Annotated in this window: 101 protein-coding genes, 2 tRNA genes and 1 pseudogene (2 of these 104 only partly in view); 51 read left to right on the top strand and 53 right to left on the bottom strand. The window is 69.5% G+C overall.

Translation table 11 applies throughout. The features are described from left to right. The 3 genes from I596_RS09330 to I596_RS09320 all read right to left on the bottom strand — a co-directional run. Positions 1-566, bottom strand: the 5' portion of a protein-coding gene (locus I596_RS09330) for a methionine ABC transporter permease (RefSeq protein WP_067646864.1). Its footprint begins 100 nt before the window's first position; the window shows 566 of its 666 coding nt (coding positions 1-566); it begins with the start codon at positions 564-566; its stop codon lies off the left edge, out of view. Beyond that, the gene (locus I596_RS09325; RefSeq protein WP_067646860.1) at positions 566-1,567 is read right to left on the bottom strand and encodes a methionine ABC transporter ATP-binding protein; all 1,002 of its coding nucleotides are present in this window, start codon (positions 1,565-1,567) and stop codon (positions 566-568) included. The genes I596_RS09330 and I596_RS09325 overlap by 1 nt, the downstream gene beginning before the upstream one ends. Before the next feature lie 174 nt (positions 1,568-1,741). After that, the gene (locus I596_RS09320) at positions 1,742-4,006 is read right to left on the bottom strand and encodes a trypsin-like serine peptidase (RefSeq protein WP_067646845.1); all 2,265 of its coding nucleotides are present in this window, start codon (positions 4,004-4,006) and stop codon (positions 1,742-1,744) included. A 381-nt stretch (positions 4,007-4,387) separates the two neighbouring features. Between I596_RS09320 and leuS the strand changes: the two genes are divergently transcribed. The 5 genes from leuS to nadD all read left to right on the top strand — a co-directional run bounded on the left by leuS (position 4,388) and on the right by nadD (position 10,351). Continuing rightward, positions 4,388-7,102: a leucine--tRNA ligase gene (gene leuS / locus I596_RS09315; protein ID WP_067646843.1), complete on the top strand. Its 2,715-nt coding sequence runs from the start codon at positions 4,388-4,390 to the stop codon at positions 7,100-7,102. A gap of 2 nt (positions 7,103-7,104) precedes the next feature. Further along, complete coding sequence (locus tag I596_RS09310; protein ID WP_083965482.1) at positions 7,105-8,061, top strand: aminoglycoside phosphotransferase family protein; 957 nt, start codon at positions 7,105-7,107, stop codon at positions 8,059-8,061. 115 nt (positions 8,062-8,176) lie between these two features. Further along, positions 8,177-8,677 (top strand): LPS-assembly lipoprotein LptE, encoded by a 501-nt coding sequence (locus tag I596_RS09305; RefSeq protein ID WP_067646841.1) that lies wholly within the window; start codon positions 8,177-8,179, stop codon positions 8,675-8,677. A gap of 16 nt (positions 8,678-8,693) precedes the next feature. Beyond that, complete coding sequence (holA, locus tag I596_RS09300) at positions 8,694-9,716, top strand: DNA polymerase III subunit delta (RefSeq protein ID WP_067646838.1); 1,023 nt, start codon at positions 8,694-8,696, stop codon at positions 9,714-9,716. Beyond that, positions 9,716-10,351 (top strand): nicotinate-nucleotide adenylyltransferase, encoded by a 636-nt coding sequence (gene nadD, locus I596_RS09295; protein WP_067646835.1) that lies wholly within the window; start codon positions 9,716-9,718, stop codon positions 10,349-10,351. The genes holA and nadD overlap by 1 nt, the downstream gene beginning before the upstream one ends. A 26-nt stretch (positions 10,352-10,377) precedes the next feature. On the opposite strand, the gene I596_RS09290 is transcribed toward nadD, so the two are convergent. After that, complete coding sequence (locus I596_RS09290) at positions 10,378-11,091, bottom strand: GIY-YIG nuclease family protein (RefSeq protein ID WP_083965480.1); 714 nt, start codon at positions 11,089-11,091, stop codon at positions 10,378-10,380. A 340-nt stretch (positions 11,092-11,431) separates the two neighbouring features. Here I596_RS09290 and I596_RS09285 point away from each other — a divergent pair, with 340 nt between their 5' ends. The 12 genes from I596_RS09285 (at position 11,432) to selD (ending at position 24,464) form a co-directional block, all read left to right on the top strand. Then, positions 11,432-11,845 carry a CopL family metal-binding regulatory protein gene (locus I596_RS09285; RefSeq protein ID WP_067646832.1) on the top strand — a complete coding sequence of 138 codons (414 nt, stop codon included), beginning with the start codon at positions 11,432-11,434 and terminating at the stop codon, positions 11,843-11,845. 212 nt (positions 11,846-12,057) lie between these two features. Next, positions 12,058-12,756: a c-type cytochrome gene (locus I596_RS09280; RefSeq protein ID WP_067646829.1), complete on the top strand. Its 699-nt coding sequence runs from the start codon at positions 12,058-12,060 to the stop codon at positions 12,754-12,756. Beyond that, positions 12,753-13,262 carry a YybH family protein gene (locus I596_RS09275; RefSeq protein WP_150132094.1) on the top strand — a complete coding sequence of 170 codons (510 nt, stop codon included), beginning with the start codon at positions 12,753-12,755 and terminating at the stop codon, positions 13,260-13,262. The genes I596_RS09280 and I596_RS09275 overlap by 4 nt, the downstream gene beginning before the upstream one ends. Before the next feature lie 11 nt (positions 13,263-13,273). Beyond that, positions 13,274-13,780: a DUF411 domain-containing protein gene (locus I596_RS09270; protein ID WP_083965479.1), complete on the top strand. Its 507-nt coding sequence runs from the start codon at positions 13,274-13,276 to the stop codon at positions 13,778-13,780. A gap of 333 nt (positions 13,781-14,113) precedes the next feature. Beyond that, entirely contained in the window at positions 14,114-17,182 is a 3,069-nt protein-coding gene (gene fdnG / locus I596_RS09260) for a formate dehydrogenase-N subunit alpha (protein WP_150132093.1), read from the top strand. Positions 17,183-17,190: 8 nt separating this feature from the next. Then, complete coding sequence (gene fdxH / locus I596_RS09255; protein WP_067646820.1) at positions 17,191-18,093, top strand: formate dehydrogenase subunit beta; 903 nt, start codon at positions 17,191-17,193, stop codon at positions 18,091-18,093. Then, complete coding sequence (locus I596_RS09250) at positions 18,090-18,734, top strand: formate dehydrogenase subunit gamma (RefSeq protein ID WP_067646817.1); 645 nt, start codon at positions 18,090-18,092, stop codon at positions 18,732-18,734. The genes fdxH and I596_RS09250 overlap by 4 nt, the downstream gene beginning before the upstream one ends. A gap of 75 nt (positions 18,735-18,809) precedes the next feature. Further along, positions 18,810-19,772 carry a formate dehydrogenase accessory protein FdhE gene (gene fdhE / locus I596_RS09245; RefSeq protein WP_067646814.1) on the top strand — a complete coding sequence of 321 codons (963 nt, stop codon included), beginning with the start codon at positions 18,810-18,812 and terminating at the stop codon, positions 19,770-19,772. 6 nt (positions 19,773-19,778) lie between these two features. Continuing rightward, the gene (selA, locus tag I596_RS09240; protein ID WP_067646811.1) at positions 19,779-21,191 is read left to right on the top strand and encodes an L-seryl-tRNA(Sec) selenium transferase; all 1,413 of its coding nucleotides are present in this window, start codon (positions 19,779-19,781) and stop codon (positions 21,189-21,191) included. Then, a complete protein-coding gene (gene selB / locus I596_RS09235; RefSeq protein ID WP_067646806.1) occupies positions 21,188-23,110 on the top strand; it encodes a selenocysteine-specific translation elongation factor in 1,923 nt (640 codons plus the stop codon). Before selA ends, selB begins: the two co-directional genes overlap by 4 nt. 40 nt (positions 23,111-23,150) lie before the next feature. Further along, a tRNA-Sec gene (locus tag I596_RS09230) sits at positions 23,151-23,246 on the top strand. Positions 23,247-23,408: 162 nt separating this feature from the next. Continuing rightward, complete coding sequence (gene selD / locus I596_RS09225; RefSeq protein ID WP_067646803.1) at positions 23,409-24,464, top strand: selenide, water dikinase SelD; 1,056 nt, start codon at positions 23,409-23,411, stop codon at positions 24,462-24,464. 16 nt (positions 24,465-24,480) lie between these two features. Here selD and I596_RS09220 read toward each other — a convergent pair whose 3' ends face one another. Both I596_RS09220 and I596_RS18470 read right to left on the bottom strand, forming a co-directional pair. Then, positions 24,481-25,572: a calcium:cation antiporter gene (locus tag I596_RS09220; protein ID WP_067646800.1), complete on the bottom strand. Its 1,092-nt coding sequence runs from the start codon at positions 25,570-25,572 to the stop codon at positions 24,481-24,483. A gap of 313 nt (positions 25,573-25,885) precedes the next feature. Next, on the bottom strand, positions 25,886-26,401 hold the full coding sequence (locus tag I596_RS18470) for a methionyl-tRNA formyltransferase-like protein (protein ID WP_150132092.1): 516 nt from the start codon (positions 26,399-26,401) through the stop codon (positions 25,886-25,888). 590 nt (positions 26,402-26,991) lie between these two features. Here I596_RS18470 and I596_RS09215 point away from each other — a divergent pair. After that, complete coding sequence (locus I596_RS09215) at positions 26,992-27,357, top strand: hypothetical protein (protein ID WP_067646797.1); 366 nt, start codon at positions 26,992-26,994, stop codon at positions 27,355-27,357. 79 nt (positions 27,358-27,436) lie between these two features. Here I596_RS09215 and I596_RS09210 read toward each other — a convergent pair whose 3' ends face one another. The 12 genes from I596_RS09210 to I596_RS09155 form a co-directional block, all read right to left on the bottom strand. Beyond that, complete coding sequence (locus I596_RS09210) at positions 27,437-27,865, bottom strand: OsmC family protein (RefSeq protein ID WP_067646794.1); 429 nt, start codon at positions 27,863-27,865, stop codon at positions 27,437-27,439. Between the two features lie 667 nt (positions 27,866-28,532). Continuing rightward, positions 28,533-28,617 (bottom strand) — tRNA-Leu (locus tag I596_RS09205). A 105-nt stretch (positions 28,618-28,722) separates the two neighbouring features. Further along, on the bottom strand, positions 28,723-30,840 hold the full coding sequence (locus tag I596_RS09200) for a M13 family metallopeptidase (RefSeq protein WP_067646792.1): 2,118 nt from the start codon (positions 30,838-30,840) through the stop codon (positions 28,723-28,725). Between the two features lie 128 nt (positions 30,841-30,968). Further along, on the bottom strand, positions 30,969-32,261 hold the full coding sequence (locus I596_RS09195; RefSeq protein ID WP_067646789.1) for an adenylosuccinate synthase: 1,293 nt from the start codon (positions 32,259-32,261) through the stop codon (positions 30,969-30,971). 163 nt (positions 32,262-32,424) lie between these two features. Further along, positions 32,425-32,613, bottom strand: a complete 189-nt coding sequence (locus I596_RS09190) for a DUF2065 domain-containing protein (RefSeq protein WP_067646786.1) — start codon at positions 32,611-32,613, stop codon at positions 32,425-32,427. Positions 32,614-32,618: 5 nt separating this feature from the next. Next, positions 32,619-33,479, bottom strand: coding sequence for a protease modulator HflC (gene hflC, locus I596_RS09185; RefSeq protein WP_067646783.1), 861 nt, complete (start codon positions 33,477-33,479; stop codon positions 32,619-32,621). A 1-nt stretch (position 33,480) separates the two neighbouring features. Further along, positions 33,481-34,593 carry an FtsH protease activity modulator HflK gene (hflK, locus tag I596_RS09180; protein WP_067646779.1) on the bottom strand — a complete coding sequence of 371 codons (1,113 nt, stop codon included), beginning with the start codon at positions 34,591-34,593 and terminating at the stop codon, positions 33,481-33,483. A 99-nt stretch (positions 34,594-34,692) separates the two neighbouring features. Further along, entirely contained in the window at positions 34,693-36,030 is a 1,338-nt protein-coding gene (gene hflX / locus I596_RS09175) for a ribosome rescue GTPase HflX (RefSeq protein WP_067646777.1), read from the bottom strand. 20 nt (positions 36,031-36,050) lie between these two features. Next, positions 36,051-36,311, bottom strand: a complete 261-nt coding sequence (hfq, locus tag I596_RS09170; protein ID WP_067646774.1) for an RNA chaperone Hfq — start codon at positions 36,309-36,311, stop codon at positions 36,051-36,053. A 127-nt stretch (positions 36,312-36,438) separates the two neighbouring features. Continuing rightward, on the bottom strand, positions 36,439-37,386 hold the full coding sequence (gene miaA, locus I596_RS09165; protein WP_067646771.1) for a tRNA (adenosine(37)-N6)-dimethylallyltransferase MiaA: 948 nt from the start codon (positions 37,384-37,386) through the stop codon (positions 36,439-36,441). Between the two features lie 27 nt (positions 37,387-37,413). Then, positions 37,414-39,501 carry a S46 family peptidase gene (locus I596_RS09160; protein WP_425478808.1) on the bottom strand — a complete coding sequence of 696 codons (2,088 nt, stop codon included), beginning with the start codon at positions 39,499-39,501 and terminating at the stop codon, positions 37,414-37,416. Between the two features lie 228 nt (positions 39,502-39,729). Next, complete coding sequence (locus I596_RS09155; RefSeq protein ID WP_067646766.1) at positions 39,730-40,431, bottom strand: hypothetical protein; 702 nt, start codon at positions 40,429-40,431, stop codon at positions 39,730-39,732. 292 nt (positions 40,432-40,723) lie between these two features. On the opposite strand from I596_RS09155, the gene tdh reads away from it, so the two are divergent. From tdh to rapA, 5 genes are all read left to right on the top strand, one after another. Then, positions 40,724-41,746: an L-threonine 3-dehydrogenase gene (gene tdh, locus I596_RS09150; RefSeq protein WP_067646763.1), complete on the top strand. Its 1,023-nt coding sequence runs from the start codon at positions 40,724-40,726 to the stop codon at positions 41,744-41,746. Between the two features lie 137 nt (positions 41,747-41,883). After that, a complete protein-coding gene (gene tilS, locus I596_RS09145; RefSeq protein WP_223303800.1) occupies positions 41,884-43,188 on the top strand; it encodes a tRNA lysidine(34) synthetase TilS in 1,305 nt (434 codons plus the stop codon). A 31-nt stretch (positions 43,189-43,219) separates the two neighbouring features. After that, entirely contained in the window at positions 43,220-43,474 is a 255-nt protein-coding gene (locus I596_RS09140) for an exodeoxyribonuclease VII small subunit (protein WP_067646758.1), read from the top strand. After that, positions 43,475-44,368 (top strand): (2E,6E)-farnesyl diphosphate synthase, encoded by an 894-nt coding sequence (gene ispA / locus I596_RS09135; protein ID WP_067646755.1) that lies wholly within the window; start codon positions 43,475-43,477, stop codon positions 44,366-44,368. 117 nt (positions 44,369-44,485) lie between these two features. Further along, positions 44,486-47,314 carry an RNA polymerase-associated protein RapA gene (rapA, locus tag I596_RS09130; RefSeq protein ID WP_067646753.1) on the top strand — a complete coding sequence of 943 codons (2,829 nt, stop codon included), beginning with the start codon at positions 44,486-44,488 and terminating at the stop codon, positions 47,312-47,314. A 26-nt stretch (positions 47,315-47,340) separates the two neighbouring features. On the opposite strand, the gene accD is transcribed toward rapA, so the two are convergent. The 7 genes from accD to I596_RS09095 all read right to left on the bottom strand — a co-directional run bounded on the left by accD (position 47,341) and on the right by I596_RS09095 (position 55,508). Beyond that, positions 47,341-48,207 (bottom strand): acetyl-CoA carboxylase, carboxyltransferase subunit beta, encoded by an 867-nt coding sequence (accD, locus tag I596_RS09125; protein ID WP_067646750.1) that lies wholly within the window; start codon positions 48,205-48,207, stop codon positions 47,341-47,343. Between the two features lie 65 nt (positions 48,208-48,272). Beyond that, positions 48,273-49,088: a tryptophan synthase subunit alpha gene (gene trpA / locus I596_RS09120; protein ID WP_067646747.1), complete on the bottom strand. Its 816-nt coding sequence runs from the start codon at positions 49,086-49,088 to the stop codon at positions 48,273-48,275. After that, entirely contained in the window at positions 49,085-50,299 is a 1,215-nt protein-coding gene (gene trpB, locus I596_RS09115) for a tryptophan synthase subunit beta (RefSeq protein WP_067646744.1), read from the bottom strand. Before trpB ends, trpA begins: the two co-directional genes overlap by 4 nt. Before the next feature lie 4 nt (positions 50,300-50,303). Then, the gene (locus I596_RS09110) at positions 50,304-50,933 is read right to left on the bottom strand and encodes a phosphoribosylanthranilate isomerase (protein WP_067646741.1); all 630 of its coding nucleotides are present in this window, start codon (positions 50,931-50,933) and stop codon (positions 50,304-50,306) included. Continuing rightward, positions 50,930-51,718 (bottom strand): tRNA pseudouridine(38-40) synthase TruA, encoded by a 789-nt coding sequence (gene truA / locus I596_RS09105; protein WP_067651673.1) that lies wholly within the window; start codon positions 51,716-51,718, stop codon positions 50,930-50,932. Before truA ends, I596_RS09110 begins: the two co-directional genes overlap by 4 nt. 127 nt (positions 51,719-51,845) lie before the next feature. Continuing rightward, entirely contained in the window at positions 51,846-54,383 is a 2,538-nt protein-coding gene (locus I596_RS09100) for a motility hub landmark protein FimV (RefSeq protein ID WP_067646738.1), read from the bottom strand. Positions 54,384-54,479: 96 nt separating this feature from the next. Further along, on the bottom strand, positions 54,480-55,508 hold the full coding sequence (locus tag I596_RS09095) for an aspartate-semialdehyde dehydrogenase (protein ID WP_067646735.1): 1,029 nt from the start codon (positions 55,506-55,508) through the stop codon (positions 54,480-54,482). A gap of 144 nt (positions 55,509-55,652) precedes the next feature. Between I596_RS09095 and parC the strand changes: the two genes are divergently transcribed. Together parC and I596_RS09085 are read left to right on the top strand one after the other, a co-directional pair. After that, complete coding sequence (gene parC, locus I596_RS09090; protein ID WP_067646732.1) at positions 55,653-57,893, top strand: DNA topoisomerase IV subunit A; 2,241 nt, start codon at positions 55,653-55,655, stop codon at positions 57,891-57,893. Further along, positions 57,893-60,268: a penicillin acylase family protein gene (locus tag I596_RS09085; protein ID WP_067646729.1), complete on the top strand. Its 2,376-nt coding sequence runs from the start codon at positions 57,893-57,895 to the stop codon at positions 60,266-60,268. Before parC ends, I596_RS09085 begins: the two co-directional genes overlap by 1 nt. 280 nt (positions 60,269-60,548) lie before the next feature. On the opposite strand, the gene I596_RS09080 is transcribed toward I596_RS09085, so the two are convergent. From I596_RS09080 to map, 9 genes are all read right to left on the bottom strand, one after another. Next, positions 60,549-62,435, bottom strand: a complete 1,887-nt coding sequence (locus I596_RS09080; RefSeq protein WP_067646726.1) for a hypothetical protein — start codon at positions 62,433-62,435, stop codon at positions 60,549-60,551. A gap of 160 nt (positions 62,436-62,595) precedes the next feature. Further along, the gene (locus tag I596_RS09075) at positions 62,596-63,789 is read right to left on the bottom strand and encodes a hypothetical protein (RefSeq protein WP_150132091.1); all 1,194 of its coding nucleotides are present in this window, start codon (positions 63,787-63,789) and stop codon (positions 62,596-62,598) included. After that, a complete protein-coding gene (locus I596_RS09070; protein ID WP_067646719.1) occupies positions 63,786-64,400 on the bottom strand; it encodes a hypothetical protein in 615 nt (204 codons plus the stop codon). The genes I596_RS09075 and I596_RS09070 overlap by 4 nt, the downstream gene beginning before the upstream one ends. Next, entirely contained in the window at positions 64,397-66,217 is a 1,821-nt protein-coding gene (locus tag I596_RS09065) for a hypothetical protein (RefSeq protein WP_223303799.1), read from the bottom strand. Before I596_RS09065 ends, I596_RS09070 begins: the two co-directional genes overlap by 4 nt. A gap of 403 nt (positions 66,218-66,620) precedes the next feature. Further along, complete coding sequence (dapE, locus tag I596_RS09060) at positions 66,621-67,757, bottom strand: succinyl-diaminopimelate desuccinylase (protein WP_067646713.1); 1,137 nt, start codon at positions 67,755-67,757, stop codon at positions 66,621-66,623. After that, entirely contained in the window at positions 67,754-68,113 is a 360-nt protein-coding gene (locus I596_RS09055; RefSeq protein WP_067646710.1) for a Spx/MgsR family RNA polymerase-binding regulatory protein, read from the bottom strand. The genes dapE and I596_RS09055 overlap by 4 nt, the downstream gene beginning before the upstream one ends. Continuing rightward, positions 68,113-68,931, bottom strand: coding sequence for a 2,3,4,5-tetrahydropyridine-2,6-dicarboxylate N-succinyltransferase (gene dapD / locus I596_RS09050; RefSeq protein WP_083965477.1), 819 nt, complete (start codon positions 68,929-68,931; stop codon positions 68,113-68,115). Before dapD ends, I596_RS09055 begins: the two co-directional genes overlap by 1 nt. A gap of 41 nt (positions 68,932-68,972) precedes the next feature. Further along, on the bottom strand, positions 68,973-71,645 hold the full coding sequence (glnD, locus tag I596_RS09045; protein ID WP_067646704.1) for a [protein-PII] uridylyltransferase: 2,673 nt from the start codon (positions 71,643-71,645) through the stop codon (positions 68,973-68,975). A gap of 7 nt (positions 71,646-71,652) precedes the next feature. Beyond that, positions 71,653-72,420, bottom strand: coding sequence for a type I methionyl aminopeptidase (gene map, locus I596_RS09040; RefSeq protein WP_067646701.1), 768 nt, complete (start codon positions 72,418-72,420; stop codon positions 71,653-71,655). A 301-nt stretch (positions 72,421-72,721) separates the two neighbouring features. Here map and rpsB point away from each other — a divergent pair, with 301 nt between their 5' ends. The 3 genes from rpsB to pyrH all read left to right on the top strand — a co-directional run bounded on the left by rpsB (position 72,722) and on the right by pyrH (position 75,525). Further along, positions 72,722-73,603, top strand: a complete 882-nt coding sequence (rpsB, locus tag I596_RS09035) for a 30S ribosomal protein S2 (protein ID WP_067646698.1) — start codon at positions 72,722-72,724, stop codon at positions 73,601-73,603. Between the two features lie 151 nt (positions 73,604-73,754). Further along, positions 73,755-74,636: a translation elongation factor Ts gene (gene tsf, locus I596_RS09030; RefSeq protein ID WP_067646695.1), complete on the top strand. Its 882-nt coding sequence runs from the start codon at positions 73,755-73,757 to the stop codon at positions 74,634-74,636. Positions 74,637-74,799: 163 nt separating this feature from the next. Further along, positions 74,800-75,525 (top strand): UMP kinase, encoded by a 726-nt coding sequence (gene pyrH / locus I596_RS09025; protein WP_067646692.1) that lies wholly within the window; start codon positions 74,800-74,802, stop codon positions 75,523-75,525. Between the two features lie 45 nt (positions 75,526-75,570). On the opposite strand, the gene I596_RS09020 is transcribed toward pyrH, so the two are convergent. From I596_RS09020 to pdxR, 3 genes are all read right to left on the bottom strand, one after another. Next, the gene (locus tag I596_RS09020; RefSeq protein ID WP_067646689.1) at positions 75,571-75,993 is read right to left on the bottom strand and encodes a hypothetical protein; all 423 of its coding nucleotides are present in this window, start codon (positions 75,991-75,993) and stop codon (positions 75,571-75,573) included. A 37-nt stretch (positions 75,994-76,030) separates the two neighbouring features. Continuing rightward, the gene (sufT, locus tag I596_RS09015; RefSeq protein WP_067646686.1) at positions 76,031-76,588 is read right to left on the bottom strand and encodes a putative Fe-S cluster assembly protein SufT; all 558 of its coding nucleotides are present in this window, start codon (positions 76,586-76,588) and stop codon (positions 76,031-76,033) included. Between the two features lie 147 nt (positions 76,589-76,735). Beyond that, entirely contained in the window at positions 76,736-78,244 is a 1,509-nt protein-coding gene (pdxR, locus tag I596_RS09010; protein ID WP_223303943.1) for a MocR-like pyridoxine biosynthesis transcription factor PdxR, read from the bottom strand. A 140-nt stretch (positions 78,245-78,384) separates the two neighbouring features. Between pdxR and I596_RS09005 the strand changes: the two genes are divergently transcribed. After that, positions 78,385-78,813, top strand: coding sequence for a hypothetical protein (locus I596_RS09005; protein ID WP_067646684.1), 429 nt, complete (start codon positions 78,385-78,387; stop codon positions 78,811-78,813). Between the two features lie 6 nt (positions 78,814-78,819). Here I596_RS09005 and I596_RS09000 read toward each other — a convergent pair whose 3' ends face one another. The 4 genes from I596_RS09000 to I596_RS08985 form a co-directional block, all read right to left on the bottom strand. Next, positions 78,820-79,932: an acyltransferase family protein gene (locus tag I596_RS09000; protein ID WP_067646681.1), complete on the bottom strand. Its 1,113-nt coding sequence runs from the start codon at positions 79,930-79,932 to the stop codon at positions 78,820-78,822. A gap of 13 nt (positions 79,933-79,945) precedes the next feature. After that, positions 79,946-81,355: an NAD(P)(+) transhydrogenase (Re/Si-specific) subunit beta gene (locus tag I596_RS08995; protein WP_067646678.1), complete on the bottom strand. Its 1,410-nt coding sequence runs from the start codon at positions 81,353-81,355 to the stop codon at positions 79,946-79,948. Positions 81,356-81,418: 63 nt separating this feature from the next. Then, the gene (locus I596_RS08990) at positions 81,419-81,712 is read right to left on the bottom strand and encodes an NAD(P) transhydrogenase subunit alpha part 2 (RefSeq protein WP_067646675.1); all 294 of its coding nucleotides are present in this window, start codon (positions 81,710-81,712) and stop codon (positions 81,419-81,421) included. Then, positions 81,709-82,842 (bottom strand): Re/Si-specific NAD(P)(+) transhydrogenase subunit alpha, encoded by a 1,134-nt coding sequence (locus I596_RS08985; protein WP_067646672.1) that lies wholly within the window; start codon positions 82,840-82,842, stop codon positions 81,709-81,711. The genes I596_RS08990 and I596_RS08985 overlap by 4 nt, the downstream gene beginning before the upstream one ends. A 113-nt stretch (positions 82,843-82,955) precedes the next feature. On the opposite strand from I596_RS08985, the gene I596_RS08980 reads away from it, so the two are divergent. Together I596_RS08980 and I596_RS08975 are read left to right on the top strand one after the other, a co-directional pair. Further along, positions 82,956-83,522: a nitroreductase family protein gene (locus tag I596_RS08980; RefSeq protein ID WP_067646669.1), complete on the top strand. Its 567-nt coding sequence runs from the start codon at positions 82,956-82,958 to the stop codon at positions 83,520-83,522. A 7-nt stretch (positions 83,523-83,529) separates the two neighbouring features. After that, positions 83,530-84,438, top strand: a complete 909-nt coding sequence (locus tag I596_RS08975; RefSeq protein WP_425478807.1) for a 5'-3' exonuclease — start codon at positions 83,530-83,532, stop codon at positions 84,436-84,438. Positions 84,439-84,476: 38 nt separating this feature from the next. Here the strand turns inward: I596_RS08975 and I596_RS08970 are convergent, their stop codons facing one another. Beyond that, the gene (locus tag I596_RS08970; protein ID WP_067646663.1) at positions 84,477-86,012 is read right to left on the bottom strand and encodes an SMP-30/gluconolactonase/LRE family protein; all 1,536 of its coding nucleotides are present in this window, start codon (positions 86,010-86,012) and stop codon (positions 84,477-84,479) included. A 122-nt stretch (positions 86,013-86,134) separates the two neighbouring features. Between I596_RS08970 and I596_RS08965 the strand changes: the two genes are divergently transcribed. Next, positions 86,135-86,677, top strand: a complete 543-nt coding sequence (locus I596_RS08965) for an NUDIX hydrolase (protein WP_067646660.1) — start codon at positions 86,135-86,137, stop codon at positions 86,675-86,677. Between the two features lie 28 nt (positions 86,678-86,705). On the opposite strand, the gene I596_RS08960 is transcribed toward I596_RS08965, so the two are convergent. Further along, positions 86,706-87,092 carry an MAPEG family protein gene (locus tag I596_RS08960; protein ID WP_067646657.1) on the bottom strand — a complete coding sequence of 129 codons (387 nt, stop codon included), beginning with the start codon at positions 87,090-87,092 and terminating at the stop codon, positions 86,706-86,708. Between the two features lie 209 nt (positions 87,093-87,301). After that, entirely contained in the window at positions 87,302-87,868 is a 567-nt protein-coding gene (locus I596_RS08955) for a Maf family protein (protein ID WP_067646654.1), read from the bottom strand. A gap of 381 nt (positions 87,869-88,249) precedes the next feature. Here I596_RS08955 and fusA point away from each other — a divergent pair, with 381 nt between their 5' ends. The 3 genes from fusA (at position 88,250) to I596_RS08940 (ending at position 91,719) form a co-directional block, all read left to right on the top strand. Beyond that, the gene (fusA, locus tag I596_RS08950; RefSeq protein WP_067646651.1) at positions 88,250-90,391 is read left to right on the top strand and encodes an elongation factor G; all 2,142 of its coding nucleotides are present in this window, start codon (positions 88,250-88,252) and stop codon (positions 90,389-90,391) included. A 184-nt stretch (positions 90,392-90,575) separates the two neighbouring features. Continuing rightward, the gene (locus I596_RS08945; RefSeq protein WP_067651668.1) at positions 90,576-91,352 is read left to right on the top strand and encodes a HipA family kinase; all 777 of its coding nucleotides are present in this window, start codon (positions 90,576-90,578) and stop codon (positions 91,350-91,352) included. Beyond that, positions 91,330-91,719, top strand: a complete 390-nt coding sequence (locus tag I596_RS08940; RefSeq protein ID WP_067646648.1) for a DUF3037 domain-containing protein — start codon at positions 91,330-91,332, stop codon at positions 91,717-91,719. The genes I596_RS08945 and I596_RS08940 overlap by 23 nt, the downstream gene beginning before the upstream one ends. A gap of 62 nt (positions 91,720-91,781) precedes the next feature. Here I596_RS08940 and I596_RS18465 read toward each other — a convergent pair whose 3' ends face one another. Then, positions 91,782-92,039: a hypothetical protein gene (locus I596_RS18465; protein WP_190279037.1), complete on the bottom strand. Its 258-nt coding sequence runs from the start codon at positions 92,037-92,039 to the stop codon at positions 91,782-91,784. Here I596_RS18465 and I596_RS18080 point away from each other — a divergent pair. The 3 genes and pseudogenes from I596_RS18080 to I596_RS18075 form a co-directional block, all read left to right on the top strand. Beyond that, positions 91,993-92,154 (top strand): DUF2958 domain-containing protein, encoded by a 162-nt coding sequence (locus tag I596_RS18080; RefSeq protein ID WP_150132088.1) that lies wholly within the window; start codon positions 91,993-91,995, stop codon positions 92,152-92,154. The two genes, I596_RS18465 and I596_RS18080, sit on opposite strands and share 47 nt — an antisense overlap. Positions 92,155-92,172: 18 nt before the next feature. Continuing rightward, entirely contained in the window at positions 92,173-93,177 is a 1,005-nt protein-coding gene (locus tag I596_RS18960; RefSeq protein ID WP_223303942.1) for a WD40/YVTN/BNR-like repeat-containing protein, read from the top strand. Positions 93,178-93,181: 4 nt separating this feature from the next. Then, positions 93,182-93,562, top strand: a pseudogene (locus I596_RS18075) (IS5 family transposase); the annotation flags it as partial. A gap of 39 nt (positions 93,563-93,601) precedes the next feature. Here the strand turns inward: I596_RS18075 and I596_RS08925 are convergent. The 4 genes from I596_RS08925 to I596_RS08910 are packed head-to-tail and all read right to left on the bottom strand — an operon-like array spanning position 93,602 to position 98,589. Further along, positions 93,602-94,690 carry a DUF1513 domain-containing protein gene (locus I596_RS08925; RefSeq protein ID WP_067646641.1) on the bottom strand — a complete coding sequence of 363 codons (1,089 nt, stop codon included), beginning with the start codon at positions 94,688-94,690 and terminating at the stop codon, positions 93,602-93,604. Then, entirely contained in the window at positions 94,680-95,768 is a 1,089-nt protein-coding gene (locus I596_RS08920; protein ID WP_083965474.1) for an imelysin family protein, read from the bottom strand. Before I596_RS08920 ends, I596_RS08925 begins: the two co-directional genes overlap by 11 nt. Beyond that, positions 95,765-97,309, bottom strand: coding sequence for a di-heme oxidoreductase family protein (locus I596_RS08915; protein ID WP_083965473.1), 1,545 nt, complete (start codon positions 97,307-97,309; stop codon positions 95,765-95,767). The genes I596_RS08920 and I596_RS08915 overlap by 4 nt, the downstream gene beginning before the upstream one ends. 2 nt (positions 97,310-97,311) lie before the next feature. Beyond that, positions 97,312-98,589 carry an imelysin family protein gene (locus tag I596_RS08910; RefSeq protein ID WP_223303941.1) on the bottom strand — a complete coding sequence of 426 codons (1,278 nt, stop codon included), beginning with the start codon at positions 98,587-98,589 and terminating at the stop codon, positions 97,312-97,314. Positions 98,590-98,803: 214 nt separating this feature from the next. Between I596_RS08910 and I596_RS08905 the strand changes: the two genes are divergently transcribed. The 7 genes from I596_RS08905 (at position 98,804) to efpL (ending at position 105,304) form a co-directional block, all read left to right on the top strand. Then, on the top strand, positions 98,804-99,598 hold the full coding sequence (locus I596_RS08905) for an enoyl-CoA hydratase-related protein (protein ID WP_067646635.1): 795 nt from the start codon (positions 98,804-98,806) through the stop codon (positions 99,596-99,598). Positions 99,599-99,600: 2 nt separating this feature from the next. After that, positions 99,601-99,990, top strand: a complete 390-nt coding sequence (locus I596_RS08900) for a VOC family protein (protein ID WP_067651659.1) — start codon at positions 99,601-99,603, stop codon at positions 99,988-99,990. A 14-nt stretch (positions 99,991-100,004) separates the two neighbouring features. Continuing rightward, the gene (locus I596_RS08895; RefSeq protein WP_067646632.1) at positions 100,005-102,002 is read left to right on the top strand and encodes an acetyl/propionyl/methylcrotonyl-CoA carboxylase subunit alpha; all 1,998 of its coding nucleotides are present in this window, start codon (positions 100,005-100,007) and stop codon (positions 102,000-102,002) included. Positions 102,003-102,012: 10 nt separating this feature from the next. After that, a complete protein-coding gene (locus I596_RS08890; protein ID WP_067646629.1) occupies positions 102,013-102,915 on the top strand; it encodes a hydroxymethylglutaryl-CoA lyase in 903 nt (300 codons plus the stop codon). 57 nt (positions 102,916-102,972) lie between these two features. Next, positions 102,973-103,785 (top strand): cyanophycinase, encoded by an 813-nt coding sequence (locus tag I596_RS08885; RefSeq protein ID WP_067646626.1) that lies wholly within the window; start codon positions 102,973-102,975, stop codon positions 103,783-103,785. Between the two features lie 156 nt (positions 103,786-103,941). Next, on the top strand, positions 103,942-104,712 hold the full coding sequence (locus I596_RS08880; RefSeq protein ID WP_067646623.1) for an SDR family NAD(P)-dependent oxidoreductase: 771 nt from the start codon (positions 103,942-103,944) through the stop codon (positions 104,710-104,712). 28 nt (positions 104,713-104,740) lie between these two features. Further along, complete coding sequence (efpL, locus tag I596_RS08875) at positions 104,741-105,304, top strand: elongation factor P-like protein EfpL (RefSeq protein WP_067646620.1); 564 nt, start codon at positions 104,741-104,743, stop codon at positions 105,302-105,304. Between the two features lie 10 nt (positions 105,305-105,314). Here efpL and I596_RS08870 read toward each other — a convergent pair whose 3' ends face one another. Then, complete coding sequence (locus I596_RS08870; RefSeq protein ID WP_067646617.1) at positions 105,315-105,872, bottom strand: NUDIX hydrolase; 558 nt, start codon at positions 105,870-105,872, stop codon at positions 105,315-105,317. A gap of 236 nt (positions 105,873-106,108) precedes the next feature. Between I596_RS08870 and I596_RS08865 the strand changes: the two genes are divergently transcribed. Both I596_RS08865 and I596_RS08860 read left to right on the top strand, forming a co-directional pair. Next, on the top strand, positions 106,109-107,578 hold the full coding sequence (locus I596_RS08865) for an amino acid permease (protein ID WP_067646615.1): 1,470 nt from the start codon (positions 106,109-106,111) through the stop codon (positions 107,576-107,578). Between the two features lie 76 nt (positions 107,579-107,654). Then, the gene (locus tag I596_RS08860) at positions 107,655-108,941 is read left to right on the top strand and encodes an amino acid permease (protein ID WP_067646612.1); all 1,287 of its coding nucleotides are present in this window, start codon (positions 107,655-107,657) and stop codon (positions 108,939-108,941) included. Here the strand turns inward: I596_RS08860 and I596_RS08855 are convergent. Continuing rightward, positions 108,914-110,509 carry a DNA recombination protein RmuC gene (locus tag I596_RS08855; protein ID WP_067646609.1) on the bottom strand — a complete coding sequence of 532 codons (1,596 nt, stop codon included), beginning with the start codon at positions 110,507-110,509 and terminating at the stop codon, positions 108,914-108,916. The genes I596_RS08860 and I596_RS08855 overlap by 28 nt on opposite strands. Before the next feature lie 200 nt (positions 110,510-110,709). Between I596_RS08855 and I596_RS08850 the strand changes: the two genes are divergently transcribed. Continuing rightward, positions 110,710-111,348, top strand: a complete 639-nt coding sequence (locus tag I596_RS08850; RefSeq protein WP_067646606.1) for a methylthioribulose 1-phosphate dehydratase — start codon at positions 110,710-110,712, stop codon at positions 111,346-111,348. After that, the gene (locus tag I596_RS08845; RefSeq protein ID WP_067646603.1) at positions 111,345-111,908 is read left to right on the top strand and encodes a 1,2-dihydroxy-3-keto-5-methylthiopentene dioxygenase; all 564 of its coding nucleotides are present in this window, start codon (positions 111,345-111,347) and stop codon (positions 111,906-111,908) included. The genes I596_RS08850 and I596_RS08845 overlap by 4 nt, the downstream gene beginning before the upstream one ends. Positions 111,909-111,959: 51 nt before the next feature. Here I596_RS08845 and I596_RS08840 read toward each other — a convergent pair whose 3' ends face one another. Both I596_RS08840 and I596_RS08835 read right to left on the bottom strand, forming a co-directional pair. Then, complete coding sequence (locus I596_RS08840) at positions 111,960-112,277, bottom strand: hypothetical protein (RefSeq protein WP_067646600.1); 318 nt, start codon at positions 112,275-112,277, stop codon at positions 111,960-111,962. After that, entirely contained in the window at positions 112,274-112,561 is a 288-nt protein-coding gene (locus I596_RS08835; protein WP_067646596.1) for a hypothetical protein, read from the bottom strand. Before I596_RS08835 ends, I596_RS08840 begins: the two co-directional genes overlap by 4 nt. A 155-nt stretch (positions 112,562-112,716) precedes the next feature. Between I596_RS08835 and mtnC the strand changes: the two genes are divergently transcribed. Together mtnC and I596_RS08825 are read left to right on the top strand one after the other, a co-directional pair. Continuing rightward, positions 112,717-113,406, top strand: coding sequence for an acireductone synthase (gene mtnC / locus I596_RS08830; RefSeq protein ID WP_067646593.1), 690 nt, complete (start codon positions 112,717-112,719; stop codon positions 113,404-113,406). Then, positions 113,403-114,806, top strand: partial view of a C13 family peptidase gene (locus tag I596_RS08825; protein ID WP_067646590.1) — the 5' portion only. It continues 21 nt past the right edge of the window; only the first 1,404 of its 1,425 coding nucleotides appear in the window; it begins with the start codon at positions 113,403-113,405; the stop codon falls past the right edge of the window. The genes mtnC and I596_RS08825 overlap by 4 nt, the downstream gene beginning before the upstream one ends.

The following is a 114,806-nucleotide window of genomic DNA, read 5'->3' as shown; positions in this document are numbered from 1 at the left end:
TGGAACCGCTGGTAGCCGAAGCGCATCGCCAGGTCGCCGAGGCCGCCGGCGCCGACGACGCCGGCCATCGCCGTATACGAGACCAGGGCCACCGCCGTGACGGTGATGCCGGCGATGATGCCGGCGCGCGCCTCGGGCAGCAGCACGCCGGTGACGATCTGGCGCGTCGTCGCGCCCATCGCCTGGCTCGCCTCGATCACGCCGCGGTCCACGCCGCGCAGCGCGGTCTCGACCAGGCGCGCGAAGAACGGCGCGGTGCCGGCGACCAGCGGCGGGATCGCGCCGGCCACGCCGAGCGAGGTGCCGACCAGCAGCAGCGTCACCGGGATCATCACGATCAGCAGGATGATGAACGGCAGCGAGCGCAGCACGTTGACGACGAACGAGAGCGCCGCGTAGACGACGCGGTGCTCGAGCAGCTGCCCGCGCGAGGTCAGGAACAGCACGACGCCGAGCGGAAGCCCCAGCAGTACGCTGAACAGCAGGGCGCCGCCGAGCATCAGCAGCGTGTCGAGGCTGGCCAGGCCGATCTCGGCCCAGTCGATGTTGGCGAGCAGCGCGTCCATCAGTCGATCGCCTCCACGCGCGCACCGGCTTCGCGCAGCCGCTGCACGGCCGCTTCGGCCGCGTCGCCGTGCAGTGCCAGCGTCAGCTGCGCGTAGGGAAGGTCCTTGATCCGGTCGACATGGCCGGCGACCAGGCCGAAGTCCACGCCGGTCTCGCGCGCGACACGGCCGAGCAACGGGGCCTGCGTCGTGTCGCCGCGCAGCGTGACGCGGATGCGCCGGACGCCGGGCGCCCGGTCCGGCTTCGCCGTCGCCGGATCCTCGTGTTCGTATTCCTGCACGAAGCGCTGCGTGGTCGCGTGGCGCGGATGAAGGAACACGTCGGCGACCGGTCCGGATTCGACCAGGCGACCGTCCTCGAGCACGGCGACGCGGTCGCAGATGCGGCGGATCACGTCCATCTCGTGCGTGATCAGCACGATCGTCAGGCCGTCCTCGCGGTTGATCTGGTCGAGCAGCCGCAGCACCGAGGCGGTCGTCTCCGGGTCCAGCGCGCTGGTCGCTTCGTCGCAGAGCAGGATGCCGGGGGCGCAGGCCAGCGCGCGGGCGATCCCGACGCGCTGCTTCTGGCCGCCGGACAGCTGGGCCGGATAGTGGCCGGCATGATCGGCGAGTCCGACCCGGTCGAGCAGTTCGGCGACGCGGCGCGCCGTCGCGGCGCGGTCGTGGCCGGCCAGCTGCAGCGGAAAGGCGACGTTCGCGGCCACGGTGCGCGACGCGAGCAGGTTGAAGTGCTGGAAGATCATGCCCACGCGGCGCCGCAGCGCGCGCAGCCCGTCGGCGTCGAGGGTGCCGACGTCGACGCCCTCCACCTGCACGCTGCCGCCGCTCGGCCGCTCCAGGCCGTTGACCAGCCGCAGCAAGGTGGATTTTCCGGCACCCGAGCGGCCGATGATGCCGAACACCTCGCCGGCGCCGATCGCCAGATCGAGCGGGTGCAGGGCGGCGCGCTCGACGCCGGCGACGCGGTAGTGCTTGTGGGCGGACTTGAACTCGATCACGAAGAAGATCCCGGAACGGTACGGCAGCCGGCCGTCGTGCGAAGGACCGGCCTGCCGCCGCTACGGTACCGCATGGCCACGGCGCCTTCGACCGTCGCATCGGTCATAAGCGAAGGCGCCGAGGGCATGTCGCGGCCGCAGGCGCCGGTTGGCGGCCTGCGGCCCGGGCGCAGGCTACTTCCCCGTGCAGGTCCCGCTTCCGCGGAACTGGAGCGACCAGCCGCGAACGACCGGCTGCGGCGTCACGCCGTCGACGATGCGGTCGTCGATCGTCATCGACCACAGGCCGTGGGCCGGCTGGCCGGCGAGGTCGGCCAGGGGTTCGCAGCTGGGATCGGTCGGCGGGCAGGCGGCCAGTACCGGCCGTCGCGCGTTGCCGAGGGCGACCACTTCGCAATCCTGCTGGCGCTCGGTGCCGGTGAACAGGCATTCGTCCTTGGACGCCGAATACAGATAGCACACCTCTTCCGGTGGATCGGGCCGGATACCCGAGCAGGACGGCGCGATGTTCTGGTCCCACAGCGGCGTCCAGCGGCCGCTGCCGCCGGGCCGCTGCAGTTGCCAGCCGCTCTCGGTCAACCAGGTCGTCGTCGCGTAGCTGCCCGGGAGGTGGTCGAAGTGATAGCGCGCGACGACCTGATCGATGCAGAACGTTTCGGGCACGTCGATGCTCGAGACCAATGCGTCGTGCGGACCGTTCGACGTGGCCGGCGGTACGGCCGCGCCGACCGCCTGGCGCAGGGTCAGCGTACCGGGCGCGAACCCGACGGCGACCGTGATCGGCGCGGTCAGGTTGCAGGTCGTGGTCGTGCTCTCGACGACGATGCCGGCCTGGTGCGTCGTGTTCGGTGTCAATGCCGTGGCTGCTGGTGCCAGGCCGACCATCACCGTCGCGCTCTGGCCACCGGGAATCGTCAGCACGCGCTGCGGCAGCTGCGTCGGTGTTCCCTCGACCCCGTCGAGGGTCAGCCAGGCCTGGTCGGCCCGGACCCGGATCGAGGCCGCCGTGGTACGCAGGTTCTCGATCGTCAGCGCGCGTGTCGCCTGGTAGGGCTGCTCGATACCGTCCAGCTCGAGCAGCCGTTCCGGCACGCTGAACGCCGTGTAGCCCACTTCCAGCGTCTGGCGCACCCGGTCCGTGAACCCGTGGGTGAGGTCGTGCACCGCGAACTCGCGCGGGAAGATGCCGCAGTCCTGTGCGGGCGGCATCACCGCCTCGACGTCGAAGCTCAGGGTCTGGCCTGCGGCCAGCGTGCCGCTCAGCGGGATCGACGAGAGGATCGAGAGGTACGGGCCGCCTGCGGCGGCATCCGGCGGGTCGATCCGGTAGTCGATCGTGGCGCTGGCGTAGACGCCGCCGACCGGGGCACCGAGCGTGTAGGTGGTGACCGGCTGCGAGAAGCCGGTTCCGGGCATTCCGCTGGTGTAGACCGACAGCGGCGTCACCTGCAGCGTCAGCGGGTCGAGCTGCGCGGCGAAGGGCTTGATGCTGTTGTTGAGCGCGGACGGCGTGGAGGGGCATTGCGAGACGAGGTCCCAGGCCCGGCAGCCGCTGGAACTCGGATCGACGCAGACGTACCGGGCGCAGCCACCGCCATAGGCCACGGCCAGTTCCACGTACTGCCGTGTCAGGTTGTACAGCGGCGAGCCCGAGCTGAAGCGGAGCGTATGGACGGTCTGGACCAGTGGCGTATCGCCGCTGAGCCCGGCGATGCGGCCGGCGGTGTCCATCTTCTTGGCCAGGCGCGCCGGATGGCCGACGACGGTCGCTTCGTCGCCGATCTCGGCGTGGCCGTCGCGCCGCACGCGCAGGAACGGCCGGTCGAGGACGGGCTGATCGAGAAAGCCGACCAGATAGTCGCCGTACACCCCGTAGCCGTTGAGATGGCCGCTGATCCGGCGCACCTTCTCGGGCGGGAAGTGGGCGAGGTCGGGCTCCAGGCATCCGCCGGTGCCGTCGGGCACGCTGTCGTAGCCGAACAGTACGTAGTAGCCGTTGAGGTCGGCCCAGGAGGCCGTGTGCGGCGTGGTCACGATGCTGTCGGGACCGACGAGGAAGGCCGACCGGCCCGGATGGCCCTCGGCGAAATAGATCACCTGCTCGTCGTAGAAATGCGAGCTGGGGCTGAAGGTGTAGCCATCGAAGGCGGTGAAGCGGCTGGTCTGGATCTCGTAGCTCTGGGTGTCCACGCGGAAATGGATCAGGGCCGGGTCGATGATGAACGCGGTGGCGTCCACCACGCGCTTGAGTTCGGCGGTTTCGGGCAGTCCGGCATCGACTTCGCAGGCGTCACGCCAGTAGTTGATCGTCGGCAGCCCGGTGCTGGGCGGGATCGCATCGGCCTGCGGGCCTTGCGCGAGCGCCAGCAGCGCCAGCAGGCTCGTCGCGACGGCGGTGCTGGTCCTCGCGGACCGTGGTTCGGGGGTCTTGCCGTGCATCGGTGTCTCCCTGTTCGATGAGGGGCAGTACGGGGAACGTCTGGGCAACGCAGGCACATCGGCGGCGCGGCGGCGGTCCGCCCGAAACGAAACCGGACGTGTGTCCCTGGGAGGAAGGCCGCCGTGCCCGGCGGGCAGCGGGCGGCTGGTCGGGTGTGTGCCCGCCAAGCGCGCAAGCCGATCGACGAACACCCCCGGGGACGCGACCAGCGTCCGCTGCGCATGCGGTCATCGACCGGCGCGACATCTAAGGTATCACCGGCCGGTGACCGGTGGCGTCGCGAATGCCACGGCAGGCTCATTTGGCGCCGACGCCGCGCTGCGCTAGGCTGACGCACTTTTTTCCCGACGACCGCGGCACTCCCGCACGTATTGGCGACCATGCAAGAGACCTACGATCCACACGCGGTCGAAACCGCCGCACAGACCTACTGGACCGACACCCGCGCCTTCGAGGTGAGCGAGGATCCTTCGAAGGAGCCGTTCTACTGCCTGTCGATGTTCATGTACCCCAGTGGCACCATGCACATGGGGCACGTGCGCAACTACACGATCGGCGACGTCATCAGCCGCTACCAGCGCATGCTCGGCAAGAACGTGCTGCAGCCGATGGGCTGGGACGCGTTCGGCCTGCCGGCCGAGAACGCGGCGATCAAGAACAAGGTCCCGCCGGCGCGGTGGACCTACGCCAACATCGACCACATGCGCGGCCAGCTCAAGCGGCTCGGCTTCGTCTACGACTGGTCGCGCGAAGTCACCACCTGCAAGCCGGAGTACTACGTCCACGAGCAGCGCATGTTCACGCGGCTGATGCGCAAGGGGCTGGTCTACCGCAGGAACTCGATCGTCAACTGGGATCCGGTCGACCAGACCGTGCTCGCCAACGAGCAGGTCATCGACGGACGCGGCTGGCGCTCGGGCGCCGTCGTCGAGAAGCGCGAGATCCCGCAGTGGTTCCTGCGCATCACGGCCTACGCGCAGGAACTGCTCGACGGCCTGGACACGCTGCCGGGCTGGCCCGACTCGGTCAAGACGATGCAGCGCAACTGGATCGGCCGTTCCGAGGGCCTGGAGATCGCGTTCGACATCGCCGGCGGCGGCGCGCCGGTGACGGTGTTCACGACGCGCCCGGACACGCTGATGGGCGTGAGCTACCTGTCGGTGGCGGCCGAGCACCCGCTGGCGCTGGAAGCGGCACGCACGCGTCCCGAGGTGGCCGCCTTCATCGAGGAGTGCCGCCACGGCGGTACCGCGGAGGCCGACATCGAGACGCAGGAAAAGAGGGGCGTGGACACCGGCATCAAGGCCATCCATCCGGTCACCGGCGAGGCGATTCCGGTGTGGGTCGCCAACTTCGTCCTGATGAACTACGGCACCGGCGCGGTCATGGCGGTGCCCGCCCACGACCAGCGCGACTGGGAATTCGCCTCGAAGTACGATCTCCTGATCCGCATCGTCATCATTCCCGACGGCGTGCGCGACGCGATCGGCGAGCTGGGCCGTGATGCGCGCAGCAATGCCGACCCGATGAGCGCAGCCCTCGGCGAGAGCCGGCCGATCGACGTGGTCGAACCGGCGGGCGAGCTGGACGTCCTGGCCGAGTTCGAGCGCCAGGTGGTCACCGAAGGCGCGTTCACCGACTACGGCACGCTGGTCAATTCCGGCGAGTACGACGGCCTGGATTTCCGCGGAGCCTTCGATGCACTGGCCGCCCGTTTCGAGCGCGAGGGCCGGGGTGCGCGCAAGGTCAATTTCCGGCTGCGCGACTGGGGTGTCTCGCGGCAGCGCTACTGGGGCTGCCCGATCCCGGTGGTGTATTGCGCCAGTTGCGATGCGGTGCCGGTCCCCGAGGACCAGCTGCCGGTGGTGCTGCCCGAGGACGTGGCGTTCTCCGGTGTGCAGTCGCCGATCAAGGCGGACCCGGCATGGCGCAGGACCACCTGCCCGAACTGCGGCGGGCCGGCCGAGCGCGAGACCGACACGTTCGATACCTTCATGGAATCGAGCTGGTACTACGCGCGCTACACCTCGCCGGGTGCGCCGGACATGGTCGATCAGCGCGCGCGCTACTGGACGCCGGTCGACCAGTACATCGGCGGCATCGAGCACGCGATCCTGCACCTGCTGTACTTCCGCTTCTATCACAAGCTGCTGCGCGACGAGGGCCTGGTCGACAGCGACGAGCCGGCCGCCAACCTGCTGTGCCAGGGCATGGTCGTCGCCGAGACGTTCTATCGCGAGGCGGCCGACGGCAACCGCGAATGGTTCAATCCGGCCGACATCGCGATCAGCCGCGACGAGCGCGGCCGCATCAGCAGCGCGACGCTGAAGGCCGACGGCCAGCCGGTGCTGGTCGGCGGCGTCGAGAAGATGTCCAAGTCCAAGAACAACGGCGTCGACCCGCAGGCGATGGTCGACAAGTACGGCGCCGACACGGTGCGCCTGTTCTCGATGTTCGCCGCGCCGCCGGACCAGTCGCTGGAGTGGAACGAGGCCGGCGTCGAAGGCATGGCGCGCTTCCTCAAGCGCCTGTGGCGCGACCTGCACGCGCATGTCGCGCAGCCGGACCACCCGGAGGTCGATCCGGCCGCGCTGGACGCCGCGCAGAAGGCGCTGCGCCGCCAGGTGCACGAGACGATCGTCAAGGTCGGCGACGACTTCGGCCGCCGCCAGTCGTTCAACACCGCGATCGCCGCGCTGATGGAACTGCTCAACGCGCTGGCGAAGTTCGGCGACATGAGCGACCAGGGCAGGGCGGTGCGCCACGAGGCGTTCGAGACGATCGTGCTGCTGCTGAACCCGATCACGCCGCACGTCAGCCATGCGCTGTGGCAGGCGCTCGGCCACGGCCAGACCGTGGTCGACGACCAGCCCTGGCCGCGCGCCGACCCGGCCGCGCTGGTGCGTGACGAAGTGACGCTCGCGGTGCAGGTCAACGGCAAGCTGCGCGGCACGATCCAGATCCCGGCGGCCGCGTCGCGCGAGGACGCCGAGCGGGCCGCGCTGGCCGAGCCCGCGGTGGTGGCCTTCATCGCGGGGCAGACACCGAAGAAGGTCATCGTCGTGCCCGGCAAGATCGTCAACATCGTGATCTGAGCGTGACGCGCCCGTCGCCGCCGGCCGGCGGCGGGCGCTCGCCGGCGCCTGCCGGCGGATCGCGCATCCTTCCCGCCTGCCACGACCGCATGTCGCACCTGCACATCCCCGAGCGCCTGTCGCTCACCTGCCACGGCGATCCCGCGCGGGAAGCCTGGCTGGCGGCATTGCCCGGCCTGGTCCAGAGCGTCGCCGGGCGCTGGCGGCTGCGCCTGGGCGCACCGTTCGACGGTGAAGAGGGCAGCTGCGCCTGGGTCGCTCCGGCCGTCCGCGAGGACGGCACCGATGCGGTGCTGAAGCTGGCGATGCCGCACCTGGAGGCCGAACACGAGAGCCGTGCACTGGCGTTCTGGGACGGTGACGCGGCGGTGCGGGTCCTGGAGGCGGACGAGGCGGAACTGGCGATGCTGCTGGAACGCTGCGTGCCGGGTACCGCGCTGCGCGCCCGGCCGGAGGCCGAGCAGGATGCGGTGGTCGCCGGCCTGCTGCAGCGCCTGTGGCGCCGGCCGCCGGCCGGTGCGTTCCGGCCGCTGGCGGCCATGCTGGCGAAATGGGCGGCCGAGACCCGCGCCGATGCCGCGCGCTGGCCCGATGCCGGCCTGGTCGAGGCCGGCCTGGCACTGTTCGAGATGCTATCGCGGCCCGGCGAAGACGACGTGCTGCTGGCCACCGACCTGCATGCCGGCAACGTGCTCGCCGCCGGGCGTGAGCCGTGGCTGGTGATCGACCCCAAGCCCTTCGCCGGCGACCGCGCCTACGATGCCACGCAGCACCTGATCGACTGCGAGGCGCGGTTGCGCGCCAGGCCCGCGCAGGTGATCGGCGCGTTCGCCGATGCGCTGGCGATCGATCCGGAGCGGCTGCGCCTGTGGCTGTTCGCGCGCTATGCGGCCGAGTCCCGCGACGACTGGACCGAGGCGTCGATGGCGCTGGCGCGGCAACTGGGCAGGACGATCTGACCGGCCTGCCGGCCGCGACCGTCCGGCGGCGCACCGGGCCGTGGCCCGGCGGCCGCGGCGGCGACCGATTCGGCTATGCTTCGCCCTCCAGGCAAGGTTCCGGCTCCCGGTGTCAATGAACGTCCAGCGCATCCTCAGCGTCGTCCTCCTCACGGTCCTGCTGACCGCCTGCGGCTTCCAGCTGCGCGGCGAAGCACACCTGCCGGCCGGCATGCAGCACGTCCACATCCAGGGCGCCGATCCCCTGAGCCCGCTCGGCCGCGACCTGGCCAAGGCGCTGGCACGGTCCGGCGCGCAGGTGGCCGACCAGGTCGAGCCGGGCGTCTCGGTGCTGAAGATCACGGCCAATGCGCTGTCCACCGATGTGCTTTCGGTCGGCGGCAACGCGCGCGCCACCGAGTACACGATCCGCTACCACGTGGAGTTCCTGCTCGAGGACGCGGCCGGCCGTGGCCTGCTGCCGCTGCAGGTGGTCGACCTGACGCGCGATTTCACGTTCGACGCGTCGCAGGCCCTCGGCGTCGCCGCCGAGCAGGACCTGCTGACCAAGGAGCTGCAGCGCGAGATGGTGCAGGCGATCCTGCGCCGGCTCGACGCGCTCGGCCGCGCCGGCTGAGGCCACGCCGCTCGCGATGTCCGTCACCCTGGCCCAGTTTCGCCGGACGCTCGGCGAACCGGATCTGCGGCCGGTCTACCTGCTGGCCGGCAGCGAGCACCTGCTGGTGATCGAGGCGGCCGACGCGCTGCGCGCGCGCGCCAAGGCGCTGGGCTATGTCGAACGCGAGGTCTACGACGCCGACGCCAAGTTCGACTGGGACGAGCTGGCCCGCGCCGGCAGCGCGCTGTCGCTGTTCGCCAGCCGCAAGCTGATCGACCTGCGCCTGCCGACCGGCAAGCCCGGCAAGGACGGCGCGGCGGCGATCACCGCCTATTGCCAGGCGCCGCCGCCCGACACCGTATTGCTGATCACCGCGCAGGAATGGAGCAAGCAGCACGAGGGCGCCTGGGTGGCCGCGCTCGAGCGCGGCGGCGTGTTCGTGCCGGTCTGGCCGCTCAAGCGCGAGGAACTGCCCGGCTGGATCGGTGCCCGCTTCGCCTCGCGCAACCTGCAGGCGAGCCCCGAGGCGCTGGACCTGCTGGCCGAGCGCGTCGAGGGCAACCTGCTGGCCGCTGCGCAGGAGATCGACAAGCTGGCCCTGCTGGCCACGGACGGGCGCGTCGACGTCGGGCTGCTCGAGGACGCGGTGGCCGACGATGCGCGCTACGACGCCTTCCGCCTCACCGACGCCGCGCTCGGCGGCGACGTCGCCCGCGCCCTCAGGATCGTCGAGGGCCTGCGCGAGGAGGGCGAGGATGCGATCCCCCTGCTCGGATGGATCCTCAACCAGCTGCGCCTGCTGCAGCGCCTCAGCGCGGCCGGCGACAACCTCGGGCCGGCGTTCCGCAACGAGCGCGTCTGGGACTCGCGCCAGCCACTCTACCGGCGGGCGCTCAAGTCCGCGCGGCGGGAACACTGGGAGGCCTGCCTGGCGCAGGCGGCGCGGATCGACGCGATCGCCAAGGGACGTCGCGACGGCGAGGTCTGGCGCGAGCTGGAACGGCTGGTCGCCGCCATCGCCTCGCCACGGCGGGCGGCCGCCCTGATCGCCTCGTGATGCGCCCGCTCGCGATCCTCGGCGGCACGTTCGACCCGGTCCACAACGCGCACCTGCGCGTGGCCTGGGAAGCCGCGGAGCTGCTCGACGCCGAGGTGCGCCTGTTGCCGGCCAACGTGCCGCCGCACCGTGCCCAGCCGCTCGCGTCGCCGGAACAGCGTGTCGCCTTGCTGCGCGCCGCGCTGCGCGGCCAGGATCGCCTGGCGCTGGACCTGCGCGAACTGCAGCGTGCCGGGCCGTCCTGGTCGATCGACACCCTGGTCGAGCTGCGCCGGGAGATCGGCCCGCAGCGGCCGCTGCTGCTGCTGGTGGGCGCCGATGCGTTCGCCGGACTGTCCACCTGGCATCGCTGGCGCGAGTTGTTCGAACAGGCCCATGTCGGCGTGTTGCCGCGTCCCGGCTACGCCGGCCCGCTCGACGATGCGCTCGAGCGCGAGACGCGCGGCCGCCGTGTGGACGGCGTGGACGGCCTGCGCGGGCGGCCCGCCGGTGGCGTGCTGGAGATCGACGTCACGCCGCTGGATTTCTCGGCCAGTCGCATCCGCGCGCTGCTGGCCGAAGGCCGCGAGCCGCGCTACCTGGTGCCGGACGCCGTCCTGGCCGATCCGGGCCTGCTGGCGCCGTACCGCACCTAGCGCGTCGTCGCCGCGCGGTCCGGGATTCAGCCGACTTCGCCGGCGCCGCCGCGGTACCAGTGCACGACCGCGCCCGGTACCTTGCCCTCCAGGCGCAGGCCGACCGCGTGGCAGGCGTCGAGCGTATTCTTGAGCACGCGCTGCAGCTTCCGGGCGAGGTCCGGGGCGCCGTTGAACGTCGCCAATTCCAGCTGCTGCAAGGCCTGCTGCGACCACTCGTAGAGCGTCGCGTCGCGGAACCAGCGTACGCGCAGCCAGGCGGAAAGCTGCGGGTGCAGCAGGTGGCCGTCTTCGTCGCAGATGCCTTCCAGCAGTGCCGCGGCGCGCGGCCATGCGCCGCGGAACCATTCGGTGCGTCCGCCCGCCGCTTCGCGAACGACCAGCGGCGGCGGCGTGGCCTCGCCGGACAGGGCTTGCTTCAATCGCAGCTCGATCCGCCGCGCGTCGCGCACGTAGTCGGTTTCCGCCAGGAGCGCGCGGTCCAGGTCGAACACCTCGAAATAGCGCGCATGCAGCGATTGCAGGCGGACCAGCGGGTCACGCGAGAAGCCGACCTTGAGCACGTCCGACTCGCGGCAAGGCAGCACGTAGACGAAGCAGCGGCCCCGGCGCAGCGTTCGCCAGCCGGCCTCGGCCGGGACATCCACGTCGGGAGCGGGCGTGCTCATGGTGGGACGATGGGCGTCGGAGCCGGTCTGGACGGTCGGCATGAAGGGAGCTTCGGGAGACATGTCGAGCATGCCGTTCTCCTGTTTCCGCGGAGTGAACCTATCGATGGACCGGATCTGCGGGCGCAGGCGCTGGCGCGACGAGGGCAAGGTCGGTGATCGATCGGGGAATCGGACCGGCGACTCGCCGGGAAGTTCGCCAGGACAGGGCAGGCACGATGCAGGTCGATGCCACCGGCTTGCTTAAGTTTCCGTTGGTTGCGCGTGATGATTCCGTCGCTTTGGCCGACGTGGTCCGGGGGCATGCTCATGGTGTCTCGGTCGCTTGCCGTCAAGGCTGCGCGATGCCGGTCTCCCGGTGTGAGACGCGACACGGGCGTGCGCTGCGCCCACCTTGGGTTAGAGTAGGCCCATGTCCGGTCTTCGTCTGCTCCTGCAGGTGTTCTCGCTGCTCGCACTCGTCCTGAACGGTGCGAGTCCGGCCGGCGCCGCGCTGCAGGGGACGCCGGGACTGGCGGCCGGGCAGGGCACGATGGCCGCGGCGGGACATCCGGCCGGTTCCTGCCATGACCGGGATCCGGCGGGCCGCGGAACGCTGTTCCAGGCGGCGCCTGCCGATGCGGCAGCCGGCAGCGACGAGGCGGCCCCGCCGTCGTGTTGCGATCCGTCTGGCTGCGGATGCGCCTGCGCCTCGTGCCCATCGGCCATGGTGCCGGCGGCGATGGCCGATGGCCTCGTCTGCGTGCCGGGCACCCGCCTCGGCTTCCGCGTGCTGGCGCATGCCGCGCCGCCGCTTCCGCACGTGATCCGACCTCCGATCGTTTGAGCGTCTCCCCGGGCATCGTCCCGGTGCTGGTGGGCCTGCGCCCGAGCCGTTCGCGGCCGGTACGACAGCCCGGTTTTCCTCGACGCTTTTCACGGAGTTTTCATGTCCATCGCAACCTTCGGCGCGTGCGCCGATCCGTGGCCGAGCCCCCGGTGGCGCGGCTCGCTGTTTCCTGACGAATCCCGATGCGGAGGTTCGTCATGACGCCCCTCATGAGCAGAGCTCTCGTCTGGCTGTCGGCCGGGACCGGCCTCGGCCTGCTGGCGATCGCCGGCTTCGTCCGGGCCGGCCTCTACAACGTGGCGGCCGACGCGCCGCATACCCGTCCGGTGTACGCGCTGCTGGACGCAGTGCGAACCTATTCGATCGCACGGCATGCCGAAGGCATCGAGGTGCCCGACCTGGATGATCCGGCCAAGGTGGTACAGGGCGCCGGCAACTACGAGGCGATGTGTGCGAGCTGTCATGCCTCGCCCGGCAGCGGCGAGACCGAGTTGAGCCGGGGACTGTATCCGGCGCCGCCCGACCTGACACAGGTGACGGTCGCGCCGGCCCAGGCGTTCTGGGTCATCAAGCACGGCATCAAGGCGTCGGGCATGCCGGCCTGGGGCAAGAGCATGGAGGACGAGTACATCTGGGCCATGGTCGCCTTGCTCCAGGTGTTGCCGACGCTCGATCGCGCGCACTACCGGGCGCTGGTCGAGCGCAGCGAAGGGCACTCGCACGGTGCCGGCGCGAAGCCGCATGCGCACCCGGCCGCGGGCGATGCCGGGCCCGACCCGGGCAGCGCCGGGCACGCGCACCCGCCCGGCACGCCGCCGCACCACGATGCGCCGGATGCCGGTGCCGATCCAGGCACGCGCGCGCCCGCGCATCCGTCCCACCACGACGCCACCGGAGGCGAACGATGAAACGACCACTGGCCGCAGCGCGGCTGGCAATCGCGATCGCCGTGGCGGCTGCCGCGGTGTCACCACTCGCGGGAAACGCATCACCGCAGACGTCCGGCCCGTCCCAGGTGGATGTCCCGGTTGCCGCCGCGGCTGCCGTTGCGATCGTGGATCGGTTCGGTACCGCCCTGGCGGCGGCGGACTACGACACGATCGCGGCCTTGCTCGACCCCGACGTCCTGATCCTGGAGAGCGGCGGTGCCGAGCGAAACCGGGCCCAGTACCTGCAGCACCATGCCATCAGTGACGCGGCGTTCCTGCAGGGCGCGCAGGTACGGCTGGAACACCGCCGCGCCCGCACGGAAGGCGATCTGGCCTGGGTCGCCAGCGAGAGCGAGATCCGTTTCCGGAAGGACGGCCAGCCGCGCGCCGTGTCGAGTACTGAAACGATGCTGCTCAAGCGCGGCCCGCAGGGCTGGCGCATCGTTCACATCCACTGGTCGTCGCGACCGAAGAAAACCCCTTGAGGAGTTCCCCCATGCATTCGAATCTCTACGGCCTGACGGTCCTTCTCGCCGCCGCACTGGCGGCCGGCCCGGTGTCGTCCCAGTCACCCGCCGCGTCGGCGGCCGAGGCGCCGGCGGCGCACCGGTCCACCGTGCCGGCCAGCCTGCCGCTGGTCGTGGTCCACAAGAGCCCGACCTGCGGCTGTTGCACGCTGTGGGTCGATCACCTTCGCGCGGCGGGGTTTCCTGTCGACGTCCGTGAATCGGACGACCTGGAACCACTGAAGCGGAGCCTGGGCATCCCGTTCGGCAAGGGCTCGTGCCACACCGCGGAAGTGGCGGGCTACTACGTCGAGGGCCATGTACCGGCCGCCGACATCCAGCGCCTGCTGGCCGACCGCCCCGATGCACGCGGCCTGGTGCTGCCGGGCATGCCGCTGGGTTCGCCCGGCATGGAGACGGCCGATGGCACCGTGCAGCGCTACACGGTGGAACTGGTCGGCCGGGACGGGACGGTCTCGCCGTACGCCCGGCACTGAACGCCCGGCCCGGTCGGCGCCGAACGCTGCGGACCCCGGCGCCGCCGGCATCGGGGTGTCCGTAGCCGGGACCCGCAGCCAGGCGCGGAGCATCCCGCAGGCGGGGGTCTCCGCGCCCGGCCGCAGGTCCGGTCGCGAGGGTCGCCGCCGCCGCGCGAGGCGGCGGCGACCCTGGCTCCGCAGGCGCCGCGTGCGGGCGGTGGCGCTGCGGATTTGTTCTATACTCGGGCCGTTTCATGCCGTCGATGGTGTGTATCCGAGGCCAGTGCGGCGAGCCTGCCCGAGCGATCATTCGCGAGGCCGGTTTCGCGACAAGCGATCGAGGAGAACGTCATGTCTGCTGTGACTCGACGCCAGTTCTTGAAGATCACCGGGACCACCCTGGTGGGTTCGAGCCTGGCGCTCATGGGCTTTTCGCCCGGGCCTGCGCTCGCGGAGGTGCGCCAGTTCAAGCTGGCGCGCGCGACCGAGACCCGTAACACCTGTCCCTACTGCTCGGTGGCCTGCGGCGTGCTGATGTACGGCCTCGGCGACGGCGCCAAGAACGCGCGGGCGAGCATCTTCCACATCGAAGGCGACCCGGACCACCCGGTCAATCGCGGCACGCTGTGCCCGAAGGGTGCGGCCCTGGTCGACTTCATCCACAGCGAGAGCCGCCTCAAGCATCCCGAGTACCGCGCGCCGGGCTCGGACACGTGGCAGCGCATCTCCTGGGACGAGGCGCTCGACCGCATCACCGGCCTGATGAAGGCCGACCGCGACGCGAACTTCACGGCGACGAACGCCGACGGCCTCACCGTGAACCGCTGGCTCACCACCGGCATGCTCGCCGCCTCGGCGTCGAGCAACGAAGTCGGCTATCTGACCCACAAGGTGGCCCGTTCCCTCGGACTTCTGGCGTTCGACAACCAGGCACGTGTCTGACACGGCCCGACGGTGGCAGGTCTTGCCCCGACGTTTGGCCGTGGAGCGATGACGAATCACTGGGTCGACATCAAGAATGCCGACCTGATCCTCATCATGGGTGGCAATGCCGCCGAAGCGCATCCGTGCGGCTTCAAGTGGGTCACCGAGGCCAAGGCGCACAACAAGGCCCGGCTGATCGTCGTCGATCCGCGCTTCACGCGCTCGGCCTCGGTGGCCGACGTCTACGCACCGATCCGCACCGGTACCGACATCGTCTTCCTCGGCGGGCTGATCAACTACCTGCTGGCGAACGACACGATCCAGCGCGAGTACGTCGTCAACTACACCGACCTGTCCTTCATCGTGAAGGACGCGTTCGCGTTCGCCGACGGCCTCTACTCGGGCTACGACGCGGCCAAGCGCAGCTACGACAAGTCGAGCTGGGACTACGCGCTCGGCGAGGACGGCTACGTCCGCACCGACCCGACGCTGACGGATCCGCGCTGCGTCTACAACCTGCTCAAGCAGCACTATGCACGCTACACGCCGGAGATGGTCGAGCGCGTCTGCGGCACGCCGAAGGACAAGGTGCTGCAGATCTGGGACATGATCGCCTCGACGGCGACGCCGACGCGCGCGATGACGATCATGTACGCGCTCGGCTGGACCCAGCATTCGATCGGCTCGCAGATGATCCGCACCGGCGCGATGGTGCAGCTGCTGCTCGGCAACATCGGCGTGGCCGGTGGTGGCATGAACGCGCTGCGCGGGCATTCGAACATCCAGGGGCTGACCGACCTGGGCCTGATGTCCAACCTGCTGCCCGGCTACATGACGCTGCCGAACGAGAAGGAACAGGATTTCGAGGCCTACATCGTCGCGCGCGCGCCCAAGCCGCTGCGGCCGAACCAGCTCAGCTACTGGCAGAACTACCGCAAGTTCTTCGTGAGCTTCATGAAGGCCTGGTGGGGCGATGCGGCGACGGCGGACAACCGCTGGGCGTTCGACTACCTGCCCAAGCTCGACAAGCCCTACGACATGCTGCAGGCCTACGAGCTGATGCGCCAGGGCAAGATGAACGGCTATCTGTGCCAGGGCTTCAATCCGCTCGCCGCCGCGCCGAACAAGGCCAAGCTGACCGAGGCGTTCTCGCGGCTCAAGTACCTGGTGATCATGGATCCGCTCGCCACGGAGACCAGCGAGTTCTGGAAGAACCACGGCGCGCTCAACGACGTCGACGCGTCGGCGATCCAGACCGAGGTGTTCCGCCTGCCGACGACCTGCTTCGCCGAGGAGAACGGCTCGCTGACCAATTCCTCGCGCTGGCTGCAATGGCACTGGAAAGGTGCCGAACCGCCGGGCGAGGCGCGCAGCGACCTGGAGATCATGGCCGGCCTGTTCCTGCGCCTGCGCGCGCTGTACCGCAAGGACGGCGGCGCGTTCGCCGACCCGATCGTCAACCTGACCTGGAAGTACGCGCAGCCGCACAGTCCCGCGCCGGAAGAACTCGCGCGCGAATATTCCGGCGGCGCCTTGAAGGACCTTGCCGATCCGAAGGACCCGACCAAGGTCATGCGCAAGGCCGGTGAACAGCTCGCCGGCTTCGCCGAGCTGCGCGACGACGGCAGCACGGCGAGCGGCTGCTGGATCTTCTGCGGCGCCTGGGGGCCGACCGGCAACCTGATGGCGCGCCGCGACAACGCCGATCCGACCGGCATCGGCCAGACCCTGAACTGGGCCTGGGCCTGGCCGGCGAACCGGCGCGTGCTCTACAACCGCGCCTCCTGCGATCCCAGCGGCAAGCCGTTCAATCCGCAGCGTGCGCTGGTCGCCTGGAACGGCAGCGCCTGGGGCGGCGCCGACGTGCCCGATTTCGTCGCCGGCGAGAACCCGGCCGGCGGCATGGGGCCGTTCATCATGAATCCCGAGGGCGTGGCGCGCTTCTTCGCCCGCGCCGGCATGGCCGAAGGGCCGTTCCCCGAGCACTACGAACCGTTCGAGACGCCGCTGGCGGCCAACCCGCTCAACCCGGGACAGGCCCAGGCCCTGAACAACCCGGCCGCGCGCGTGTTCGCCGACGACCTGGCCGCCTTCGGCAAGGCGGACCAGTTCCCGCACGTGGCGACCACCTACCGGCTCACCGAGCATTTCCACTACTGGACCAAGCACGTGCGCCTGAACGCCATCGTCCAGCCGGAGCAGTTCGTGGAGATCGGCGCCGCGCTGGCCGACGCACTGGGCATCGGCAACGGCAGCCGGGTCAGGGTGGTCTCCAACCGCGGCCACATCGAGGCGGTGGCGATGGTGACCAAGCGCATCAAGCCGCTGACGATCGAGGGCAAGGTCGTGCACACGGTCGGCATACCGATCCACTGGGGATTCCTCGGCGTGGCCAAGCCGGGCTTCCTCGCCAACACCTTGACGCCGTTCGTCGGTGACGCGAACACGCAGACGCCGGAGTTCAAGTCCTTCCTGGTCCGGGTCGAGAAGGTGTAGGAGGCAGCATGGCACTGCAATCGCTGGATATCGTGCGTCGCTCGGCGACGACCCTGCCCGAGCCGCAGGTGCGCGGCGCCCATACCGGGCAGGTCGCCAAGCTGATCGACGTCAGCAAGTGCATCGGCTGCAAGGCCTGCCAGGTCGCCTGCATGGAATGGAACGACCTGCGCGACGAGGTCGGCAGCTGCACCGGGCACTACGACAATCCCGCCGACCTCAGCGCGCATTCCTGGACGCTGATGCGGTTCGCCGAGTACGAGAACCCGAAGGGCGACCTGGAATGGCTGATCCGCAAGGACGGCTGCATGCACTGCGCCGATCCGGGCTGCCTGAAGGCCTGTCCCTCGCCGGGCGCGATCGTCCAGTACGCCAACGGCATCGTCGATTTCCACGAGGAGAACTGCATCGGCTGCGGCTACTGCGTGACCGGCTGCCCGTTCGACGTGCCGCGCATCTCCAAGCAGGACAAGAAGGCCTACAAGTGCACGCTGTGCTCGGACCGCGTCGCCGTCGGCCTGGAGCCGGCCTGCGTGAAGACCTGCCCGACCGGCGCGATCGTGTTCGGCACCAAGGAGGACATGCACCAGCATGCCGCCGAACGCATCGAGGACCTCAAGTCGCGCGGATTCGAGCAGGCCGGCCTCTACGATCCGGCCGGCGTCGGCGGCACGCACGTGATGTACGTGCTGCACCACGCCGACCAGCCGCAGCTCTACAGCGGACTGCCGGAGCAGCCGCGGATCAGCGCGATGGTGGGGCTGTGGAAGGGCATGGCCAAGCCGCTCGGCCTGCTCGCGATCCTCGCCACCGCCGCCGCCGGCTTCCTGCACTACATCGGCATCGGCCCGAACGAGACCGACGAGCACGACGAGGAGGCCGCGCGCCGCGAGCTGGAGAAGACGCCATGAGCGCCGAGCGCAAGAACGAGGACATCGTCCGCTACGCGCCGGCGATGCGCATCAATCACTGGCTGGTCGCGATCAGTTTCGTCCTGCTCGCGCTGTCGGGCCTGGCGCTGTTCCATCCGTCGCTGTTCTGGCTGAGCGCGCTGTTCGGCGGCGGACCGTGGACGCGCATCCTGCACCCGTTCATCGGCCTGGTCATGGTGCTCGCGTTCGTCGTTCTCGGCGCGACGCTGTGGCGCTACAACCACCTGGAGGCGCGCGACTGGGCCTGGCTGCGCCGGGCCAGGGACGTCGTCGGCAACCGGGAGGACCGTCTTCCGGAGGTCGGCCGCTACAACGCCGGGCAGAAGCTGCTGTTCCACCTCATCGTGCTTTGCCTGGCCGGCCTGCTGCTGTCCGGCATCGTGATGTGGCGCGCCTACTTCGCGTTCTACTTCCCGGTGGACGTGATCCGGTTCGCTTCGCTGCTGCACGCCTTCTGTGCGACGGTGCTGATCTGCGCGATCGTGGTGCACATCTACGCCGCGATCTGGGTCAAGGGCTCGATGCGTGCTATGACACGCGGCACGGTCAGCCGCGGCTGGGCCTGGAAGCACCACCGCGCCTGGTTCCGCCAGGTCATGCGCGGCGGCGAACGCGAGTAGCGCGGCGGCACGCAAAGCGCTGGACGCCGCAGGCGCTTGCGGCGAGGATAGGCGCCGAGCCCTTCCGAGCCGCGTATGGCCCAGCGCATCCTCGAGCCCGGTCAGATCGAGACGCTCGCACAGCGATCGATTCCGCGCGTCCGCCTGCCGGACCGGACCGACCTGTTCGTGCGCCGGGCCTCGCGCCTGCGCGAACTGGCCGAAGCCGCACCGATCGGTGACTACCTGCGCCTGCTGGCCGTCGTGGCCGATGCCCAGCATGCGGCGCTCGCCGGCGTCGACGTCCCGTTGCCGACGCCCGCGCAGCGGGACGTCGCGCGCGGCCATCACATGCCACCGGTGCCGGCGGTCGGCTGGCCGCGGTCGGCGCACTGGCGCGCGACGCTGGCCTCGATCGGCGATGCGGTGGCCGCCCGGTCCGGATTTCCGGCGGAGGTGGAGCGGCTGGCCGGCCGTGTCGGCCGCGCACCCGCTGCCTGGGTCGAGGCGCAGGCCGATGCCCTGCTGGGCGCGACCGACGGCGCGATCGACGCCGCCGCTGCGCCGTTCCTCATGGCGGCGCTGCAGGTGCACTGGGTCGCCATGTCGAGCCGTCTGGCGGCGGACGATGTCGCGCCGCTGGACGTTCCGGGCCTGTGCCCGGTCTGCGGCAGCACGCCGGTCGCCAGTGTCGTGCGCGCGCAGTCGGCCTACCGCGGCTATCGCTACCTGCATTGCCCGCTGTGCGCCTGCGAGTGGCACCTGGTGCGCGTGCAGTGCAGCCGCTGCGGCGCTGCCGGCAAGGACATCGCATACCGCTCCCTCGTCCGCGACGACGGCATGGCCGGCGACGACGCGGCGCACGGGCAGGGCACCGCGGTGCGGGCCGAGACCTGCGATCGCTGTCATGGCTATCGCAAGATCCTCTATCAGGAAGCCGATCCCGACGTCGACCCGGTAGCGGACGACCTGGCGACGCTCGCACTCGACCTGTTGCTGGCCGAGCAGGGCTATGCGCGCGCGAGCGGCAATCCGCTGCTCTGGCAGCCGGACGCCTGACGGCCGATGGACGCCGGAGCGACCCGGGCCGTCGCCAGCGACCTGCCTTCGCTCGACCGGCTGCTGAACACGGCGCGTTTCGTCGCGCTGATCGCCCAGCATGGGCGCACGCCGGTGGTGGTGGCGGCGCGTGCGGAACTGGATCACCTGCGCGCCCGCGCGCTCGCCGGTGCGCTCGATCGCGAGGCCGCCGGGACGGCGGCGATCGCCGTGCCGGTCGAGGAACGGCTGGCGGCCGCGGCGCGGCCGCGCCTGCGCGCCGTCTTCAACCTGACCGGCACGGTGCTCCATACCAACCTGGGACGGGCGCCGTTGCCCGACGTGGCGATCGACGCCGTTGCGCGCGCGCTCGCGGCGCCCGTGAACCTGGAGTTCGACCTCGCGACCGGCGGCCGCGGTGACCGCGACGACGTCGTCGAGGCGCTGGTCTGCGAGCTCACCGGCGCGGAAGCGGCCACCGTCGTCAACAACAATGCCGCGGCGGTGCTGCTGCTGCTCAACACGCTGGCCAACCGGCGCGAGGTGGTCGTCTCGCGCGGCGAGCTGGTCGAGATCGGCGGCGCCTTCCGCATTCCCGACGTGATGCGCAGCGCCGGCGCCCGGCTGGTCGAGGTCGGCACGACCAACCGGACCCACGCGCACGACTACGCCGGCGCGATCGGCGCGCGGACCGCATTGCTGATGAAGGTGCATGCCAGCAACTACGCGATCAGCGGCTTCACCGCGAGCGTGCAGGAGAAGGAACTGGCCGCGATCGCACATGCGCATGCGCTGCCGCTCGCCGTCGACCTCGGCAGCGGCAGCCTGGTCGACCTGTCGCGCTGGGGCCTGCCGAAGGAGCCGACTGCGCGCGAGGTACTCGGCGCCGGCGCGGACCTCGTCGCGTTCAGCGGCGACAAGCTGCTCGGCGGACCGCAGGCCGGGATCGTCGCCGGCCGGCGGGAGCTGGTCGCGCGCCTCAAGAAGAATCCGCTCAAGCGCGCGCTGCGTACCGGCAAGGCGACCCTGGCGGCGCTCGAAGCCGTACTGGTCCTGTACCGCGTGCCCGAGCGGCTGGCCGAGCGGTTGCCGACCTTGCGCCTCCTGACGCGCCCGGCTGCGGCGATCGAGCAGCAGGCCCAGCGCCTGCTGCCGGCCCTGCAGTCGGCGCTCGGCGACCGCTATGAGCTCGCCATCGCGCCGATGCGCAGCCAGATCGGCAGCGGCGCCTTGCCGGTCGACGAGCTGCCGAGCTGCGGCTTCCGTGTGCGGGCGGTGAAGGGGCAGGGCGGCCTGCGCCGGCTGGAGCAGGCGCTGCGCGGCCTGCCGCGGCCGATCCTCGGCCGCCTCGCCGACAAGGCGCTCTGGCTCGACCTGCGCTGCCTGGACGTGACCGACGAGGCCGATTTCATCGTGCAGTGGAGCCTGCTGGCGGAATGATCGTCGGTACCGCCGGCCACATCGATCACGGCAAGACCGCACTGGTGCACGCGCTGACCGGCGTGGACACCGACCGCCTCAAGGAGGAAAAGGCCCGCGGGATCTCGATCGAGCTGGGCTATGCCTACGTGCCGGTGCGCGCCGCGCGACCCGGCTGCGACCCGGTGCTCGGGTTCGTCGACGTGCCGGGCCACGAGCGCTTCGTGCATACGATGGTCGCCGGTGCCGGCGGCATCGATTTCGCCCTGCTGGTGATTGCCGCCGACGACGGCGTGATGCCGCAGACGCGCGAGCACCTGGCGATCCTCGACCTGCTCGGCGTCGGCGACGGCGCCGTGGCGCTGACCAAGGTCGATCGTGTCGATGCGGCCCGCGCGGCGCAGGTGCAGGCGCAGGTTCGCGCGCTGCTGGCGCCGACCGGCTTGCGGGATGCGCCGCTGTTCGCGGTCGATGCGACGGCGCCCGGCGATGCGGGCGTCGAGGCCTTGCGCGAGCACCTGCACGCCGCTGCGGCGGCGCGGTCACGGCGCGCCGGGGACGGCCTGTTCCGCCTGGCCGTCGACCGGGTGTTCACGCTGGCCGGCCATGGCACGATCGTGACCGGTACGGTTCACGCCGGCTGCGCAGGCATCGGTGACCGGCTGGTGGTGATGCCCGGCGGAGCCGCCGTGCGGGTACGCGGCATCCATGCGCAGAACCGCGTGTCCGAGACGGCGGGTGCCGGACAGCGCTGCGCGCTCAATCTCGCGGGCATCGACAAGGACGGGCTGGCGCGTGGCGACTGGGTCGCCGATCCGCGCGCGTTCCTGCCGAACCTGCGGCTGGACGTGCGCCTGCGCCTGCTGGCCGATGCCCCCGCCCTCGGCCGCCCGTGGACGCCGCTGCACGTCCATCTCGGTACCGCGCACCGGCTCGCGCACGCGGTGCTGCTCGACGTCGAGCGGCTGCCTGCCGGAGGGGAAGGGCGGGTGCAGCTGGTTTTCGATACGCCGGTCTGTGCGACGCCCGGCGACGGCCTGATCGTGCGCGATGCGCAGGCGACGTCGACCATCGGCGGCGGCACGGTGCTCGATCCGCAGGCGCCGGAGCGGCGGCGCCGCAGCGCTGCACGGCTGGGATGGCTCGCGGCCGTCGAGCGCTTCCTGGAGAACGGCGGCGTCGCGCCGCTGCTGGAACAGGCGCCGCACGGCATCGCGCGGGATGCGCTGATGCGCCTGTGCGGGTGCGAATCGGCACGGATCGCGATGCCGGACACGGCCTGCCGGATCGAGACGGCAGGCGGGGTCGTCTTCTTCCACGCCGCCCATTGGCAGGCCCTGCGCCAGCAGGCGCTTGCCGTGCTGGTCCAGTTCCATTCGATGAACCCGGACGATCCGGGGATCGACAGCGGGCAGCTGCGCCGGCGGGTGGCACCGGCCCTGGACGATGCGACGTGGCGCAGCCTGGTCGCCTCGCTGGTGGCCGACCGCCTCGTGCAGCGCAACGGCCACTGGCTGCACCTGCCGGACCATCGCATCGGCCTGGACGCCGGCGAGCAGGCACTGATGCACCGCTTGCAGCCGCTGATCCGGGCCGGCGGTTTCGATCCGCCCTGGGTGCGGGAGCTTGCGGCTGCCGTGGACGTGGCCGAGGACCGCGTGCGCAGCACGCTGCGCAAGAGCGTGACGGGCGGCGAGGTCTGCCAGGTGGTGCGCGACCTGTTCTATGCCGCCGACCGCATCGACGAGCTGGCCGCGATCCTGCGCGAGCTCGCCGAGCGGGACGGCGCGGTCGATGTCGCGCGCTATCGCGACGCGCTGGGCCTCGGCCGCAAGCGCACGGTGCAGATCTTGGAGTTCTTCGATCGCGTTGGCTACACTCGCCGCGTGCGCGATACACACGTGGTGCGCAGCGACAGCGGCTGGCACGGCCGTGGCTGAATCGATCGGCACAGCGTCGCGCGTCGTGCTTCAGGGATCCGGAAGGCATGCGCATCCGGTGATGCGGCCGGGCTTCAAACCCGGTAGGGGGCGTCGATCGCTCCCTGGTAGGTTCGACTCCTGCTGCCTTCCGCCAGGTATTTTTGCGATCGTCCTTGATCGCCGCTTCGCGGACCCTTGAGTCGGATTGGTGACTGTCAGTTTCGATGAGTCTAGAAGCGGCCATCCGTGGCCGCACTTTTCACGAACATCAGACTTCGTTGCAACTACGATGCATCTTGGTTAGAGCATCTGGGTCATGAGCACGATTGACACAACGCCACCACGGTTGACCTCGCTGTCGCACGGCGGTGGCTGCGGCTGCAAGATCTCGCCGGGCGTGCTGGCCGAGCTGCTGCACGACCTTCCTGCCGCCGCTGCGTTCGCCGATCTCCTGGTCGGGCGCGAGACCTCGGACGATGCGGCGGTCTACCGCCTCAACGACGAACAGGCGGTCGTCGCGACCACGGATTTCTTCATGCCGATCGTCGACGACCCGTTCGACTTCGGCCGCATCGCCGCGACCAATGCGCTTTCGGACCTCTACGCGATGGGCGCCCGCCCGTTGTTCGCGCTGGCGATCGTCGGCATGCCCGTGAACGTGCTGCCGCGGGCGACGATCCGCGAAATCCTGCGTGGCGGCGAGGCGACATGCGCGCAGGCCGGCATACCGATCGCAGGCGGCCACAGCATCGATTCGGTCGAGCCGATCTACGGCCTGGCGGCGATAGGGCTGGCGCATCCGCAGCGGATCGCGCGCAATGCCGCGGCAGCCGACGGTGACGTGCTGGTGCTCGGCAAGCCGCTCGGCGTCGGCATCCATTCGGCGGCATTCAAGAAAGGGGTACTCGACGATGCGGCGTACCGGCGGCTGATCGAGACGACGACGCGGCTCAATACGCCCGGTATCGCGCTGGCGCAGCTCGACGGCGTCCATGCGATGACCGACGTGACCGGCTTCGGCCTGCTGGGCCATCTGCTGGAGATCTGTCGCGGCAGTGGCCTGGGCGTGCGGATCGAGGCGGCCCGGGTTCCGCTGATGCCCCAGGCCCGGGCGCTGGCCGGGACCGGCACCGTGACCGGCGCTTCGGCGCGCAACTGGCAGGCGTACGGCCGGCAGGTGGACCTTGCATCGACGCTTTCACCGGAGGACCCGGCTCTCCTGACCGATCCCCAGACCAGCGGCGGCCTGCTGGTCGCCTGCGCGCCTGGTGCGGCCGCATCGGTGCTGGCGCTGTTCGACCAGGCCGGCTTCGGCGACGCGGCGATCATCGGCCGGATGATCGCCGGGCCACCCCGGGTGAGCGTCGTCTAGGCCACTGCGCCAGCCGTCACGGCACGAAGCTCAGGAACAGGTAGGCGGCGAAGATCACCAGGTGGACCACGCCGGGCAGCACCGTCGTACGGCCGGTCCTCAGCGAGATCGAGACGACGAACAGCGACAGCACCAGCAAGAGGGTCGACTTGGTGTCCAGGCCCAGCGCGAGCGGCCAGCCCATGACCACCGCGAGCACCGCGACGACGGGTACGGTCAGGCCGATGCTGGCGATCGCCGAGCCGATGGCCAGGTTGAGGCTGGTCTGGAGCCGGTTGGCGTGCGCGGCCCGGATCGCGGCGACGCTCTCGGGCAGCAGCACGATGGCCGCGATCAGGATGCCGATGGTCGAGGCCGGGGCATCCACGGCATTGAGCGCGGCCTCGATCGAGGGCGAGATCCCCTTGGCACTCAGCACCACGGCGACCAAGGCCAGCAACAGCAGTCCGAGGCTGGCCAGGGCTTCCGGGTTGGTCGGCTGCGCAGCATGCTGGTGCGGGTCCTTCTCGCCCTCGTCGGCCGGCAGGAAGTAGTCCCGGTGGCGGATGGTCTGGAAGAACGTAAACGCGGCGAACAGCACCAGGGTCGCTATGGCCACGAAGACCAGCTGGCTGCTGGTGTAGACCGGCCCGGGGGCGCTCGTGGAGTAGTTCGGCACGATCAGCGTGAACACCACGATGACCGTCAGGGCGCCCAGGGCGGCATTGATGCCGTCGAGCTTGAAGCCCTGAACGTGATGCTTGCGGCCGCCGACCAGCAGGCTGGCGCCGATGATGCCGTTGAGGATGATCATCACCGCGGCAAAGACGGTGTCGCGCGCCAGCCCGGACGTGCTTTCGCCGCCGGACAGCATCATCGAGACGATCAGCGCGACTTCGATGACGGTGACCGCCAGCGCCAGCACGAGGGTGCCGAACGGTTCGCCGACGCGGTGCGCGATCACTTCCGCATGGTGCACCGAGGCAATGACGCTGCCGACGAGCCCGAGCACCAGCAGCGCAAGGATGCCGGGAAGACCAGGCGCAGCCCAGGACAGTCCGAGAATGGCGATCCCGAGAGGGGGAATCATCACCGTCCACAACGGGTTGTGCTTGATCTGCTGGCTCATATCGCTCCTGGATGACGGGACTGGAAGCCGCCGCGCCGTGCGCGGCAGTCAGGAATCATAGCCGGCATCGGCGGCTCGATCAGGGCAGGCACGCGGGCCGGCCACCGCATGGCGCCCGCAGCTGCGCTCGAATATTCCGAGCGCTGTCGGTGCTTTCCGCCGTGGGCGAGGCCGGGCCTTGCATCCGGGCCCCGGATCGGTGATGTCGCGCCGCGGCTCATATGAGGGAGGGATGCGCAGGGGCGGCCCGGCCTTGGTGTACATCTAATTTGACATAATATACATATGCGTACTTTCGAGTCAGGCTGCTGACTCAGATCAACCTAAATGCTACTTGGCCCTGAACTGGATGCACCCAGAGTTCTAGCCTACCTTGATCGCGGTCTCCTACTACTTTGTGAAACTGCCCCAGCGCTTTATCTGGCTGTAGACCGTAAATCAGCATGATGCCGCGTTTGTAACCGAACTTGCGCGTGAAACGATCCAGCGTCGCTACGTCCTTTCGTACGCCAGCGAGCTTCACGCCGGGCGGTTTGATCTCCATTACGGCGAAGTTTTGGTGAAAGCCAGGCTGATGCACCAAGAAGTCCGGCTTGGGCGCCCGAGCCCCTTCATGGCGGAAATACTGGTGCGAGCGCTTGTCCACTTCTCCGCTCAGCCGCCACGGATTCTCCAATGCTACTGGCCACCGTTGTCGGAGCTGGTGGTATAGCTCGTAGCAATAGACGCGTTCTCGAAACACCGAATCTTTTACGACTATGGGCAGCAGGAAATATTCCGGCCCAATTGCGGCTGTTGCTTCAACGAAATGGCGATCGAAGTCTTTCACCCTCACCTCCACAAGATGCAACAGCTTTGCAGTGTCTGTTGACTATCCGCCGGGGCTAAACGAACGCGACAGATTCTCCTCCAACTTCCGCCTGCCCTGACCTTGTCGATCGACTACTTAGAGGCAGGCGCCGTGGATCCAAGAGCGTTGGCGATGCAACAAGTAGCGAGTATCAAAAGTCGGGGGAACGCTGACGTCATGTCTATGCTCCCGAACTTTGAACGTGTCCGCTTTCACCTCGGCCGGTTGGATGTGGTGCACCGTCAGTCGTTCACAAATGTACTGTTGAGCTCGGCCCGCTAGCTGTTCGGAGGAACAGATGCTTTTGCTGCTGGTTTCGGAACAACGCTTCTCAGAAACCACGAAGTATTAATGCGAACAGGTGCAGAAAACGGCGAAGCGTGATGCAAAAGGCGTTCGGAACAATGCTTCAGAGTGCTGACAAACCGCATGCTCCCCTCATGCGCAAGCACCGTGTTGACCACCAGGTCCTGTCCGCTATAGCTTCGTGTCAGGGACGGATGACCCGGGGGAACGGCGTGAGGATCACGTGGCGTGGGTTTGCATTGTTCGCGGCTTGGTTCGCAGCAATGGCGCTCATAGGCACGTGGGCCGTCAAGCGCTATCTCGTACCAGGCTCGACCGTGCGCACGGTCGACCACATCGAGCTGCCGGCGATCGCTCCAGCCTCCGCGAAGCCGATCCCGCCGCGTATCAGCGCGAGAACCGTGCGCGCCGGCATCGCGGAGGTACAGCGGTCGATCGACGCCCCACGGCTCCCGCAAGGCGTGTCGCAACCTGACTTCACGATCGATGCCGCCCGGAAAGCCAAGGTGAAATGCATCGATGGCTGGCTCTACGCGGTGCGCACCATCGACGGCGTGCACCATATCGAACTGGCCACACGGCAGAACAAGGCCATACCTTGCACATATACGGGCAATGGCGAGCCGTAGATACCTGATTTTTCGATAAAAGAAGGCCCGCAATCGCGGGCCTTCTTCGTCCTGCCATGGGTGTCCCGAACGCTCTGGCTCAGCTAAGCGTGGCCTGCAGCGTGATCTCGGTGTCGAGCACGCGCGAGACCGGGCAATTGGCCTTGGCGTCGGCCGCGATTTCCTGGAACTGGGCGTCGGCCAAGCCCGGCACGACGGCTTCGAGCGTCAGGGCCACGGCCGAGATCACGAAGCCGGTCGCGTCCTGCTCCAGTGTGACCACCGCCTTCGTCTGCAGGCTTTCGGCGGTGAAGCCGGCCTTGTTGAGTGCCAATGACAAGGCCATCGTGAAGCAGCCGGCGTGGGCCGCGCCGATCAGCTCTTCGGGATTGGTGCCGGCGACGCCCTCGAACCGGCTGGCGAAGCCGTAGGGATACTCCTTGAGCGCGCCGCTCTGGGTCGAGATCGCCCCGCGACCGTCCTTGAGCCCGCCGCGCCACTGGGCCGATCCGCTGCGTTGAATCTTCATCGGGTTTCTCCTCTGGGATGCATGGTTGAACAACGAGCCTGCGAACGGAGCCTGCGACCACAGCGTGGCCGGCGCAGGCATCGGTAGACGATACGCCGTCCGGTCGTTCGTTGGTGTGGCATGAGCGCGTCTTATTCAACCGATGCCGCGGCCGCGGGGCAAATCATGCCGCACTGTGGTGTGCTTCACGGGATGTCGGAGTAGCGAAACGGCGCTTGGGTTCGGTTCAGCCGTGCTGATGGAGACTAGCCCTGCGTCGGTAACGGAGTCTCCTTCCCCCTGAGGTACTCCCCCGTTCGCGCCGCGCGAGAGCGCCGCCATCAAGGACTGATCGGATCGCCAGGAATGGCCAGAACCATCTACGGCCCCGGCATTGCCGGGGCCGCTTTCTTTTTGGGCCTGCTGCGCCCCGGTCGATCTCGAGTGGAGCGTCCGGGCGTCCGCTCTGCACTGCGACTTGCAGACTTGGCCACCTCAACGCCGCTAGTGGCCTGCCGGCCTACGTACGAGCCCTGCCCTGCGCGAAAGCCGGCTCTGCCGATTCCGGCGGGACTGCGCGCCATTGCCTTCTTCGAAGTCGAAGGTGCTGCCCTGGGTCCAGACGCAAAAAACCCCGCAAGTGCGGGGTTTTTTGTGCCGTCGACTTTGCCGACGTCCGTATTCGAGATGGTGCCCAGGAGAGGACTCGAACCTCCACGGTTTTACCCGCTAGTACCTGAAACTAGTGCGTCTACCAATTCCGCCACCTGGGCATCCGGTCGGCATGGCCAACCGGGGCGCGAACAATACGGTTCACGTACGCGATTGTCAACGGAGAAGGCCGCATCCCGGAGAATTGATCCGGGATGCGCCGCCCTTCACCAGATCACCACCCGCACGTCGTCGGGACGCACCATCGCATCGCCGGCCTTGCAGTCGAACGCGGCGGCGAACGTCGGCAGGTTCGACGGCGCGCCGATCGCGCGGAAGTTGGCCGGCGCATGCGAGTCGGTGGTCAGGCGCACCTTGAGTTCGGCCGGCGTGAAATTGCGGCGCCAGACCGTGGCCCAGTTGAAGAAGAAGCGCTGGTCCTGCGTGAACCCGTCGATCTTCGGATCGGAGAAGCCCTCGCCCTGCGCGCGCTTCATCGCGTCGTAAGCCACGGAGAGGCCACCCAGGTCGGCGATGTTCTCACCCATCGTCAGCTTGCCGTTGACGTGGATGCCGTCGATCGACTCGTAGGCGTCGAATTGCGCGCCGAGCTTGGCGGTGCGCTGCTCGAAGCCGGCGCGGTCGGCGTCGGTCCACCAGTTGTCGAAATTGCCCTTGGCGTCGAACTTGCTGCCCTGGTCGTCGTAGCCGTGGATCATTTCATGGCCGATCACGGCGACGATGCCGCCGTAGTTCAATGCGTCGTCGGCCTTCGGATCGAAGAACGGCGGCTGCAGGATGCCCGCCGGGAAGACGATCTCGTTGCGGGTCGAGTTGTAGTAGGCGTTGACCGTCTGCGGCGACATGAACCACTCGGCGCGGTCGACCGGCTTGCCGATCTTCGAGAAGCGGTAGCGTGCATTGAAGGCGGTCGCCGCCAGCACGTTGCCGGCATAGCTGTCGCGCGAGAAGCTCAGCCCGGTCCAGTCGCGCCACTTGTCCGGATAGCCGATCTTCGGCGTGAAGCTGGCCCACTTCTCCAGTGCCTTGACCTTGGTCTGGTCGCCCATCCACGTCAGGTTCTCGAGGCGATGTTTGAGCGCCGTGCTGAGATTGCCGACCAGCTGCTCCATCTTCGTCTTCGACTCGGGTGGGAACGCCACCTTCACGTACAACTGGCCGAGCGCCTCGCCGATCGAGCCGTTGAGCGTGTTGAGCACGCGCTTCCAGCGCGGCTGCTGCTCGGCCTGGCCGCGCAATGCCTGGCTGTAGAACGCGAAGTTCTGGTCGGCGAGCGCGTCGCCGAGATACGGCGCCGCGCTGTCGATCTCGTGGAAGCGCAGATAGGCCTGCCAGGTCTCCACCGGGGTGTCGGCCAGCATCGTGTTGACCTCGGTGAAGAAGCCCTGCATCGCCAGCGAGAACATCGAGGGCTTTTCCACGCCGACCGCGTCGAAGAGCGCGGTCCACGAGAAGTTCGGCGTCAGCGCGTCGGCCTGCTCCAGCGTCGTCGGCTGATACCGCTTGGCCGGGTCGCGCAGTTCCACGCGCGGCAGGGACGCCTTGGCCAGCCGCGTCTCCAGCGCCAGGACAGCGTCGGCCTGGGTGGCGGCGGCAGCGGCGTCGATGCCGGCGAGCGTCAGGGTCTTCTTCACGTGATCCACGAAGGCCGTGCGTGCCTTCTGGTAGTCCTCGCGGTCTTCCAGGTAGTACGCCCGCTCCGGCAGGGACAGTCCGCCCTGCCCTGCATAGGCGATCACCATTTCCGAATTCTTGTAGTCGGCGTTGCCGCCGAAGCTGAAGAGCATGCCGCGTCCCTGGGCATAGGCTTCGCGCACGTAGGCGGTGACGGCGGCGGGCGTGTCGATCGCGGCGATCTTGTCGAGCAACGGCTGGATCGGCGCGATGCCGGCGGAGTTGATCGCCTCGGCGTTCAGCCCGGCGGCGTAGAAGTCACCGACCAGCTTCTCCACGCCGTTGGCGTCGGCGCGCGCGAGCGCGGCATCGGCGATCTGCTGCTGCAGTTCCAGCGAGCGTTCGGACAGGGCCTCGAAGCTGCCCCAGGTGGTGCGATCCGAAGGCACCGGGTTGGCGGCCAGCCAGGTGCCGTTGACGTAGGCATTGAGGTCGGTGCACGCCGACGTCGAGGCATCCAGGTCGCTCGGCTTGAACGCGATGACGGGCGTCTTCAGCGTCGCCAGGTCGATCGCCGGTGTCGCGGCGGCGGCAGGTTTCGGTGCCTCGGCCGGGGCGGCGGGTGCGGGCGTTTCGGCCTTCTGGCAGGCCGCCAGTACCGTGCCGATCGAGACGGCCAGCACCAGGGGTTTGACGATACGCGGGTTCATAGACGGCTCCGGAAAGGCAAACCGTCAATGTAGGCTATCGCGGCGGGGTGCGGATAGCTCGAAAGTCATGGTACCCGCGGCGGGCGGAACCAGGGGACGGTGCCTGGCGGCACCGTCCCCTGTGCGTTCTAGCCGAACGGATCGCGCAGGACGATGGTGTCGTCGCGATCGGCCCCGGTGGCGACCAGGGCGAGATGGCAGCCGGACAATTCCTCGACCGCCCGCAGGTAGGCGCGCGCGGCGGCGGGCAGCTTGTTCCAGTCACGCACGCCGGAGGTGGGCTCTTCCCAGCCCGGGAATTCCAGATAGACCGGCTTGCACTCGGCCCAGCCGTCGGCGTCGAGCGGCGCCAGTTCGCGGCGCTTGCCGCGGTACTCGTAGGCGATGCAGACCTTGATGCTGGGGAGGCCGTCGAGCACGTCGAGCTTGGTGATCGCCAGGCCGTTGATCGCGTTGATCTGCGTGGCGCGCTTCAGCGCGACCAGGTCGATCCAGCCGCAGCGGCGCGGCCGTCCGGTGCTGGCACCGAACTCGTTGCCGCGCTTGCGCAGCATCTCGCCCATCTCGTCGTTGAGTTCGGTCGGGAACGGCCCGCCACCGACGCGTGTCGCGTAGGCCTTGCAGATGCCCAGGACGTAGTCGATGTCGCAGGCGCCGACGCCGGTACCCGCCAGCGCGCCGCCGACCGTGGTGTTGGACGAGGTCACGTACGGATAGGTGCCGTGGTCGATGTCGAGCAAGGCCCCTTGCGCGCCCTCGAACAGGATGTTGTCGCCGTTGCGCCGTGCGTCGTACAGCAGGGTGGACACGTCGTCGATCATCGGCCGCAGGTACTCGGCGAAGGCCAGCGCATCGTCGAGCACCTGTGCGAAATCGACGGCATCGGCCTTGAGCCAATGGGTCAGGACGAAGTTGTGGTAGTCGACCGCCGCGCGCACCTTCTCGGGCAGTTCGGACGGGTACATCAGGTCGGCGACCCGGATGCTGCGCCGGGCGACCTTGTCCTCGTAGGCCGGGCCGATGCCACGGCCGGTGGTGCCGATGGCCTTGGCGCCGGACGCCTTCTCGCGCGCCTGATCGACGGCGATGTGGTACGGCATGATCAGCGGCGTGGCCGGGCTGATCTTCAGGCGCGATCGCACTTCCACGCCCTGCTCTTCCAGCTCGGCGATCTCGCTCTTGAGCGCGGCGGGCGACAGCACGACGCCGTTGCCGATCAGGCACTGGACGCCTTCCCGCAGGATGCCGGACGGGATCAGGTGAAGAACCGTCTTCTTGCCGCCGATCACCAGCGTGTGACCGGCGTTGTGGCCGCCCTGGAAGCGCGCCACGGCGCTGACCCGCTCGGTCAGCAGGTCGACGATCTTGCCTTTGCCCTCGTCGCCCCACTGCGCACCCAGAATGACTACCGACTTACCCATGTTGGTTCTCGCTTCATTGTCATGCCCCACCGTGGGGCGACGTCGGCGACCCAGGCAGCGATATCGCCGCGGGCCACGCGTTCGCATCGGTTGATCCGGTCGCCCGCAGGCAGAGGCCAGCATACGCCTGCCGGCCGGCCGAATCCTTTTCAGTTTTGCGACATCAGGCCAGCCACCGTAGCGCGACGAGGCCGATGACCACCATCGCCGCGCCGATCATGCGCAGGCTCCGTTCGTCGAGGCCGCGGACCTGCTCCACCATCCGCTTCCAGGCACCCGGCGCGGCGAACAGGAACAGACCCTCGATCACCAGCACGAGGCATAGCGCCGCCGACAGCGTCGTGCCGGTCACCGGACCTACTTGCTGTTCTTGAGATAGCGCAGGAACTCGGACTCCGGATCGAGCAGCAGCACGCCCTTGCCGTCCTTGAACGACTCGCGGTAGGCGTCCAGGCTGCGGTAGAACGCATAGAACTCCGGATCGCCGCCGTAGGCCGATGCGTAGATCTTGGCGGCCTGGCCATCGCCTTCACCGCGGGTCTTCTGCGCGTCGCGGTACGCTTCGGCCTTGATGACCTGCATCTCGCGGCGGGCCTCGGCGCGGATGCGCTCGGCGGCTTCCTCGCCCTCGGCGCGCAGCGAGTCGGCCACCTGCTTGCGCTCCGATCGCATGCGCTCGTAGACCGAGCGCAGCACGGCGCTCTCTTCCGGCAGGTCCACGCGCTTGATGCGCACGTCGATGATCTCGACGCCGAAGTTCTGCGACGCCCGGTTGGCGCCGAGCACCAGGCCGGCGGTCATGTCCGAACGCGCGCTGGCGACCACCTGCTGCAGTGTGCGCGAGTTGATCGCGGTACGCATGCCTTCCTTGACGATCGGTCCCAGGCGCTGCTGGGCGCGTTGTTCGTCGCCGGCCATCGCGATGTAGTACTTGGCCGCGTCGACGATGCGCCACTTGACGACGAAGTCGACGTTGACGTCCTTCTTTTCCGACGTCAGGTAGCGCTCGGGTGCCGAATCCAGCGTCAGCACGCGCTTGTCGAAGCGGCGAACCTGCTGGATCAGCGGCAGCTTGAAGTGCAGGCCCGGCTGGTAGCCGGACTTGACGATGCGTCCGAACTGCAGCAGCAGCGCGGTCTGCGCTTCGCTGACGACGAAGGTGGAGCTGGCGCCGACGAGCACCAGCAGGGCGACGAGGATGGTTGCCATCGAACGCATGTCAGCGCCCTCCCTTGTTGGACGGGGTCGGGGCCATCACCGAGGGCACCGGATCGGGCACGGGCTGCGGCGAGGACGCGGCACCGGGCGCCGGCAGGTAGAAGACGTTCTTGCCGCCGCTGAAGTCGATGACCTTGTTGCTCTCGCCGACGACCTGCTGGAGCGTCTCGATGTACAGGCGCCGCCGCGTGACTTCCGGCGCGGCGCGGTATTCGTCCGCGATCAGGCGGAAACGATCGGCGTCGCCTTGCGCCTTGGCGACGCGCTCGGCCTTGTAGCCGGCGGCCTCGGCCAGGATGCGGGCCGCTTCACCGCGTGCTTCCGGCACCAGGCGCTTGGCGTCGGCGTCGGCCAGGTTGCTGGAGCGCTGGCGGTCTTCGCGTGCGCTGATCGCATCGTCGAACGCGTCCTTGACCTCTTGCGGGGGGCGCACGTTCTGGAAGTTCAGCTCGGTGACCTCCAGGCCGGTTTCATAGCGATCCAGCGTCTGCTGCAGGATGCGCTTGACCTGGCTGGCCAGCTCGGCGCTCGGGTTGGCCGGTACCGGCTCGCCTTCGACCTCGACCACCTGGTCGGGCATGATCGAGTTGAGGTTGCTCGAGCCGATCACCTCGCGGACCGCGCTTTCGGCGGCCTGCTTGAGCGTCTCGTCGGGGCGGTCGACGTTGAACAGGTAGCGGCGCGCGTCGGCCACTTCGTACTGGACGTTGAACTCGGCCTGCACGATGTTCTCGTCGCGGGTCAGCATGCGCACCTGGTCGGAGATCGAGCGGATCGTCGCGTCGACCTTCTCCACCGACTCGATGGGACGCGGCCACTTGAGGTTGAGGCCGGGCATCATCGGCCGCGAGTATTCGCCGAAGCGCAGCACGGCGCCGTGCTGGCGCGCGTCGATGAGCGCCCAGGAATCGAACAGCGTCCAGGCGATCAGCACGCCGAGGATCGCGATGCCGAAACCGCCGCCGCCACTGCCGCCGCCGGTCAGGCGCGAGAAGAAGTCACGGATCCTGCGGAAGAACGCGTCCAGGTCCGGCGGCGTTCCGCCACCGCCACCACTGCCGCCGCCGTCACGCCACGGATCGCGTTTCCCGCTACCGGGTTCGTTCCAAGCCATTGATTGCTTACCTCGTTGCCTTGATCGGCCAGCGCCCGATGCGCGGCCGTCGATGAATCCGATTCGGGGAAGGCAACCGGCGGTATCGCGGGGAGGCGATCAGTGCGCAGTTGCCTGGGGATTGTAGGTTTCGACCTCGGCAGGGGCAAGCAAGCGCTCGCGCAGCCAGTGGCCGTCGCCGTCGGACAGGCCGAACAGCGGTTCGACCAGGGCGCGCGGGGCGTCGATCTCGATCCGCCAGCCGGTGTCCTCGGCCGCTTCGGCGGCGACCAGCCCTTGTGCGTGCAGCCGCGCGCGCAGGCGGCCGGCGGCGGCGGGAACGTGCAGTACGGCCTGGACCCGCTCGGCGGCCAGCCGCCTGGCGATCGCCTCGCGCAGCGGCTCCAGGCCACGTCCGTCGCGTGCCGATACCCAGACCCGCGGCGGCGATTCCGGGTCGCCGGTGTCGAGGCGGGCCTCCACGCCTTCGAGCTGATCGATCTTGTTGTAGACCAGCACCTGCGGCACGTCGCCGGCGCCGATCTCGGCCAGCACGGCCTCGACATCGACGACCCGCTGGTCCCGCTCCGGGTCGGCGACGTCGATCACGTGCAGCAGCAGGTCCGCTTCGCGCGCCTCGGCCAGCGTGGAGCGGAAGGCGGCGACCAGGTCGTGCGGCAGGTCGCGGATGAAGCCGACGGTATCGGCCAGCACCGCCGGCCCGCTCTGGAGCCCCGAAAGGCGCCGCAGGGTCGGATCCAGCGTGGCGAAGAGCTGGTCCGCGGCGTAGACGCCGGCACCGGTCAGCGCGTTGAACAGGGTCGACTTGCCGGCATTGGTGTAGCCGACCAGGGCGACCACCGGCAACGCGTTGCGCAGCCGCGCACGGCGTGCCTGCGCACGCTGGGTGGCGACCTTGTCGAGGCGCTTCTGCAACTGCTTCATCCGTTCGCCCAGCAGGCGCCGGTCGAGCTCGAGCTGGGTCTCACCCGGCCCGCGCAGCCCGATCGCACCGCCACGCTGGCGTTCCAGATGCGTCCAGCCGCGCACCAGCCGCGTGGACATGTGCTTGAGCTGGGCCAGCTCCACTTGCAGCTTGCCCTCGTGGGAGCGGGCCCGCTGGGCGAAGATGTCGAGGATCAGGCCGGTGCGGTCGACCACGCGGCACGCGGTCAGCTTTTCCAGGTTGCGCTCCTGGACCGGGCTGAGTGCATGGTTGACCAGGATCAGGTCGGCGCCGAGCGCGTCGCGCTGGGCCTTGAGCTCGTCGGCCTTGCCGGTGCCGACGAAGTAGCGCGGATTGGGCCGCTCGACGCGCGCGCTGAGGCTGCCGACGACACTGGCACCGGCCGAGCGCGCCAGTTCGGCAAACTCGTCGAGCAGCACCGGATCGCTCCGGCCCGGCGCCTGCGGCTGGAGCAGCAGCGCCCGCTCGCCTTTTCTGGATCGTTCGAACAGTGCGGCCTACCTGCGCTCGGTCAGTCGGAATCGGCGACTTCGGCCGTTCCGGACGGGCCCTCGGGCCCGGAAATGCGCACGTTGCGCGTGGGCACCACGGTGGAGATCGCGTGCTTGTAGACCATCTGGCTCACCGTATTGCGCAGCAATACGACGAACTGGTCGAAGGACTCGATCGTTCCCTGCAGCTTGATGCCGTTGACCAGATAGATCGACACCGGCACGCGCTCGCGCCGTAGCGCATTGAGGAACGGGTCCTGCAATGACTGCCCCTTTGACATGTTTTCATTCTCCTGATCGCGCAACCCGAGCCGGACAAAACAGGCACCCGGCGCAAACCACGCCCGGTATGGCCCCGGCTCAATGGCGCTATCTTAGGCAAACGGGGGCCAAGTTCCAACGTCCGTCTCACATCCTGCGGGTGCCGAGGAAGCCCGTCAGTGCCTGCACCACGCGTTCCCGGACGTCGGCCCGCTCCGGATCCAGCCAGCGCGCGTCCAGCTCGCTGCGCAGCCAGGTGATCTGGCGCTTGGCCAGCTGGCGCGTCGCGAAGATCGCGCGTTCGCGCATCGTCGGTGCATCGCTCAGCCCGTCCAGGTACTCCCAGGCCTGCCGGTAGCCGACCGCCCGCATCGCCGTCGAATCGGCGGTCAGGTCGCCCCGTGCACGCAGGTGGCGCACCTCGTCCAGAAAACCGGCCTCCAGCATCGCGTCGAAGCGTTCGGCGATGCGGGCGTGCAGTACCGGGCGCTCGGGCACCAGGGCCAGTTTCAGCACGCGCCATGGCAGCCGTTCGCGCAGCCCGCCCTGCTGGGCCGACAACGGGCGCCCGGACAGCTCGATGACTTCCAGCGCACGCTGGATGCGCTGCGGATCGGTGGCCCGGATGCGCGCCGCCGCGGCCGGATCGCGTTCGGCCAGGCGCGCATGCAGGGCAGGCCAGCCTACCCGTTCGGCCTCCGCGGCCAGCCGCGCACGCACGGCCGGATCGGCTTCGGGCAGGTCCGACAGGCCGCGCTGCAAGGCATGGAAATACAGCATCGTGCCGCCGACCAGCAGCGGCACCCTGCCCGCCTCGGCCAGCGCGTCCATCGCCGCCCGCGCATCGTTGCGGAACTCGGCGGCCGAATAGGCCTGCGAGGGTTCGCGGATGTCGATCAGCCGATGCGGGTACCGGCGCTGGCTGGCCGCATCGGGCTTGGCCGCCCCGATGTCGAGCCCGCGGTAGACCAGGGCCGAGTCGACGCTGACCAGGCCGACCGGAAACCGGTCGGCCAGCATGCAGGCCAGCGCCGTCTTGCCCGAGGCCGTCGGCCCCATCAGGAAGATCGCGGCGGGTCGGGTATCGATCGGCACCGGGCTATCTTGCGCCTGCCCCGTGTTTCAGCGAACCCCCATTTCCTGCAGCAGGTTGGTCGCGCCGTCCACCTTGTCCATGACCCAGAGCATGTAGCGCACGTCCACCTGGATCGAACGCGTCAGCTCGGGATTGAAGATCCAGTCCGCGCTGACGCTTTCCCATACGCCGTCGAAGGCCAGGCCCACCAGTCGTCCCTTCGCGTCGAGCGTCGGAGAACCGGAGTTGCCGCCGGTGATGTCCAGATCGGCCAGGAAGTCGACCGGGACCGAGCCGAGCGCAGGGCTGGCATAGCGGCCGTAGTCGCGTGCCTTGATCCGCTCGGTGACCTTGGCGGGGGTGTCGAAGGGGTCCACGTTCGTGGTCTTGGCGACGATGCCTTCGAGCGTCGTGAACGGGAAGAACTCGACACCGTCCTTCTTGAGTCCCTGGACCTTGCCGTAGGTCACGCGCAGCGAGCTGTTGGCATCCGGGTAGACCGCCCTGCCCTGGGCCTCGTTGAATGCGATCATCGCCTGCATGTAGCGCGGCCGCAGCTTCATCTCGTCACCGGCGCGCGCCTTGCGCTCGCGCTCGATCCGCAGCAGGTCCGGCATCAGTGCGGCCATCAGCCGGTAGGCGCTGTCATCCGACGCCTCGATCTGCTGGCGCGACAGTTTCAGTCCGGCCAGGCGCGCATCGGTCGTGCTCAGGTGGCTGCCGGCATAGAGCGCCTGGACCTTGGCGTCGACCTGGGCATCGGCGACTGCCCCTTCGCCGAGCCAGCCGTCGAGCGCGGCGACGCGTTGCGTTGCGGGGAGCTTGGTGTAGCGCTTGAGCACATACGCAAGGATCCGCGCATCGACCGCCGGGTCGCCGCGCCGTTCCATCTGGCGCAGGTTGCCCTCGATACGGGCCTCGTCGCGCGGCTGGTAGCCCGCTTCGCGCTCGATCACGGACTTCTCGCGCTCGCCTGCCAGCCGGTAGAGGCTGTAGGCCGCATTGTAGAGCTGGGTCCGCTGCAGGTAGCTCAGGATCAGGTCGCGATCGCGCGTCGCGCGCTGGCCGGCCAGCAGTGTGTCCAGCGCGGCGATGTCGGTCCGCAGTCCGGCCTCGCTCGCACCCTGCTGCGCCAGCCAGGCGTCGAGCTCGGTCTCGCGTGCGCGTTTGCTGGTCACCGCATCGGCACGTCCCAGGCCTTCGAGCTGGCCGCCGTAGTTCTTGAGCGAGTTGTTGAAGCTGGCGACGGCGCTGGCGTACTTGACCGCGACATCCGGGTTGCGCCGGCCTTCGGCGTCGATGATGTCGAGGATGTCGGTCACGACCTGCTGCTGAACCGGATAGGACCACTCGATCGCGTCGGCGACCTCGGTCGCGCGCCGGTAGCGGTTGGTGCGGCCCGGGTAGCCCGTCACCATGACGAAATCGCCGGCCTGCACGCCGTCGGCATTGACCGGAAGGACGTGCTTGGGCTTGAACGGCACGTTGTCCTTGGCGTAGGCGGCCGGCTTGCCGTCCTTGCCGACATAGGCGCGCAGGAAGCTGAAATCGCCGGTGTGACGCGGCCACATCCAGTTGTCGACGTCGCCGCCGAACTTGCCGACCGCGCCGGCCGGTGCGTACACCAGGCGCACGTCGCGGATCTCGCGCTGGCGGATCAGCTGATAGCTGGCTCCGCCGTAGAATGAGGAGACGCTGCAGCGCAGGCCGCCCGGCTTCTCGCAACGGGCGACGATCTCCTTCTCGGCGCGATCGACCGCCTCGAAGTGCGCATACCCGTCCATGCCGGACTTGAGCCGGCCGTTGATCTCGCGCGTGACGTCGCGGATCTCCTCGGTCACGTAGACGCGCAGGTTCGGGTCGCCCGGCAGTTCCTCACCCAGGCTGCGGGCCAGGAAACCGTCCTTGATCAGGTTGCGCTCGGCGGTGGAGTTGTACTGGATGGCGCCGTACGCGCAATGGTGATTGGTAGCGATCAGCCCCTGCGGCGAGACGAACGAGGCGGTGCAGAAGCCGAGACTGACGATCGCACCCATCGTGGAGCCGGTGAGGTCGGTCAGCTGGGCCGGATCGAGCTCGAGGCCGGCAGCCTTGAGGTCATCGGCAATGGCCGGCAGCTGGGACGGCTGCCACATGCCCTCGGTGGCGGAAGCCGGAGAAACGACGGCGATCGCCGCCGCGAGCGCCAGGATCAACGAAGTACGGTGCATGGAACGCCTCGGAAGGGGGCAAACCACCTATGCTGCCCAAAAGCCCGGGCCTTTGCGCAGGCAGGAAGTCACGAGGGGCCGTCAAGCCGGAGCGCGGCCAAAAAAACGCCCCGGAGGTCCGGGGCGCCTTTCTTCATGCGTTGAAGCGGAACATCACTCGATCGTGAAGTCCTGCAGCGACACCGGCAGACCCTGGCCCGCGACGGCAGCGATGATCTTGACGTTGCTGAAGGCGCCGAGCGTGGCGATGTCGACCGGCTGGTTCGCGCCGCAGTCCGGGGCGCGCAGGTAGGTCACGCCACCACCGGTCGCGTTCGAACCGAAGACGAACGCGCTGTTCGACGGCTCGAGGTCCGGCTGGAACACTTCGACGACGATGTCCTGCGTGGCCGGGGTGGCGACGACGGCTGCCGGCGAGATCGGGAGGATCTGCTCGGCCAGCACGTTGCCGTCCGGCGAGCTGAACGACGCCGAGCCGATCATCGTCAGCGCGCCGGTGGTCAGGGCGGTGCCGGTCGGGATCGTGTAGACACGAACTTCCAGGCCGGTCACATCGCCGCCGGTGCCCGAACGGGTGCTCTCGACACCGATCTGGACCGACGAGACGCTGGCGCCCGGCGTGGTGCCGGCGGCCAGGACGTAACGGCGGTAGTAGCTGTTCTCGGCGGTCGTGGCGAGGCCGTCCGCACCGCAGGCGACGGTGCCCTGGACCGGCGTGCAATCGGTGTTGTGGCTGATGTTGCCCGGGCCGGTCGGGCAGGCCGCGGTGGGGGCAGAGACAGGGCTCGCCGGCGCACGGCTGAGGCTGGCGGCCTGCGCGCCGGCGGCGCACAGCAGACTGACGGAAAGGGACAAGAAGCGACTTGGACACTACACGTTCTCCGGAATGGGCAGGCATCGCCCGCGTTGACAAACTTCCCGGGATGCAAACCCCCCCGGGCCTGGGCAGACCACAAAATATTTAACGATTCGAGCACATTCAGCGACTCCATGCAACAGGCTGGACGTCACATACGAAAAATGGTGTAGGCCATACGAAGCCGTATGCCGCGTGCAGCGGGCGCCCTGAGCAACCGGGGACACCGGACCACCGGCCGACGCCCCTATAATCCCGCCCCTCTCAACCCGCCCGCGACAACGATCCCTCATGAAGGCACTGGTAAAGCGCGAACCCGGCAAGGGCATCTGGATGGACGACGTCCCACTGCCGCAGATCGGCCCCAACGACGTCCTGATCAAGCTCGAGAAAACCGCCATCTGCGGGACCGACCTGCACATCTATCTCTGGGACGAGTGGTCGCAGCGGACGATCAAGCCGGGACTGGTGATCGGCCACGAATTCGTCGGCCGGATCGTGGAGATCGGCGCGGGCGTGAAAGGCTACGAAGTCGGCCAGCGCGTCTCGGCGGAAGGCCACATCGTCTGCGGCGTCTGCCGCAACTGCCGCGCCGGCCGGCAGCACCTGTGCCCGAACACGATCGGTATCGGCGTGAACCGCCACGGCGCCTTCGCCGAGTACATCGCGATGCCGGCCTCGAACCTGTGGCCGATTCCCGACCAGATCCCCTCGGAACTCGCCGCCTTCTTCGACCCGTACGGCAACGCGGCGCACTGCGCGCTGGAGTTCGACCTGATCGGCGAGGACGTGCTGATCACCGGTGCCGGTCCGATCGGCGTCATTGCGGCGGGTATCGCCAAGCACGTGGGAGCACGCAACGTCGTGGTCACCGACGTTAACGACTACCGCCTGAAGCTCGCCGCCGACATGGGCGCCACGCGCGTGGTCAACGTTTCCCAGCAGTCGCTGCGCGAGGTGGTCAAGGACCTCCACATCGAGGGCTTCGACGTCGGCCTGGAAATGAGCGGAAACCCGCGCGCGTTCAACGACATGCTCGACTGCATGTACCACGGCGGCCGGATCGCCCTGCTCGGCATCCAGCCCAAGGGCGCCGGCATCGACTGGGACAAGGTGATCTTCAAGGGGCTGGTGCTGCACGGCATCTACGGCCGGCGGATGTACGAGACCTGGTACAAGATGACCCAGATGGTGCTGACCGGGTTCCCGCTGCAGAAGGTGCTGACCCACCAGATCCACATCGATGATTTCCAGAAGGGTTTCGACCTGATGGAGGCCGGCAATTGCGGCAAGGTGGTCTGCTCCTGGAATTGACGGGCTTCGGCGTGGCGGGCGCGTTCGGCGAGCGCGCCCTGCCCGCGGCGGCCCTGCCCTCCGGACCTGGGTGACTGCAGGGGAACGTCCTGACCGTCCACCGCCTCACCGAGACCCTCGACGCGGCCCTGCTCGTCTTGCCGCCGGGACCGGTCCGCGTCGCCTACAGCGGCGGCCTCGATTCCACGGCGCTGCTGCACGCGCTGGCGCGGCTGCCCGCAGCGCGCGCGCGCGGCCTGCGCGCACTGCACGTCGACCATGCCCTGCAGCAGGACAGCCGCGCCTGGGCCGGGCATTGCCGCCGCGTCGCCACCGAGCTGGCGGTGCCGCTGGACGTGCTGGAGGTCGAGGTCGCCCTCGGTGCCGGTCACGGGCTGGAAGCGGCCGCGCGGCGAGCCCGCTACGCCGCGATCGCGTCGGATCTGGCGCCCGGCGAGTTCCTGGCGCTGGCGCACCACAGGGACGATCAGGCCGAAACGGTGCTGCTCAAGCTGATGCGCGGTGCCGGGCCCGAAGGCATCGGCGCGATGCGGATCCTGAGGCCTCTGGGCGCAGGACAGGCATGGCGCCCGCTGCTGGACCTGCCGCAGGCGGCGTTGCGCAGCTATGCCCTGGCCAACGGCCTGTCCTGGGTCCAGGACCCCAGCAATTTCGACATGACGATCGACCGCAACCTGGTGCGCGCCGAGGTCCTCCCGCGTCTTCGCCAGCGCTGGCCGGAGGCCGACAGCAGCATCGTCATGGCGTCTGCCTGGGCACGGGCGGCAGCGGACTTCATCGACACGGAGGCCGAACGGGCGCTGGCCTCGCTGCAGGGACTGGACCCGGCGACGCTGCGCTACCGGGGCTGGCTCGAACTGCCGGAGGCATTGCGCGATCCGGTGCTGCGGCGCTGGTTGCGTGCGTTGGACCTGCCCGAACCGACCCATTTCCAGGCCGCCGAACTGGTGCGCCAACTGGCGGAGGCCGCCGACGACCGGCAGCCGTGCGTGCGCTGGCCCGGCGCCGAGCTGCGGCGCTATCGCGACCTGCTGCACGCCCTGGCCCCGCTGCAGGTTCCGCCGCCCGGCTGGCATGCCGAGCTCGGCGCAGCGCCGGTCCAGCTGCCGGCCGGCCTCGGCCAGCTGCGCCTGGTTCCCGTGGTCGCGGGAGGCGCGCCGGTTCATCTGCCCGATGCGCTTGGCGTGCGCTTCCGGCGTGGCGGCGAGACCGTCCGGTTGACCGATGCCGGCCATCGGCGCGATCTGGGGCGGCTGTTCCAGGAGGCCGGCCTGCCGTCCTGGGAACGCGGCCGGCTGCCGCTGGTGTTCGATCCGGACGATCGCCTGGTTGCCGTCGCCGATCTGTGGCTCAGCGACGAGGGTCGCAGCCTGTTCGATCGACACCGATGCCGCCTGGAGTGGACACGGGGCCCGGAAGGTGGCGACACGCGCCGCCATTGAACTTGCCCAGGCCCTGGGCTACTTTTCGCGCATGCCGAACACTCCCGACAGCAGCGCATCGCCCGTAGCCGAGTTCGAGAAGTCGCTGGACGAGCTCGAGCAGCTCGTCGGCCGAATGGAGCACGGAGACCTCAGCCTCGACGAGTCGCTGCATTCGTTCGAGCGCGGCATCGCGCTGTATCGCAGTTGCCAGGGCGCGCTGGAGCAGGCCGAGCTGCGCGTCCAGCAGCTGCTGGACCCGGGCGCACCCGAGGCGGCACGGCCTTTCGACCCCGAAACCCCGTAAGTGCGCGAGCTTCCCTCCGATCTGCAGGCGCTCTCCCTGCGCGCCGATGCGGTGCTCGCCCGCGTCCTGCCGGATGCGGCCGCGCCGCCAGTCGAGCTGCACCAGGCGATGCGCTATGCGGTGCTGGGCGGCGGCAAGCGCATGCGGCCGTTGCTGGTCTATGCGGCCGGCCATGCGTTCGACGCGCCGCTGGACCGGCTCGATCCGGCGGCGGCGGCGGTCGAGATCATCCACGCCTACTCGCTGGTCCACGACGACCTGCCGGCGATGGACGACGACGACCTGCGTCGCGGCCGGCCGACCTGCCACGTGGTCCACGGCGAGGCGATGGCGATCCTGGCCGGCGACGCCCTGCAGGCGCTGGCCTTCGAGGTCCTCAGCCAGGAAGCAATGCCGGGCGTCGATGCCGGGGGCCGGCTCGACATGCTGCGGACGCTGGCGACCGCCTGCGGCTCGCACGGCATGGCCGGCGGCCAGGCCTTCGACCTGGCGGCGGTCGGACAGCGGCTCGATCCTGCCGCGCTCGAGCGCATGCACGTCCACAAGACCGGTGCACTGATCCGCGCCTCGGTACGACTCGGCGCATTGGCGGCCGGCTGCCGCGATCCGGGCCCGCTCCAGGCGCTCGACCGCTACGGCCACTGCGTCGGCCTCGCGTTCCAGATCCGCGACGACATCCTCGACGTCGAAGGCAGCACCGACCAGCTCGGCAAGACCGCCGGCAAGGACGAAGCGAACGCCAAGCCGACCTACCCCGCCATCCTCGGCATGGCGGCCTCGCGCGAGCAATTGGCCGCCATGACGGCCGATGCGATCGACGCAGCGGCGACCTTCGGCGAAGCCGGCCGCCTGCTCGCCGATCTGGCGCGCTTCGTCGCCGCACGCGAGAGTTGACGGTCCCGCGCACGCCGATGCGTGCGCGGTCAGGATCCGGAATCACCATCGTGTCGGTGGCGCTGTACGATGGCAGCGCCGATAATCCGCGCCCCGCAACGAACGAGTCGGTCGCGCATGCAGCTTACCCCCGGACAACGCTGGATCTCCAACGCCGAACCCGAGCTGGGGCTCGGCACGATCTTGCGCATCGAGGGGCGTGGCGTGCAGGTGCTGTACGCGACATCGGGCGTACTGCGCCAGTACGCGCTGCATGCCGCACCGCTGACGCGCGCGGAGTTCCGGCCCGGGCAGAAGGTCCAGGGCAAGGGACTGACGCTCACCGTCGAGCAGGTCCAATCCGAGGACGGGCTGCTGGTCTACCACGGCCAGGGGCTGCGGCTCGCCGAATCGGAACTGGACGATACCCAGCCGATCTCGCGCGCCGACGAGCGCCTGGTGTCGGTACGGCTCGATCGCAGCGACCGCTTCGATTTCCGCCTGGACGCGCTGCAGCGGCGCGCGGCGGTTCTGCGCTCCCCGGCCTGGGGCCTGGCCTCGGCGCGGGTGGATCTGATTCCGCACCAGTTGCGCGTGGCCGCGGCCGCCGCCGGCCGGCAGCCGTTGCGCGTGCTGCTCGCCGACGAGGTCGGTCTCGGCAAGACGATCGAGGCGGGCATGATTCTCAGCCGGCTGCTGGCCGCCGGCCGGGCCGGGCGCGTGCTCGTGCTCGCCCCGGAAAGCCTCGTCCACCAGTGGTTCGTCGAGCTGCTCAGGCGTTTCAACCTGCAGTTCGCGCTCTACGACGAGGAGCGCTGCGAGGCGATCGAGACCGGCGGCGACGACCGCAACCCGTTCGGTGACGAACAATTGGTGATCGCCAGCATCGGCTTCCTCGCGGACAACGCGAAACGGTCCGCGCAGGCGATCGAGGCCGGCTGGGACGTCGTCGTCGTCGACGAGGCGCACCACTTGGCCTGGACGCCGGATGCCGCGAGCGCCGGCTACACGCTGATCGAAACGCTGGCCGGACGCGTGCCCGGACTGATCCTGCTGACGGCGACGCCGGAACAGCTGGGGCGCAGCGGCCATTTCGCACGCCTGCGCCTGCTCGACCCGGCCCGCTTCCACGCGCTGGATCGCTACGTCGCCGAAGCGGACGGCTACGCCGAGCTGTCGGCGGTCGCCGCCCGGCTCAAGGACGGCGATCCGCTGTCCGATGCGGATCGGACGGTATTGCAGCGGCGCTTCGGCGGCGATCCGGAACTGCTGGCCCTGCTCGACAGCGGAAGCGACAGCGATGCCCTGCTCGACGCGCTGATCGATCGTCACGGCACCGGGCGTGTCATGTTCCGCAACCGGCGCGCGCAGATCGGCGGGTTTCCGAAGCGCCTGCCCGAGCTGCAGTTCCTCGATGCCACGGTGCTCGACGACCAGGGCCGGCAGCGCCTGCTGGCCGAGTTCCAGGCCGACCTGCAGGCCGCCGATGCCGGCATCGAGGTCAGTTATGCCGATGATCCGCGCCTGCCCTGGCTGATCGACCGGATCGAGAACGACGCCGGCGAGAAGCTGTTGCTGATCTGCCGCAGCCAGGCGAAGGTGCTGGCCCTCGAAGAAGCCCTGCGCACGCGCAGCGGCGTCAAGGTGGCCCGCTTCCACGAAGGCATGAGCCTGGTCCAGCGCGACCGCAATGCGGCCTATTTCGCCGATCCGGACGGCGCGCGCGTGCTGCTGTGCTCGGAGATCGGCTCGGAAGGCCGCAACTTCCAGTTCGCGCGTCATCTGGTGCTGTGGGACCTCCCGTTCGATCCGGACCTGCTCGAACAGCGTATCGGCCGGCTCGACCGCATCGGCCAGAAGCACGACATCCGCATCCATCTGTGCGTGGTGCGGGGCAGCGCGCAGCAGGCCCTGGTGCGCTGGTACGAAGAGGGCCTGGACGCGTTCCGCCGCAGTCCGGCCGACGGCCGCGAACTGCTCAAGCGCTACGGCACGCGCGTGGCGCAGGCGGCGATCGAACATGCCCGCGGCGGCGAGGATGCGGATGCCGAGCTCGATGCGCTGATCGCCGAGACGCGCGCCACGCACGAGGAGCTTTCGGCGATCGTCCATGCCGGACGCGACCGCCTGCTCGAACTGGCCAGCGAACGCGACGCCCACGGCGAGGACCTGACCGAGGCGCTGGCGATGCTCGACGCCGATACCGGCGCGCGCGACTTCATTCTGCGGCTGTTCGAGCAGTTCGGCGTCGAAAGCGAGGACCAGGGGGGCGGCCTGATCCTGCTCGATCCGGAGTACCTGAGCACCGACGGTTTTCCGGGACTCAAGGACGGCGCCCAGCAGGCGACCTTCCAGCGTCCGGTCGCGCTCGCGCGCGAGGACATCCCACTGTTGCGCCTGGATCATCCGATGGTCGCGGGCGCCGTCGACCTGCTGCTGGAAAGCGAGCAGGGCAACGCGGCGTTCCTCGTCGACACCAGCCTGCCCGCCCGTACCGCCCTGCTCGAATGCGTCTTCGTGCTCGACTGCGTCGCCGATCGCCGCCTCGGCGTCGACCGGTTCCTGCCGCCGCTGCCGATCCGCGTCGTCGTCGATTCGCGCTTGCAGGAACGCGCCGATTTCCGGCCCCAGGCCGACGTGCGCGCCAACGAGCGGACGCTGGATCCGGCCCGCTACCGGCCGATCCTCGGCAAGCTGGTGCCGCCGCTGCTGGCCCACGCGGAAACCCGCGTGCGCGAGTACAGCCAGGTCGAGATCGGTGCCGCCGTGACGGCGGCCGAGCAGCGGCTCGGGGCCGAGCAGGCACGCCTGACCGCGCTGGCCCGCGTCAACCCCGCGGTGCGACTCGAGGAGATCGCCGCGATCGGTGCCGAACTCGACGCGCTGCGCGAAGCGATCCCGAAGGCCGCCGCGCGTCTGGACGCGGTCCGCCTGGTCTGCAGCCCGGACTTCCTGGCGTTGCGCTGACGCGCAGGGCGTCAGCGCGGCGGCTTTCAGGCGGCCCGGGGCTGGCGCATCAGCAAGGCCAGCAAGGCGGCCAGCTTGTCGCGCATCTCGCGCCGGTCGACGATCAGGTCGAGCGCGCCGTGCTCGCGCAGGAACTCCGAACGCTGGAAGCCCTCCGGCAGCGTCTCGCGGACGGTCTGTTCGATCACCCGCGGACCGGCGAACCCGATCAGCGCCTGCGGCTCGCCGATGTTGATGTCGCCGAGCATGCCGAGGCTGGCCGAGACGCCGCCGGTGGTCGGATGGGTCAGCACCGAGATGTACGGAACGCCGGCGCTGCGCAGCCGTGCCAGGGCCGCCGAGGTCTTGGCCATCTGCATCAGCGAGAACAGGCTTTCCTGCATGCGGGCACCGCCGGTGGCCGAGAAGCACACCAGCGGGATGCGCTCCTCGAGCGCGCGCTCGGCACCGCGCGTGAACTTCTCGCCGACCACCGAGCCCATCGAGCCGCCCATGTAGGCGAACTCGAACGCGCAGGCGACCAGCGGCGACTCCTTGAGCGTTCCGCGCATCACCACCATCGCGTCCTTCTCGCCGGTCTGCTTCTGCGCCGCCACGATGCGGTCGCGGTATTTCTTGGTGTCCCTGAACTTGAGCACGTCGACCGGCTCGAGGCCGGCGAACAGCTCCTGGCCGGCGCCCTCGTCGAACAGCGCGGCCAGGCGCTCGCGGGCACGCAGCGGATGATGATGGCCGCACTTGGGACACACCATCAGGTTGCGGTCGAGCTCGGGGCGGTAGAGGACGGCGGCGCAGCCGTCGCACTTCTCCCACAAGCCCTCCGGCACCTTGCCCTTGGCGTTGGTACCCTCGGTGCGGGCGCGGCCGGACATCAGTTTCTGCAGCCAGTTCATGCTTGGAATTCTCCCGGATCTGGTGAAGGGAGCCGGAAGCACCGGCGCCGCGATTCGATGAGGTTCTACCTGGGGGCGCCGCGGGCGGCGTCCAATGCGGCGCGGATCGGCGCCAGGAACGCCTGCGCACGTGCCGCGGCATCGCCGGCATCGGTACTGCCGGCCAGGCGCTCGACCAGGGCGCTGCCGATGATGACCGCATCGGCGCACCCGGCGATCGCCACGGCCGAATCCGCGTCACGCACGCCGAAACCGACCGCGATCGGGATGTCGCTGTCGCGCCGGATGGCCGCGGCGCGCTGCGCGATGGCCGTCGTGTCGAGCCGGTTGGCACCGGTCACGCCGGCGAACGAGACGAGATAGAGGAAGCCGTGCGCACGGGCGGTGACCGCTGCGAGGCGGCGGTCGGTGGTGGTGGGCGCGACCAGGAAGATCTGGTGCAGGCCGGCGGCGGTGACCGCCTCGGCGCTCTGCGCTTCCTCCACCGGGCAGTCGACCAGCAGCACGCCGTCGACGCCTGCGGCCGCGGCCTCGCCGGCGAACCGTGTCCATCCGTAGATCTCGATCGGATTCAGATAGCCCATCAAGACCACCGGCGTGGTCGTGTCGCGCTGCCGGAACGCGGCCACCTGTTCCAGGATCAGCGCGATGCCGACGCCCCGCGCCACCGCGCGCTCGCTGGCGTGCTGGATCACCGGACCGTCAGCCATCGGATCGGAAAACGGAACGCCCAGTTCGATCAGGTCGGCGCCGGCCGCCACCAGCGCGTGCATCAGTGCCGTGATCCCATCGGCGGACGGATCACCGGCGGTGACGAACGGAATCAGGCCGGTGCGTCCGGCCGCGCGCAGGTCGGCAAAACGGGTATCGATGCGATTCATGCCAGCGAGATCCCCTCACGCGCGGCGATTGTGTGCACGTCCTTGTCCCCACGCCCCGACAGGTTGACGAGGATCAGGGCGTCCTTCGGCAGCGAACGCGCCAGCTTGATGCCCTGCGCGACGGCGTGGCTGGACTCGAGTGCGGCGAGGATGCCCTCGCTGCGCGCCAGTTCGTGGAAGGCGGCCAGCGCCTCCTCGTCGGTCACCCCGACGTACTCGGCCCGCCCGCGGTCCTTGAGCCAGGCGTGCTCGGGGCCGACACCCGGGTAGTCCAGGCCGGCCGAGATCGAATGCGTCTCGGTGATCTGGCCGTTGTCGTCGCACAGCACGTAGGTGCGGTTGCCGTGCAGGATGCCGGGCCGGCCGGCTGCCAGCGACGCGGCGTGGCGCCCGCTGGCGATGCCGTCACCGGCCGCCTCGGCGCCGATGATGCGGACCTGTTCATCGTTCAGGAACGCATGGAACAGACCGATCGCGTTGGAGCCGCCGCCGACGCAGGCGACCAGCGCGTCGGGCAGGCGCCCGTAGCCTTCGAGCATCTGCGCGCGTGCCTCGCGGCCGACGACGGCGTTGAAGTCGCGCACCATCATCGGGTACGGATGCGGGCCGGCGACGGTGCCGATGATGTAGAACGTGTCGGCGACATGGGTGACCCAGTCGCGCATCGCCTCGTTGAGCGCGTCCTTGAGCGTCTTGGAGCCGGACGTCACCGGGACGACCTCGGCCCCCAGCAGCTTCATCCGGTAGACGTTGATCGCCTGACGCTCCACGTCCACCGCGCCCATGTAGACCACGCAATCGAGGCCGAAGCGCGCGCAGACCGTGGCGGTCGCCACGCCGTGCTGCCCTGCCCCGGTCTCGGCGATGATGCGGCGCTTGCCCATGCGGCGCGCCAGCAGCGCCTGGCCGATCGTGTTGTTGATCTTGTGCGCGCCGGTGTGGTTGAGATCCTCGCGCTTGAGCAGGATCTGGGCGCCGCCGACCTGCCTGGACAGGCGTTCGGCGTGGTAGATCGGCGACGGCCGGCCGACATAGTGCTTGAGGTCGCGCTCGAACTCGGCGATGAACGCCGGATCGACGCGTGCCTGCGCGTAGGCGGCGGTCAGTTCCGCCAGCGGTGCCATCAGCGTCTCGGCCACGAAGCTGCCGCCATAGGTTCCGAAGCGCCCCTGCGCGTCGGGCAAGGTCTGCAAATCACTGGGCGGCGTCATCGTCTCATCCGAAATCCGCGGCACGCACGGCCGCAACGAAAGCCTGCATTTTCGCATCATCCTTGATGCCGGGGGCGGTTTCGATGCCACTGGAGACATCGACCGCCCAAGGACGCGTCTGGCGGACCGCGGCAGCGACGTTTTCCGGTGCCAGCCCGCCGGCCAGGACGATCGGCCGCTGCAGGCCGTGCAGGCGCGACCAGTCGAAGCGCTGGCCGGTGCCGCCGGCCTCGCCGCTGGCATGGGCGTCGCACAGGAAGCCGGCGGCGGTCGGGTAGCGTTCCAGATAGGCACCGACGTCCTCGACCGTCGCCATCGCGACGGCCTTCAGGTACGGGCGCCCGAAGCCGGCGCAGAACGAGGCATCCTCCGCCCCGTGGAACTGCAGAAGGTCCGGCGAGAACGTGCGCGTGACGGTGTCGATCCAGGCCGCGGTATCGTCCATGAACAAGGCGACGGTACCGACGAACGGCGGCAGGGCCGCGCGGATCGCCGCCGCGGCCGCCGGCTCGATGAAGCGGCGGCTGCGGCGCGTGAAGACGAAGCCGAGCGCGTCGACGCCGAGTGCGACGGCCGCCTGGGCGTCGCGCGCGCGCGTGATGCCGCAGAACTTGATCCGCGTGCGCGTGCTCATCGGTGGATGTCCGGTGTCGCCAGCACGACCTCGGCCGGCAGGCCGGGTGCCTCTTCGTACAGCGGCCCGAGAAAGCACAGGCCGGTGGCCGGCGCGGTCGGCCCGGCGCGGTTCCGGTCGCGGCCGGCCAGCAGTTCGCCGATCCAGGCCGCCGGGCGCTCGCCGCGCCCGACCGGCAGCAGCGAGCCGACGATGTTGCGCACCATGTGATGAAGGAACGCGTTGGCACGGATGTCGATCTGCAGCCGGTCGCCCTCGCGCGTGACCGTGACGGCCTGCACGCGGCGCATCGGCGAGCGGGCCTGGCAGGCGCTGGTGCGGAACGCGCTGAAATCATGCTCGCCGACCAGGGCCTGGGCGGCATCGTGCATCGCGGCGGCATCGAGCGGCGCCCGCTCCCAGGTCACGAAACGCGCATCGAGCGCCGGCCGCACCGGTCGATTGAGAATCGCGTAGCGGTAGCGGCGGGCCCTGGCGCTGAACCGCGCATGGAAGGTGTCGGCGACCGGCGCGGCCCAGCGTACGGCGACTGCCGCCGGCAGCTGCGAATTGGTGCCGAGCACCCACGCCCGCTGCGTCCGCTCGGACGGGCTGTCGAAATGCACGACCTGGCAGCGCGCATGAACGCCGGCGTCGGTGCGCCCGGCGCAAGTGACCTCGACACGGTGCGCGGCGACGAAGCCGAGCGCGTCTTCCAGCGCCGCCTGCACGGTCGACCCGTGGCTGAGCCGCTGCCAGCCGAGAAAATCGGTGCCGTCGTATTCGACACCGAGAGCGATCCGCAAGACCGTCACCCAGGATTCGGAAAGGAGCGCGATTGTACCGATGCCGGACCGAACCGGCCGCCTGCAGTAAACGACGAGGCCGGGATCGCTCCCGGCCTCGTTCGCGTGCGTTGCGGTGTGCCGCCGGTCAGGCGATGCCGTCGAGCAGTCGCCGCGCCTCGTCCTTCTGGACCTGGCTGCCTTCGTTGAGGACCTCGTCCAGCATCGCGCGAGCGCCTTCGGGATCGCCCATGTCCAGGTAGGTGCGCGCCAGGTCGAGCTTGGTGTCCACGGCATCGTCGCCGACGAAGAAATCGTCATCGGCCTTTTCCGCGACGTCACCGGCCAGACCGGTGCGCTCGGCCGTGTCGCGCGCCGCCGCGTCGATCTCGCTCTGGAAATCCAGCGGCGGCAGATCGTCGAAATCGAAGCCGTCGTCGTCGGTCGAGGCGGGCACGGCCTGGGCCACCGGTGCGACCGGCGTGCTCGGCTGCGCCGGCTCGAAATCGAACGCGAAATCGGTTTCGGGCGGAGCGGCTACCGGTGCCGGCGCCGGTGTCGGATCGAACGGATCGGCCAGCGGTGCGTCGAAGACGAACGAGGTGTCCTCCTCCAGCTCTTCGTCCGGCGCCATGGCCTGCGCATCCTGTCCCGAGAACAGCGGGTTGCCGGGCGCCAGTTCGCGGCCCATCGCCTGCACCTCGAGCCATTCGGGCTGGCTGCGGTCGATGACGTAGTCGTTCATGTCGAGCGCGCCGACTTCGAAGTCCTCCACGCGCCGCTCGGCATAGAAATGGCTGAGCAGTTCCAGGCGTGCACCGAGGTCGGCCGGGTTGCCGTCGATCTGCGTGCGGAGCGCGGCTTCGATGGCGTCGCCCGGAGCACCCTCGGCCAGCGCGGCCGCCGGCAAGGGCGAGTGGCCGAACGATTCGGCGATCGATGAGCGCTCGACCGGCTTGCCTCGCTTGCGCAGGCCCATCGCGCCGAGCAGGATCAGCAGCAGGCCGATCGCGCCGCCGCCGCCGAGCACCAGCGGGTCCGTATACCAGGGGCTGTCCACCGGTACGACCGGCTTCGCCGCCGGCTTGGGTGGCGTCTTCTGCGCGGGTGCCGCCGGCTTCGCTGCGGGCGGCTGCGGTGGCGCTGCCGCCGCCGGCGCGGCGCTGGTGTCCGAGCCGGTGGCGGTGATCGTGTCGCTGGGGGGCGTGGCCGGCGGCGACGGCTGGCCACCCGCGTCGGCTGTCGCTGCCGGCTCCGGCGCGGCGGGCGCTGCGCTCGGCGCGGGCGTTGCCGTTGCTGCCGGCGCCTCACCGGTCGTCGCGCTCTGCGAACCGGGCGCGGCCGTGGTCTCGCTCTTGCCCCAGATGTCCTCCTTCGTCGGCGCGGCCGGCGTTTCGGCCGGTGTCGCGGAGGCCGCCGGTGCCGGCGCCGGGGTTGCGGTGGCAGCCGGTGCTGCCGGCTTGCCGCTCTGCGCGCCGTCCTGCAGGGACTTGAGGCGCTGCTGAAGCTCGGCGATCTCCGAATCCTTGAGGCTCAGCAGGCGGTCGTTCTTGTTCTTGATGTCCTCCAGCTCGCGCACGCGCGACTTCAGCTCGCCGGTTTCCTGCTCGCGGCTGGCCAATGCTTCGCGGGTGCGCGCCAGATCGCCTTTGAGGCGGGTGTCGCCGCTGCCGGATTCGGCGCTGCTGGCGCCGACGCGATCACTGGCGGCCAGGCTGTCCTTGCCGACCGACGGCGGAACGATCGAAAGCCGCGATTCGTCCTTCGCGCGCGTGCCGCCCGTGGATGGAGCAGCGGCCGCGTCGCCCTGCGCCGCGGTGCGGGCCACGCGGGTCGGACTGCCGGCCGTGCCGCGCCAGTCCTCGACCTGACCGCGGACCTGCTCGGCGGCTTCGCGCAACGAAGCGACCGAGCGGATCGCGTCGGCGTCGGGGACGCGCAGGATCGCTCCGCTCTTGAGCGCGTTGATGTTGTCCTTGTAGAACGCCGACGGATTGGCCTTGAACAGGGCCAGCATCGTCTGGTCGAGGCTGACGTCGGCGCCCGGACGCACCTGGCGCGCGATCGCCGACAGGGTATCGCCGCTGTTGACCGTGTAGTCGCTACCGGCGGTCGCCGCCGGGCGCGGCGCGGGTGCCGCAGCCGCTGCAGGAGCCTTCGCCACCGGGGGCGGCGCGGTCGGCGTTCTCGGCACCGGCTTGGCCTGTGGCTCGGGCAGCGACTCGACCGGCGCCCGCGCGGGCTCGGCCGATGCAGCCATCGTGGTCGATCCCTTGATCGCCGCCGCGGTGACCGGCGGATCGAGTAGGACCGTGTACTCGCGCAACAGGCGGCCGTTGGTCCAGTTCGCCTCGATCAGGAAATCCAGGAACGGTTCGCGCACGATGTCGGCGGTGGTCACGCGGATCACGGCCTGACCCTGCGCGTTGTGTACCAGCTTGAATTCCAGCGGCACGGCGGCACTGCGCGAGCGGTCGAGCCCCACCCGCTCGAAGTCCTCGGCACTGGCAAGCTGGATGATCAGGCCCTCGGCTTCTCCCGGATTGCTTTGGATGACCGGGATCTCGGCGTCCAGCGGCTGGTTCAGGCGCGACTTGACCTGGATCGATCCCAGGCCGAGCGCCATGGCATCGATCCCGCTGATCGCCAGCGCAATGGCCAGCGACAGGTGCAACGGTCGTTTCATATGCAAAGCTCCCCCGGCGACGATGATCCGGAATCCGGCTGCGGATTCCTGCGAGCGAATCTCGAAATTGCCTTATAACACAATCGTAACTGTAGATCAGAGATACGTTTTGATCACCAGTTCACCGATTTGAACCGCGTTGAGAGCGGCCCCTTTGCGGATGTTGTCGGCCACCACCCAGAGGTCCAGGCCGCGCGGGTGCGAGATGTCCTCGCGGATGCGCCCGACGAACACCGGGTCCTTGCCGGCCGCGTGCCCCGCCGGGGTCGGGTAGCCGCCGGGCTTGCGCTCGTCGACGACCACCACGCCCGGAGCGGCCTGCAGCAGGCGCCGCGCCGCATCGGCGGAGATCCGCTCGCGCGTCTCGATGTGCACCGCTTCGGCATGACCGAAGAAGACCGGGACGCGGACGGCGGTGGGATTGACCTGGATGGAGGCGTCTTCGAGGATCTTGCGCGTCTCCCAGACCATCTTCATCTCTTCCTTCGTATAGCCGTTGTCCTGGAAGTCGTCGATGTGGGGAATCAGGTTGAAGGCGATCTGGACCGGGAACTTCGACGGCTCCGGATCCTGGAAATTGAGCAGGGCGGCGGTCTGCCGGCCCAGTTCCTCGCCGCCGGAGCGCCCTGCCCCGGAGACCGACTGGTAGGTGGCCACGTTGATCCGCTCGATGCCGACGGCGCGATGGATCGGGGCCAGCGCCACCAGCATCTGCATCGTGGAGCAGTTGGGGTTGGCGATGATGCCGCGGTTGCGGTACGCCGCGATCGCATGGGGATTGACCTCGCTGACGACCAGCGGGATGTCGTCCTGGTAGCGGAACTCGGAGGTGTTGTCGATCACCACCGCACCGGCGGCCGCCGCGCGTGGCGCGTGGACGCGGGAGACCGAGCCGCCGGCCGAGAAGAAGGCGATGTCCACGCCGGCGAAGTCGAAAGCGGCCAGGTTGCGCACCGGTACCGAGCGGCCGGCATAGGTCAGCTGGCCGCCGGCCGAGCGTTCGCTGGCGAGGGCGACGAGCTCGCCGACCGGGAACCGGCGTTCGGCGAGGATCTCCAGCAGGGCCTCCCCGACCGCGCCGGTCGCGCCCACCACCGCCACCTTGTATGTCCTGCTGTCGCTCATCGCGCGATTCTCGTCCGTACGCCTGAAAAAGGTCGCTGTTGATACCGCTTTGGCGTTACAGGCGCAACAGGCACAGCGTATTTTCCCTCGTTCCGGCACAATCGCGCTCTTGATCGGACACACCTGGCGCCCCCGAAGAAACCGATGAACCTGCAAGCCAACTACGAACAGATCGCCCTCAAGGATTACGCCGAACGCGCCTATCTCGACTACTCGATGTACGTCGTGCTCGACCGCGCCCTGCCGTTCGTGGGCGACGGACTCAAGCCCGTACAGCGGCGCATCGTCTACGCGATGAGCGAGCTCGGCCTGGACGCCGCGGCCAAGCCGAAGAAGTCGGCGCGCACCGTCGGCGACGTGATCGGCAAGTTCCATCCGCACGGCGACTCGGCCTGCTACGAGGCAATGGTGCTGATGGCCCAGCCGTTCTCGTACCGGTACCCGCTGATCGACGGCCAGGGCAACTTCGGTTCGCAGGACGATCCCAAGTCGTTCGCGGCGATGCGCTACACCGAGTCGAAACTGACGCCGATCGCCGAGCTGCTGCTGGAGGAGCTTGCCCACGGCACCGTCGACTGGACGCCCAACTTCGACGGCACGCTGAAGGAGCCCGCCTGGCTGCCGTCGCGCGTGCCGCACGTCCTGCTGAACGGCTCGACCGGCATCGCCGTCGGCATGGCGACCGACATCCTGCCGCACAACCTGCGCGAGCTGGCCAGCGCCTGCATCCGCCTGCTCGACGATCCCGACGCCAGCGTGCGGGACCTGTGCGAGCACGTGCGCGGCCCGGACTTCCCGAGCGCCGCCGAGATCATCACCCCGGCCAGCGAGCTGGCCGCGCTCTACGAGACCGGCAACGGCTCGGTGCGCTGCCGTGCGGTCTACGTCAAGGAAGACGGCAACATCGTCATCACTGCCCTGCCCTACCAGGTCTCGCCTTCGAAAGTCCTGCTGCAGATCGATGCGCTGGCCAAGGCCAAGAAGCTGCCGATGCTCGAGGACTACCGCGACGAGTCCGATCACGAGAACCCGATCCGCCTGGTGCTGGTGCCGCGCTCCAACCGGGTCGACCTCGACGAGACCATGCAGCACCTGTTCGCGACCACCGACCTGGAGCGCAGCTACCGGGTCAACTTCAACATGATCGGCCTGGACGGGCGGCCGCAGGTCAAGAACCTGCGCCAGATCCTCGGCGAATGGCTGCGGTTCCGTACCGATACCGTCACGCGCCGGCTGCAGCACCGGCTGGGCAAGGTCGAGCGGCGCCTGCACCTGCTCGAAGGCCTGCGTGTCGCGTACCTGAACCTCGACGAGGTGATCCGCATCATCCGCGCCGAGGAAGAGCCCAAGCCGGTGCTGATGGCGCGCTTCGGACTGAGCGAGGAACAGGCCGACTACATCCTCGAGACGCGCCTGCGCCAGTTGGCGCGGCTGGAGGAGATGAAGATCAACGCCGAGCGCGACCAGCTCGAGGAGGAGCGCGCGCGGATCAACGTCCTGCTCAATTCCAAGGCGCGGCTGAAGACGCTGATCAAGGACGAACTGCGCGAGGACGCCCGCAAGTACGGCGACGACCGACGCTCCCCGCTGGTCGAGCGCCAGGTCGCGCAGGCGCTCGACGAGTCGGCGCTGGTCGCCAGCGAGCCGGTGACGATCGTGCTCAGCGAGAAAGGCTGGGTACGCGCGGCGAAGGGACACGACGTCGACGCGCCGGCGCTCAACTACCGCGAGGGCGACGCCTACCTGGCCGCGGCCCGCGGCCGCACCACCCAGCAGGTCGCCTTCATCGATTCCACCGGGCGCAGCTACTCGCTGCCGGCGCATGCCCTGCCCTCGGCGCGCGGCAACGGCGAACCGGTCACCGGCCGCTTCAGCCTGCCGGCCGGCGCGCGCATCGACACCATCGCGATCGCCGAGAACGGCACCCGCCTGGTCATGGCGTCCGATGCCGGCTACGGCTTCGTGACCCGCTTCGAGTCGCTGCTGGCGAACAAGAAGGCCGGCAAGCAGCTGATGAACATCGACGCCGGCAGCCACGTACTGCCGCCACCCGTCGTGGCCGACCCGGCGCGCGACCGCATCGTCGTCGTGACCAATGCCGGCCATCTGCTGATGTTCTCGGTGGCCGACCTTCCCGAGCTCGACAACGGTGGCCGCGGCAACAAGCTGATCGAGATCCCGAAGCCCAAATACGCGGCCGGCGAACGGGTCGCCGGGGTTGCCGTCGTCGCCGAGGGCAAGGGCGAGGTGACGCTCTACGCCGGCCAGCGCAAGCTGATCCTCAAATGGGCGGACCTGGTCGAGTATGGCGGGGGACGCGCCGGCCGCGGCGGCCTGCTGCCGCGCGGCTTCCAGCGGGTGGAGCGGATCGAGGCGTCGGGCTGATGCGGCCGGCGGTGCGCTGGTCGCTGCGCCTGGCGGTCGCGCTGGTCGTGCTCGCCGCCGCAACGGCGGTGGGGGCCTGGCTGGCGTTGCGCGGCAGCCTGCCGCAGCTCGACGGCACCGCTGCTGCTGCATTGGCGGCACCGGCCACCGTCGAACGCGACGCGCTCGGCACCGTGACCATCACGGCCGGTGATCGCAGCGACCTGGCCTGGGCGATCGGCTATGTCCACGCGCAGGAACGTTTCTTCGAGATGGACCTCATGCGCCGCAGCGCGGCCGGCGAATTGTCGGAGTTGTTCGGGTCGGTGGCGGTCGGCGCCGATCGCAACGCGCGCGTGCATCGCATGCGCACGCGCCTGGCCGCGGCGCTCGACGCCCTGCCGGCGGAGCAGCGCACCCAGCTCGACCGCTATCGCGACGGCGTCAATGCCGGCATGGATGCGCTATCGGTGCGTCCGTTCGCCTACCTGCTGACGCGCTCGGTGCTCGAGCCGTGGCGCAGCGAGGACAGCTTGCTGGTGATCGCCGCGATGTTCTTCGACCTGCAGGATGCCGCCAACGCGCGCGAGCTGGGGTTCGCCCGCCTGCGCGCGGCATTGCCCGATTCGGCCTACCGGTTCCTGACCGCCGCGGGCGGCGGCTGGGATGCGCCGCTGGCAGGACCGCCGCTGCGCTGGCCGGAGCTGCCGCCGGCGGCGGACCTGGATCTGCGCAGCCTCGCCGCGGGGCTGCTGCGGCCGGCCGGCCGCACCGCCGACGAGACGCCGGGCAGCAATGCCTTCGCGGTCGCCGGCGCGCTGACCGGCGGGCCGGCCCTGGTGGCGAACGACATGCACCTGGGCTTGCGCGTGCCCAACATCTGGTTCCGCGCCCGCTTCGTCTATCCCAATCCGCGGCGCGCAGGGGCGATCGTCGACGTCAGCGGCGCCACCCTGCCCGGCGTGCCGGCGATCGTCGCCGGCAGCAATGGCAACGTCGCCTGGGGATTCACCAACAGCTACGGCGACTTCGCCGACTGGGTACGCGTCGAGCTCGATCCGTCCGATCCGTCGCGCTACCGGACGGCACAGGGCTGGGCCTCGATCGAAGAGGCTCACGAGACGATTCGCGTCAAGGGTGGCGAGGCGGTCGCGCTCGACATTCGCGGCACCGCTTGGGGTCCGTTGCTGGGCACCGATGCGGACGGCACGCCGCTGGCCCTGGCCTGGACAGCGCACCGGCCTGGTGCCATCGACGCGCGCCTGCTTGCGCTCGACACCGCCGAGACCGTGGACGATGCCGTCGCCATCGCCCAGGCCAGCGGCATTCCTGCGCAGAACTTCGTGGCCGGCGACCGGGCCGGCAACATCGCCTGGACGATCGCGGGGCGCATCCCGCGTCGGGTCGGCGGCTACGATCCGTCGCTTCCGGCGGCATGGGACACGCCGGGGCGAGGTTGGGACGGCTGGATCGATGCGGCCGACCATCCGCTCATCGCCAACCCGCCGTGGCAGCGGATCTGGAGCGCGAACCAGCGCATGGTGGCACAGCCGATGCTCGACGTGCTCGGCGACGGCGGCTACGACCTGGGCGCACGCGCGTTGCGGATCCGGGACGACCTGCAGGCACGCGAGCGCTTCGTGCCGGGCGACCTCCTCGCCGTGCAGCTCGACGACGACGCGGCCCTGATCGCGCAATGGAAGGATTTGCTGGCGCGCCAGCTGGAGCAGATGAAGCCCGATCCGCTGCGCGACGCGATGGCGGCGGCGTTGCGGGACTGGAACGGAAGGGCTGCCGCCGATTCGGTGGCCTACCGGCTGGTGCGCGCCTGGCGCGACGAGGTGACCGACGTGCTGCGGCAGGGCTTCGCCGCCGCGGTACGCACGAAGTTCCCGGACTTCGAGCTGCCGCGCCTGGCCCAGTTCGAGCATGCGGCCGCCGCGTTGATCGTGTTCCGTCCCGCGCACCTGCTGCCGCCCGGCCAGACCGATTGGGATGCCCTGCTGGACGGCGCCGCCTTGCGCGTGGCCGGGCGCCTGGCCGGACAGCCGGGCGGCATCGCCGCACGGACCTGGGGCGAGCGCAACACGACCCGCATCCGCCATCCGCTGTCGCGGGCCTTGCCCGAGCTGCTCGGACGCTGGCTGGACATGCCGGCCGATGCCTTGCCGGGCGACGCCCACGTCCCGCGCGTGCAGGGGCGGAGCTTCGGCGCGTCGGAGCGCTTCGGGGTCGCCCCCGGCGTCGAGCAGGAGGGCTACTTCCAGATGCCCGGCGGCCAGAGCGGGCATCCGCTGTCGCCGTTCTACGGTGCCGGCCATGCCGATTGGGTATCGGGCAAGCCGACGCCGTTTCTTCCGGGTGAGCCCAGGCACCGGTTGGAGCTCCGGCCTTAGCGCGCGTCGCGGGCTAAGGCCGGGGTGCGAAGATCCCCGGCGCGACGCCCGGCGGCGCTGCGGTCCTGGGCCAGACGGTCCTCCGCCTGCCCTGCGGGCCGCGCCTTGCCGGAACGATACGACGGTGCAACGCAGCTCGCCTCACGGCCCAAGGTGCCCCAGCCAGGCCTGATCCCACCGGTCACGTGCACCCGCCGGACGAAAAAAAGCCCCGCGTCCGCCCGAGGGGGACGCGGGGCCTGATCGACCGTACGCGCGGCGCGCGCGCGTACGGTTCAACTCACGGCGCGTTGTTGCCGAAGCCCGACTTGGCCCGGGCCACGCCCGGCGCCAGCAGGCCGTTCGCCTGCAGCACCTGCGGCGTACCGGTTTCGGCGACATGCAGCGTGGCGCTGCTTTCGGTCGGGGCCAGGTTGGCGGTGAACGAGAAGCGGAACATCGTGCCCCAGTTCAAGGCATTGCTCTTCGTCGGCGTGGCCCAGACGACGGTGCCGTTGCTGACGCCGGTCGCCCAGTTGTTGGTCGTCTCGAGGTCGCCGTCGCTGAACGTGACGTTGGTGATCGTGGCCGAGCCGACCGGCACGGTGAAGCTGTCGAAGCCCATGTTGCTGATCACGCGCAGGTTCGGTTCGGCACCCTGGGTCTTGGCGCGGGCGAAGTCCAGGTTCATCACCGCATAGTCGTACCGCCACAGGCCGCCACCGAGGCTGGTCGCCTTGACGGCGACCTTGGTGTGGCCTTCCGTGCTGGCGAGTTCGACCGAGCGTGCATTGGCGCCCGGATTGGCCGGGTCGACCCAGCGGTCGATCGCCGGTCCCAACCGGTACTGGTCGTTGCCGCCGACGCTCCAGGTGCTGGCGTTGCGCGTGAAGGTGGCGCGCTTGGTCGCCATCGAGTTGTAGATGTTGATGTCCTGGCGCGCGAGGTACCACGACTCGAACAGGTAGGTCGCCCCGGCCTGGCCCGGACCGCTGAACTGCGACTCGCGCGTGATAAGGCGCTGGTCGAAGTTGCCGTTGCCCGAGCCGTTGGGCTGGCCGTCGCAGTTGAGGTCGTAGATCGATCCGCAGCGTCCCCACTGGTTGGTGGCCGGGATGATCTCCGAGCGCGGGCCGAGGTCGCTGTTGCTGTCGTTGTTGCCGGTGCCGTAGGTGTCGCTGCAGCCGCGGCCGAGCACCTGGCTGGTGCCGGGATGCTCGAGGCAGCTGGAGTTGGTGGTCAGGAACGCGTGCTTGACGCCGGAACGTCCGATCTGGTCGATCGAACCGTCCGCATTGAAGCGGTAGAGGTTCCAGATCAGGAACGGGTGCTGGTCGTTGTTGTACGGCGGGTGGTTGCCGCTGAATTTCTCCCACCACGGGATGTCGGCCGTCCACAGTGCCGTACTGGTGCCGAGCGGGTCGCCCGGGATCGTCGCCTGGGCGGAGCCGTTGTTGACGTTGTTGCGCAGCGTCGAGGACGGCGTGAACACGACGCGCCCGTTGCCGCCTTCCCCGGTGCAGCCGTCGCAGCGGCTGTACTGCGAGTTGAAGGTCTGCATGAACAGGTCGGCCTGGTAGGTCGCTCCGGCGGCCGGTGCCGCCTGGCCGTGCCACTTGAAGCCACCCGACGGCTGCTGCGGGTCGCCGCCCTGGCGCAGCACGTCGGTCGTCATCTGCATGTCGGCGATCGCCCAGTTGGCGACCTCCGGATGGCCGATCCGATCGGCCAGCTCGGGCGAGATGCGCAGGTCCATCGTCCGCACGGCCAGGCGCTGGTTGTTGTCGACCAGTTCGTACATCAGGCGGTCGATGTAGAACCAGGCCTTGCCGTCGCCGCCGACGATGTCGAGGATCAACTGGTCGCCGGCGCGGGGGCTCAGGCGGAAGTCGGTCAAATCGATGCGGCCGGCCGGCGAGTCGATCACGTAGCCGCCGCGGGCCTGCAGCGAACCGCCGATGAAGTCGTGCAGGTTGCCGGCGCGGACGTCGAACTCGAGGCTGCCGGTCTGGCGCAGGTCGAACATCTCGTGCTCGCGCCAGGCGAGCTGCGCGTGCCTGCCGTTGGCGGCACCCAGCACCAGCCCGAGGTCGTCCGCCAGTTCACGATTCCAGCGCACGCCGACGGTGCCGCCCCAGGCCGACCAGTGTTCCGAGGTCTCCTTGGCGCGGTCGAGTCCTGCGGCCATGGATCCGGCGCTGGTGGCGCCCAGGGTGATCGCGCCGGCTATGGCGATCGCAAGCGATTTGCAAACCAACCCGCTGAAGGTAGTCATAGAGCCCCAGTCAATGAATGTCAGTGTGGATGGCGAAGCCGCATCCGGCGGCTTCGCCCAAACGTGCCTTCGATCAGGGCGAGGTGCCGTTGATCGGTCCTTCCAGGCCGCTCACATGGATGTAGTCGGACCAGTCACCGAACGGCACCAGCATCGGCCCGGTGTTCTTGCAGACCATCGAGTCCTGCGAGATGCAGGTCCCGCCGCTGCAGCCCGGCGGCCAGTTGTTGGCGGTGCTGTCGCGCACGGCCACGCGGTAGTAGAGGGCGACCGTCGTATTGCTGAGCGTCTCGTTGTTGACCAGGGCGTTCTGGTTCATCTGGCAGGCGCCCAGCTGGTTGTCGGTACGGTCGCCGTACTCGCCGTCGATCTGCTTGGTGGCCATCACGTCGACGGTGTGGAAGCCGCGGCCGGATTCATCGGTCGGCACGACGTAGTCGCCGGAGCCCGGGATCAGCCGGTAGCCACGCCCGCTGGCGGCGTTGCGGACTTCCCAGGTACGGGGGCCGCCATTGGCGCCGCCGTTCGCACTGCGCAGCGCCGAGAACTCGGTGGCCTTGTCCGTACCGTTCTCGCTGACCATCTGGTTGCCGTCGCCGTCGATGTTGAACTCGAAGCGCCAGTAGTTGTGATGCCAGTGCGTCACGTTGTTGTAGGTGCCGTCGCGATTGCCGAAGCCGAAATACGGCTGGATGCGGCCGTCCTTGAAGAACGCGAAGCGCGAGCTGTACATGTACCAGCCGGCCTGGTACTGCGTGGTCAGGCGGACCTCGTCGCCGAAGTCCTCGATCATCACGCCGGCCGCGCAGCTGGCGCCGGGCAGCGAGAGCCCGAACGGGCAACCACCGTAGGAGGCCGTGGCGTTCTGCGAGCGGTCGCAGGCGGTCGTCGCATACGAACCGTAGGTCGGCGTGCCGAGCGTGTTCTGCACCGCCGGAACGGCGAGGATGGTCGTGTTCTCGTCCTTCCAGTCGCGGTAGCAGTTGCCGCCGGCGCCGTTGCGGTACTCGGCGAACAGCAGCGGCGCGTGCATGCGGCGCATCACCGGAATGCCGTTGTAGTGGACGTCGCGCACTTCCAGTCCCGAACCGTCCGGTCCGACGCTCTGGCTCGGCCGCAGCCAGCACATTTCCCAGACCGGGTTGGCCGCCGGCCAGCTCAGCTTGGTCTCGCTGCCGGTGCAGGTCGGCGTGGCGGCAAGGACTTCATGACCGCCCAGAAGGCCCAGCAAGAGCAATCCCAGACTCGCGTGATGAATCGATTTCATGACGACTTCTCCGAGCGCTTGCCGGACGGGTTGCCGGCCTGTTGGTGATAGAAGGGATAGACGACCCGGTCCCGCATGAGGTCGACGATGGCATGGGCGACGGGTGTGTCGCCGTTGTCTTTTGAAGCGATGACGTGGACGCAGCGCGAACCGGGCTTGCAGTAGGGATCGTCCGGCTCGCGCAGGATGAAACCGCCGATCCAGATCTTGGTGTCGCCGGGCTGGTTGAGAATGTCGGCGAGTTGCGGATGCGTGCGAACCAGCACCTCGGCGCGCGCGTTCTCGGCCTCGGTCAACCGCAGCGATTCGCCGGGCCGGTCCTCCTCGGAGACCAGCCGGCCATCGGTGTCGAACATCTTCAGCACCGTCATGCCGCGGGCGTAGTCCCAGCCGTACTCGGCGTCGCGCACGACTTCCCTGCCGTCCACCTTGAAGCGGTCCTGGTACCGGCGCAGCACCACATAGCCCTGCATGCGGCCTTCTGCTGGCGCCGCGCTCGCGACCGGCTCGGCGACCGGGCGGGCATCGGCGGCACGATCGGCCGAACGCGAGGCGCAGCCGTGCAGCAACAGGCTGCCGACAAGTACCGACAAGAACGACTGGAGCTTCATCGTGCGGGCCTCGCGGCGGGAATCGTGACGACCTGGATGTCCTCGGGCGGGGACTTGCCGTAGGCCGGGTTGTTCCAGAGCGAATACATGTACTCGCCGCGGCTCTGCGACTGGGGACCCACGTCGAACGGCCGGTCCGGGCCGCCGGAGCACAGCGTGTTCTCGGCCGCGAATCCGTGCTCGACGGCTTCGTCGCGCAGGAATTCGATGTATTCCTTGCTGGAGGTCTGGTACCTCAGCGAGACACGCAGGCTGATCGGGCCCTGGGTGCCGGCCGGGATCGCGAAGGTATAGGGCGTGCGGTCGCGATTGACCAGGACGCCCGAACCCGGCGAGGTCTCCGGATAGGTGTAGCCGACCGGCTGGGTCTCGTAGCCGTTCGGGTCCGCGGTGGTCTTGGCGCGGAAACCGAGCGGCGGGATCCGGTTGTCCTTGGCGACGCAGTTGTTCAGCACGAAGTGGAACAGCTTGCGCCCGGCCTCCTCGGTCTTGCAGGTGCTGCTGCCCGGATCCCAGATGCCCTGCAGCGCCTCGTAGACCTTCGCCTGGGCGTCCTGGGTCAATACGGCGGTCGCCGGGTTGTAGGCGGCGCTTTCGGCGACGACGTTGGCGTTGCCGTCGCGCACCTGGACATTGATCCACATGCGGCGACCTTCGGCATAGCCGGTCGGCAGCTTGTGGCCGCTGAGGTTGACGATGTCCACGTTGGCGCTGACCGACCCAGCACTGCCCGGGGTCGGCGCGGTATAGGCGGTCACGGTGGCGCCGACCTGCGCGCTCGATTCGAGCATCAGGCGTGCCGCGGCCACCGCCTGGTCGTAGTCGCCGTCGCGTCCGAGGCCGCTCTGCCCACCGTATTGGCCCTTGATGATCGCCGGGATCCAGGTATTGCCGCCGACGAGGTCGTGGATCGGCAGGTTGCCGGTGCGCGAGCCGGGGGGATTCTGCTGGCAGGCCTTGGCGGCGGGATCCTGCGAATCGCGCATGTGGCATTGCTGGCATTGCTCGGCGCGGACCACGGCCGGCGTGCCCTGCGGTACCTCGGTCAGGCCGTCGCGGAAGATCGCGTCGGCGAACAGGCTCTGGTTCCACTCGGCGTAGGTGCGCTCGATCGGGAACGGGATGCCGGTGTCGGTGCCGTTGTTGAGGCGCAGCGTCTGCGCATAGGTGCCCGCATCGGTCTGCGGCGACGTCACGTTGTGGCAGTTGCCGCAGATCGCCGAGCTTTCGTGGTACGAGGAATAGACCCAGCCGTGCGGCGGCGTCAGGTTGCCTTCCGTATAGGTATAGGGGCCGCGGCGGCACGGGCCGCCGTAGCCCGAACCGTCGGGCGTCAGGCATTCCTGGGCGTCGTCGACCCAGAAGTTGGCGTTCTCGACGAACAGCGGCTGCGACTGCGGACCGCTGGGCATCAGCCGGTGGCAGAAATGGCAGTCGACGCCGCCGTAGTCGTTCAGCTTGCCGGCATCATGGTCGTAGCTGCCTTCGAGCAGACAGCCCAATGCGCCCTGAGGATTGGGGGCGCCGCCATTGCCGGGTTTGGTCGAATGGCCGCGCAGCCAGCCGCGCGGTGTGTGGCAGCGGATGCAATAGTCGCCGACACCGGGAATGTCGTTGTTGGCCACGTCCAGCGCCGCCCAGAACAGCGGGTCGCGGGCCGCGTTGGCCATCATCGAACCGCCCCAGGTGTTGTGCGGCAGAAAACGCGCCGTGGTCGCATCGTACCCGCGATGGCAGGACGAGCAGGTGGAGGCGTCGTTCAAGTCGCTGAGCAGCCCCGGCTGCGTACCGTGGGGCGTGAAATCCAGTGCCGTCACCGAAGCGGCGGCCAAAGAAACGAGGGCGAGCACCACGACCGCGAGCGAGCGAAGGCCAACCGGCGAAACCCATCGTTCAACAGACTGCATATTGCGCAACGTTGACTCCCCTAGCATCCGGCCCGTATCCGTATCCGGGCATTCCAGTGGAAAGGTGCAGTCCGATTGCCGCGTATCACCGCATGGATGCAGCGAGAACTCGCTGCATCAACCGAGGGTTACGAAACATCCCGTACGAAGAGTGTTATCGCAAAACCACGGCCGGGATGATCGTCCGGTCATAACTTATAACCCTAGCACAGCAGCCGGCAGCGCTTCCATAGTGCCGATACGCCATCTCGCCAAATAACATGATGCGGCGAAGCGCCCCGCGCAGGGGACTGGACGATATCGCGCGAATGATCTAATCGCCGGTGCCGATCAGCCGTTCGGCGATTTCCTGATACAGCCCCGGGAGCGCTTCCAATTCATCCAGCGCGATCGATTCATCGATTTTGTGGATGCTCTCGTTGCAGGGCCCCAGCTCGACGACTTCGGCGCCGAGCGGCGCGATGAAACGTCCGTCCGAGGTTCCGCCGCCGGTGCTCGCCTCGGGCTCCATACCGCACCGCATGTGGAGCGCTTCGATCACCACCTGGCGCAGCCGTCCTCCGGTCGTCACGAATGGTTCGCCGGAGCGATGCCAGGCGATCTCGAAGTCCAGCGCGTGCGTGCGCAGCACCGTCTCGACACGGTCGATCAGGCCGTCGGCCGAGCTGGCGACGCCGAAACGGAAATTGAACACCGCCGAGAGGCTGCCCGGAATCACGTTGTCGGCGCCGGTGCCCGCGCTGATGTTCGATACCTGGAACGAGGTCGGCGGAAAGGCCGCGTCACCCGCGTCCCAGCGGGTGACGGCCAGTTCCGCGAGCGCCGGCGCGAAGGCGTGGATCGGATTGAGCGCCTTGTGCGGATAGGCGACATGTCCCTGGATGCCGGCGATGCGCAGGCGGCCCGTTAGGGAGCCACGCCGGCCGACGCGGATCAGGTCGCCCAGCGCCTGCTGCGAGGAGGGCTCGCCGACCACGCACCAGTCGATCCGCTGGCCGCGCTCGACGAAGGTGCGGGCCACGCGCCGGATCCCGTCCTGGGCGATGCCCTCCTCGTCCGAGGTGAGCAGCAGGGCGACGGTCCCGCGATGACCGGGCCGCGCCGCGACGAAGGCCTCCAGGGCGACCGTCATCGCCGCGACGCTCGACTTCATGTCGGCCGCGCCGCGGCCGTAGAGACGGCCGTCGCGAAGGCTCGGCTCGAACGGCGGGCTGGCCCAGGCCTCGGGCGGCCCGCTCGGTACGACGTCGGTATGGCCGAGGAACACCAGCACCGGTCCGCCGCTGCCGTGCGTGGCCCAGAGATTGTCGACCTCGCCGTAGCGCAGGTGCTCGCAGGCGAAGCCGGCACGCGCCAGGCGTTCGGCCAGCAGCGCCTGGCAGCCGGCATCGTCCGGCGTCACCGAGGCGCGCCGGATCAACGCCGAAGCCAGGGCGAGCACCTCGCTCATGCGGCGAAGCGGCGCTTGAACAGGGCGTCGCTGAAGCCGAGGCTGATCTCGCCGTCCTCGGCGACGGCCACCGGTCGCCGCACCAGCGCGGGATACTCACGGATCAGCAACGTCCATTCCGCATCGCTGCCGGGCTTCTTGCGCGCGTCGGGAAGGTTGCGCCAGGTCATGCCGGTGCGATTGACCAGCTTCTCGAAGCCGCCGACCGCGCCGGCCCAGTGCTTGAGCGTGGCGGCCGGCACCGGATGCTCGCGGTAGTCGACGAACCGGTGCTCGACGCCGGCGCGCTGCAGCCAGGCGACCGCCTTCTGGCAGGTCGAGCACTTGGTCAGGCCATAGAGCGTGATGGCGCCCATCATTCCCCCCGCAGCAGTTCGTTGATCGCGGTCTTGGCGCGTGTCCGGTCGTCGACGCGCTTGACGATGACGGCGGCGTAGAGGCTGTGGCTGCCGTCCGCCGCCGGCAGCGAGCCGGCCACCACGACGCTGCCGGCGGGCACGCGGCCGTAGCTGACGGTGCCGCTGGCACGGTCGTAGATGCGCGTCGACTGGCCGAGGAACACGCCCATGCCGATCACGCTGCCGCGCTCGACCACGACGCCCTCGACCACTTCCGAGCGGGCGCCGACGAAGCAGTCGTCCTCGATGATCGTCGGCCCGGCCTGCAGCGGCTCCAGGACGCCGCCGATGCCGACGCCGCCCGACAGGTGGACGTTGCGGCCGATCTGCGCGCAGGACCCGACCGTCGCCCAGGTGTCGACCATCGTCCCGGCGCCGACATGGGCACCGATGTTCACGTAGCTGGGCATCAGCACCACGTCCGCGGCGATGTGCGCGCCGCGGCGCACCAGCGATCCCGGCACGAAGCGGGCGCCGACCTTGCGGAACGCCGCCTCGTCGGCGTCGATGAAACGCAGCGGAACCTTGTCGAAACCCGGCATCGCGCCGCGGTCGACCACGCTGTTGCCGTTGATCCGGAAGTACAGCAGCACCGCCTTCTTGAGCCAGGCGTTGACCTGCCAGCCGCCCTGCCCGTCCGGCTCGGCGACGCGCGCCTGCCCGGTCTCGAGCAGGTCCATCGTCTGCTCGACCGCGGGGCGGAGCTGCGCTTCGATTTCGGCCGGGTCCAGCTGTGCGCGGCGTTCCCACGCATCTTCAATCAGTCGTTCGATCATGTCGTCCAGGCAGATGGGAAAACCAAGGGCCGTCGATGCGCTCACGCGCTGGCCGAAGCCGGCGCGGCCGCGGGCAGCAGGCGGTCCATCAGGACCGCACGCAGGGACTCCTGCGCGGCGGCATCGAGCGGTGCGCCGGCATCGTCGGTGATTTCGAAGAAATCTTCCACCCGCTCGCCGAAGGTGACGATGCGCGCATCGTGCACGCGCACCTTGCGGTCGCGCAGGGCCTGCGCGACGGCCGCCAGGAGGCCGGGACGGTCGGTGCAGATCAAGGCCAGCCGCGTCCGGCGGCGTACCGGGTCGGCGCGGAAGACGACGCGCGGCTCGACCTGGAAATGCTTGAGCGTGCGCGGCAGGGTCCGCACCGCCGGCACCACGTCGAACGCCTGGCGCTCGAGCATGTCCAGCAGCTGCCGTTCGATCTGCCCGCAGGCCTCCGCGGACAGGGTATGGCCGTGCGCATCGAGGATCAGGAAGGTGTCGAGCACCTGGCCGGTGCGCGAGGTGACGACGCGCGCCTCCACGATGTCCAGCTGCCGGCGGTCGAGTACGGCGGTGACCGCGGCGAACAGGCCTTCCCGGTCGGCGGCGTGGATGAAGATCTCGCTGGTTCCGCGCAGCCCTTCGGGCCGCACCTTGACCAGCGGCAGCGTGTCCGCCTGGGCGATCGCGGCCGTCTGCCAGGCGATCTGGTCGGGGCTGTAGCGCAGGAAGCTGCTTTCCGGGAACACGCTCCAGATGCGCGTGATCGCCGCCGCGTCGATGCCGCGCCCGTCGAGGAGGCGGCGGGCGCGATCGCGGCAGGCGTCGGCGCGCTCCGCCGCCAGCGGAGGCAGTTCGCGGCGCTCGCGCAAGGCGAAGCGCGTCGCGCCGTAGAGGTCCGACAGCAGGCGGTCCTTCCAGGAGTTCCAGAGCTTGGGGCTGGTGCCGCAGATGTCGGCGACGGTGAGCAGGTACAGGTAGTCCAGTCGCTCCCAGTCGGCCACCTCGGAGGCGAAGCGATGCACGACCTCCGGGTCGGTGATGTCCTGGCGCTGGGCCGTCGTGCTCATCAGGAGGTGCCAGCGCACCAGCCAGGCGACCAGCTCGATGTCGGCCCGCGGCAGACCGAGCTTGGCGCAGAACTGCTGGGCGTCCTCCACCCCCAGCACGGAATGGTCGCCGCCGCGCCCCTTGGCGATGTCGTGGAACAGGCCGGCCAGCAGCAGCAGCGATGGCTGCGGCAGGCGCGGGAAGATCGACCGCGCCAGCGCGAACTCGCCGCTCGGGTCGGGTGCGGCGAAGCGCGCCATGAAGCCCAGCACGCGCAAGGTGTGCTCGTCGACGGTGTAGACATGGAACAGGTCGTATTGCATACGGCCGCTGACCCGCGCGAAGCCGGGCACCAGGCGCGCGAGCAGGCCGTAGTGCGCCATCGTCGACACGGTCGCGACGGCCTGGACCGTGTCTCCCTCGAGGACCTCCCGGACCGCGGCGAGCACGTCGGCCCGATCGGGATCGAACGCCGGGTCACGCAGCAGCCGGCGCACGCGGCGCGTGGTCGAGGCCCGCAGCCCGGTGACGCCGGGCAGCCGGTCCAGCGACGCGAACAGCGTGACGAGGCGGCCCGGTTCCCGTTCGAGCGAGACGGCCTCGTCCAGGGCGATGCGGTCGCCGATGCGCACCAGGCCGTCGCCGATCGGGACGGCGGTCGGCGGTGCCGGTTCCAGCCGCTCCAGCGCCCGGTCGATCGCATCGTCGCAGGCGGCCGCGATGCGGCTGGTCGCACGAAAATAGCGTTGCATGAACTGCTCGACGCCCAGGTTGCGCCGGCTTTCGTCGCGATAGCCGAAGCGCTGGGCCAGCGACCGCTGGTGGTCGAACAGCAGCCGTTCCTCCGGCCGCCCCGCCTCCAGGTGCAGGGCGTAGCGGACCCGGAACAGGCGCTCGCGGGCGGTGGCCACGGCCTGGCGCTCGTCTTCGTCCAGCAGCGTGGCCGCAGCGATGCGATCGAGCCAGGCGATCAGGTGCAGGTCGCGCAGGCCGCCGGGGCCTTCCTTGAGGTTGGGTTCCAGGTTGTAGGCGGTGTCGCCGAAGCGTCGCCGGCGCGCGACGCGGTCGGCCTGCTTGGCCTCCAGGAAGGCCAGCGGCGTCCACAGGCGCTGGTCCGGCAGCGATGCGGTCAGCGCCGTGCCCAGGGCGTCGTCCCCGGCCAGCGGGCGCGCGTCGAGCAGGGCCGAATAGACGGTCTCGTCCTGGCCGGCCAGCCGGCGGCAGCCGTCCGCGTCGCGCACGGCATGGCCCGGCTTGAGGCCGATGTCCCACAGCGTGGAGAGGAACATCTCGAGCGCCCGCTGCTGGCGGGCCTCGGCGATCGGGCCGGCGGTCAGCACCAGCAGGTCCACGTCCGAATGCGGGAACAGCTCGCGCCGCCCGTAGCCGCCGACGGCCAGCAGCGCCATGCCTTCCCGGTCGCCGAGCCAGGCGCGCCAGACGTGCAGCGCGACCCGGTCGACCATGGCCGCCCGCGCCGCGACCAGGCGCGTCGCCGCGACGCCGTCGCCGAACGCGCCGGTGAGGTCGCGGTCGCCATCGGCCAGGAACTGGCGCAGGCCCAGGCGGGCGCTCGCATCGACGCCCGAGCGGGGGATGGGGTCGGCCAGGCGCCGCAGTGCCGGCACCGCCGGTTCGCGGTGGGGCGGCGCCTCGCGATCGTTCGGCGCGCCGCTCATCGGGGACTCAGGCCGCTCGCGGCCAGGGCGTCAGGATCTCGTGGCCGTCGTCGGTGACGACGATGGTGTGCTCCCACTGGGCCGACAGGGAGTGGTCGCGCGTCACCACGGTCCAGCCGTCCGGCAGCAGGCGGGTCTGCGGCTTGCCGGCGTTGAGCATCGGCTCGACCGTGAAGGTCATGCCCTTCTCCAGGCGCAGGCCCGCGCCGGCCTGGCCGTAGTGCAGCACCTGCGGGTCCTCGTGGTAGATCTGCCCGATGCCGTGCCCGCAGTACTCGCGCACGACCGAGAAGCCCTGCGCCTCGGCGTGCTTCTGGATCGCGTGGCCGATGTCGCCGAGCGTCGCCCCGGGGCGTACCTGCGCGATGCCGCGCAGCATCGCTTCGAGCGTGGTGTCCACCAGCCGCCTGGCCAGCACCGACGGCTGGCCGACGAAGTACATGCGGCTGGTGTCGCCATGCCAGCCGTCGCGGATCACGGTGACGTCGATGTTGACGATGTCGCCGTCCTTGAGCACCTTCGACGGACTCGGGATCCCGTGGCAGATCACGTGGTTGACGGACGTGCACAGGGTCTTGGGATAGCCCTTGTAGCCGACGTTGGCGGGGACCGCCTTCTGCACGTCGACGATGTGGTCGTGGGCCAGACGGTCCAGTTCCTCGGTGGTCACGCCGGGCTTGACGTGTTCGACGAGCATTTCCAGCACTTCGGCGGCCAGGCGGCCGGCCTCGCGCATCTTCTGGATCTGGTCGGGAGTCTTGATCTTGACGTGCATGGGCAGTGAGCGGTTCCGGATGACTTGTGGCGGTGCCGGGGACGGCGTACAATTGTACGGTTTCGTGGCGCCGTTATCGCAAGTTGCTGGCGACGCTACGGAAATATGGCCCGCCGGGCAATCCGGCAAGGCCATAGATGGCGAACCCGCCAAATCCGCACACGTATCGTCACCGCTTTCGGGGTGCCCGGGCCGAACAGGCCTCGGGTCGCAGGCGGGGATACGTGGAGGTTCAACCCCGGGCAGTACCGAGCCGCAATCATACCGGCACGGTCGCCCACGCACGATTGGAGTCAATCAAATGCCTCAGGTCACGATGCGCCAGATGCTGGAAGCTGGCGTGCACTTCGGTCACCAGACGCGTTACTGGAATCCCCGCATGGCCGACTACATCTTCGGCGCGCGCGGCAAGATCCACATCATCAACCTCGAGAAGACCCTGCCGCTGTTCAACGACGCGATGAACTTCGTGTCGGGCCTGGCGCAGAAGCGCGGCACGATCCTGTTCGTCGGCACCAAGCGCTCGGCGCGCGACGCGGTCAAGGAAGAAGCCGCCCGCTGCGGCATGCCGTACATCGCTGCCCGCTGGCTCGGCGGCATGCTGACCAACTTCCGTACCGTCAAGCAGTCCGTGGCCCGGCTCAAGGAGCTGGAGGCCGGCGCGACGGACGGCACCTTCGACCGCCTGGTCAAGCACGAGATCCTGAGCCTCCAGCGCGAGCGCGAGAAGCTCGAGAAGTCGCTGGGCGGCATCAAGGACATGGGCCGCCTGCCCGACGCGCTGTTCGTGATCGACATCGGCCACGAGAACATCGCCGTGCTCGAAGCCAAGAAGCTCGGCATCCCGGTCGTGGCGGTGGTCGACACCAACTACGACCCGAGCCTGGTCGACTACGCGATCCCCGGCAACGACGACGCGATCCGCGCGGTGCAACTCTATGCGCGCGCCGTCGCCGACGCGGTCCTGGAAGGCAAGGCGGCCGCCCCGCAGATCGCGGCCAGCGAGAAGGACGAGTTCGTCGAGCTGGACGCCGACGGCAACCCTGTCACGAAGAAGGACGCCGCCGACCGCGACAACCGCCGCAACAAGCCGGCACCGCGCAAGGCACCGCCGAACCGCCGTGGCGCACCGGCCGGCAAGCGTGGCGACGCCCCGCGCGGCGGCGCCGACCGGAGCGAGTGACACATGCCGGCAAGCGTGCGGCGCTAGCCTGTCGCGCTTGCCGGTTCCTCTCCCGCGAGGCGGGCGACGCGCCGGCACGGCCGTCGTCACCGACATCTCTACATTCCACGCGGCGGGTCGCCGCCGCGTCGCAAGCAATCGAGGTTTTCCGATGGAAATCACCGCACAGCTGGTCAAGGAACTGCGTGAGCGTTCCGGCGCCGGCATGATGGAGTGCAAGAAGGCGCTCACCCAGAACAACGGCGACATCGAAGCCGCCATCGAGTGGCTGCGCAAGGCCGGGCTCGCCAAGGCCGACAAGAAGGCCGACCGCGTGGCCGCCGAGGGCCGCATCGTCCTGGGCCAGGAAGGCTCGCGCTCGGCGCTGGTCGAGATCAACAGCGAGACCGACTTCGTGGCGAAGGACGAGAACTTCCTCGGCTTCGTCGAGAACGTCGCCAAGGCGGCGGTCGCCGGTGCCGGCGTGGCCGACGTGGCCGCACTCAAGGCCGCTACCTATCCGGGCGGCGGCACGGTCGAGGAAGCGCGCTCGGCGCTGATCGCCAAGGTCGGCGAGAACGTCCAGGTGCGCCGTCTCGTCAGCCTCGACAGCGCCCACGCGGTCGGTGCCTACGTGCATGGCGGGCGCATCGGCGTCCTGGTCGAGGTCAAGGGGGGTTCCGCCGAGCTGGCACGCGGCATCGCGATGCACGTCGCCGCGATGAATCCCCCGTACATCGCCGAGAAGGACGTCCCGGCCGACTTCATCGCCAAGGAGAAGGAGATCGAGCTGGCCAAGATGTCCGAGAAGGACAAGGCCAAGCCGGCCGAGATCCTCGAGAAGATCATCAGCGGAAAGATCAACAAGATCATCAACGACGTCACGCTCACCGGCCAGCCCTACGTGCTGGACAGCAACGAGACCGTCGGCGCCGTCCTCAAGAAGGAAGGCGCGGAAGTCGTTTCGATGCACCGCCTGGTCGTCGGCGAGGGTATCGAGAAGGTCGTGGAAGACTACGCCGCCGAAGTCATGAAGCAGGCCGGACTGGCCTGAACAGGACGGTGGTTCGCCACCCCGAAAGGCCGCGGGAAACCGCGGCCTTTTTTCGTTGTGCGCATCTGCCGCACGTGCATTCGGCCCGGCAAGGGCCGTCACATGATTTTCATATGGACGCTTCGGGTAAAATCCGGCTGTTTTGCCCGCCTCGGAGAACCTGATGACCCGCTCGATCGCGTACCGTCGCATTCTGCTCAAGCTCTCCGGCGAGGCACTGATGGGTGAAGCCGACTACGGCATCGACCCGAAGGTGATCCAGCGCCTGGCGCGCGAGATCATCGAGGTCCAGAAGGCCGGTGTGCAGGTCGGCGTCGTGATCGGCGGCGGCAACATCTTCCGCGGCGAGGGCCTCGCGGCGGCCGGCATGGACCGCGTGACCGGCGACCACATGGGCATGCTGGCCACCGTCATGAACGCACTGGCCATGCAGGACGCGATCGAGAAGGCCGGCGGGTTCGCGCGCACGATGAGCGCAATCAAGATCAACGAGGTCTGCGAGGACTTCATTCGCCGCCGCGCGGTCCGGCACCTCGAGAAGGGCCGCATCGTCCTGTTCGCCGCCGGCACCGGCAATCCGTTCTTCACCACCGACTCGGCCGCCGCGCTGAGGGCGGTGGAGGTCGGCGCCGACCTGCTGCTCAAGGCGACCAAGGTGGACGGCGTCTATACGGCCGACCCGGCCAAGGATCCGACCGCCAAGCGCTACGATCACCTGTCCTACGAGGAAGTCATCCACCGCGACCTGCGGGTGATGGACACCAGCGCGATCGCGCTGTGCCGCGACCACCGGATGCCGCTGCGCATCTACGACATGGGCGTGGCAGGCAACCTGATGCGCATCATGGAAGGCGCGCAGATCGGCACGCTGGTCAACACCGAAGGGTGATCCATCCGCTTCCGGCGCGCCGTCGGCCGGTCCGGGGCGGCACGCTCAGCGTCGCGCGCCCATCATGCGGATCTGGCGCGGCCGCCGCGCCCACAGTACGAGGAACACCGGCAGCAGGACCGGCGGCGCCCAGTACGCCAGCTTGATCCAGCGGTGCGCGGCGTTCCAGGTCGAGCCGGTGACGAGGTCCATCGCCACCCGGCCGTCCTCGGCGATCCGCGCGAAGCCCTCGCTCCAGGCTTGTTCCAGCCAGCCGGCGCCGTAGCCACGCAGGGTCGGCACGGCATCGTCGATGGGCCGTCCCAGAAAGATGTAGGTGGCCGCGAGCGGCGCCTCCCGGCGCGCCGACGCCGCGATGTGCTCGCCGACGTGCGGCAGCGACGGCACGGCGCCCCAGACCACCAGGTCGAAGGCCAGCGTCAGGACCAGCATCCCGAGCGCGACGGCCCACCCCTTGATCTTCTTCATCCTCGACCTCCCCATGGCTGCCGGACGCCGCCCCGGCTCAGAACATGCCGGTCTCGAGTCGGGCGATTTCCGACATCATGCCCTGGTTCCACGGCGGATCGAAGACCAGCTCGACATCGGCCTCGGCGATGGTCGGGATCAGTTCCAGCTTGGTGCGCACGTCGTCGACCAGGATGTCGCCCATGCCGCAGCCGGGCGCCGTCAGCGTCATGCGGACCTCGACCGTGCGCATGCCGTCCTCGCGGTGCTCGAGCACGCAGTCGTAGACCAGGCCCAGCTCGACGATGTTGACCGGGATCTCGGGATCGAAACAGGTCCTGAGCTGGTCCCAGACCAGCCGCTCGACCGCTTCGTCGTCCGCGTCCACCGGCAGTTCCAGCGGTGGCGGCGCCGCCTTGCCGAGCGCGTCGGCATCGGACCCTTTGATCCGGAAGAGGTTGCCGTCCACGTAGACCGTGAAGCTCCCGCCCAGCGCCTGGGTGATGTAGCCCGCCTGCCCCGCCGGCAAGGTGACGACGTCGCCCTGCGGGACCATGACGGCCTCGCAATCGCGCTCGAGCCGCACCGGCTCGGATGTCTGGCTGTAACCGTACATGGAATGCGTCGAGTCGGCCGGTCGTGGAAAGTCGCCCATTATGCCGCGACGGCGTTCGGGCTGAGCGGTGCTCGCAGGGCGCCTGCGATGTCGCGGCCCGGCGCTGGAGCCCGGCTGTCTTGCGATATCAGGGCGATCCGCTGCCGTTCAACCGGACGGCGCCAGGGCCGGCGTACCGCCCAGGCCGAGTTCGCGCAGGCAGCGCCCGAGCAGGCGCATCGCCGCTTCGACATCGCCCGGCGAAAGGCCGGCATAGCCGAGCAGCAGCCCGGGGCGCGGCGGCGGCCGCAGGCAGTAGGGTGCCAGTGTGTACAGGCCCAGCCCGCGTGACCGCGCATGCGCGACCAGGCGCTCGCTGTCGGCATGACTGACGCCGTGCAGCCAGGCGGTCACGTGCATGCCGGCGCTCGAGTCGGCGACCTCGGTGGCTCCGGCCGCATGGCGGGCCAGGCCGTTCAGCATCGCCGTGCGGCGCAGGCGCAACGCCGTCGCCGCGCGGCGCAGGTGGCGCTCGAAGCCGCCGCCCGCGATGAAGCGCGCCAGTGCCGCCTGTTCCAGCGCGCTGCAACCGCGGTCTTCCAGCCACTTGGCCGCGACCAGCGGTCGTCGCAGGGCATTCGGAATGACCATGTAGCCCAGGCGCAGCGCCGGGAACAGCGCCTTGGAAAAGCTGCCGATGTAGATCACGCGATCGTCGCGATCGAGCGACTTCAGGGCGGCCAACGGCCGGCCGGCATACCTGAACTCGCCGTCGTAGTCGTCCTCCACCAGCCAGGCACGCCGTGTGGCCGCCCATTCGAGCAGGGCCATGCGGCGCGCCAGCGGCAGCAAGGCCCCGGTCGGGAACTGGTGCGACGGCGTGACGACGGCCAGGCGCGCGCGGGCCGGCAGCGCCTGCGGCACCAGACCTTCGGCGTCGACCCGGCAGCCGTGCACGCGCGCGCCCTGGGCCAGGAACACCTGGCGCGCGCCGCGGTAGTGCGGGTCCTCCAGCGCCACCCCGTCGCCGGACGTCAGCAGCACGCGCGCCGCCAGCGCGAACGCCTGCTGGGTGCCGGACACGACCAGGACATCGTCCGGCTCGGCCTGCACGCCGCGGCGGCGGGCGAGGTAGTCGCAGATCTGCTCGCGCAAGGCCGGCAAGCCCTGCGGGTCGGGGTAGTCCGGATCGGCCTCCTCCGCCGCCCGGCTGACCTCGCGCCGCCAGGCGCTGGCCAGGGCCGGATTGGCGAGCGGCAGGCCGTACTGGAGGTTGTAGCGCAAGCGCATCGGCGCGCGTGCGCCCTGGAATGCGCCCTCGCTGGCGGCCAGCGCGCGCCGCGCGAATGCCGACAGCGGAGCCACCGGTTGCGCGGCGATCCTGCGGGAAGCGGATTTGCCGAGCGCGATCGGGGCGACATAGCTGCCCGACCCGACGCGCCCGACCAGGAACCCCTCGGCCTGCAGTTGCTCGTAGGCGGCAAGGACGGTGTTGCGCGACAGTTCCAGCTCCGACGCCAGACTGCGGCTGGCCGGCAGGCGCGCGCCCGCCGGCAGGCGTCCGGTCAGGATCGCGTCCTTGAACGCACGGATCAGCTGGCCGTAGCGCGGCCCCTGCCCGTCCAGCTCGATGTGCACGACCGGACCTCCCAGCGTCGCCCAGAACGCGAGCTGCATGGTACCAATCCGGACGCCGGGTCCGTCGCTGCGATGCGCGTCGCCGTGTGGCGATCGATCGTGCTGCGCTATGATCGGCGCCCGTTCCCGCATTCGCCCCCCGTCCCCCGTGCCCTGCCCGACCCTGCCCGCCTGCTGCCGTGGGCACTGATGCCTTCCACGTCCGGCGCCAGCGCTGGCTCGGCCTGGCAACCGCCGCGATGTGTGCGCTGGCCGCCGGTGCGGTGTGGTGCGTGCTGTCGCTGTACGTCGCTCGAAACCTGACCGTACTGGCGCTTCCGATCGCCCTGGTCGTGGCCTGGGTGTTGCGCAACCACGGTTTCGCGCAAAACGCCGGTGGCGCCCTGCTGGCCGCCGGCTTCACCGCGGCGGCCTGCTTCTATGCGCAGTACCTGCTGGCGACTGCACACATCGCCTCGATGCTCGGCTTGCCGATGCGTACGGCGCTCGCGCAGATCGGCCCGGGCATGGCGACCGCGGTCATGCAAAGCCGGATCGACGGCTGGGATCTGGCGATGATGCTCGGCTCGGTGGTCGCAGCGGCCTTGCTGGTGCTGCGCGGGCGCTAGCGCCGCTCAGGCGTCTCGCGCGACCGTGCGTTGCCGCGCGAACACCCCCGCCGCACGGCGTCCCAGGCGAATGCCCGGTTTTTCGACGAAGGCGTGGACGAACGCCGCGACGGCGACGGTCAGGATGACATTGAGGGCCAGGTAGAACGCCAGATGCCGTGTTCGCCACCAGGCTTCGACCGGAATGCGCAGCAGGAGCCAGAGCATGGGGTAGAACACCACGGCGTGGAACAGGTAGATCGAATAGCTGATCCGGCCGAGCCACGCCATGACCGGATGCGTGATGCGCACGACGGTCATGCCGAGCACGAAAACCGCGACCCCGATCGAGTACGGCACCGTCAGCTGCCACGGCAGTTTCGCCGCCAGCGTCGAGAGCAGAGGCAGCCCGGCCAGGTAGAACGCCAGCAGTCCCCACAGGCAGGCGCGCACGGCGGGCGCGCGCAGCTCGCCGTCGTACCAGGCGCGCAACAGCGTGCCCATCGACATGATCGCCAGGTACACGAACCAGGGCAGGACGTCGAACCCCGGCGCCGGGCGTCCCATTGCGCGGAACACCAGCGATGCGGCGACGACCAGCGTCAGGGTCGCGGAGAAAAGCGCGATGCGCCGGTAGTTGCGAATGCTGCCGGTCAGCACAAGGACCAGGCACACCGCATAGAACGCCAGCTCCACGCCCAGCGTCCAGTACAGGCCCTGCGCGGACCGGACCCCGATCAGGTCCTGCAGCAGCGTGAGGTTGACGAGGAACTCGCCGGCCGTGAACTCCCGGCCCCACAGCCAGTGGCAGGCGTAGGCGCCGGCGGCGACCGAGAGCCAATACGCCGGGTAGATCCTGAAGACGCGCCGGATCGCGAAGTCCCAGCCGGCCCGCGGCCGCTCCGGGTGCACGCTGAACGGGATGACGAAACCGCTGATGACGAAGAACGCGACCACGCCCACGCGGCCGGCATCGAGCAGGCGGGCCGCGTCGTAGAGCCAGCGGCTCGCTTCGGTCTGCGGACTCAGGCCGTAGAAGCTCTCCGAGACGTGCATCCAGACCACCAGCAGCGCCGCGATCGCCCGCAGCGCGTCGAGCGCGACCAGGCGGTCGGTCGCCGCCGCCTGTCGCGCGGGCATCTGCCCGCCGGAGCTAGTGGCCGCCGCCCTCGATGCTCTTGAGTTCACTGATCAGCCGGTTCGCCGCTTCTTTGCCGTCGGCGTACAGCAGGCGGGTGTTGTCGGCGTAGAACAGCGCGTTCTCGATGCCGGCGAAACCGGTGCCCTTGCCGCGCTTGATGACGATGACCTGCCGCGAATCGACGACGTCCAGGATCGGCATACCGAAGATCGGCGAGGTCTTGTCGGTCTTGGCCGCCGGATTCACGACGTCGTTGGCGCCGATGACGATCGCCACGTCGCAGGTCTTGAACTCCGGATTGATGTCGTCCATGTCGGCGATCAGGTCGTACGGCACGCCCGCTTCGGCGAGCAGCACGTTCATGTGTCCCGGCATGCGGCCGGCCACCGGGTGGATCGCGAAACGGACATCCTTGCCCGACTTGATCAGCAGCTGCGACAGCTCCCAGATCTTGTGCTGCGCCTGCGCGACCGCCATGCCGTAGCCCGGCACGATGATGACCTTCTCGGCCATGTAGAGCAGCGAGGCCGCATCGCTGGCCTCGATCGGCTTCTGCGACCCGGCGATCTCCGAAGCGCCCGCGCCGCCGCCGCCGAAGTTGGAGAACAGCACGTTGCTGAGCGGCCGGTTCATCGCCTTGGCCATCAGCTGGGTGAGGAACGTGCCGGCTGCGCCGACCACGGTTCCGGCGATGATCAGAGCCTCGTTCTGCATCACGTAGCCCTCGAACGCGACCGCCAGTCCGGTCAAGGCGTTGTAGAGCGAGATCACCACCGGCATGTCGGCGCCGCCGATCGGCAAGGTCATCAGTACGCCGAAGGCCAGCGCCAGCACGAAGAACACGACCACCAGCGAGGCGTCCAGCCGCCACAGCACCAGCGCCAGGCCCGCCAGCGCGGCGGCCACGAGCACCGCGAAATTCACGAACTGCTGGCCGGAGAACGTGAAGCGCTTGTCCATGCGGCCGTCGAGCTTGGCCCAGGCGATGATCGAGCCGGTCATCGAGACCGATCCGATCAGCGCGCCCAGCACCGCCAGCGCCAGCGTCGCCACCGGCGGCACCGCGGCGCCGGGCTGCGAGAACTTCAGCAGCTCGCCGGCGCCGATCGCCGCCGCCGAGCCGCCGCCCATGCCGTTGAACAGGGCGACCATCTGCGGCATGTCGGTCATCGCCACGCGGCGGCCCCAGAGCCAGGTCGGCACCACGCCGACGACGATGCCGCCGACGATCAGCCAGAGGTTGTGGCCGCCGGTGATCGCGAACGTGGCCAGCGTCGCGATCACCATGCCGATGCCCGCCTGCACGATGCCGCGCCGCGCCGTCACCGGCGAGGACATGCGCTTGATGCCGAGGATGAACATCACCGCGGCCAGGAAGTAGGAGGCCTTGGCGAGCCAGACCCATGCGGTTTGTGTATCCATGAACCCCTCTCGTGCCTGTGGGAACGCGTCGCCGCGCGAACCGCGGTCGCGGCGCCGGATCGCTTAGTCCTGCTTGTCCTTGCTCGACTTGAACATCTCGAGCATGCGTTCGGTGACGACATAGCCACCGGCGGCGTTGCCGGCGCCCAGCGCCACGCCGAGAAAGCCGATGAACTTGGCCAACGGCGTGTCGGCATGCGCCAGCGCGATCATCGCGCCGACCAGCACGATGCCGTGGACGAAGTTCGAGCCCGACATCAGCGGCGTGTGCAGGATCACCGGCACCCGCGAGATGATCTCCTTGCCGGTGAATGCGGCCAGCATGAAGATGTACAGCGCAAGAAAACCGTCGATCATGACTGGGCTCCTTCGATCAGCTGGCGCGTCGGCTCGTGCAGGATGCGGCCATCGTGGGTGAGGCAGGTCTTGGCGATCAGCTCGTCGTCCCAGTTCAGCGTCAGCGCTCCGTCGTTCAGGGACAGCTCGAGGAAGTTGTAGAGGTTGCGTGCGTACATCTCGCTGGCGTGGATCGGGGCGGAAGCCGGCAGGTTGACCGTGCCGATGATGCTGACGCCGTTGGGTGACACGACGGTGCGGCCGGCCTCGGTCAACTCGCAGTTGCCGCCGGATTCGGCCGCGATGTCGACGATGACGGCGCCCGCTTTCATGCCGGCCACCATTGCCGCGCTGACGATGCGTGGCGCCTGCCGTCCCGGCACGGCCGCCGTGGTGACCACGACATCGATGCCCTTGAGATGGTCGGCCAGCGCCTGCTGCTGTCGCTCGCGCTCTTCGGCGGTCAGCTCGCGCGCATAGCCGCCGCTGCCGGCCGCGCTGACGCCCAGATCGAGGAATTTCGCGCCGAGCGACTCGATCTGCTCGCGGGTCTCGGGGCGGACGTCGAATCCTTCCACCTGCGCGCCGAGGCGGCGCGCGGTCGCGATCGCCTGCAGGCCGGCGACGCCGGCGCCGACGACCAGCACCTTGCTCGGCCGGATCGTGCCGGCGGCGGTGGTCAGCATCGGGAAGAACTTCGGTGCGGCCTCGGCGGCGATCAGTACCGCCTTGTAGCCGGCGACGGCCGCCTGCGAGGACAGCACGTCCATCGCCTGGGCGCGCGTCGTGCGCGGCAGCAGTTCCATCGCGAAGGCCGTGATCTTGCGATCGCGCAGCGCCTTGACCCGCTCCGGATCCCGATGCGGCTGCAGGTGCGCGATGACCACCGCACCCGCCTTGAGGCCTGCGATCTCGTCCGGGTCGGGAGGCTGGACCCGAAGCAGGACGTCCGCACGCGCCAATGCTCCGGCGCGGTCCAGCACCTGCGTCGCGTCGAGCGCGGCGTCGGAAAAGTAGGCCGATTCCCCGGCTCCGGCCTCGGCGAGGACATCGGCGCCTCGGGCCTTCAGCTTCTTCACCACGTCCGGCGTCAGGGCGACGCGACGCTCGCCCGCCGCGGTTTCGCGCAGTACGACAACGGCAACCGGCATGTTCTCTCCCCGCGCTGTTCGAGAGACCGGCATCCTAGCCGAACTGCCGGCCGATGTAAGCAGCAGGTGAATTGCTACACTGCTGCGCTTTCCACGCACGACGCCACGGGTCCATGTCCCTCCTGCAACCGATCACCGCCCGACTCTCCGTCCCGTCCCGCCAGCTCACCGGCCCCGGCCCCGACGAGGCGCAGCTTCGCACCCTGCTTGAGGCGGCGATACGCGTCCCCGATCACGGCCGTCTCAACCCGTTCCGCCTGCTGCTGATCCGCGGTGATCAGGGCCGCCGGCTCGGCGAGCGGCTGGCCGAGATTCATGCACGCAAGGAGCCGGACGTGCCCGCCGGCGTGCTGGCCAAGGACAGGGAGCGCTTCGCTTTCGCGCCGGTGGTCGTCACCGTCGTCGCCCGCGTGCTCGCGGGGCACAAGGTGCCCGAGATCGAGCAGCGCCTGACGGCCGGCTGCGTGGCCTACAACCTGCTGCTCGGCGCCCAGGCACTGGGCTACGGCGCGCAATGGCTGACCGGCTGGCCGGCCTATGACCGCGACGTCGCCGCCCTGCTCGGCCTCGCCGGGGACGAGGAGGTCATCGGATTCGTCCATATCGGCAATATCCGCATCCCGGCCTCGGAGCATCCGCGTCCGGCCCTGGCCGACCTGCTGGGCGAGTGGAACGGATGATGCCGTGGTGACGCGTGCTGCCCATCTGATCGACGCGAGCCTGTACGTCTTCCGCGCCTGGCATGCGCTGCCGCCGGACACCCTCGACGCCGACGGGCACCCGCTCAATGCCGTGCACGGCTTCACGCGGTTCCTGCTGGACCTGCTCGAGCGCGTGCGTCCCTCGCATGTGGCGGCCGCCTTCGACGAGTCGCTCACGCATTCGTTCCGCAATACGCTCTACCCGCTCTACAAGGCCAATCGCGCACTGCCTCCGGAGGAGCTGGAGCGGCAGTTCCGTCACTGCAAGGACGTGGCCCGCGCGCTGGGGCTGGCCGTGCTGTCGGATCATCGCTACGAGGCCGACGACCTGATCGGGAGCGCCACGACCCGGCTGCATGCGCACGACCTGGACGTGGTGATCGTCTCGGCCGACAAGGATTTCGGCCAGCTGGTGTCGCTGCGCGCCAGCCAGTGGGACTTTTCCCGGGACTTGCGCTGGGACGAGTCCGGCATCCGCGCGCGCCTGGGCGTGCGTCCCGACCAGGTCGCCGACTACCTGGCGTTGACCGGCGATGCGATCGACAACATACCCGGGGTGCCGGGCATCGGTGCGAAGACCGCCGCGAGCCTGCTGCATCACTTCGGCACCCTCGACGCGCTGCTGGCACGGGCCGAAGAAGTGGCCTTCCTGCGGTTGCGCGGCGCGGCGACGGTCGCCCGCCGGCTGCGCGAGCACGCCGGACAGGCGCGGCTTTCGCGCCAGCTCACCGGCATCGTCCTGGACGCGCCGGTGCCCGAGGCGAGCGAAGACTATCGGCATCGGCCGCCGTCGTTCGACGACGTCGAAGCCTTGTGCGAGCGGTTGCGCCTGGGGCCGATGACGCGGACCCGCATCCGCGCGCTCGGTGGCACGAGCACCGCCGTCAGCAGCTGAAGCGGGCTGCACCTGCAGCCCGCCTGGGAAAGGGGGCGTCAGCCGCCACCCTTCTTGTCGAGCGCCTTCTCCAGCTCCGTCTGCTCCTGCGGCTTGTCGGAAAACGGGCGAGCCGGAGTGAACCGTAGGTCGTCGCCATCCAATGCGTTGCCACCGGGAGGGATTTCCTTGCCGACGGCGACGTCGATGCCTTTCTGGTCCCAGGCGAAGCGGGCGTCGCTGCGATAGATCCTCACCGGTGCAAGTGCGCCGTCGTCCTTTGCCACGCCGTAGCTGTCGTAGTGCGCACGCCGGCTGTCGGCGATGAAGTAGAACCCGCCGTCGGCCACCGTGCCGACCGTCGGGAAGCCGAATTCCGGCTTGGCCGCGTCCAGCGGCATCACCTTCGTGAGGGCGCGTCCGTCCGGCGTCAGGTGCATGCGCAGCACCCGCTTGGGCGACATGCCCGGTTCGACCGCGATCAGCGTGTTGTCGTACCAGTAGAGGCCTTCGATGCCGCTCAGCACCAGGGCTGCCGCGTTGTAGTGGAGATCGAAGCCCTTGCCCGTGGTCAGGTCCAGCCCGGCGATGCCGTGCGTGAAGTCGGCGAAGTAGAGCAGCTTGCCGTCGTCGCTCACGGCGACACCGCGAAGGCTGGTCAGCCGCGGGTTGTTCATCAACGGCTTGACGTTCTTGCCTTCCAGTCGATAGAGCAGGTTCTTGACGCCGTCGGTGGCGAACACCTGGCCCTTGCGGCTGACCACCACCGAGGACAGCGTATGCGGTGCACCGGCGTCCGGCAGCAGGTACTTCTCGACGAACGCGCCGGTCGACAGCTTGAACTTGAAGAGGCCGGCCTGTCCGTTCGTCTCGGCCGAGAAACCCTTGTAGTAGATCGACGCCGTGCTCGCGACGTAGAGCGCGTCCCGTTCGGCGTCGACGGCCAGCGCGTGCACGCCCCACAGGCCGTTCTGCGCATTCGGCGCGATGAAGTCGGTCAGCTTGCCGGCCTTGTCGACCAGGTAGACCTTGCCCTCGCGGACGCTGCCGACCAGGAACTGCTTGCGCTTGGGATCCCAGCCGATCGACTCGAACAGGTAGTCGCCCTTGGGCAGGTCGAAGGCGACCTTGCCTTCGCCGAACGGCTTGAGATTCGCGCGCAGGTTCTCGACCGCGTAGGTCCACACCTGCGTGTCGGAAACCTTCTTGAAGCGCGGATCGTCCGCCAGGTTGTAGCCGAAGCCCTGCTGCTGCATCTTCAGCAGCACGTCGTAGGCGCGGCTCTTGTCGTCGAGGTTGGCGTAGGCGGCCGCCAGCGCCAGCTTGACCTCGCCGGAGCTGGGGCGAAGCTGGCCAAGCCGTTCCAGCGTCCAGGTGAGGCGGCGCATGTCCTCCTTCTCCTGGTAGATCGAGGCGAGCTGCCCGAGCACGGCCGGCAACTGGACCTGCTTGATCTGCGCTTCGGTCAGCGTGGCCGGATCCAATTCCTTTTGTTTCTGGTTGGCCGGTTTGGCGGGGAGCGCCACCTGGGCCATGGCCGCGGGCGCGCAAAGCGCCACGACCAGGCAGCACAACAGCAGGGGTCTGATCTTCATGAGGCGATAGGTTCCTTCGGAGCCGGCACGAGACCGTGCCGGGCCTGGAAAGTTTCGGGGTGGACGCTTGGCCCGGCCTGCCGGGCCCGTAGAATAGGCAATCCCCATTCTACATCGCCCCCATGAGCGACACCGAAACCCTCTACGACGGCAAGTGGCTCCGATTGATGCGGCGGGGGCGCTGGGAGTACGCCGAGCGCACGAATCCGGGCGGCGGCGTCATGATCATCGCCGTCACGCCGGAGGACTGCCTGCTGTTCGTCGAGCAATACCGGCCGGCGCTCCAGTCGATGACGATCGAAATGCCGGCCGGCCTGGTCGGCGACATGGCGGACCAGGTCGGCGAGAGCGCGGTCGATGCCGCCGATCGCGAGCTGTTCGAGGAAACCGGCTATGTCGCCCGGCGCATCGAGTTCCTGATGGCCGGCCCGACGTCCTCGGGCATGAGCAACGAAATCCTCGCGTTCGTGCGGGCCTATGACCTTGTCCGCACCGCCAGTGGCGGCGGCGACGAAACCGAGGACATCCAGGTCCACGAGGTCCCGCGCGATCAGGCGGCCGGCTGGCTGGTCGAGAAGATTCGCGCCGGCTACTCGATCGACCCGAAGATGTTCGCCGGCCTGTACCTCCTCGATCACGGCGAGGCGCTGTTCGGGGCCGGCTGAGCGCGGGCTGCCGCCCGCGCGGCGCGGATCAGAACAGCAGGTACTGCCAGAGCAGCAAGGCGGCCGAGGCGACGATCGCCAGCAGGGTCAGCGCGATGCCCGCTGCGCGTCCGAAGCTGACCGCGGAGGTGCGCGACAGGCCCCAGGCGTGCAGTATGCGCCCGGCGATCAGCGCGATGCCGATCGCATGGAGCACCGGTGGCTGGGTCTGGTTCGCCTCGAGCAGCAGCATCAGCAGCAGGGCGATCGGCAGGTACTCGACCGCATTGGCGTGGGCGCGGATGCGCTTGGCGAGCTGGTGGTCGCCGCCGTCGTGGATGCCCACCCTCGCCGTGCGTCGTTGCAGCATGACCCGGACCGCCAGGACGACGATCAGCAACGCGCCGAGTGCCGCGTACAGAGCCGTTATGCGCATGGATGCCACCTCTTCCCCAGTGACCTCCCACGTTACCGGCCGGCGGCGTCCGCGTCGAGCGACGGTTCTGCGCCGCCGCTGGCGCGCCTGCCGGCACGTTTCCGCCGGCGCGCGCCCGGCTCACCCCGCACAATCATCAACCGCGCGCCGCGCCGGCCAAGAAGCAAACCCGTTTCGCGGGCACGGCCGAGGCCGCGACGCGAGATCCGCTACAGATCGCCGGTCTGGCGCAGCAGCGCGGCGGTCTCGAACAGCGGAAGGCCCATGACGCCCGAGTAGCTGCCGGACAGGTGCCGGACGAATGCGGCAGCGCGGCCCTGGATCGCGTACCCGCCGGCCTTCCCGAACGGCTCCCCGGTCGCGACGTACGCGGCGATCTCCGGGTCGGAAAGCGGCGAAAACGTCACCTCCGACACGCACGAAGCGTGCGCCTCGCCGGCCGAGCCGACACACCACACGTCCGACAGCACCTGATGGGTGCGCCCCGACAGGCGGCGCAGCATCCGGGCGGCCGCCTCGGCATCGGCAGGCTTGCCGAAGACCTCGCCGTCGAGCACGACCTCGGTATCGGCGCCGATCACCCGGGCGTTCGCCACGCCGGCCACCTGCAGCAGCCCGGCGCCGGCCTTTTCCCGGGCCACCCGGCTGACATAGTCCGGCGCCGGCTCGCCGGCACGGCGAATCTCTTCGATCGCCAGATCCAGCACCTCGAAGCGCAGGCCGAGCTGCACCAGCAACGCGCTGCGCCGCGGCGATCGGGAAGCCAGGAAAAGCATGCAAGGACCTCCGAGAACAGCGCGGTTGCGGGCCGGGGACCGACAGCATGCCATGCGTCGCCGAGCCTGCCGACTCGCCGCCGCACGGCCGCTTCCGTCCCCTGCCGATCGCCGCCGCCGGCCAGGAAGCGCCCGCCAGCCGCGCCGGTCGTGTAGAATCGCGCGCCCGCTCCCGCAGCCCGGATCCTTCGCGGCGGCCGCCCCGCCGGCGGCAGGATCGGGTACGGACCGGCTCCGTCTCCACCCGAAAGCCAACCGCGGCGGCGCGAATGACTGCGCCCCGATCGGGACCGCGTTCAAAAAACGATGACCGTAACGGGCCCGGCTTCGCGCCGGGCCCGTTACGGCGAAACCTCATTCCCAAGGTTCAGGAACCACAGCATGGCCAGGCAGAAAGAGCTCAAGCTCTACCGCAACATCGGAATCATTGCACACATCGACGCGGGCAAGACGACCACGACCGAGCGCATCCTGTACTACACGGGCAAGAAGCATCAGATCGTCGACGTCCACGACACCAAGGACGGCAAGGGCTCGACCACGACGGACTACATGGAGCAGGAGCGCAAGCGCGGCATCACGATCCAGTCGGCCGCGGTCTCCGCGGAGTGGAAGGGCCATCAGATCAACGTCATCGACACGCCGGGGCACGTCGACTTCACGATCGAGGTGAACCGCTCGCTGCGCGTGCTCGACGGCGCGGTCGTCGTCTTCGACGGCGTTGCCGGCGTGGAGCCGCAGACCGAAACCAACTGGCGCCTGGCCGACCAGTACAATGTGCCGCGCATGTGCTACGTCAACAAGATGGACCGCATCGGCGCGAGCTTCAAGAATGCCGTCGACGGCATCCGCAACCGTCTCGGCGCGAACGTGGTCATCTGCGAGGTTCCGCTCGGCAGCCACGACGACTTCATCGGCATCGCCGATCTGGTCGCCAACGTCGGCTACATCTGGCTGGGTGACGACAAGGACAGCAAGTGGGAGACGATCCCGCTCGACCAGGTCGCCAGCCATCCGAAGGTGCAGGCGTTCACCACGGCCGCCGACAAGGAGTGGGTCGCCAACCTGTTGTCCCTGCGCGAGGCGAGCATCGAGGCCGCCGTCGAGATGGACGATGACGCGATGGAAGCCTACCTGTCCACCGGCGAGGCGCCGGCGCTGGAAACGCTCAAGGCCTGCATCCGCAAGGGCTGCGTCGCCGGCAAGCTGGTGCCGGTGTTCTGCGGTTCGTCGTACCGCAACAAGGGCGTGCAGCACCTGCTGGACGGCGTCGTGGACTACCTGCCGTACCCGGGCGAGAACGGCGGCATCTCGATGGTCGACGAGGACGGCAACATCGTCGGCGAGCAGCAGGTGACCGACGATGCACCGGCGCGCGCGCTGGCGTTCAAGGTCATCAACGACCAGTTCGGCACGCTGACCTTCACCCGCATCTACTCGGGCGTCATCAAGAAGGGCGACACGCTGCTCAACGCCACCCGCGGCAAGAAGGAGCGCATCGGCCGCATCGTCGAAGTGCAGGCGAACTCGACCAAGGAAATCGACGAGGTGCGCGCCGGCGACATCTGCGCGTTCGTCTCGCTGAAGGAAACCGAGACCGGCGACACGCTGACCGATCCGGGCTCGCCGGTGCTGCTGGAGCGCATGCGCTTCCCGGACCCGGTGATCAGCGTCTCGGTCGAGCCGAAGTCGCGCAACGACGTCGACAAGATGTCGACCGCCCTCTACAAGATGGTCAAGGCCGACCCGTCGCTGAAGCTCGAAGTCGACCAGGAAACCGGGCAGACCGTGCTGAAGGGCATGGGCGAGCTGCACCTGGAGATCACCATCGACCGCATGCGCACCGAGCTCGGTGTCGAGGCGAACATGGGCAAGCCCAAGGTCAGCTTCCGCGAGGCGTTCGGCGGTGTCGTCGAGCACACCTACACGCACAAGAAGCAGTCCGGCGGCTCGGGCCAGTTCGCCGAGGTGAAGATGATCTTCGAGCCGGGTGAGCCGGGTTCGGGCGTCGTCTTTTCCGACGAGGTCGTCGGCGGCCGCGTGCCGCGCGAGTACATCCCGGCCGTGGAGCACGCGATCGAGGTCGAGTCGCGCGAAGGCCAGATCGCCGGCTACGAGGTCGTCGACTTCAAGGCGCGCCTGATCGACGGCAAGTACCACGACGTCGACTCCTCGGCGCTGGCATTCGAGATCGCCGGCCGTGCCTGCTTCCGCGAAGCGCAGAAGATGTCCCGGCCGAAGCTGCTCGAGCCGGTGATGAGCCTGGAAGTGGTCACCGAGGCCGATTACCTCGGCGACATCATCGGCGACATGAACCGCCGGCGTGGCTCGGTCAGCGAACAGGGCCAGCGCGGTCCGCAGGCGTTCGTGAAGGGCTTCGTGCCGCTCGCGGAAATGTTCGGCTACATCAACTTCCTGCGTTCGGCGACCAGCGGCCGCGGCAACTTCTCGATGACGTTCGACCATTACGAGGAAGTGCCGGCGAACCTCGTCGACAAGCTGATGGAAAAGGAAGCCAAGTAACGGCCCCTTGCGGTGCGCCACGCAGGTGGCGCACCGCCGATACCGGAACGGCACCGATCGGCGGTACGATCGGTGCCGTTTTTTCATTCGGAGGCGCCATGAGGACTGTGCCGGGAAGAATGGCGGTCGCCCTGCCCCACCCGGCCGCCGGTCGCCGGCCCGCCAACGGGTACGTCGCATGAGCCTGCGCACCGTCACCGTGACCCGGTACGTCACGCCGCTGCGCGAAGGCGGCTCGCTGCCGGCCGTGGTCGAGGCGGACGACCTCGGGCTCTACGTTCTCAAGTTCCGCGGCGCCGGCCAGGGCCCGAAGGCGCTGATTGCCGAACTGCTGGCCGGCGAGATGGCCCGCGCCTGCGGCCTGCCGGTACCGGAGATCGTCCTGGTCGATCTGGACCCGGAACTGGCGCGTACCGAGCCGGACCCCGAGATCCAGGATCTGATCCGCGCCAGCGCCGGCCTCAATCTCGCGCTCGACTACCTGCCGGGCGCCGTGGCGTTCGATCCGGTGGCGTGGCAGCCGTCGGCCGATCTCGCTTCGCGCATCGTCTGGTTCGACGCCTTCACGACCAACGTGGACCGCACCCCGCGCAACACCAACCTGTTGGTCTGGCATCGCCGGCTGTGGCTGATCGACCACGGTGCGGCGCTGTACTTCCACCACGCCTGGGACGATCCGCAGGGGCGCAGCCGGCAGCCGTTCGTGCCGATCCGCGACCATGTACTGCTGCCGTATGCCTCGGACATCGCCGCGGTCGACGCCGAGATGACGGGTCGCATCACGCCCGCGCTGATCGAGGACCTGGTCACCTGGATTCCCGAATCCTGGCTCTGCGGCGACACGCCGTTCGCCGATCCCGAGGCGCACCGCCGGGCCTATGCCGACTACCTGCTGCGCCGCCGCGAGCAGCCGCATGCCTTCGTGGAGGAAGCGATCCGTGCACGATCGGCAGCTCTATGACTATGCCCTCGTTCGGGTCGTGCCGCGGCCCGAGCGCGGGGAGTTCGTCAACGCCGGCGTGATCGTGTCCTGCGGTGCGGCGAAGTTCCTGCAGGCGCGCATCGAACTGGACGAGGCGCGCGTGCGGGCGCTCGATCCGCGGACCGACATCGACCCGATCCGCGATCATCTGCGCAGCATCCCGCTGATCTGCCTCGGCGGCGAGGCCGCCGGACCGATCGGCCGGCTGACCCAGCGCGAGCGGTTCCACTGGCTGGTCGCGCCGCGCAGCGCGGTGATCCAGACCTCCCCGGTCCATACCGGCTACTGCCGGTCTCCCGGGGATGCCCTGGAGCGCCTGCTGGCGACGATGGTCCGCTGCGGCTGAAGAAACCGGTCCTTCCACGTCGCGCACGGCCTGCGCGGCATGGACGACACCAGGGTGTGTCATCAATCAATACCTCCACCCACCTGCGTGACCGGAATCGAGACTGCCACGGCTTTGAAGATCCCGTTCAAGACATGCAGCATGCCCTCACCCAGGCCGCTCCAGTCCCGATCGACGACAAGCTTGCGATCTGGATGACGAGTTGATGTCACTCGGCGCAGCAACTCCGCATCCCACGCCAGCACACCCGTGCCGGGCCAGCACCAGGCGACCATGGACAGCGCACAGCGTGTGCTGCTCGCCAACGGCCAGGAATCCATCGAAATCCCGGACTTCGATCCCGCTCCGGTCGTCAAACTGTTCGCGCCGGGTGCGGGCGCGACTGGGTTGCCGACCCAGATTGATTCCGAAGGACCAAGAAAATTTCTTTGTTAAGAGCCGATAGGCCAACCGATGATCTTGTCGCAAACCGAGTACGCGGAATATTTCCACGGCTATCACATCATCGATTGCGTGGTCCGGGATAGGAATACTCTCTACTGGACACTTCTTTCGACTTACGACGACTCAAAGCCTGCGCCACCAACCCACGAAAGAGCCACCAGCATCGTCTCGTGCTTTCTAGACGAGCCGGAGGATGCCTGGGGCTGGACACGCATGACGGGGATGTCCCTCATGAAAGCCGGAGCCTCGCTTGAGCCGGATTCCCGATTCGTCGGGGTTGACCTCGCCGGCCATGTTTACGTCATTGGCGGGGGTGAGAATCGCTTGGAGAAAGATGTTCCAAATGGAAAACTGGAAGCGTCCAGAGGCGCCATAACGCGGCTAAAGACTCTGTTCGGCCGCCTTTATGCTTGCGGAGGCCTGCGCAGCCTATGCCATCGTGATGGAGCGGAAAGCTGGTTGGCTGTCGGTGGAAACCCGCCACTACCGTCAAGAAAGGAAGTCGACAATCGAGTTTGCGGCTTCAATGACTTCGACGCGTTTTCGATCGATGACATTTATTGCGCGGGTGACCGAGGTAACGTCTGGCACTGGAACGGCAAAACATGGCGCCGCGTGGACTTCCCCTCCAACATGTACCTGGAATCCGTGTGCTGTGGCAGCGATGGCTATGTCTACATCGGTGCCCAATCCGGCAACGTCTGGCGTGGCCGCGATGATCGCTGGGAACTCTTCCACGAAGACAGTCTGAGCCTGCCATTCATGGACATGGTCTGGTTCGCCGATACGCTTTGGGCGACCAGCGACTACGGCCTGTGGCAGTTGCGCGCCGGCAAGATCGTCAAAGCCGACGTGCCCATTGCGATCAGCAACTCCAGCGGCAACCTCTCCGTCAACGATGGCGTGATGCTATTGTCCGGCGACTACGGCGCTGCGTTGCACGACGGCAACGAATGGATGCTCTTGTTCGATCTGGCGACGCTTCGCTCCGAACACGCCAAGAAGCCAGCGTAACTCGATGAGGATGGGTGGCATCCCGATTTCTGCCAGCCGACCCCTGCAACAACGGACCTACCGCTACCGCGCTGGCATCTCCTGGCGCGGCCTGCCTGCGCACCTTGGCGACTTTCGCGTGGTGCATCGGCGTCACGCGCGCTGGAGCAAGACCGGTGCATGGAAGCGCGTGTTCAAGGCCCTGGCGCAGGATGCGGGCAACGAATACGCCATGATCGACGCCACCATCGTGCGAGTCCACCAGCGCAGTGCCGGTGCGAAAAGGGGGCTGGCCATCGGGCGCTGCCGCGGCGGGCCGAGCACCACGATCCACGCCACGGTCGATGCCCTGGGCAATCCGACGGGCTTTCACCTTACGCCTGGACAGGTACACGATCTTGAGGGGACCGCAGGAGGGCATTGACGGATGACACCTCCTAGTCGCTCAACCGGTGCGACGCAGGTGGTTGTCCCAGGCCAGGGTCGACGATGCGCCACGGACCTGCCGCGGGACGCCGGTGGTCATCGTCTCGCTGATCGCACCATGGCCGTCGCTGACGAGGAAGCGGCCGGGCCCGGCGGCGGCGACGCCACAGCCGTCGGCGATCGGGGTCGTCCCCAGGCAGCGGCCGCTCGCCGAATCCCAGTATGCGACCAGGCCGCCGACCGGACTCGACGTCGCGATCACGCGGCCGCCGGCGTCGGCAGCGACCGATCCGACGTAGTTGCGCAGCCCGGCGAGTACGTCGTCGGGACCGGCGTACAGGCGCGGCGCGCTGCCGCGCCGGTGGCAGCCGACCAGGGGCGGACGATCCTGCGCCGGCCCGGAGTACTGGCAGCCGAACCACACCGCGCCGCCGGCATCGAGGGCGAGGTGGCGGATCGAAAGCTGGTACAGCGCGGGTTCCAATGCCGCCGTTTCCAGTACGCGGCCGTCGCGCACGTCGACGTAGGCCAGTGACGGCGCCATCGTGTCGAGGTTGAGTTCGCGCTTGCCGTAGTCCGGATGCGTCAGGATGCCGCCGTTGGCTACGCACAGCGTGCGGCGATCGGGCATCAGCACCACCTCGTGCGCACCGATGCCGGCGCAGTCGAACTCGCCGATACGGCGCCAGCGGCCGCCGCGGCTGGCGTCGTACACGCCGACGACGGCACGCCCTTCCTCGTAGGCGTTCTCGGTGGCGTAGAGCAAGGCGCCATCGGCCGAAAACGTCCCATGCCCGAAGAAATGACGGCCTTCCGGCAGCGGCAGCGGTTCAGCGGCGCCGGTCTCCAGGCCGAAAGCGAGCGCGAAGAAGCCGGGCTGGCGGCCGAAGGCGACCGCACGGCCGCGTGCGGCGTCGATCGCGAAGCTGTGACCGCGGTCCGGCAGCGCCACGGTCCGCAGGTCCTGCCCGTGTGCATCGACGATGACCGCTTCGTAGCGGTCGTTGCGCCGGCGTGCCGCCAGGAAGCGGGGCTCGGGCGCGGCGGCCAGCGCCAGCATCGGCGCGGCCGCGACCAGCCCGAGGAAACCGCGCCGGTCAATCGCCATCGAACGCGTTGAAGCCGATGTTGACGCCGAGTGCCGGCGCCAGGAACGCGTCATTGATGTCCTGGAGGTTCTTGAGCTGGAGCATCGCCAGCTCGATCGCGGCGCGTGCCTCCGGCTCGGTGAGCGCCCGATCCAGCGGCAGGGGCACGGCGTCCAGCCCCTGGGCGATGCGGGTCGCCTCGTCATGGAAGGCCGCCGACACCCAGCGCGCGTCCGCTGCGAGCGTTTCGCCGAGCCTTCCGGCATCGAGGAAATCGCGCATGCCGGTCACCGTGCCGCTCAGCAGGCGCGCCGTGGCCCCGCTGCGCCACAGCGGCAGGCGCTGGCCACGGGCGCTGTCCGGACCGGTGCCCAGGGCCGGTGCCAGCTTGATGTCGCGTACGAACTGGATGCCGCCGGAGAGCGCCTTGACGCCTTCGGCAGCCACCTCCGCCGGCGTGCGATACAGGCGGTTGCCGGCCGCCGGCCGTGCGAACTCGCGCGCGAACGTTCCCTCCGTGCTCCAGCCATGTGCGATCTCGCCGGCGGTCCGACCGAGCGTCCGTGCGACCGCCCGGGCATAGGCGCAGCGATAGCGCCCGGCGGCGTCGTCGCGGCCGATGACGTCGGCGGCATCGGTGGCGAACAAGGCATGGTCCAGGGCAGGCAGGCCCTGCACCGCGACGCTGCGCGCCGCGAGCGCGCCCTCCTCCAGCACCGCAGTGTCGGCGGCGGCCAGCAGTGCGCCGACCTGCTTCTGGACCAGGCCGCGCGGATCGGGAAAGAACGCGAACCGCTCGAACCGGTTGGCCTCGACCAAGGGCCCGAAGCGCAGGAACTCGATCCGCCCCCAGGCCTGCGCCAGCGCGCCCACGCGCGTGCGAACGGCCTCGTACGCGGCGGCGTCGCCCGGGGCGGCACAGTAGGCGCTCAGCGCCGTGTCGACGGCACCGGCCGCCTGCACCAGGGCGGCGGCCTGCGGACGCACGTAGCCGTCGATCCAGCGCTGGCCCAGATCCGCCGGCGGCGATGCGGCGCGCACGGTGCCGGCCGGCAGCACCGCGAGTACGACGAGCAGGAGGCTCCAGGCGCTCTTCATAGCGACTCCACGAAACGGATCAGGTCGGCACGCTGTGCCGGGCTCAGGCCGACGACACGGTCACGCGCCGCCTGGGCCTCGCCCCCGTGCCAGAGGATCGCCTCGAGCACGCTGCGGGCGCGGCCATCGTGCAGGAAGGTCGCCCGCGGCTCCACCGTGGTCGCCAGGCCGATCCCCCACAGCGGCGGCGTGCGCCACTCGCGGCCGCCGGCGTCGCCTTCCGGGCGCCCGTCGGCCAGGCCCTCGCCCATGTCGTGCAGCAGGAAGTCGCTGTACGGCCAGATCAGCTGGAAGCGGTGCTCCGCAGCGGGCGCGTCACGGCGGGTCACGAACTTGGGTACGTGACAGGCGGTGCAGCGTGCCTCGTAGAACAGCCGCTTGCCGGCCAGCACGCGCGCATCGTCCGGCGCGCGGCGCGCCGGCACCGCCAGGTGGGAGGAATAGAACGCCACGAAGTCGAGCAGCTCGCCGGATATCTCGTGCGGCCCGAACGCCGGTTGCGCACCGTGCGGCAGCGACCGGCAGGCGCTCTGGCCGGCGCTGCAGTCGCCCCAATGGTCGGGCAGCAGCGGCGTGGAAAGCCCCATGTCGCCGGAGAACGCATGCGCGGCCTGCTGCCGGACGTCGGGCTGGCCGCCCTTCCAGCCGAACCGCCCCAGCACGAGCCGGCCGCTACCGGCATCGCGCACGCGGCCCACCTTGCCGACGACGCCGTCGGGATCGCCGCGCCGTGCGGCATGGGCAAGGATGTCGTCCTCGTGGATCGCCTCGACCAGGCCGAGCCCGATCATCGGCGGCGCCAGGCGTGGCGACAGCAGCGCCTGCTCGTGCAGCGGCCCGTAGCCGAGGTCCACGATCCGGTAGCTGGGCCGTCGCAGGACGACCGTTTCCCCGCCGGCCAGGGCGACCGGCTGCTCGCTCCAGTCGATCCGCAGCTGGCCCTCGGCGGCGAGACCCGGCACGGCGAAGTTCTGCAGTTGCGTGCCGTAGGTCGGCTCGGCGATCACCGCGGCCTGCCGCTCGGCGATGCGGCGCTTCTCCTCGACGGTCCGCGGCGGTATCGAAAGCCGCAGGAACAGCGAGACAGCCGGTTCGCCGGGCACCGGCACGACACCCCGGCCGTCCTTCAGATGACAGCCCTGGCACGAGCGCGCATTGAACAGCGGACCGAGCCCGTCCGAGGCCTGGGTCGAGGACGGCGCGGATACCCAGTCCTTGCGGAACAGGCCATTGCCGATCGCGAACCGCTGGCGTCCGGCGAAATCGAGATTGGCCGACGGAAACGAGAAGATGTCGCGGGTCAGCGGCTTGTCGCGCACCGTCGCCGCACCGGCGGGCAGCGACTCGAAGGCTTCCGGCACGGAGAAGTCGGTGGCGGGCGCGACGATGGCCCGGACGCGCTCGCGGTCGGCCGGCGACAGGTCGCTGCGGGCGGGCGGCGCCGAGGCGCCGGCCGCGGCCAGCACCGGCAGCAGCAGGCAGGCTGCCGTCCGGCGCCGCCATCGTGCCCTGCCGGCAGCGACCAGGGGCGACCGTGCCATGCCTATTCGAAGACCGCCGCCGGCCGGTCGAGGCTGTCCGAGCCTTCGATGTCGATGCGGCCGATGCCGAGCGCGGTGACGACCCGCTCGATCGAGCGGGTCTGGTCGATCAGGCGGTCGATCGCCGTCTGGATCACGGCGTTGCCCTCGGCATTGCCCTCGCCGAGCATCTGGTCGTAGCGCTCGCGGCTTTCGGCACGCCGGACCAGGGCCGTCATCGCCGTGATGGTGGCGTCGAGCCGTGCCCGCATTTCCGCGTCGAGCGCCGGGTCCTTGGCCTTGACCAGGTCCGACAGCGACGGCCCCTGCACGGTCTTGCCGTCGGGCCGCCGGTAGCGGCCGAGGTAGACGTTGCGGATGCCGACCTGGTTGTAGAAATGCGAGTTGTGGGTGTTGTCGGAGAAGCAGTCGTGTTCCTCTTCCGGGTCGTGCAGGATCAGGCCGAGCTTCATCCGCTCGCCGGCCAGCTCGCCGTAGGAGAGGCTGCCCATGCCGGTCAGCATCGAGGCCAGGCCGGCCTGGGTCGCGTGGGCTCGCGCGGCACCGCCCGTCTTCCAGTCCGCGACCGCCTCGGCGAGGTCCTCAAGCAGCAGCGCCATGGCGGCCTTGAGGTAGTCGACGCGCCGCTGGCAATGGCCGCCGGTGCAGCGCTTCGGGTCGAAGTCGGTGGCGGGACGATCGCCGGCGCCGGCACCGGTACCGTTGAGGTCCTGCCCCCAGAGCAGGAACTCGATCGCGTGGTAGCCGGAGGCCACGTTGGCCTCGATGCCGCCGATCTCGTGCAGGGTGTCGGCCAGCAGGGCCGGTGTGATTTTCCTGGCGTCGATCTCGCGGCCGCCGATGCGCGGGCGCGGATTGGCGATGATGTTGGCCGCGTACCAGGCATTGGCGTCCGACTCGCTGCCGTAGGCGGCATCGACATAGTCGATCAGGCCCTCGTCGAGCGGCCAGGCGTTGACGCGTCCTTCCCAGGCATCGACGACCGGATTGCCGAAGCGCAGCACCTCGGTCTGCATGTACGGCACGCGCGCGTCGATCCAGGCCTTGCGCGCGGCGGCCAGGGTCCTGGCATCGGGTGTTTTGGCCAGGGTGTCGATCGCCTTGGACAGCGTGCGCGCGTCCTTGAGCGCATCCTCGTAGCCGGCCAGCGCGATCGCCGCATACGTGGCGACTACCGCCTCGCTCGACGGGGCCGGCGCGGCGGCGGGTTCCGCGGCGAGCGGCGGCAGTGCGACGGTCAGGGCCGCCAGGCACAGCGCCGGCGATAGGCGAAACAGCATTCGCATGGGTATCCTCGGCCGGTTGGGACATGCGCGAGGCGACGGCACGCGCGAAGCCGGCCGATTGTAAACGATAGGCATTCGCAGGGCGAAACCGCTTCGCGGACGGCACGGTGGCCACTGGCCCGAGCCGGCACCGCCAGGCGCCGAGGCGGCGGCGCAAACCCGCGCGCGGCGCGGCTATCATGATGCCTTTCCCCCGTTCGGATCCGCCATGCCGGCAGCGATACAGATCGATCGACGCGGTTCGGCCGCCTACCTCGTCCTCGACCGCCCCGGCGTGCACAACGCGTTCGATGCCGCGCTGATCGCCGAGCTGACCGCCGCGCTCAAGTCGCTCGATGCCGACCCGGCCGTACGCGCGGTGGTGGTGACCGGTGCCGGCGCTACCTTTTCCGCCGGCGCCGACCTCAACTGGATGCGCAGCATGGCGGCCGCCGACGAGGCCGAGAACCGTGCCGATTCGCTGCGCCTGGCGCAGCTGATGCGCACGCTCAACTTCCTGTCCAAGCCGACGATCGCGCGCGTCAACGGCTCGGCCTACGGCGGCGGCGTCGGGCTGGTCGCCTGCTGCGACATCGCGGTCGGTGTCGAATCGGCCAAGTTCTCGCTGTCCGAAGCCAAACTCGGGCTGGTTCCGGCGGTCATTTCTCCGTACGTATCGGCCGCCATCGGCGTTCGCCAGGCGCGGCGCTATTTCGCCAGCGCCGAGGTGTTCGACGCCGCCGAGGCCGCACGGATCGGCCTGCTGCACGAGTGCGTCGCCGCCGAGGCGCTCGACGCCACCGTGGAGCGCCTGTTGCACATGCTCGGCAAGTGCGGCCCGATCGCCCAGGACGAAGCCAAGCGGCTGGCGCTGCGGGTGGCCGGCATCACGCGTGACGGCGCCGAGCAGGCCGATCGCGAGAACGCCGCGCTGATCGCCCGGCTGCGCGTCTCGGCCGAGGGCCAGGAGGGCCTGACCGCGTTCCTCGACAAGCGTGCCCCGGCCTGGGCCGGCCGGGAGTGACGATGCTCGATCACGTCGGCTTCTCGGTTTCGGACTTCACGCGCAGCCTCGCGTTCTACCAGCGCGCGCTGGCGCCGCTCGGCATCGGCCTGGTCATGCAGGTCGATGCGGCGCAGACCGGCGCCGGCAACCATGCCGGCTTCGGTCAGGCCGGCAAGCCGTATTTCTGGATCGGCGACGGTGCCGACGCAACACGCGGCCCCGTGCACGTCGCGTTCGCGACGACCGACCGCGCCGCTGTCGACGCGTTCCACCGCGCCGCGCTGGCCGCCGGCGGCGTCGACAACGGCGCGCCCGGGCTGCGGCCGCACTATCACCCGCACTACTACGGTGCCTTCGTGCTCGACCCGGACGGCCACAACGTCGAAGCGGTCTGCCACGCAGCGGAATGAAGGATTCCCCGACCATGTTCGAATCGCTCCTGATTGCCAATCGCGGCGAGATCGCCTGCCGCGTGATCCGCACCTGCCGGCGCCTGGGTATCCGCACCATCGCCGTGTACTCCGAGGCCGATGCCGATGCGCAGCACGTGCGGCTGGCCGATGCCGCCTATCCGATCGGGGGGCCACGGCCGGCCGAGTCGTACCTGCGCGGCGATGCGATCATCGAGGTGGCGCGGCGAGCCGGCGCCCAGGCGATCCATCCCGGCTACGGCTTCCTGTCGGAGAACGCCGATTTCGCCGATGCCGTCGAGGCGGCCGGCATCCGCTTCGTCGGCCCCTCCGGCCCCTCGATGCGCAAGATGGGCTCCAAGGCCGGCGCCAAGGAGCTGATGAGCGCCCACGGCGTGCCGGTAGTGCCCGGCTACACCGGCGAGGACCAGGATCCGGCCCTGCTCGCGCGCGAGGCCGAGCGCATCGGCTTCCCGCTGATGATCAAGGCGGCCTATGGCGGCGGCGGCAAGGGCATGCGCATCGTGCGCGACGCCGCGACCTTCGCCGAGAACCTGGCGTCGTGCCAGCGCGAAGCGAAGAACGCCTTCGGCCGCGACCGCGTGCTGCTTGAACGCTACGTCGAGCGGCCACGCCACATCGAGTTCCAGGTGTTCGGCGACACGCACGGTACGGTCGTGCACCTCAACGAACGCGAGTGCTCGGCGCAGCGGCGCTACCAGAAGGTGCTGGAGGAAACGCCCTCGCCGTTCGTCTCGCCGGAATTGCGCACGCGCATGGGCGAGGCCGCCGTCGCGGCCGCCCGCGCGCTCGACTACGTCAACGCCGGGACGGTGGAGTTCATCGTCGGCCAGGACGGCGGCTTCTACTTCATGGAGATCAATACGCGGCTCCAGGTCGAGCATCCGGTCACCGAGCTGGTCACCGGCCTGGACCTGGTGGAGCTGCAGCTGCGGGTGGCCGCCGGCGAGGCCCTGCCGGCGGCGCTGCGCGACGGACCGGTGGTGCCGAACGGCCACGCGATCGAGCTGCGCCTGTACGCGGAGGATCCGGCCCAGGGCTTCCTGCCGGGGTCCGGCACGCTCGAGCGCCTGCGGCTGCCGCCGCCCTCGCCGCACGTGCGCATCGACTCGGGCGTCGTCGAAGGCGACACGGTCACCATCTTCTACGACCCGATGATCGCCAAGCTGATCGTCTGGGACACCGACCGTCCCGGCGCGCTGCAGCGCATGCGCGATGCGCTGGCCGAGGTCGACATCGCCGGCCCCAAGTCGAACGTCGCCTTCCTCGAACGCCTGGTGCGCCATCCCGTCGTCGTGGACGGCACGATCGACACCGGCTACCTCGACCGCCATCTCGATGCGTTCGTCGACGTCGATCCGGCCACCGATGCGCCGGCGCTGCTGGTGGCCGCGGTCGCCACCCTGCTGGAGGAGGAACAGCAGGCGGTCGCGCGCGGCGCCGAAGGCACGGACCCGCATTCCCCGTGGAGCCGTGCCGACGGCTGGCGGCTCGGCCATCCCGGCAAGCGCATCGTCGCGTTGCTGCGCGACGGCCACCGGCACGAGCTGGTCGCGCACGGTGCCGGCGGCCGCTACCGGATCGAGGCGGCCGGCGCCGTGGTCGAGGTGGCGGGCGCCCGGCTGGCCGACGGCCTGCTCAGCGCGCGCTACGACGGCGTCATGCGCCGGCACCGCGTCCTGTCCGCCGGCCGTCGCCTGGCCGTGCACGACGGCGAACGCCGGGTCCACTTCGACCATGCACCGGCGTTCGCCTATGCGGCGAGCGCGGCGGCCGTCACCGATCGCGTGCTGGCCCCGATGCCCGGCCGCATCGTCGGCGTGCGGGCCAGCGTCGGCACGAAGGTGGAGGAAGGCGACGAGCTGCTGGTCATGGAGGCGATGAAGATGGAGCTGACCTTGCGCGCGCCGCGCGCCGGCACGATATCCGCGGTACAGGCGGCCGCCGGCGACTTCGTCGAAGCCGACGCCGTCCTGGTCCGGTTCGAGTGAGAAACCCGCCATGACCCTGCCCAGCCACGTCCGCATCGTCGAGGTCGGCCCACGCGACGGCCTGCAGAACGAGAAGACCATCATTCCCGCGGCGACGAAGATCGCGCTGATCGACCGCCTTTCCAGGACCGGCCTGCGCTCGATCGAGGCGACCAGCTTCGTCAGTCCCAAGTGGATCCCGCAGCTGGCCGACGCCGCCGAGGTGTTCGCCGGCATCGACCGCCGGCCGGGCATCCGCTATCCGGTGCTGGTGCCGAACGAGAAGGGCTACGACCGCGCCCGCGAGGTCGGTGCCGACGAGGTCGCGGTGTTCACCGCGGCGTCCGAAGCCTTCAACCAGCGCAACATCAATGCCTCGATCGACGCGTCGATCGAGCGTTTCGTGCCGGTGCTCGAGCGCGCGGCCGCCGACGGCGTGCAGGTCCGCGGCTACGTGTCGACCGTACTCGGCTGCCCCTACCAGGGCGAGGTGCCGGTGGCCGACGTGGTCCGCGTGGCCCGCCGCCTGTACGAGCTGGGCTGCTACGAGATCTCGCTGGGCGACACGATCGGCATCGGCACGCCGGCCAAGGCCCGCGCGATGCTGCACGCGGTCGCGGCCGAGGTTCCGATCGAGGCGCTGGCCGTGCATTTCCACGACACGCGCGGCCAGGCGCTGGCCAACATCCTGGCCTGCCTCGAAGAGGGCGTCGCCGTGGTCGACAGCGCGGTGTCCGGCACCGGCGGCTGCCCGTACGCCAACGGCGCGACCGGCAATGTCGCCAGCGAGGACGTCGTCTACATGCTCGAAGGCCTCGGCATCACCACCGGCATCGACCTCGACCTCCTGATCGATACCGGCCTGTGGCTGTCGCGCCAGCTCCAGCGCGAGACCTCGAGCAAGGTGGCGCGCGCGAGCCGGCCCGACGGCTGAGCCGGCGCGACGCCAGGCCCTATACTCGCCTCCCCCTACGCCCTGCGGATCCCTTCGATGCCCGCGCATATCGCCCCCGACCGCACCCGCGGCCTGATCATCGCCTGCGGCGAACTGGCCGGCGACGAGCGCTCCGCCGGGCTGCTGACGCGCCTGCTCTCGTTCGTCGGCGTGCATCCGCGCATCGCCCTGCTGACCGCGCCGGACACGGCGTCCGACGACGACCACTGGCTGGAGCCGGCCCTGCTGGCGGCCGGCGCGGGCGAGGTGCGCATCCACTCGCTGCGGGCGCGGGCGGACGCGATGAATCCGCGCCTGCTCGACGCGATGGACCATGCCGACCTGATCGTGATCGGCCCGCATGCGCCGCTGCGGCTGACGACGCTGATCGGCGGCACCCAGCTCGCACGCAGCCTGCGCCGGCGCAGCGCGGACGGCGTCGCCGTCGGGGCGATCGGTGCTTCCGCGGCGATCCTTTCCGAGCACATGCTGATGCACGGCGCCGAAGGCGCCACGCCGCGCCAGGGCGGCGTGTCGCTGGCGCCCGGCCTGGGGCTGACCAATCGCGTGGTCGTCGATCCGGGCGGCTCGGCCAGCGACCGCCTCGGCCGCCTGCTGACGGCTCTTTCGCTCAATCCGTTCGCGCTCGGCCTGGGGATCGACGGCTGCACGGCGGCCGTGATCGGGCCCGACAACGTGCTCGACGTGATCGGCGTGGGTGGCATCACGATCCTCGACCCCGCCGAGATGGAAGACTCCAACGCCGCCGCGGTCAGCGACGGTGCCCCGATCCGGATCACCAACATGCGCCTGCACGCGCTGACCGGGGGCACGCGCTACGACCTGGACTTCCGCCGCGCGGTGACCTGACCGGCCGCGCGGCGACGCGCCGGGGCTTTCGTGAAGCCGGCTCCGCGGCCCGGCGGGCCGCATGCGCGCACTGCACGTGACGGGCCGCGCCGCTACAATGCGCGCCTTTGCGCGGCCCGCCGCGCGGTAGCCCATAGCACGCTCTAGGAGGTTTCCATGCAGCTCGATCAGGTCAGGGCCGTCATCACCGGCGGCGTATCCGGTCTGGGTTTCGCCACGGCACAGCACCTGGTCGCCCGCGGCGGCAAGGTCGCCCTGTTCGACCTCAACGACGACAAGGGCGGCGAGGCCGTCGCCGCGCTCGGCAGCGACAAGGCCAACTACTTCCGGACCGACGTTTCCGACGAGGCCGCCGTCACCGCCAGCGTCGCCGCCGCCCACGCCTTTCTCGGCGGCCTCAACGTCGCCGTCAACTGCGCCGGCATCCTCGGCGCCGGCCGCGTCCTCGGCAAGGACGCGCCGATGCCGCTCAAGCAGTTCCAGTCCACCGTGATGGTCAACCTGGTCGGCTCGTTCAACGTGGCCAAGGCCTGCGCGGACCTGATGCAGCACAACGGTGCCGGCGAGGACGGCGAGCGCGGCGTCATCGTCAACACCGCGTCCGTCGCGGCCTTCGACGGCCAGATCGGCCAGGCGGCCTATTCCGCATCGAAGGGCGGCGTGGTCGGCATGACGCTGCCGATGGCGCGCGAGCTGGCGCGCTTCGGCATCCGCGTCGTGACGATCGCGCCCGGCATCTTCTGGACGCCGATGGTCGACGGCATGCCGCCCCAGGTGCAGGAGTCGCTGAGTGCGTCGATCCCGTTCCCGCAGCGGCTCGGCAAGCCCGACGAGTACGCCGACCTGGTCGCCTACCTGCTCGGCAACCGCTACATCAACGGCGAGACGATCCGCCTGGACGGTGCCGTCCGCCTGGCGCCGAAGTGACCTCTTTTCCAACCGTTCCGAGCCTTCCATGAAAGCCTACGAAATCAAGCGCGGCAACGTCGTCGAGCACGACGGCAGGGTCTGGCAGATCCGCGACATCGAGCGCAGCGCACCGCAAGGGCGCGGCGGCAACGTCACCTACCGCTTCGTCATGTACAGCGTTCCCGGCGCCCAGAAACTCGACATCTCGCTGCGCGCCGACGACGACCTCAAGGAAACCGAACTGACGCGCCGGGCGGTCAGCTATTCCTACAAGGACGGGGATGCCTTCGTGTTCATGGACAGCGAGGACTACACGCAGTACACGCTGGGCCCGGAAACGGTCGGGGACGCGGCCGGCTACATCGTCGACGGCATCGAGGGCTGCTTCGTGCAACTGATCGACGACGCGCCGGTCGCCCTGCAGCTGCCGCAGACCGTCGTCCTGGAAGTCGTGGACACCGCACCGGAGCTCAAGGGCGCCAGCGCGACCAAGCGGGCGAAGCCGGCGACGCTGTCGACCGGCCTGGAAGTACAGGTGCCCGAGTACATCACCACCGGCGAGAAGGTCTACGTCAACACCGTGACGGGCGAGTTCTCCGGACGCGCCTGACGGGCCGCACTCACCCGCTGGCGCGCCGCTGCGCCAGCCAGCGGCGCGCCATCCGCGCCAGCGAGGCGTCGGTCCCGGGGTCGCCGGCGAGCGCATCCACCTCGCGCCAGGCCAGGGCCAGCGATTCGGGGCTGACCGCGAACGCCTCCGTGCCGGTCGCGTGCACGACGAAGCGCACGTCGTAGTGCCAGTGCCCCGGCTCGGCCCCGCGCGCGGGGATCCAATGGCGGTCCAGGTCGAAGATCGCCGGCTCCACCCGAAGGTCCGGCAGGCCCGACTCCTCCTCCGCTTCGCGCAGCGCGACGCTGGCCAGGTCGCGCTCGCCGTCGGCGTGGCCGCCCAGCTGCAGCCAGCGTCCGAGCTTGCGATGGTGGGTCAGCAGTACGCGGTGGCCGTCGCCGCTGACCAGCCAGGCCGAGCCGGTGAAATGGCCGTCCGGGTTCGAGCGCTCGAAGCAGGCCCCGCCCGCCAGCAGGAACCGGCGAAAGTCCTCGGCGGCGGTCCGGTCGCCGCCGTTCCGGACATGGGCGTCCAGTGCCCGCAGCAGGGGCTCGTCTTCGGTGTTCATGCAAGGGTTCGTCGGAGAACGGGGAATGGCGGCCGGGTAGACCGGCGGCCGCGCATCATCGCAGGCTTCGCGCCGGGTTTCTTCCCCCGGCCACGCGCGTCACCGTGCCGGTACGTTGCGGTCAGCCTTGTGCTCGGCAATGTGCTTTGGCAAGGTTGCAGCGCCGCCGCCGGCCCCGGTGCCCATCGCTCGCCCTGTTGCCGGCCCAATTCTGCGTCCTCGAGGGGGAAAGCTACATGTCGAAAGGCCTTTTCATCACCAAGCCGGTGCAGGCTGCGCCGCACGTGGACGCCGGGGAACCGGTCGAAGGCAGCCTGCAAGGAGAGGCCACCCTCAAGCGAACCCTGACCGCCCGCCAGCTGACGATGCTCGGCATCGGCGCCGTGATCGGCGCCGGCATCTTCGTGCTGACGGGCCACGCCGCCGCGGAACACGCCGGTCCGGCGATCGTGCTGAGCTTCGTGCTGGCGGGCATCGCCTGCGGCCTGGCGGGCCTGTGCTACGCGGAGTTCGCCTCGATGCTGCCGGTCTCGGGCAGCGCCTACTCCTATGCGTACGCCACGCTCGGCGAGTTCGTCGCCTGGTTCATCGGCTGGAACCTGGTGCTGGAGTACCTGTTCGCCGCCTCGACCGTCGCGGTCGGCTGGTCGGGCTACTTCAACAGCCTGCTGACCAGCCTCGGCATCGGCCTGCCGGCCTCGCTCTCCACGGCGCCGCTCAACGTCGTCGACGGCAGCATCGTCTACACCGGCGGCCTGTTCAACCTGCCCGCGGTCGCGATCGTCGCGGCGATCAGCTGGCTGTGCTACGTCGGCATCACCCAGTCGGCCTTCGTCAACTCGATCATCGTCGCGATCAAGGTCGTCGTGATCCTGCTGTTCGTCGCCTTCAGCCTGCAGTTCGTCAACCCGGACAACTGGGTGCCGTTCGTTCCCGAGAACCAGGGCCCCGGCCGCTACGGCTTCGACGGCATCGTGCGCGGTGCGGCGGTGGTGTTCTTCGCCTACATCGGCTTCGACGCGGTCTCCACGGCGGCCGGCGAAGCGAAGAACCCGCAGCGCGACATGCCGATCGGCATTCTCGGCTCGCTGCTGATCTGCACGATCATCTACATCATCGTCTCCGCCGTACTGACCGGCCTGCTGCCGTACACGCAGCTCGGCACGCCCAAGCCGGTCGCCACGGCGCTGGAAGCCTACCCGTCCCTGCTCTGGCTCAAGCACGTCGTCGAGATCGGCGCGATCGCCGGCCTCAGCTCGGTGATCCTGGTCATGCTGATGGGCCAGCCGCGCATCTTCTACGCGATGGCGCAGGACGGCCTGCTGCCGGCGATCTTCAAGCGCGTACACCCCAAGCACCAGACGCCACACGTCGGCACGGTGATCGTCGGCGTGGTCGCCTGCCTGCTGGCCGGCTTTCTGCCGATCGGCCTGCTCGGCGAGCTGGTCTCGATGGGCACCCTGCTCGCCTTCGCGACGGTCTCGGCCGGCGTGCTGGTGCTGCGGCGGACCCAGCCCTCGCTGCCGCGCCCGTTCCGCGTGCCGCTGGCGACCGCGGTCTGCCCGCTCGGCGTCGTCGCCTGCCTGTACCTGTTCTGGCAGCCGTTCCGCGAGCACTGGCCGCTGATGGTCGGCTGGACCATCGTCGGCTTCGTGATCTACTTCGGCTACGGCTACCGGCACAGCAAGCTGCGCAACGGCGCCTGACACGACAGGACGAAGCCGGCACCGTGCCGGCTTCGTCGTTCCGGAACGCCAGCAGGCGCAAGGGGAACGTTCAACGATGACTTCCAGCAGCCGCAAGATCGGCCCGGTGCTGGCGACCTTCGTCGTCGCCAACAACATGATCGGCTCGGGTTTCTTCCTGCTTCCGGCCTCGCTGGCCCAGGTCGGCGGCGTGACCGCGCTGAGCTGGCTGCTGGGCACCGTGCTGGCGGTGATCCTCGGCAGCGCCTTCGCGCGGCTGGCGCGCGACTACCCCAACCTCGAATGCCCGGCCGACTACGTCCGCCCGGCGCTCGGGCGCGATATGGGCTTCCTGGCGACGACGCTCTACTGGCTGTCCTCGTGGATCGGCAACAACGCCATCGCGGTCGCCGCCTTCGGCTACCTGGTGACCCTGCTGCCGCTGGCCGGCAACGAGCCCGCGGTCCAGGTCGCCGGCCAGGTCACGCTGATCTGGCTGATGTACGCGATCAACCTGCTCGGTCCCAAGCAGGTGGCGCGCTTCCAGTCGCTGTGCGTCGTCGTCGGCCTGACGCCGGTCGCGGTGATCCTGCTCGGCGGCTGGACGCAGTTCGATCCGGCCCTCTACGAGACCGGCTGGAACGTGTCGGGCCGTTCCGACGCCGCGGTCGTGTTCAGCTCGCTGGCACCGATCTTCTGGGCCTTCGTGGGACTGGAAACCGGTGCGATGGTCGCCGGCGTGGTGCGCGATCCGCAGCGCAACGTGCCGCTGGCGACGATCACCGGCATCCTAGTCGCCGGCGTCGTCTACCTGGCGTCCTCGGTGCTGGTGATGGGCATCGTACCGAGCGCCGAGCTGGCCGCATCGAGCGCACCGTTCGCCGTCGTGGCGGGCCGCATCTTCGGGCCGTGGGCGATCCCGATCATCGCGGCGGCCGCGGCGCTGAAGGCGACCGGCACGCTCGGCGGCTGGATGCTGGTCACCGGTGAATCGGGGGCGCGTGCCGCCCAGCGCGGCTACCTGCCGGCCGTGTTCGGCCGCCTGCGCCCCAACGGGGCGGCCGCCTGGGGCCTGACGCTGATCGCGCTGGCGATGACGGCGATCGCCTTCCTGACCCTGGCGCCGACCGTCGGCGGCCAGTTCCAGACGATCATCGAGATGGCCGTGCTGCTGGTGACGATGGCCTACGTCGCAGCGGGCCTCAGCCTGCTGCTGGGGACACCGGAGCGACGCCCGGCACCCAGCGACCGCCTGCTCGGCGCCGGCGCCCTGCTCGCCTGCGCCTTGCTGCTGCTGTCCTCGCCCGGGCGCATGCTGGTCGGGGCCCTGGTACTGGTGGCCCTGGCCTGGATCGGCTACCGGATCTCGCTCCGGTCCCGCTGACCGCCCGGGGCGGCCGTACCGTCCGGCGGCTGCGCGTCCGGCGCCTGGGAAGCGGCAGGCCGCTCGGGCGCCTCGGACTCGGCATCGCCCGCCGGGTCGCCGCCGCCGGCTGAATCGCGCAGCGCCTGCGACAGCGCCTTCTTCACCGGCGCGCCCATGTCGGCCAGGCTCTGCACCTGCAGGATCACCGAGCCCTTGCCGCCCTCGGTCAGCCGCCGCAGCGCCGACGCCTGGGCCCTGCGGGCCTTGTCGAGCTGGTTGGAGGCGTCCTCCAGCTCAGTGACCAGGGTCGCGAGGTTGTCGTGCAGCAACGCCGCGCGGCGTGCCATCTCGGTAGCATTGTCGTTGCGCTGCTGGATCCGCCACAGGTGGCGTACCGTGCGCAGCGTCGCCAGCAGCGTACTCGGGCTGACCAGCGAGATGTTCTTCGCCAGCGCGTAGCCGTAGAGCGCGTCGTCGGTACGCACGGCCTCGATGAAGGCCCCCTCGATCGGCACGAACAGCAGCACGAAGTCCAGCGTGCGCAGGCCGGCGATCGCGCTGTAGTCCTTGGCCGACAGGCCGTCCACGTGACGGCGCAGCGAGGCCACGTGCTCGCGCAGCGCCTGCTGGCGCCCGGCATCGTCCGGCGCGGCGACGAAGCGTTCCCAGGCCAGCAGCGAGACCTTCGAATCGATCACGATGTCCTTTTCGTCCGGCAGCCGCACGATCACGTCCGGACGCTGGCGCCCGCCCAGCTCGGACTGGAAGCTGGCCTGGGTCTCGTACTCGCGCCCGGCCTGCAGGCCGGCGGTTTCCAGCAGGCGCTCGAGCACCAGCTCGCCCCAGGCGCCCTGGGCCCGGTTGTCGCCGCGCAAGGCGCGCGTGAGGTTCACCGCGTCCTGACTGATGCGCTGGTTGAGATCCTTGAGCGTACGGATCTCCTGCGTCAGCATGCCGCGCTCGCGCTGCTCGCTGGCATGGGTCTGGGTCACGGCCTCGCGGAATTCGCGCAGCTGCAGCTTGAGCGGATCGAGCAGCCCGCCCAAGTGCTCGGCGTTCTGCTCGCGGAAACGCTCGGCCTTGGCGTCGAGGATCTGCTGGGCCAGGTTCTGGAACGCCTCGCGCAGGCGCTGCTCGGCCTGGTCGAGCAGGGCCAGCTTCTCATCGGCCTGGCGCGCCTGCTGGCCGGCGGCGGTCCGCGTCTCGGCGAGCTCCACCGAGGTCTGCGCCAGCCGTGAACCGACCTGCTCCAGATCGCGGCGCAGCTCCGCCGACTGGCGCGCGAGCTGCTCGGCCTGGGCGCGGTGCGCGGCGCCCTGGGCGGTGGACAGGTGCAGCCGCTGCTCGACCTCGCCGGCCTCGCGCCGGGTCTGCTCCAGGCGCTGGGCCAGCTCGTGGACGCGGTCCTCCAGGGCCGTGCGCTGGCCGGCCAGGGCGACGAGCTCGGTCTCGCGGCTGCGGGCACCCTCGGCGTGGCTGTCGCGCAGCCAGCCGCGCGACAGCGCGAAGACCAGGCCGCTCCCGAGCGCCAGCCCCGCGATCGCCGCGAGCGCGAGGTACGCCGCCACTGCGCTATCCATCGTCATTGCCACCCTGCACCGTCATCGGGGCGTCATCTTCGCAGGATCGCGTCTCATCCGGCGATACGGCATATCCAAACAAGCACCGCTCATGTCGCCGGCCGCCGTGATCGCGCGTACGCGCCCTTGCCGGTCCACCGGCCGAAACGCGACGGCAACGACCGTCCGGTATAGTGCACCCACCCGAATTTGGCCATCCGTTTGCCGTGACCGCACTTCCCTACGACAGCGCCGCCCTGGAGCGGTGCGCCCGCCAGATCGCCAGCGCCGGCCGCGACCTGGCCGCACTCGGCTGGACGCCCGCCACCAGCAGCAACTTCTCGATGCGCCTCGACGACCGCCACGCGGCGGTCACCGTCTCGGGTCGCGACAAGGGCCGGCTCGACACCGGCGACGTCATGGTCGTCGATCTCGACGGCCGGCCGGTGGCCACGGCACACCGCCCCTCGGCCGAAACCGCCCTGCATACGCAGATCTACCGGCGTTTCCCGACCGCCGGCGCGGTCCTGCACACGCACTCGCGTGTGCAGAGCGTCGCCTCCCGGCTGTATGCGGGCGAGGGACGGGTGCGGTTCGAGGGCTGGGAGCTGCAGAAGGCGATCGCCGGCTACACGACGCACGAAAGCGTACTGGACCTGCCGGTGTTTCCGAACACCCAGGCGATGGACGAGCTGGTCGGTCGCGTCGACGCCTGGCTCGACGCCGGCACGCCGCTGTACGGCTACCTGATCGACGGCCACGGCATCTATACCTGGGGCGTTGACATGGCCGAGACCCGCCGCCATCTGGAGGCCTTCGAGTTCCTGCTCGCTTGCGAACTTGACCTGAGGAGATTGTCCCGATGAGCCAGTTGCGCATCTTCGACGAGGGCGACGGCGGCGCGCCGCTCGCCACGATCGGCGACCATGCCCAGATCGCACGCGAGCTGGGTGCCGTCGGCGTGCGCTTCGAGCGCTGGGAAGCCTCGCGGCCGATCGCGCCGGGCGCCAGCCAGGACGAGGTCATCGCCGCCTACAGCGCCGACATCGAGCGCCTGAAGAACGAGAACGGCTACCAGTCGGTCGACGTCATCAGCCTGACGCCCGAACATCCCGATCGCGCCGCCCTGCGCCAGAAGTTCCTCAACGAGCACACCCACAGCGAAGACGAGGTGCGGTTCTTCGTGGCCGGCGCCGGCCAGTTCACGCTGCACCTGGACGGCAAGGTCTACGACGTGCTCTGCGAGGCCGGCGACCTGATCGGCGTGCCGGACGGGACGCGGCACTGGTTCGACATGAGCGAATCCCCCTACTTCGTCGCGATCCGCCTGTTCACCAACAAGGAAGGCTGGATCGCCAACTTCACCGGCGACGACATCGCCCAGCGCTTCCCGCGCATGACGCCGCGCCCGCCGGCAGCGGCCTGAAGCGGACGGCCGGGCGCCGACGGCCCGCCGTCCGGCGGGCCGTCATTCACTTCAGGTCGGTTCGAAACCGCTGACGAACAGCGTGTCGTCGCGGACCAGCAGCTGCTGGCGCACGGCAGCGCCACCGTCGGCCACGACCGGTGCCATGCGCACGACGCGCCAGCCGGCCGCGGCCAGTTCGGGCACCGTCCGGTTGCCGGCCTGCGGACAGGCGAACACCGTCGCATTGGTCGGCGGCGCGGCGCCGGGCGGCGTCTGCGCGCTGTAGCAGATGTCGGTGCGCGCCGCTGCCTGCACGCCGGCGGCCGCCAGCAGGCCGGCCAGCACGAGGCCCGCACGGCGCGCGATGAACGAGGCGGCCCGGTTCACGGCTTCTGGATGATCAGCTGCGCGGTGACGTTCGGGAACGTCGGATCGCCGCCCGGCGTGGTGACCGGCGTCATCTGCACGACCTGCCAGCCGAGATTGGCCAGTTCCGGCACGGTGCGGCTGCCGGCCTGCGGGCAGTTGAAGACGGTCGTGTTGTCCGCCGGCGGCGGCATCGGAATCGAAGGCAGGCTCGGGCCGTAGCAGATGTCCGCCTGGCCGGCTTGCGCGACCGGGACCGCGACGAGAGCGAATGCCGCGACGGCGGCGACGGGATTGAGCTTCATGGTGACTCCGGTTTTTCAGGGGGCCGCGACCTTAGCCATCGTGCGTGACGCTGGCAAGACCACCGCTCCGTCTCCGAGGACGAACGACACGTTCGCGCGGACAGCCGTTCACCGCGCCTGCTACGCTTCGGAGACTCCCCCCTTCAGGACCGGCCATGTCCGAAATCCGCGCCATTCTCACCGACATCGAAGGCACCACCAGCTCGATCGACTTCGTCAAGGACGTCCTGTTTCCGTATGCACGCACGCGGCTGCCCGCCTTCATCAGTACCCACGCCGACCATGCCGACGTCCAGCACTGGCTGCACGAAGCCGCCAAGGAAGCCGAGCTGGTCTCGGCGTCGCAGCAGGAGCTCATCGACCTGCTGCAGCACTGGATCGACGTGGACCGCAAGTCCACGGCGCTGAAGGCGCTGCAAGGGCTGATCTGGCAGGAAGGCTACGTGGCCGGCGAATTCCGCGCGCACGTCTATCCGGAGGTGGCCGCGCGATTGCGCCAGTGGCGTGCGGACGGCATCCGCCTCTACGTCTATTCGTCCGGCTCGGTACCCGCCCAGCAGCTGTTCTTCGGCCATAGCGAGGCCGGCGACCTGGCACCGCTGTTCGCCGGCTGGTTCGACACCGAGACGGGCCCGAAGCGGCTGTCGACATCCTATGCGCGCATCGCCGAGGCGATCGGTGAGCAGCCCCAGCACATCCTGTTCCTGTCGGATGTCGTCGAGGAACTGGATGCCGCACGCGCTGCGGGTTTCCAGACCACGCTGCTGGCACGGCCGCCGATGGCCTGCCCGGCCGAAGCCCCGCATCCGTGCGTGACCGACTTCGACGCGATCGTCCTGGGGTGAATGCGCTCGGCGCCAGCCTGGTACAGGGCATACGCGTTGCCTTGCTGCGCCGGCCGCGCGGCAACCTGGCCGCGGCCGGTGCCGGAACCTTCCTGGCGGCGGCGTTGCTGTACGTGCTGGCCCTGGCGGGCCTCGCGGCGCTGGAGACGCCGGCGCCGCGCATGTTCAGTTCCTACGGGGTTGCGCCCTTGCTCGCCGGCGTCGTGCTGGTGCTGGCGGCCGCCTGGCTGCTCGCGTGGCAGGCACGGCGCCCGGCGATCGTCTGGGGCGTCGCGGCGATCGTCCTGGCCGCGGATCTGGCGTTGGAACTGGCATACCGGCCGCTGTCGTGGCTGGCCGCCAGCCTGACCGGGCCGGGCCGGACCTGGGTCTTCGCCGCGGCGGCGTGGCTGTTCATCGCGTGGACGGCGGCTGCGCTCTATGCACTGGCCAGGCACCTGGGCGGCGACCGGCGGCTGCATGCGCTGGCGGCGGCGGTCGCCGGCTGTTTTCTTCTGGTGGCCGCCGGGTGGTACCTGCCCGCCCCACCGCTGTGGTACGCCCAGCCGGACGGCGAGGACGGGACCGGCCTGCTGCAGGTCAGCGCCGAACGCGTCTTCTACGATCAGGCGCGGCTGGTCGACGAAGCCCTGGGGCGGATCGCCCCGCAGCGCCCCGGCACGATCGATCTCTACGTCGTGGCGTTCGCCGGCGACGGAACCGAACGGGTCTTCCGCAACGAGGTCGAGCATGCCGAGCGCCTGTTCTCCGAGCGGTTCGGCGCCGAGGGCCGCGTCCTGGTCCTGGCCAACGCTCCGGACACGGTCCAGACGCGGCCGCTGGCGACGCTGGGCAACCTGATCTGGGCGCTGGACGGAATCGCCGCCAGGATGGACCCCGCCGAGGACATCGTGCTGGTGTTCCTGACCAGCCACGGCAGCGCAGACCATCAGCTGCAGGTGGATCTGCCGCCGCTGCCGCTCGACGCGATCACGCCGGCCGACCTGGCCGACGCACTGGCGACCGAGCCGGCCATTCCATGGAAGGTGCTGGTCGTGTCGGCCTGCTACTCGGGCGGTTTCGTCGAGGCGCTGCGCAGCGATTCGACCCTGGTCATGGCGTCCGCGCGGGCCGATCGCACCTCGTTCGGCTGCGGCGCGGATGCCGACATCACCTACTTCGGCCGCGCCTTCCTCGACGAGGCCCTCAACCAGACCACGTCATTGACCGAGGCGTTCGAGCTGGCCCGCCGTGCGGTCGAGACACGCGAGCGGGACGAAGGCATCGAAACCGGATCGGAGCCCCAGATCGCAGGCTCGCCGTCCATCGAAGCCCATCTGGAGCGCTGGCGCAGCCAACTGGTCGCCGGGCCACCCGTCCGCTTCGATCCCTCGCGCACCGCAGCCGGACCGGCGAGGATC

It is taken from the genome of Dokdonella koreensis DS-123 (genome assembly GCF_001632775.1).
GTDB classification, from domain to species: domain Bacteria; phylum Pseudomonadota; class Gammaproteobacteria; order Xanthomonadales; family Rhodanobacteraceae; genus Dokdonella; species Dokdonella koreensis.
Note: the sequence above shows the minus strand (reverse complement) of the source record. Positions and strands in the feature narration are given on the sequence as shown.

Excerpts from the sequence above, each read along its gene's own strand:
- I596_RS09250 (WP_067646817.1), top strand. The coding sequence starts at position 18,090 with ATGAGCGCCGAGCGCAAGAACGAGGACATCGTCCGCTACGCGCCGGCG.
- I596_RS08835 (WP_067646596.1), bottom strand. The coding sequence starts at position 112,561 with ATGAAGCTCAATCCCGTCGCCGCCGTCGCGGCATTCGCTCTCGTCGCG.
- tdh (WP_067646763.1), top strand. The coding sequence starts at position 40,724 with ATGAAGGCACTGGTAAAGCGCGAACCCGGCAAGGGCATCTGGATGGAC.
- I596_RS08855 (WP_067646609.1), bottom strand. The coding sequence starts at position 110,509 with ATGACGATGGATAGCGCAGTGGCGGCGTACCTCGCGCTCGCGGCGATC.
- I596_RS08920 (WP_083965474.1), bottom strand. The coding sequence starts at position 95,768 with ATGAAGAGCGCCTGGAGCCTCCTGCTCGTCGTACTCGCGGTGCTGCCG.
- I596_RS08860 (WP_067646612.1), top strand. The coding sequence starts at position 107,655 with ATGACTTCCAGCAGCCGCAAGATCGGCCCGGTGCTGGCGACCTTCGTC.
- I596_RS08890 (WP_067646629.1), top strand. The coding sequence starts at position 102,013 with ATGACCCTGCCCAGCCACGTCCGCATCGTCGAGGTCGGCCCACGCGAC.
- I596_RS09020 (WP_067646689.1), bottom strand. The coding sequence starts at position 75,993 with ATGAAGAAGATCAAGGGGTGGGCCGTCGCGCTCGGGATGCTGGTCCTG.
- rpsB (WP_067646698.1), top strand. The coding sequence starts at position 72,722 with ATGCCTCAGGTCACGATGCGCCAGATGCTGGAAGCTGGCGTGCACTTC.
- sufT (WP_067646686.1), bottom strand. The coding sequence starts at position 76,588 with ATGTACGGTTACAGCCAGACATCCGAGCCGGTGCGGCTCGAGCGCGAT.
- I596_RS08845 (WP_067646603.1), top strand. The coding sequence starts at position 111,345 with ATGAGCCAGTTGCGCATCTTCGACGAGGGCGACGGCGGCGCGCCGCTC.
- I596_RS09140 (WP_067646758.1), top strand. The coding sequence starts at position 43,220 with ATGCCGAACACTCCCGACAGCAGCGCATCGCCCGTAGCCGAGTTCGAG.
- I596_RS09100 (WP_067646738.1), bottom strand. The coding sequence starts at position 54,383 with ATGAAACGACCGTTGCACCTGTCGCTGGCCATTGCGCTGGCGATCAGC.
- pdxR (WP_223303943.1), bottom strand. The coding sequence starts at position 78,244 with ATGCAGCTCGCGTTCTGGGCGACGCTGGGAGGTCCGGTCGTGCACATC.
- I596_RS09085 (WP_067646729.1), top strand. The coding sequence starts at position 57,893 with ATGCGGCCGGCGGTGCGCTGGTCGCTGCGCCTGGCGGTCGCGCTGGTC.
- I596_RS08905 (WP_067646635.1), top strand. The coding sequence starts at position 98,804 with ATGCCGGCAGCGATACAGATCGATCGACGCGGTTCGGCCGCCTACCTC.
- hflK (WP_067646779.1), bottom strand. The coding sequence starts at position 34,593 with ATGGCTTGGAACGAACCCGGTAGCGGGAAACGCGATCCGTGGCGTGAC.
- I596_RS08895 (WP_067646632.1), top strand. The coding sequence starts at position 100,005 with ATGTTCGAATCGCTCCTGATTGCCAATCGCGGCGAGATCGCCTGCCGC.
- I596_RS08970 (WP_067646663.1), bottom strand. The coding sequence starts at position 86,012 with ATGAAGATCAGACCCCTGCTGTTGTGCTGCCTGGTCGTGGCGCTTTGC.
- I596_RS09320 (WP_067646845.1), bottom strand. The coding sequence starts at position 4,006 with ATGCACGGCAAGACCCCCGAACCACGGTCCGCGAGGACCAGCACCGCC.
- map (WP_067646701.1), bottom strand. The coding sequence starts at position 72,420 with ATGCACGTCAAGATCAAGACTCCCGACCAGATCCAGAAGATGCGCGAG.
- hfq (WP_067646774.1), bottom strand. The coding sequence starts at position 36,311 with ATGTCAAAGGGGCAGTCATTGCAGGACCCGTTCCTCAATGCGCTACGG.
- selD (WP_067646803.1), top strand. The coding sequence starts at position 23,409 with ATGAGCACGATTGACACAACGCCACCACGGTTGACCTCGCTGTCGCAC.
- I596_RS09210 (WP_067646794.1), bottom strand. The coding sequence starts at position 27,865 with ATGAAGATTCAACGCAGCGGATCGGCCCAGTGGCGCGGCGGGCTCAAG.
- I596_RS09095 (WP_067646735.1), bottom strand. The coding sequence starts at position 55,508 with ATGAGCGACAGCAGGACATACAAGGTGGCGGTGGTGGGCGCGACCGGC.
- I596_RS08870 (WP_067646617.1), bottom strand. The coding sequence starts at position 105,872 with ATGAACACCGAAGACGAGCCCCTGCTGCGGGCACTGGACGCCCATGTC.
- I596_RS09110 (WP_067646741.1), bottom strand. The coding sequence starts at position 50,933 with ATGAGCACGCGCACGCGGATCAAGTTCTGCGGCATCACGCGCGCGCGC.
- I596_RS09055 (WP_067646710.1), bottom strand. The coding sequence starts at position 68,113 with ATGGGCGCCATCACGCTCTATGGCCTGACCAAGTGCTCGACCTGCCAG.
- I596_RS09215 (WP_067646797.1), top strand. The coding sequence starts at position 26,992 with ATGGCGCTCATAGGCACGTGGGCCGTCAAGCGCTATCTCGTACCAGGC.
- selB (WP_067646806.1), top strand. The coding sequence starts at position 21,188 with ATGATCGTCGGTACCGCCGGCCACATCGATCACGGCAAGACCGCACTG.
- I596_RS08995 (WP_067646678.1), bottom strand. The coding sequence starts at position 81,355 with ATGGATACACAAACCGCATGGGTCTGGCTCGCCAAGGCCTCCTACTTC.
- accD (WP_067646750.1), bottom strand. The coding sequence starts at position 48,207 with ATGAACTGGCTGCAGAAACTGATGTCCGGCCGCGCCCGCACCGAGGGT.
- fusA (WP_067646651.1), top strand. The coding sequence starts at position 88,250 with ATGGCCAGGCAGAAAGAGCTCAAGCTCTACCGCAACATCGGAATCATT.
- I596_RS08885 (WP_067646626.1), top strand. The coding sequence starts at position 102,973 with ATGCCCGCGCATATCGCCCCCGACCGCACCCGCGGCCTGATCATCGCC.
- I596_RS09270 (WP_083965479.1), top strand. The coding sequence starts at position 13,274 with ATGCATTCGAATCTCTACGGCCTGACGGTCCTTCTCGCCGCCGCACTG.
- I596_RS08965 (WP_067646660.1), top strand. The coding sequence starts at position 86,135 with ATGAGCGACACCGAAACCCTCTACGACGGCAAGTGGCTCCGATTGATG.
- rapA (WP_067646753.1), top strand. The coding sequence starts at position 44,486 with ATGCAGCTTACCCCCGGACAACGCTGGATCTCCAACGCCGAACCCGAG.
- I596_RS18960 (WP_223303942.1), top strand. The coding sequence starts at position 92,173 with ATGATCTTGTCGCAAACCGAGTACGCGGAATATTTCCACGGCTATCAC.
- I596_RS18465 (WP_190279037.1), bottom strand. The coding sequence starts at position 92,039 with ATGGATTCCTGGCCGTTGGCGAGCAGCACACGCTGTGCGCTGTCCATG.
- I596_RS08865 (WP_067646615.1), top strand. The coding sequence starts at position 106,109 with ATGTCGAAAGGCCTTTTCATCACCAAGCCGGTGCAGGCTGCGCCGCAC.
- I596_RS09285 (WP_067646832.1), top strand. The coding sequence starts at position 11,432 with ATGTCCGGTCTTCGTCTGCTCCTGCAGGTGTTCTCGCTGCTCGCACTC.
- efpL (WP_067646620.1), top strand. The coding sequence starts at position 104,741 with ATGAAAGCCTACGAAATCAAGCGCGGCAACGTCGTCGAGCACGACGGC.
- pyrH (WP_067646692.1), top strand. The coding sequence starts at position 74,800 with ATGACCCGCTCGATCGCGTACCGTCGCATTCTGCTCAAGCTCTCCGGC.
- I596_RS08915 (WP_083965473.1), bottom strand. The coding sequence starts at position 97,309 with ATGGCACGGTCGCCCCTGGTCGCTGCCGGCAGGGCACGATGGCGGCGC.
- I596_RS09275 (WP_150132094.1), top strand. The coding sequence starts at position 12,753 with ATGAAACGACCACTGGCCGCAGCGCGGCTGGCAATCGCGATCGCCGTG.
- mtnC (WP_067646593.1), top strand. The coding sequence starts at position 112,717 with ATGTCCGAAATCCGCGCCATTCTCACCGACATCGAAGGCACCACCAGC.
- I596_RS09305 (WP_067646841.1), top strand. The coding sequence starts at position 8,177 with ATGAACGTCCAGCGCATCCTCAGCGTCGTCCTCCTCACGGTCCTGCTG.
- I596_RS09160 (WP_425478808.1), bottom strand. The coding sequence starts at position 39,501 with ATGTGGCAGCCGTCCCAGCTGCCGGCCATTGCCGATGACCTCAAGGCT.
- holA (WP_067646838.1), top strand. The coding sequence starts at position 8,694 with ATGTCCGTCACCCTGGCCCAGTTTCGCCGGACGCTCGGCGAACCGGAT.
- parC (WP_067646732.1), top strand. The coding sequence starts at position 55,653 with ATGAACCTGCAAGCCAACTACGAACAGATCGCCCTCAAGGATTACGCC.
- I596_RS08900 (WP_067651659.1), top strand. The coding sequence starts at position 99,601 with ATGCTCGATCACGTCGGCTTCTCGGTTTCGGACTTCACGCGCAGCCTC.
- I596_RS09075 (WP_150132091.1), bottom strand. The coding sequence starts at position 63,789 with ATGAAATCGATTCATCACGCGAGTCTGGGATTGCTCTTGCTGGGCCTT.
- leuS (WP_067646843.1), top strand. The coding sequence starts at position 4,388 with ATGCAAGAGACCTACGATCCACACGCGGTCGAAACCGCCGCACAGACC.
- I596_RS08960 (WP_067646657.1), bottom strand. The coding sequence starts at position 87,092 with ATGCGCATAACGGCTCTGTACGCGGCACTCGGCGCGTTGCTGATCGTC.
- trpA (WP_067646747.1), bottom strand. The coding sequence starts at position 49,088 with ATGAATCGCATCGATACCCGTTTTGCCGACCTGCGCGCGGCCGGACGC.
- I596_RS09290 (WP_083965480.1), bottom strand. The coding sequence starts at position 11,091 with ATGCTCGACATGTCTCCCGAAGCTCCCTTCATGCCGACCGTCCAGACC.
- I596_RS08955 (WP_067646654.1), bottom strand. The coding sequence starts at position 87,868 with ATGCTTTTCCTGGCTTCCCGATCGCCGCGGCGCAGCGCGTTGCTGGTG.
- I596_RS08925 (WP_067646641.1), bottom strand. The coding sequence starts at position 94,690 with ATGGCGATTGACCGGCGCGGTTTCCTCGGGCTGGTCGCGGCCGCGCCG.
- fdxH (WP_067646820.1), top strand. The coding sequence starts at position 17,191 with ATGGCACTGCAATCGCTGGATATCGTGCGTCGCTCGGCGACGACCCTG.
- selA (WP_067646811.1), top strand. The coding sequence starts at position 19,779 with ATGGACGCCGGAGCGACCCGGGCCGTCGCCAGCGACCTGCCTTCGCTC.
- I596_RS09220 (WP_067646800.1), bottom strand. The coding sequence starts at position 25,572 with ATGAGCCAGCAGATCAAGCACAACCCGTTGTGGACGGTGATGATTCCC.
- dapE (WP_067646713.1), bottom strand. The coding sequence starts at position 67,757 with ATGAGCGAGGTGCTCGCCCTGGCTTCGGCGTTGATCCGGCGCGCCTCG.
- I596_RS08880 (WP_067646623.1), top strand. The coding sequence starts at position 103,942 with ATGCAGCTCGATCAGGTCAGGGCCGTCATCACCGGCGGCGTATCCGGT.
- I596_RS08980 (WP_067646669.1), top strand. The coding sequence starts at position 82,956 with ATGTCCCTCCTGCAACCGATCACCGCCCGACTCTCCGTCCCGTCCCGC.
- I596_RS08910 (WP_223303941.1), bottom strand. The coding sequence starts at position 98,589 with ATGCTGTTTCGCCTATCGCCGGCGCTGTGCCTGGCGGCCCTGACCGTC.
- trpB (WP_067646744.1), bottom strand. The coding sequence starts at position 50,299 with ATGACGCCGCCCAGTGATTTGCAGACCTTGCCCGACGCGCAGGGGCGC.
- glnD (WP_067646704.1), bottom strand. The coding sequence starts at position 71,645 with ATGAGCGGCGCGCCGAACGATCGCGAGGCGCCGCCCCACCGCGAACCG.
- I596_RS09000 (WP_067646681.1), bottom strand. The coding sequence starts at position 79,932 with ATGCCCGCGCGACAGGCGGCGGCGACCGACCGCCTGGTCGCGCTCGAC.
- I596_RS09280 (WP_067646829.1), top strand. The coding sequence starts at position 12,058 with ATGAGCAGAGCTCTCGTCTGGCTGTCGGCCGGGACCGGCCTCGGCCTG.
- dapD (WP_083965477.1), bottom strand. The coding sequence starts at position 68,931 with ATGATCGAACGACTGATTGAAGATGCGTGGGAACGCCGCGCACAGCTG.
- I596_RS09200 (WP_067646792.1), bottom strand. The coding sequence starts at position 30,840 with ATGAACCCGCGTATCGTCAAACCCCTGGTGCTGGCCGTCTCGATCGGC.
- nadD (WP_067646835.1), top strand. The coding sequence starts at position 9,716 with ATGCGCCCGCTCGCGATCCTCGGCGGCACGTTCGACCCGGTCCACAAC.
- I596_RS09195 (WP_067646789.1), bottom strand. The coding sequence starts at position 32,261 with ATGGGTAAGTCGGTAGTCATTCTGGGTGCGCAGTGGGGCGACGAGGGC.
- hflC (WP_067646783.1), bottom strand. The coding sequence starts at position 33,479 with ATGCGTTCGATGGCAACCATCCTCGTCGCCCTGCTGGTGCTCGTCGGC.
- I596_RS09070 (WP_067646719.1), bottom strand. The coding sequence starts at position 64,400 with ATGAAGCTCCAGTCGTTCTTGTCGGTACTTGTCGGCAGCCTGTTGCTG.
- I596_RS08990 (WP_067646675.1), bottom strand. The coding sequence starts at position 81,712 with ATGATCGACGGTTTTCTTGCGCTGTACATCTTCATGCTGGCCGCATTC.
- tsf (WP_067646695.1), top strand. The coding sequence starts at position 73,755 with ATGGAAATCACCGCACAGCTGGTCAAGGAACTGCGTGAGCGTTCCGGC.
- fdhE (WP_067646814.1), top strand. The coding sequence starts at position 18,810 with ATGGCCCAGCGCATCCTCGAGCCCGGTCAGATCGAGACGCTCGCACAG.
- I596_RS18080 (WP_150132088.1), top strand. The coding sequence starts at position 91,993 with ATGGACAGCGCACAGCGTGTGCTGCTCGCCAACGGCCAGGAATCCATC.
- I596_RS08985 (WP_067646672.1), bottom strand. The coding sequence starts at position 82,842 with ATGCCGGTTGCCGTTGTCGTACTGCGCGAAACCGCGGCGGGCGAGCGT.
- I596_RS09080 (WP_067646726.1), bottom strand. The coding sequence starts at position 62,435 with ATGGCCGCAGGACTCGACCGCGCCAAGGAGACCTCGGAACACTGGTCG.